Source organism: Flavobacterium hauense, from assembly GCF_054457175.1.
This window is the reverse complement of the sequence record NZ_JBTKVX010000006.1, coordinates 56,505-171,847: the sequence shown is the minus strand read 5'-3', so window position 1 is coordinate 171,847 and position 115,343 is coordinate 56,505. Positions and strand designations below refer to the sequence as shown.

Below are 115,343 nucleotides of genomic sequence, written 5' to 3'. Positions count from 1 at the left end.
TGGCTGAATCGGGTGTTAAGGAAATATACCTGAAGGTTGAACGACCAACGTTCCATCTGGTGGTAAAAATCGTCAAGATAAGGGTTATCTACTACGTCTTCATAATGAGGTTCCCATTTAAAATGTTTGGATAACAAACCTGTAAGGGTTGTTTTTCCGGCACCTATGTTTCCTGCTACGGCTATATGCATTATTTGGGTAATGTTATTTTATATGTGTTGATTTCAGAGTCTGTAAAAATAGTTAAAATTTGGGCTGCGTAATGAAAATTACGGAAGCTTTTTTCGGCTATTGCAATTGGCGTTTGGGTTTGTTTTTCAAGGTTGTAGAAATACAGGTTGCTGTCTTTTTGCAGTATAAGCTCGTTGGTTGACAGTATCTGCACTTTATCATAGTCGGGTACAGAACCAAGTGTGCCTACCTTGCCAAAGATATTTACCATAAAACACTTGTGGGCGCTATCAATCCAATAAAAATAATTGTAATCGTTCTGGTAATATTTTATGCTGCCGCTGAATGGCGGGGTGATTGTTTTAAAATTTCCCTGTGCTAAATCATACAGCCCCAGCTGCTGGGTGGTCATGTCATAGAGCCAGAGTTTGTTTTGTGAGGCCAGGCCTGCGGCTTCGGCAATGAGGGGCTGGGGCAGGTCGGAGAAGTTAATTCGCGATGTTTCGTTTAACTGGTTGTCAAGTAATATTACACTGTTAAACTTCTTGTAAAACAGTACTATCTGTAACGGATTCTGGATGTCGGCCCTGTATATTTCGCCCAGAGACACGCTTCGGTACTTAAAAGTTTTTCCTTCTTTCTGTTTTTGTAATTCATTGTCAACAATAATGTATTCCCATCCAAAGCCATCCATGCCAACAAATTGCTGTTTTACGGATTTTGCATTGGATAGAAGTCTTACAGGTATACTGCCTGTATCCTGGGCATTCATGGTTATTGCTAAAAGCAGAAAGAAGATAACAGCTATTTTTTTCATTAGTCGAAATGTACAAAAATTAGCTAAAATGGCAATTGTTTATCGCGTTAACATTCGTTAACATTAAATAAAACTCGATAACAGCTATTGCTGAATCATACTGCTACTTTAGCCCTGTTAAATAATTTAAAAAACTAAAGTATGAACAAAGTACTATTAACATCGGCACTGCTACTATGTGCAGTCGTAGGAGCCCTGGCGCAGGAATTCAGAGGCCTTGCCATTTATGAATCACAAATCACCCTTCCTAAAGGTGAAGCAGGGCTGGAGGTTGCAGATGCGGATCCCGAGATGGACAAACTTCTGCAGGAAGCATTGGCAGGAGCTCTGCATAGTAGCTATACGCTGAATTTTGATAAAACCACATCGGTATATGAACAGGAAGTGAAAATCAATCCAAAAGATCAGATCACAGCTGTAACTGTCAGCGTTGGAGAAAGCGGTGGGATTGAATACAAAAACATTAAGGAAAAGAAAACGGTAATTGAAACCATACTTTTTGATAAAGAATTCCTGATAGTTGACAATCTTGAGAATTTTGACTGGAAACTGGAAAAGGAAACAAAGAAAATAGGCAGCTATACCTGTTATAAAGCAATCGCTATAAGAAAAAATACGGCAGAACCTGAAATGAAAGATAATGACAAAACGGTTTTCCTTACAGGTTCTAAGGACGAGCAGAAGATAACCGCATGGTATGCTCCTGAAATTCCTGTTGGGAACGGGCCGGCCGGTTATTGGGGATTACCGGGGCTAATTCTGGAAGTGAACGATGGAATGACATCATTGTTGTGTTCTAAACTGGTGTTGAGCCCAAAAGAAAGGAAAGTGATAAAAGCTCCTAAGAAAGGGAAAAAGGTAACGCGTGCTGAATACATTAAAATAGAGGAAGAAAAAGCCAAAGAGCTGGAGCAGATGGGAGATGGCGGAACCATCATGATTATGGGAGGCTAATAACTTTAAAAAAATACTACAATTTGCGGTAACAAAAGGGCGTCGAAATAGTCTTACTCTTAAAGACATATCATATCATGAAAAAAATAACATTTTCCTTTTTTATAGCAGTAATCTCAACACTTACAATACAGGCCCAGAATTTTCAGGGAATGGCAGTTTATGAGTCTAAAACCAGCCTTGGTGATAAAATGCCAAAGTTAGATAGTAAAGAAATCACGCCGGAGATGCAGAAGATGATCGAAGACAGGATGAAAGCAATGTTTGAAAAGACATTTGTTCTGAATTTTGACAAAACTGCATCGATCTATGCCGAAGAAGAAAAGCTTGATGCCGGCGATGAGATGAGCAGGGGTTTTAAAATGATGGGCTCGATGATGGGCGGCGGTGGAAAACAGTACAAGAATATCAAAGATAAAACGATACTCCAGGAGAAAGATATCTTCGGAAAGGAGTTCCTCGTTACCGATACGCTTGCGCAGATAAAATGGAAAATGGAAACCGAAACAAAAAAGATTGGTAATTATACCTGTTATAAAGCGACCGCTGTAGTACCTACGGATAAATCGAACCTGATGAATTATCGTCCTAAAAAAGGTGCTGAAGAAGAGGTTAAGAAGAAAAGCGAGGAAGAAATGAAATCGACCAACTTTATGGATATGATCGAGATGCCAAAGGATAAAACCATTACCGCATGGTATACCCCTGAAGTGCCGGTTAGCCAGGGGCCTGAAAATTACTACGGACTTCCGGGACTTATCCTGGAAGTGACAGACGGTACAACTACCATACTTTGCTCTAAAGTGGTTATAAATCCTAAAGACAAAGCGGAGATAAAACCCCTAACAAAGGGTCAGAAAGTAACCCAAGCTGAATATGCCGAGATCATGATGAAAAAAATGAAGGAAATGCAGGAGATGTATGGTCCGCGTGGGGGCAAAGGTGGCGCTACAATAAGGATTGGAGGGTAATCTAACTTTTGTTGTTATTGATATTTTTCATTTTGGATGGGCGTAGCCATGTCCAAAACACTAACCAAAACACATCATTAAATGAACAAATTACTTGTTGCAATGCTACTGCTGTTTGCAGGTTCGGCATTTGCGCAGAATATTCGTATGCAGGGAACCGTAAAGGATTCTACAGGGATTGCGCTTGAAATGGCTAATGTTATGGCTGTAAACAAAGCTACCAATAGTATGGATTCTTATGGGATAACTGATGATGCGGGGAGATACCAGTTGTCGCTATCGGCGAATGCCACTTACATCATAAAAGCCAGCTATATAGGTTTTGCACCATTTGAGCTTACGGTAACGACCGGTAATGAAAACATGGTTAAAAATATCGTGCTGAAACAGGGTATAGAACTGGCTGGTGTTGAGATCGTTCACGAAATGCCTGTGACCATTAAAGGTGATACGATTGTTTACAATTCGGACTCTTTTACCAACGGCAGCGAGCGAAAACTGGGAGATGTACTCAAGAAATTGCCGGGCGTTATTGTTGATAAAGACGGTGGGGTAACTGTAGAGGGTAAAGCTGTTTCTAAACTGATGGTAGAAGGTAAGGATTTCTTTGATGGCGATACCAAACTGGGTGTGCAAAATATTCCTGCAGATGCTGTTAGTAAAGTTGAGGTTTTACGTAATTATAACGAAGTGAGCCAACTTTCGGGCGTAGAGAACAGCCAGGATAATGTGGCAATGAACATTAAGCTGAAAGAAGGCAAAAAGAATTTTTGGTTTGGTGATTTAAGTGCGGGCGCGAGCATTGGCGATGGAGATCGTTATATCGTTAACCCCAAGCTGTTTTACTACAATCCTAAGTTTAGTTTTAATTTTATAGGAAACCTGAACAATACCGGAGAACTTCCGCTGACCATGCAGGATTACTTTAAATTTAGCGGTGGATTCCGTAATATGATGAAAAAAGGCGGGACAAACTTTAATGTAGGTTCAAATGATTTAGGGATGTCTATAATGCGTAATAACAGGGCAAAAGAGATTGAAACTAAATTTGGAGCAGCCAATTTCAGTTATAATCCAACAAAAGCCTGGACGCTTAGTGGTTTTGCAATCATCAATTCCAATAAGACTGAAATGGAAACACTGACGCGTAATACTCTTCTTGATCCCATTACCGGAGAGGCGCAAACTATTCAGGAAACCTACGAAACTACGGAGCAAAAAACAGATTATGCCATGGCAAAACTGAGTTCGAGTTATAAGCCGGGTAAAAACTTCCAGTTTGATTATGATGGTTTTGCGAAAATATCAGATCAGGACGAAAATACGGGATTACTTTCTTCTGTTATGCCGGAAACAGAACAAAATCAGGCAATTTACACGGAAAAGAAGCAAAAACCATTTTCGTTCAGCCAGAATGCGAATTTTTACTATACGTTGAACGATAAGAATATTTTTGCTTTTGAGGCGCAGCATTTGTATCAGGAGGAAGATCCTCTTTACAATGTAAACCTGGGAAATAACCCGTTTCCTTCAGGCGCAGGAGGAGCATCTTCGGGACTTGTGCTTGAGCCGGCAAGTCGTTACGATCTGACTCAGAACCGTTACATAAAAACGAATAAAGCCGATGCAAAACTCGACTATTATTATACGCTTACGCCAAAAAGCAATATCAACCTTACACTGGGTAATACCTATTCTTTTCAGGGCTTTAACTCGTCACTGTTCCAACTTTTGGATGATAATACAAAAAACGATTTGGGAGCAGGCACGACAAACAATGTAAAGTATGTCTTCAACGATGCTTTCCTGGCAGTGCATTACAGATTTTTAACGGGTAAGTTTGAGTTTAATCCGGGAGTGAGTGTGCATAGCTATTCTATGTATAATGAGCAGTTAGGCTCAAGGGTTGATAATAATTTTTTCAGGGTATTACCCGATGTGTTTGCTCAGTTCCAGATTAAAAAATCAGAGAGGCTTGTTTATGAGTATACCATGACAACTGATTTTACAGATGTATCTGATTTTGCCAAAGGACTGGTGCTGAACAGCTATAAATCATTGTTTCAGGGAAACCGTGATCTGAAGAACGGACTGTATCAGAATCATAAGCTGAACTATTTTAAATACAATATGTTCAACTTTACGCAGATTTATGGTAATATATCATACACTCACAGGATGGATGCCATAAAAAGCCTTTCTGCCTTTAACGGTATAAACCAGATAAGTACTGTTGAAAACTCACATTATGCAGATGAATCATTAACAGCTTACGCCGGCTATAACAGGAGTTTTGCACGTTTCTATAAAGCAGCGTTCAATGCAAGCGTTTCATGGAATAAATTTAACAACTTCAGGTACGATCCGGCCAATGGGGGAGATGTAACAATTGCTAATTCGATAAGACAGGTAAGTGAACAGGTTTCACAAAGCTACACAACAAGCGTAGGCACAAATTATAAGGAATGGCCAAATCTGGAATTAGGATATTCATTGACCCTGAATGATTATGCCGACAATAAATTTTATAATCACAGTCCTTTTGTAAATCTTGATTATTTCTTCTGGGATGCGTTTACGGTTACTGCAAACTATGAATATACCCATTATTACAACGATACGAAAACATCTGATAATGAGTATGATTTTTTGAGTGCTGATGTAATGTACCGCCAAAAAGATAGCCATTGGGAATTTAAAGTTGGCGGTACTAACTTGTTAAATACCACTTCTTTAAATGATGATAGCTTTAGTCAGATATCTACACGAACATCCCGTTACAGAGTCCAGCCGAGGTATTTATTGCTTACTATCAAATACAATTTATAAGTATAATCTTATCAAAAAGCTGTCAGTTGACAGCTTTTTTTGTATTTGGTCTATATATCTTAATATGTAAGATAAATTCCTGGCTTAATTTTTACTTTTGGATTTGTCCGTTTTTGGATGCGCGGCTTTCAGAACACGCTTTCTGATGCCGAATGTAATAATTTAGGCAGGTTATGGATAAGTTTATTAAGAGTGTACCACTAATAATTACCATAGGCCTATTGGCTACAGTATGGAAAATAGGCGATGCAGAGTACAGCAATATAACTGCGGCTGTTTTTTGCGCTGCAGCAGTTATGATGTTTATTTCTTTAGCGTACATAATCCTGGATCATTTTAAGCAAAGGCTAATACGGCCAGGATACTACATATGCCTGATGCTTATGGCCGGACTTGTTACATTTGCCATACTTTATGCCAGCCTGGAATATTTTTATTCCTAACAGCTGTAATAAGTATATTTTATATTAAATAGGTTTATCGATAGATAAACGCTATATTTATGACTAAATATACAATCATGGTAACAGACTTACAGTCTAAGAAAGCAAGTTTTAACTCACTTGCGTTTCAAATAAGAGTTGATAATTTAGATTTTTTCAGAGGCAAAACGCTTTCAAAAGTGTTTTCAATAACAACCTCTGAAGGAAAGTCAGAACTTGTTTTCTCTAAAATCGAAATTCCGATGGAAATTAAAGGGAAACTAAGCGCGGCATTTAAAAGTGTCTTCGAATAGTTTAGGCATATAAAAAGAAAGACCCCACATTGTGGGGTCTTTTGTATTTAATAGCATAACAGATTAGATTCCGAAAGCAGCTTTTACTTTTTCTACATAGTCAAGTTTTTCCCATGTAAACAGCTCTACTGTTACTTCTTTTACATCACCGCTTGGCGACCTGAAGGTTTTGGTAACAGTTTCTGGCTTGCGGCCCATGTGTCCGTAGGCAGCAGTTTCGCTGTAAATAGGATTTCTAAGCTTCAGGCGCTGCTCAATAAAGTAAGGACGCATATCGAATAGCTCCTCTACTTTTTTAGCGATCTCGCCATCAGCAAGGTTTAGCTTAGATGTTCCGTAAGTATTGATGTAAATACCCATTGGTTTTGCAACACCGATAGCATAAGATACCTGTACAAGTATTTCATCTGCCACACCTGCAGCAACAAGGTTTTTAGCGATGTGACGTGTAGCATAGGCAGCACTGCGGTCTACTTTACTCGGGTCTTTTCCTGAGAAAGCACCACCACCGTGAGCTCCCTTACCACCGTAAGTATCTACAATGATCTTTCTTCCTGTAAGTCCGGTATCACCGTGAGGCCCACCGATAACAAATTTACCTGTAGGGTTTATGTGGTACTCGATCTTATCATTGAAAAGATGCGCATAGGCTGGGTTGTTTTTGATTACCCTTGGTATAAGTATCTCGATAATATCCTTCTTGATTTTGGCAAGCATGGCAGGCTCTTCAGCAAAGTCATCGTGCTGAGTAGAGATAACGATAGCATCAATACGCACAGGCTTATTGTTGTTGTCATACTCTAGCGTAACCTGGCTTTTAGCATCCGGGCGCAGGTAATCAATTTCTTTGTTTTCGCGACGTAGCTCAGCAAGCTCCTGAAGCAGTTTATGTGACAGGTTAAGTGCCAAAGGCATAAAGTCTTCGGTTTCGTTTGTAGCATAGCCAAACATCATACCCTGGTCGCCGGCGCCCTGCTCTTCTTTGCTGGCTCTGTCTACACCCTGGTTGATGTCCTGTGACTGCTCGTGGATAGCACTAAGCACGCCACAAGAGTTTGCTTCAAACATATATTCGCTCTTTGTATAGCCAATTTTACGGATAACATCGCGTGCTATCTGCTGTACATCAAGATATATTTTAGATTTTACTTCACCTGCAAGGATAACCTGTCCTGTAGTAACAAGAGTTTCGCAGGCAACTTTAGACTCGGGGTCGAAAGCTAAGAAGTTGTCAATTAGCGCATCTGAAATCTGGTCAGCAATTTTATCAGGATGCCCTTCGCTCACTGATTCTGACGTAAATAAATAAGCCATAGTATTCTCTATAATTTTAGTAGAGTAAAGAGATTGCGGTGGAGCTAAAAGGAGGGGATTCCTGCTTTAGCATTTTTTAATGAGGTCGCAATCAGTCAAATCTTTCCTCTCAATTTTTATGGGACAAAGGTATAAAACCTTATTGAAATAAAAAAAACAGATTCCGGATTTAATTTTTAAGGTATTATGTTGTTGGAGTAACATGAAGTGAGAAGCCCGAAACAGATGAAATGTTAAAATTTATAGCCGATCTGAAAAGTTTAAATATATAATATTTAATATACTGCCGGCGAAAACGTTATCTGTTAAATTTAAAATTTTGTTTGGTCACGTGAAAAATTGTGTCGAAGTTTGTGAAATCAAAACTGAATAAAAAATGAAATCAATTATTTGTCATACGTACTTCTGCATGTGGAATTGTTCCGCAGGGGTAGCTGTTGACTAATTTTAGATTTTAAAATTATATAACATCGAAGCCCCTGCACAACCGCAGGGGCTTTTTTATTTCAACATTTTTAAAAAATACAATGACAGCATCAAATCATATATTCAACCATTTTTACTGCACGTTTAATACATGCACATGGTGTATTATGCGACGATGTTGCCAAAAGAATATGACATAAATCTTAGTTTTCAAATTCAAGTGTCAGGTCCTTTTGGTTTTCCCAGCCAAAAGGGCCTTTTTTATTTTAATCATCTTTCAACAACCATAATTTTTTTACCCATGAATGCAAATATCATCAACGTTTTAGGTTACTCCGGTAACAACAGCCAGTTTGTCGTAAAGACATTAAACGCCAACCTTCGCATTAGCGAAAATGCTAAATATCCTGAATTAGAAGGGCCAAACCCTTACGAATATATACTCGCAGGCTTTGCAGGCTGCATCAACGCACTTGGCCAGCAGGTTGCTGCTGAACAGGGTATAACCCTGAAATCTTTACAGATCGAAATCACCGGAAACCTGAACCAGCCCAAGACTAATGGTAAAAGCAGACCGGGTTTCAATAACATTGAAATTACGCTAAAGCCTGCCGCAGCCACTACACTGGAAGCCCTGCAGGGCTGGCTGAAAGAAGTGCAGCGACGCAGCCCGGTCTATGACAACCTGGTGAACAATACCCCGGTTGATGTCACGCTGTTCAAGGAGTATTCGTATAATTAATTACAATATAATTCAGGCTAACCTGAATGTGAACCATAAGTTTTGTTATAAGTTGTTTTTTGTTTGTTTGTTAAGAACACGGCCTTTAGATGGGCTAAAGGCCGTTTCTTTTTTTAAAATTTAATCTCATGACCCAAAGAATAAACATAGTGCTTTTCGGAATCGGTAAGACCGGGAGTGCGCTCATCAATAAGGCGGTAAAAAGCCGCAAAGATTTAGTACTGGATGAACAGATAGACCTGAGGTTTCCTGTGATTACCAACTCAACAGTGGCTTTCTTTGAAAAAGAAGGTGCAAAATACTCATGGGAGGCCAATTTTATACAGTTTGGCGTGCCCTTTAAGCTGGATCACGTGGTTGATTATGTGCAGAATAATAAGCTGCATAATCTTGTAGCGGTAGATGCTACCGGCAGTGCCGAGTTTGTGAGGGAATATGCCGGATTGGTAAAAAGTGGCTTTAACGTGGTTTCTATTAATGAAGCAGTTATTGGCCTTCATCCTGATTTTGAAAAAGAGGTAACACGTACCGCTATAAACCGTGGACTCGATTATAATTTCATTGATCTGCCAAAAGGCAACGATAAGGCAGCTGCCAATGAGCTTTTTGAAGCCATACTGGCGATTGCCCAAAAAACAAAGGCTGTTGCATAAGGTAGCCTGTTAGGTTGGTTTGTTTGTTAAAAAGACAGGTTTGCAAGGCCTGTCTTTTTTATTTTGAGATGGAATAGATTACGTTATGCGGAAAACCCTCATCAACTTCGCCTTCATTCCAGATGAAGCCATTCTTTTTAAGCAGGTGTAATGAATTATTGTTTTCACGATGGGTGTAGGCTGTAATGGTTTTTAGCTTGAGTTCTGAGAAACCATATTCCATAATGCATTGCAATGCCTCACTCATATAGCCTTTGCCATGATAAGCGGGAGATAGTTCATAACCCGTTTCGGCAATTGTTCTATCTTCAGAGAAATTCCAAAGGCAGATGTGTCCGGTAAAAGCACCCGAATCTTTAAGTGTAATGGCCCAATTGATGCTCAGTCCTGTATCTACATTATTGTTTATGCGTTCGATCCATGCCTGTGCTTGGGCAATATCGGTGACTGGAGCCCTTGCAATGTATTTGTTTACAATCGGGCTGGAACGCTGCAGATATATGGCCTGATCATCATCCATTGATATTTTTCTAAGGATGAGTCTTTCGGTGGTTAGGATAGGGAAGGGATTGAAGCGAGATGCGTCCATTAGTAATAGGCAACTTAGTTCTTATTATTAACAACTTTAAAAACAAAAATCTTCGCTTTACTAGGCAAATAATCCAAAGGTGCTAAAAAAGAAGCAGCATTTTCATTGGCTACTGCTTCAAGTGTTTTATCAGCAGGCAGTTTTACAACTGCTTTAGCAATGTTTAGAGCCGTTGTCATTCCGTTAGCATTATCATTAAACGCCTGCTTGTCATGTTTCACGCCGTTTACATGCCAGGTGATACGGGCTGATTTTGTATTTACATGTTTTTGCCTGCCAATATGAAGCTGTAGTTGTCCGGCATCAGCATTTGATTTTTCAACCCTCTTCCAGTAATCCAGTATTTTACTGTCCTGCCATTTGCCTTCTTCTGTGTTTTCTATTTCGCTGTCATTTCCAATAACAATTATATGGAATTGGTTTCTGTCTTCGGCACGTGATTGATTTAAAAGGGATTTGAAATTTTTCATTGTGTAGTGTATAATTATCTGCACAGGCTGTATGCGTGCGCATTTGGTACAAGTGTACGAATTAAGTGCCACATCATCATCCTGATAAACAAAATTTGCAAACCACAAATTTATGTTGTTTCTTTGCACTGTTCTTTAACACACTGATATGTTATCACGAAAGGCAGAGGGAATAGACCCGATGAAGCCTTAGCAACCCTTTATTCTTTAAAGAAGGTGCTAAATTCTACCAAGCTACAGCGCGGATAGATAACTCAAGTAATATTGCTCCCGGCAATATTTCCACTCCCAATTTTGATGACATACTTTTTAATCGTTAGGTAATCCCTGACCAGATTTTTATTTTGTTATGTCAAAAATACAAGACGCCATAAATGAGAGGATACTCGTGCTCGACGGAGCCATGGGTACTATGTTGCAGCGCTATAATTTTTCGGAAGAAGATTTTCGTGGCGAACGTTTCGCAGCTTTTCCACACCCGCTTAAGGGTAATAATGATTTACTGTCGCTTACGCAACCTAAGGCCATTCGCGATGTGCATGCCCAATATTTTGCGGCAGGCGCCGATATCGTGGAAACCAATACTTTCTCAGGCACTACAATCGGTATGGCCGATTATCACATGGAAGATTTGGTGTATGAGCTCAATTATGAGTCGGCACGCATTGCCCGTCAGGTAGCCGATGAGTTTACCGCCAAAGAACCGAATAAGCCGCGTTTTGTGGCAGGCTCAATAGGCCCGACAAACCGTACTGCCAGTATGAGCCCCGATGTAAACGATCCGGGTTTCCGTGCCGTAACCTTTGATGATTTGCGGATTGCATATAAAGAACAGGTAAAGGCATTGATTGATGGTGGTTGCGACCTGTTATTGGTAGAAACCATTTTTGATACCCTGAATGCCAAAGCAGCTCTTTTTGCCATTGAAGAGGTGAAAGATGAGTTGGGAATTGAGATTCCTATCATGGTGAGCGGTACAATTACCGATGCTTCGGGACGTACGCTTTCGGGACAGACGGTAGAGGCTTTCCTTATATCCATATCGCATTTGCCATTGTTGAGTATTGGCTTTAACTGTGCCCTGGGTGCCGATCAGCTGAAGCCTTACCTGAAAAGGTTGGCTCATAATACATCGTTCAGCATTTCGGCGCACCCCAATGCGGGATTGCCCAATGCTTTTGGACAGTATGACCAGACGGCTGAAGAAATGCAGGTACTTATCAAGGAATATCTTGACGATAACCTTATAAATATTATTGGCGGATGCTGTGGCACCACGCCGGAACACATCAGATTGATTGCGGAAGTTTCCGCTCAGTATAAACCCCGAAAAAGTGAGATTGCTATATAAATGAAAGTGACTGAAAGATATCTTAAACTGTCGGGTTTAGAGCCACTTATTGTTACCCCCGAAAGTAATTTTGTAAATATTGGCGAACGTACGAATGTTACGGGATCGCGAAAATTCCTGCGCCTCATTAAAGAAGAAAAATATGAGGAAGCGCTCGATATTGCCCGTGCACAGGTAGAAGGCGGTGCACAGATCATCGACATTAACATGGATGAGGGGATGCTGGATGGAGTGCATGCAATGACCACTTTCCTGAATCTTATTGCTTCTGAGCCGGATATTGCCCGTGTACCTGTTATGATTGACAGCTCTAAATGGGAGATTATCGAGGCAGGGCTTAAAGTTACGCAGGGTAAAAGTATCGTAAACTCCATCAGCCTTAAAGAGGGTGAGGACTTGTTTATTGAACATGCCAGAAAGGTAAGACGTTATGGTGCTGCCGTAATTGTAATGGCTTTTGATGAGGTAGGACAGGCAGATACTTATGAAAGGCGAATCGAGATTTGTAAACGTTCGTATGATGTACTGGTCGATAAAGTAGGTTTTGCACCTGAGGATATCATTTTTGACCCGAATATATTTCCTGTGGCAACAGGTATGGAAGAGCACCGTAAAAATGCGCTCGACTTTTTCCTTGCTGCCAAATGGATTCGTGAAAACCTGCCGTATGCCCATGTGAGCGGGGGAGTGAGCAATGTGTCGTTCTCTTTTCGTGGTAATGATAAGGTAAGGGAAGCGATGCACTCGGCATTTTTGTACCACGCTATTTCGCATGGTATGGATATGGGTATTGTTAACCCTGAGATGCTCGAGATCTATGATGAGATTCCAAAAGACCTTTTGGAACATATTGAAGATGTATTGCTGGATCGTCGTGACGATGCTACCGAACGTCTTTTGGCATTTGCCGAAAATGTAACCGGCGACGTAAAGGTAAATGAGAAACAGGCTCAGGAATGGCGTTCGCTTCCAGTACAGGAAAGGCTGACTCATGCCCTTGTAAAAGGGATCGATGAGTTTATCGAAATTGACGTTGAAGAAGCCAGGCAACTGGCAGAGAAGCCTATTCAGGTTATCGAGATCAACCTGATGAATGGTATGAATGTGGTAGGTGACCTCTTTGGCAGCGGAAAGATGTTTCTGCCGCAGGTGGTGAAATCGGCACGTGTAATGAAAAAAGCGGTAGCCTATTTGCTACCTTTTATTGAAGAAGGTAAAGGTAAAGCCTCATCTGCCGGAAAAGTGCTGATGGCAACCGTGAAAGGAGACGTTCATGATATTGGTAAAAACATTGTTGCGGTGGTTTTAGGCTGTAACAATTTTGAGATAATAGATCTTGGTGTCATGGTGCCACCCGAAAGGATTATAGAGACTGCTGTTAAGGAACAGGTGGATATTATTGGCCTTAGCGGATTGATTACCCCTTCGCTTGACGAGATGGTGTACCTGGCCAAAGAAATGGATAAGCTGAATATCAGCATACCGATAATGATAGGTGGGGCAACGACTTCGCGTGCACATACTGCTGTTAAGATCGCCCCTGAATACCGCGAAACGGTAGTACATGTAAATGATGCTTCGCGTGCGGTGACAGTAGCCGGTAATTTATTGAATACGAATACTAAAAAAGAATATTCTAAATCCCTTCGAGAAGAGTATGATAAGCTTCGTGAAGGTTATCTGAACCGCTCTCGCGATAAGGATTTCCTGAGTATTGAAGATGCACGCCGCAACAAGCTGCAACTGGATTGGGATGCTTTTACTCCGGTTGCACCTAAGTTCATTGGTACAACCATAATTGAGCCACATCCGTCGGAGCTGGTAGATTTTATTGACTGGACGCCATTCTTCCAGACATGGGACCTGCACGGAAAATATCCTGCAATTCTCAACGATGAGGTTGTGGGCGAACAGGCAAAAGTATTATTTGCAGATGCGCAAAAGATGCTGAAACAAATAATTGGTGAAAACTGGTTCACAGCTAAGGGTATTTACGGGGTTTTCCCAGCACAGCAGGTAAACGATGACGATATTCAGCTGTACAATGCAGAAGGAAAACCGAATGTAAAGTTTCTTACGCTAAGGCAACAATCGCAAAAGACCAAAGGAGCACCTAATATTGCACTTTCGGATTTTATTGCACCAAAAGATACCGGAAAGACCGATTATATGGGAGCGTTTTGTGTAACTACCGGTTTTGGTGTAGATGAAAAGGCAGCGGAGTTTGAAAAGGAGCACGACGATTATAACTCGATAATGGTTAAGGCTCTTGCCGATCGTCTGGCTGAGGCATTCGCTGAATATCTGCACTTAAAGGTACGTAAGGAAACATGGGGCTATGCATCAGATGAGATATTGAGCAATGATGAACTGATAAAAGAGCAGTACGAAGGTATACGTCCGGCGCCGGGTTACCCTGCATGTCCTGACCATTTAGAAAAGAAAACCATCTGGCAATTGCTGGATGTAGATAATAAAATAGGCGTATCGCTTACCGAGAGCCTGGCCATGTGGCCTGCGTCATCGGTATCGGGATATTATTTTGCCAATCCGAAGAGTAAGTACTTTGGACTTGGGAAAATAAAAGAAGACCAGGTGATAGATTACGCCAAACGAAGAAGTATAAGTACAGAGGAAGCTACAAAATGGCTTAACCCCAATATTGCAGACTAATGAAAGTAACGGAACACGTAGAAAATGCCAATGGCAAAACACTTTTTTCTTTTGAGATACTGCCTCCGCTAAAGGGGCAGAACATACAATCCATATTTGACAGCATTGATCCGTTGATGGAGTTCAATCCCCCATTTATTGATGTGACTTACCACAGGGAAGAGTATGAATATAAAGAATTGCCAAACGGACTGCTGGAAAAAAAGGTTGTAAAGAAACGTCCGGGTACAGTAGGTATCTGTTCGGCGATACAGAATAAGTACCAGGTAGATGCTGTTCCGCATATCCTTTGCGGTGGTTTTACTAAAGAAGATACCGAGAACTTCCTTATTGATCTTGATTTTTTGGGAATCCAGAATGTGGTAGCCCTTAGAGGTGACGCGGTGAAGAGTGAGATTTATTTCAAACCTGAAAAAGAAGGTAACCAATATGCATCGGAACTGGTAACACAGATAGCTGAGCTGAATAAAGGGATTTACCTTGATGCTGATCTGCAGAATACATCGGCGACGAATTTCTGTATTGGGGTAGCGGGTTATCCTGAAAAACACATGGAAGCGCCAAGCCTTGACAGCGACATCTATTTCCTGAAACAAAAAATTAAGAATGGTGCGACGTATATCGTAACCCAGATGTTCTTTGATAACCAGAAGTTCTTTGACTTTGTGGCAAAATGCCGAAAAGAAGGAATTACTGTGCCTATTATCCCAGGATTAAAGCCAATAGCAACCAAGAAGCAACTAAACCTGATTCCGCACCGCTTTAAGGTAGATTTGCCCGATGATCTGATTATGTCAGTAGTAAAAGCAAAAGATAACGATGCTGTAAAAGAGATAGGGATTGAATGGTGCATTGAGCAAAGTAAGGAACTGGTAAAAGCCGGGATTCCTGTACTGCACTACTATTCTATGGGTAAAGCAGAAAATGTAAAAGCGATCGCCTCGGCGATATTTTAGATAATTGTTTGTTTGTTGTTTACAAAAAAGCCCGTCAGTAGCTGACGGGCTTTTTTTATTATAATTTTCTTTTACGTGGATTTTGGCGATGAGAAAATAATGAAATTATTTCTATTGAATTATTATTTACACGATAGTATAAAGTGTTGTGCTTTGCTACAATGGCGCGTTTAATGTTTTTTGTGTCAGAATTAGGAAAAATATCAGGATTTACTGATATTAATTGTAATGTGTTTTCAAGTTTAGAAGCAAAGTTCCGTAAGTCACTTTCTGTCCAATGTTCTTCAAGGTATTCTATTGTTTTTTTTAATTCTGATAAAGCATGATCTGTCCAAAAAACATTATAGCCATTTCCCATAGATGTCTTTGGCTTTTGAATGAGGTGTTAACTTGCCTGCGTTAGCATCAATAATACCTTTTTCTATTGATGATCTCTCTTCATCAGAAATTAAATTCCACCAGTCCTTGCTTTCTTTCTTTTTAAGGTCTGCTATTTTTTTTATAATAGAAATATCTTCAAGGGTGGATAACCATTGTATCAATTCTATTTTTTTATTTTGGATTTCTAATTCAGCATTCATGATTCAGCCTTTTTTCTAATCAAATTTAATTAATTCTAGTCTAAGAGCTAATTAAGGTTTGTTAAATTAATTTTTCTTCGTCATTTCCCTGAACACGGTCTCAAGGTTTTTGCTCTTAAGCGATAGCTGAAGTGTTTTCAGGTTATTGGCCTGTGCAAAATCGAATACTACAGGGCGCATGTCATTATCAGCTGTAAATGTAAGTTCCCATGTATTGCCTTTGGTGTTTTTAGCAGCAGTCAGACCGGAAAGGCTTTGAATGATAACTTCTTCTACAGGCTTGTCGAATTCTACCTCGATAACCTGAGCCTCTTTGTGGTCTTTCACAAGGTTTTTCAGGTTTTTATCGGTAACGATCTTTCCGTGGTCAATGATAATAACCCTGTCACAGATGGCTTCTACTTCCTGCATGATGTGTGTTGAAAGAAAAACTGTTTTGTCCTTGCCTATGTTTTTGATAAGGTCACGAATTTCTAATATCTGATTAGGATCAAGGCCTGTAGTAGGCTCATCAAGGATAAGTACTTCAGGATCGTGAAGCAGTGCAGTGGCAAGCCCAACACGCTGGCGGTAACCTTTAGAAAGTGCGCCTATTTTTTTATGAGCTTCCGGTGTAAGTCCCGTAAGCTGGATAACTTCTTCGATACGTGATTTATTGACTTTATAAACATCGGCATTAAAGGCAAGATATTCTCTAACATAAAGGTCAAGGTACAGCGGATTGTGCTCCGGCAGGTAGCCTACCGATTTTTGTACAGCTTTTTCTTCTGTAGCAACATTAGACCCGTTTACGAGGGCACTGCCTGTATCAGCGCTAAGGTAAGTGGTCAATATTTTCATAAGCGTCGACTTTCCCGCACCGTTTGGCCCAAGAAAACCCACGATCTCTCCTTTGTTTACAGAAAATGAAACAGCATCCAGCGCTTTTTGTTCGCCGTAGCTCTTAGAAATATCCTTTACCTCGATTGACATAGCCTTTGATTTTGAAACAAAAGTAGTAAGAAAACATTAATTTTGTAGTAGAATTCAAAAAATGGAAAACAATAAAGAGTTAAGGACATGGCTGGACGAATTCAAATCGTCTAAGCCTTTGATTATAGCAGGCCCTTGTAGTGCCGAAACCCAGGAGCAGGTAATGGATATTGCCCGCCAGCTTAAAAATTCAGATGTGAGCATTTACCGTGCAGGTATCTGGAAGCCGAGGACACGTCCGGGAGGTTTTGAAGGTGTTGGAGCCATTGGCCTGAAATGGCTGCAGGCAGCAAAAGCCGAAACAGGACTGCCAATGGCTGTTGAGGTGGCTAATGCTACGCATGTAAAGTTGGCTTTGGAACATGATATAGATGTTTTATGGATAGGCGCGCGTACTACAGTAAATCCGTTTGCTGTGCAGGAAATAGCCGACGCGCTTAAAGGTACTGATAAGATAGTGCTCATAAAAAACCCGGTGAATCCGGATCTAAGCCTTTGGCTGGGAGGCGTAGAACGCCTTTATAATGCCGGAATCAAAAAGCTTGGGGTTATACACAGAGGTTTTTCTACCTACGAAAAAACCAAATACCGTAACATACCCGAATGGCAGCTTGCCATTGAGCTTCATGAGCGTTTCCCTGATTTACCGCTTATTGGAGATCCGTCGCATATAACCGGGCGTCGCGACATGATACAGGAGGTAGCCCAACAGGCACTCAACTTGAATTATGACGGACTTATGATCGAGACCCATAACGATCCTGACAATGCCTGGAGTGATGCCGCACAGCAGGTAACCCCGGCAAGGCTTAAAGAAATACTGGATAGCCTTATTGTTCGTGAAAAGACCAATGACGACAGCGTTTTTAACGGAGAGCTTGAAAAGTTAAGATTGCGTATTGATGAATATGATTCGAAACTGATACAGGTATTAGGGCAACGTATGCGTATTGCTGATAAAATTGGAGAGCTTAAGAAAGAAAATAATGTTGCCGTACTGCAAACACAGCGCTGGAAACAGATACTGGAAAGGATGAAAATGGAAGGGCTTCCTGAAAATCTGGGTGAAGAGTTCATACTTGACCTGTTCAGGGCAATCCACCAGGAGAGTATCATGCACCAGGAAAAAATAATAACCGGAAGCAAGCCTGAAAATAAAAGCAATAATAATTAGTTATCTTTGCGGTATGACAGGAGTTGTTTATAAATCTACCGGAAGCTGGTACACTGTGAAAGCAGAAGATGGAACCTTTTACGAATGCCGTATAAAAGGAAAATTCCGAATTAAAGGCATTAAGAGCACGAATCCCGTTGCCGTAGGCGATGTGGTTGACTTTGATCTTGATGAAACATCTGATGCCACTACCGGACTTATCCATACAATACACGAGCGTAAAAATTATATTATCCGTAAATCGGTAAACTTATCGAAACAGGTGCATATCATTGCATCTAATATTGATAAGGTTTTTCTTTTGGTTACGATAAACAATCCGCCTACTACAACAAGCTTTATTGACCGTTTTCTGGTTACTGCCGAGGCTTACGGAATAGAAGCGATATTGATGTTCAATAAAATTGATACGTTTGATGATACGATGCTTGATGATCAATTGTATCTGCAATACACATACAGTAGTATTGGCTATAAATGTCTTCGGGTATCTTCAACCCTGCAAAAAGGAATAGACGAACTGAAAGCTGAAATGAAAGACAATGTTAGTATGTTCTCAGGCCATTCGGGTGTTGGGAAATCGACGCTTATCAATACGCTCCAGCCGGGTCTTAACCTTAAGACCAAAGCTATATCTGAACAGCATAGCCAGGGACAGCATACAACAACTTTTGCCGAAATGTTTGATCTTGATTTTGGAGCCAGGATCATAGATACTCCGGGTATCCGTGGATTTGGTATTGTTGATATGGAAAAAGAAGAGATTGGCGATTATTTCCCTGAGTTCTTTGCACTGAAAGACCAGTGTAAATTCAACAACTGCCTACATAAAGAAGAGCCACACTGTGCCGTAAAAGAAGCACTCGAAAAAGACGAGATTTCGTGGTCACGTTATAACAGTTACCTGAAAATGCTGGAAGGTGACGACGAACATTACCGTACCGATGTATATGGCGATGGTAAAAACAAAGATGCTGAGAATTAATGAGAGCAGTAATTCAGCGTGTCAGTGAGGCATCAGTAACGATAGAGGGAAAAAGAGTTGCCGATATAAAAGCTGGTCTGCTTGTTCTTATAGGTATAGAAGATGCCGACACACAGGAAGATATTGACTGGCTTTCTGCAAAAATCGTGAAACTCAGGATTTTTGGGGACGAAGAAGGCCTGATGAACCGTTCTGTTGAAGATGTCAAAGGAGATATTATCATAGTAAGTCAGTTTACACTGCATGCCGCAACAAAAAAAGGGAATCGTCCCTCCTACATCCGTGCTGCCAGGCCGGAAGTTGCAATCCCCCTCTATGAAACATTTGTAAAGCAAATGGAGAAAGATTTAGGTAAAAAAATACAAACCGGTGAGTTTGGTGCCGATATGAAAGTGGCTTTGATCAACGATGGGCCAGTAACCATCGTGGTTGACACAAAAAATAAAGAATAGATTTTTTCGTGTTAAAAAAATCTTATTTTTGCGCAAACCAACCCAATCATGTTTTTAAGATTTTTATTATCTCTGTTACTTCTTTTTCAATCTGTTATTTTTGCACAGGAGACTACAGATTTGGCTATTACCTCAATTCCTGAAGCGCTTAAAGAAAATGCCGATGCCGTTGTAAGGCTTGATAAAATGGATATTGAAATAACCTCGAGAAAATCGATGGTTATAAAAAAGACCAGAATTGTTACTGTATTCAATGAAAGCGGTCAAAAAGCCATTGACGCTGAAGAGTATTTTGGTAAATCTGAAAATATACGTTCTATAGAAGTTGTGGTATATGACAAGATTGGTACGCAAATCAAAAAAATAAAGCGTAAGGATTTTAAAGAAGTTTCGGTGTCACAAGGATATAGTGTGACTGATAATAAGCTGCTTTATCTGGATTACACACCGGTACAGTATCCGTTCACAATTTTATATACCAGTGAAGTTGAAACATCTAATACTGCATTCATACCTCAATGGTATTTCAAGGAAAGTGCTTATACAAGTACTCAAAAATCTGAGATATCCATAATTTCTAAACCTGAGCTGGGACTCAAGCATAAAGAATACAATTTCGAAGGGACTGCAATTGTAAAAGATATTACTGCCAGTAAAATAAGCTTCAGGGCAGAGAATATTCCTGCTTCAAAGAGGGAAGATTATTCGCCTTCATACCGTAAAACGTCACCTTATGTAGTTTTTGGACTAGATAAATTTAACCTTGAAGGTGTTGAAGGTGTAGCCGACACCTGGGAAAATTTTGGCTCATGGTACTATAACTCTTTATTGACGGGGACTGATGAGCTTTCTCCTGAAACTATAGCAAAAGTGCGTGGAATGGCCGGCAATGAAACTGACCCTTTAAAGAAAGCGAAGATACTGTATGAATATATGCAGTCTAAAACAAGATATATAAGCATCCAACTGGGAATAGGGGGCTGGAAACCAATGTTGGCAAAAGATGTTGACAGGCTTGGTTATGGCGATTGTAAGGCATTGAGCAACTATATGAGGGCATTGCTTAAAGCTGTTGATGTAGAGTCATATTGTACTATAATTTATGGTGATACCGACAACAGGGATATTAAGGGAGATTTTGTGTCTATGCAAGGTAATCACATGATACTCGCGATACCTGATAAGGATAATAAAATGGTGTGGCTTGAATGTACCAGTCAGGATTTGCCGTTTGGCTTTCAGGGCGATTTTACTGATGACAGACAGGCACTGGTCATAAAACCGGGTAAGAGTGAAATTATAAAAACCAGGGTTTATGATGCACTGGGAAATACTCAGGCTACAAAAGCAACATACACAATTTCTGAAAGCGGAAATCTTGAGGCTAATGTCGTAATCGCTTCCAGGGGAATACAATATGACAATATTTACACTCTGGAAATCAAATCCCAAGCCGAGCGTGAGAAATATTATAAATCGCACATGGCTAACCTTAATAATCTTAAGATAAAGAAAGCCAGTCTTAACAATAAGAAAGACGTACAGGAATTTATAGAAGACCTTATTATTGAATCCGAAAACTATTGCAGTAAAAGTGGTAACAGGATGATGTTTGCCATCAATGCTTTTAATGCTTATGATAATATTCCTCAAAGATACCGCAGCAGGAAAAATCCTTTTGAGATTACTACAGGGTTTTATGATACAGATGAGGTTACGATTCTTCTTCCGTCAGGATATATCTTGGAAGCCAAACCTGAAAATATTGTAATAACCAACAAGTTTGGAGAATACAAAGCGGAATATACTGTGCCTGAGCCGGGTAAAATACTTTTTAAGCGATCATTGCTTATTAAAGAAGGCAGCTATATGCCTGCTGAATATGAAAACTACCGATTATTCAGGGAAAAAATTGCAAGAAATGATAATGCAAAAGCTGTCCTGCTGAAAATATAACCAACAAAACGAACCAACCTAATCTATTACCCTTACCATGAAATTACTTCATTTTTTTGTTTTCTTCTTAATAGCTGCCCTACCTGTTTCTGCTCAACAATATGAGCTGGGCGCAGTAACAAAAGAAGAGCTTGAAGAGAAAAAACATCCTATAGACCCTTCAGCCGGAGCAGCAATTTTGTTCAGCCGTGGGAAAACTTATATGACCCTTTCAGAACATGATGGTTTTGATCTTGTGACTGAAGTAGAGATGAAAATCAAGATATACGCTAAAGAAGGCTATGAATGGGCAACCAGGATCATTCCTCTTTATATGTCTGGTAGCAGTAAAGAAACTGTTGATGTTTCTAAAGCCGTTACCTATAATATTGAAGGCGGAGTCATTAAAAAATCCAAACTAAAAAGCGAGGGCGAATTTAATGAGGTCATTAATAAATTTTGGACTTCAAAAAAAATCATGATGCCTGATGTTAAGGAAGGTAGTATAATTGAATATAAATACACGATAAAATCACCGTTTATTACTCTGTTTCCCGAATGGGAGTTTCAGGAAGAGATTCCAGTGAACTACTCTTCATATACTACTGTAATACCCGAATATTATGTATATAACCCTGTTTTTAGAGGCTATTATTCTCCTAAAATAACCAGGACTACAAGAAACACAACTTTTAATTACACATCAAAAGACAGGTCAGGGACGTATACCACCAAGACTACTTTTGAAAACAAAAAGATAGAGTATCAGGAGCATTCTACTACCTATATACTTGAAAAGATGCCTGCTATGAAGGATGAGGCCTATGTCAATAATATTGATAATTATACTGCCAGTATTGAACATGAGCTGTCTATGACAAAATATCCAAATGAGCCTGTAAAGACATTTTCTTCGACTTGGGAGGATGTAGCCAAAACAATTTATAAGTATGAGGATTTTGGCCCTGAACTGGATAAGACGGGCTATTTTGAAAATGATTTGGCAACCTTGCTTAAAGGGGTAACATCGAGGGAAGAAAAAACATCTCTGATATTTACTTATGTGAAAGACAGGATGAACTGGAATGAATATACAGGTTACTCATGCGATGGCGGGGTTAAAAAAGCGTATAAAGATAAGACGGGAAATACTGCTGAAATTAACCTGATGCTTACGGCAATGCTGCGCTATGCAGGGCTGGACGCAAATCCTGTTCTAGTGAGCACCCGCAGCCATAAAATTGCGATGTTTCCCAACAGGTCGGCATTTAATTATGTGATCTCGGCGGTAGATGTTGATGGAAAGATTACTTTAATGGATGCTACATCGAAAGCTGCGATGCCTAACATACTGCCAACACGTGCCGTAAATTGGTACGGCAGGCTGATACGTAAAGATGGTAGTTCGGCAAATATAGACCTTAGCCCTAAGACAATTTCAAAAGAAGTGATCAATATCTCGGCTAAGATCGATACCGACGGAAAAATTACGGGCAAAGCCAGGGATCAGTATGTAGATTATAATGCTTTTGTCTTTAGGGAACACTACAGTAGTATAAATAAAGAGGTTTATCTTGAAAAGTTGGAAAAAAATATGGGAGGTATCCAAATAAGTAACTACAATGTATCGGATAAAGATTTTACAAAACCGGTTGTCGAAGATTATGACTTTACCCATGATAATCTGGCAGATGTTATTGGGGGCAAAATATATATTAACCCAATGTTATTCTTTACACAAAGGGAGAACCCTTTTAAATTAGAAAAAAGGGAGTATCCGATAGATTTTGTTTTTCCGCATCAGGATAAATACATGATCAATATTACATTGCCGGAGGGCTATGTTGTAGAGTCAATGCCTAAAGGGACTACTATAGTTATGGAAGAAAATATAGGGAGTTTTAAATACAATGTAGGAAGCAGCTCCAACACCATACAGGTAGGTGTGGTGCTTGATATTAATGCGGCGACGCTGGCTCCGGATTATTATCCCACGATCAAAGATTTCTACAACAAGATGATCGAAAAACAAAGTGAGAAGATTGTACTTAAAAAAGCGTAGGTTTTGCCAGTATTTAAATATAAGTCAGTAATAGCTATAATTTGCTTATTGTCAGGTTTTAGCGTAATAGCACAGAATTATAAACCAAAAAAAATAACAAAGGAAGAACTTCTCGAAAAAGCTCATCCGCTGGATAGCAGCGCACCCGCAGCGATTATACACCGCATTGGTAAGAGTTATTTTCCTGTAGCAAGCAGCGATTGGTATTTGATAACAGAGGTGCAGACCCGTATTAAGGTATATAAAAAAGAAGGTTATAAGTATGCAACCGATCAAATTACATATTACACGGGTGGGCAAATGACTAAAGGTTATTTTTCCGACGCATATACTTACAATCTTGAAGGGGACGAAATTGTAAGAACGAAACTTAAAAGTGATGGAGAATTTACTGAAGAAGTTAGTAAGGATTATGTAAAAAAGAAAATAACAATGCCAAATGTTAAGGAAGGCAGTATAATAGAATATACATATACTGTAATGACTCCGCATTTTTGGACATTCAGGGACTGGTACTTTCAATATGATATACCTGCGAATTATGTAGAATATAAAATAACTGTACCACAATACTTTTTATACAACAGATATTTAAGCGGATATGAAAAAGTAAATAAGGAAGAAACGAGTTTCTTAGCTCCGGTAGGTGCTAACTATAATGAATTGACAGATGTTTTTTGGGCAAAGGATGTAAAAGCATTTAAGGACGAACCTTTTGTGTACAATCCTGAAAACTATATGTCGATACTAAAGTATGAACTGGCTTCTACAAACTTTCCGGGGGGGATAAAAAAATATTCAAGTGACTGGGAATCGCTGGCTAAAACTATTTACAAGCATGATGATTTTGGAAAAGAACTTAATCAGGATTCGTATTTTAAAGAAGACATGCAAAATATACTTGAAGGGACTCCTGAAAATGAGAAAATGAACAAAATATTTTCTTACGTGAAGTCAAGGATGAACTGGGATGGTGAGAATGGCTATTTATGCGAAAGAGGAGTAAAAAAGGCTTTTGAGTCAAAAACTGGAAATGTAGCAGAGATAAACCTAATGCTTACCGCTATGCTAAGAGAAGCAGGGTTTAATGCTAATCCGGTTCTTGTAAGTACCCGAAATAATGGTGTGGCGCTTTATCCAAGCCATTCTTCTTATAATTATGTTATTGCCGGAGTTGAGATCGATAAAAAGATTGTACTTCTTGATGCGACGAGCAAATTTACTCAGCCCGACATATTGCCTGAGAGGACATTAAACTGGAGGGGGCGAATGATTAGAAAAGATGGTACTACTACAGATGTAGACCTGATGCAGATGAAGAACGCTAAAGAAACAATAACTGTTGTGGCTACACTTGACAAGGAAGGTACTTTTAAAGGGAAAGTCCGTGATCAGCGTAATGATTATTATGCCTACACATTCAAGGAAAGATATGCTGGAATGAATGAAGAGAAATATCTTGAAAAGCTGGAGAATAAATATAAGGGACTTGAGATAGAGACATATAAAAGAACGCTGGATAAAGAAAATCCGGGGCCTGTTACTGAAGAGTATGATTTTACAAATAAGGGGATGGTAGAAATTATAGACAGCAGGATATATTTTAACCCGATGCTCTTCTTTGCAGATACTCAAAATCCTTTCAGGCAGGAAGAGAGAAAATTTCCGGTTGATTTTGGTTTCCCATGGCAGGATAAATATATGGTAACGATAAAATTACCAGAAGGCTATGTGGTAGAATCGCTACCAAAGCCTGCTGCGGTAACTATGGAACAAAATATCGGAAGTTTTAAATATAATGTAGTTTCGCAAAATAATACAATACAGGTACTGGTTACTTTTGACCTTAATTATCATAACGTGTCTTCAGACTATTATAGAACTTTGAAAGATTTTTACCAAATGATGGCGGATAAACAAAAGGAAAAGATTGTACTTAAAAAAGCATAATAAAAAAGCACCGTAACACAACGGTGCTTTTTTATTATGGAAAGTCTCGGCAGAAAGTTTTAATTTTACCTGCATATATAAAGAACAGTTATGGATATCAATAATGCTCAGCTGGATGTAGACAATTGGATAAAAGAGCACGGTGTGCGCTATTTTAATGAACTTACAAATATGGCTCAGCTTACCGAAGAGGTAGGGGAAGTAGCACGCATTATTGCTCGTCGCTACGGCGAACAAAGCGAAAAAGAAAGCGATAAGAACAAAGATCTGGGCGAAGAGCTTGCCGATGTTGTTTTTGTAGTGCTGTGCCTGGCGAATCAGACAGGCATAAACTTGCAGGCAGCCTTTGACAAAAAAATGGACCTGAAAAGCAAGCGCGACCACGATAGGCATCATAATAACGAGAAACTGAAATAGTTATGAGGCTAAAGATCGCACAGTTCTTTGGAGGGATTATCATATATTCATTATTTGGAATACTGATGGTATGGCTTTCGGGAGTTGGCTTTAAAGGGCAATGGACTTTTCTGAGCATCTGGATAGTAGGCATGGCATTGATACATGTACTTGTTATTGAGCCATTGCGTGTAAGAATGGCAAAGAAGAGAGCTGCCGAAGATCAAAAAAAATAACGAATGGATATTGGCCTGCATTTACACGAAAGTATTATTCCTGCATCTTTACAGATATCAGGGAGCAAGTCTGAAACCAACAGGCTTGAGTTACTTCAGGCATTATACTACGGAATTACTATAAAAAACGCTTCCGGATCTGATGATAGTGAAGCTATGCGTAAAGCATTATCATCCAAAGATGAGGTTGTAGATGTTCATCATGCAGGGACCACGATGCGTTTTCTTACTGCTTATTATGCCATTCAGCCGGAGAGGCTGGTAACACTTACGGGTTCGCAACGTATGAAGGAGCGCCCAATAGGTGTTCTTGTACAAGCCCTTAGAACTCTGGGGGCAGATATTGAATATCTTGAAAATGAAGGATATCCTCCGCTAAAAATAAAAGGAAAAAAGCTTACTGATGATGCCGTTAGTATCAAGGCAGATGTTAGCAGCCAGTACATCACAGCATTGTTGCTAATAGGTGCAAAGCTAGAAAACGGGCTTAAAATTACGCTTGAAGGAGAAGTTACATCGCGACCATATATAGAAATGACACTTTCACTGCTTAATGAAATTGGAATTGATACTGAATTCCGCAATCACATTATTACAGTAAATCCATCAACTAACAACCAACAACCTACAACCATTACGGTTGAGAGCGATTGGAGTTCGGCTTCCTATTTTTATTCTGTAATTGCCCTGTCAGAAATCGGGGCATCCATAATACTATCTTCATACAAACAAAACAGCCTTCAGGGAGATAGTGCTTTGGCTGTTATGTATGAAAAATTAGGGGTAAAGACTGAATTTGGCCGTGATAAAATTACCTTAACCAGGGTAAGCCTGGAATTGACATCGATTAACTTTCAGCTAAAAGATACTCCAGATATAGCACAAACCCTTGCTGTTAGCTGTTTTGGTTTAGGGATAAGTTGCCATCTTACGGGGTTACATACATTAAAGATTAAAGAGACCGACAGGCTTGAAGCTCTTAAAACCGAACTTGAAAAACTTGGGGCAAAGGTAGCTGTTACTAATGATAGCCTTACACTGGAGCCTTCTGATAGTATAAACCCCAATATCGCTATTGCAACCTATAACGATCATCGAATGGCTATGGCTTTTGCTCCATTGGCAATCAAAGTCCCAATTATGATTAAGGATGCAGAAGTGGTGTCAAAATCATATCCTTCTTTTTGGAATGATATGCATAAGATTGGCTTTTCAGTTACCACTTTATAAGGAGTCTGGGCTTTGTTTTACAGCAGATTTTACATTTTAAAATAAATATATCGCAAAACACTTGACAACGCCTATGTGGCGATAGTATATTTGCAGGCAATTAAAGCAGAGGGTAAATAAGCCCTAACTGCCTAAAAATAAAAGTGAACATGAAATTATCTAACTTCAATTTCAACCTGCCTAAAGAGCTTCTTGCCGAATTTCCTGCTGAAAACAGGGACGAAGCACGCCTTATGGTGATAAACAGGAAGACCGGTACTATAGAGCATAAGCTGTTTAAAGACGTACTGGATTATTTTGATGAAGGAGATGTAATGGTACTTAACAATACCAAAGTTTTTCCTGCACGTCTTTATGGCAATAAGGAAAAAACCGGAGCGAGAATTGAAGTTTTCCTTTTAAGGGAACTTAATTCTGAACAGCGCCTTTGGGATGTTTTGGTTGATCCTGCAAGAAAAATAAGGATAGGAAATAAACTATATTTTGGCGATGACGACTCTCTTGTAGCAGAAGTTATTGATAATACAACTTCTCGCGGAAGAACACTTCGCTTTCTTTATGATGGCTCGTATGAGGAGTTTCGTAATAAGCTTACTGAGCTTGGAGAGACCCCAATACCTAAATATATAAACCGTGAGGTTGTACCTGAAGATGCTGAGCGTTACCAAACGATCTATGCTAAAGAAGAAGGTGCCGTTGCTGCACCAACTGCAGGACTTCACTTCTCTAAGCATTTGCTTAAAAGACTGGAAATTAAAGGGATAGATTTTGCTGAGATAACACTTCACGTGGGTCTTGGTACTTTTAATCCGGTTGAAGTGGAAGATCTTTCTAAACACAAAATGGACTCTGAAGAGCTTATCATTACACAGGAAGCGTGTGATATTGTGAACAAAGCAAAAACGGCCAAACATAAGATTTGTGCGGTAGGAACTACCACCATGCGTGCCATGGAGAGTTCTGTGTCGTCTGCGAAAACGCTTAACCCTTACGTGGGCTGGACAAATAAATTTATCTTCCCTCCATATGATTTTAGTGTGGCTGATTGCATGATCACTAATTTCCATACGCCAAAATCTACATTGCTTATGATGATCTCAGCCTTTATGGGTCATGATCTTATGCGCAAAGCTTATGATGAGGCTGTAAAAGAAGGTTACCGTTTTTACACTTACGGAGACGCGATGCTTATCCTGTAATTTGTGTAATTCAATATAGAAGCGGCCATTGGCCGCTTTTTTTATGGTCTGTAGTCAGTTTTGATGCGGTCTTAAAAGTTGAAATTTTTAACAAAAATTTTGTAGCTTGCAGGGGTTAGTCTGAGAGCTTTGAAATTGTCCTCCTGCTAACGAAACCAAACCAAAAATGATGTTTTACCACCGCATCGTTAACCAATGGCAACTATGAAAAAAATATTCGTTATCCTGCTTTTACTATCCTTCTTTCCTTTACAGGCACAGGATGTATGGCCTGAACCTTATAAAATAAATGCAGATTCACTACTCTACACACAGGATCTCCCTCTTGAAAACTGGCAATACTTAAATACAGGTGAAAAACATCTTAGCCTAAAAGACGTTTTGAAAGCAGAAACGCTAAAAAAGTTTAGCTACTCTAAAACCGGTAATATTTCTAACAACTTTGATAAGCCACATGTCTGGACACGCTATAAGCTAAAAAACGAATCGAAGCTGCCACATACTATTACTTTTTCGGCGCAAAAGCCTATAGAAGAATTATATGTGCTTCAAAATGGTAAGTGGAAACATTACCTTGTAGGCGACATGGTTCCCTGGAGCCAGAGAAAAGGCCTGAAACAATTGTCACAAATTATTTTTACGCTAAAACAGGGTGAAGAAATAAAAGTATACAGTGATTTGGGGCAAATTACAATTATGTCGGGACTGGCTCCCGAGATTGGTGATTATCTGAAAGTAATAGACTACCATTATATCAAAAAGCATAACTTCACCACGGACGATGTTATATCGTTCGGTTTTTTTGGTTTTATAATCTTTGCGGTTATATTTAATTTTTTCTTTTATTATGTAAACAGGGAAAGGGTGTATCTGGTGTATTCCATCACACTTCTTACTGCAGCATTGTGGCTGGCGCAAAGCGTTTTCTCATCACTGATATTTGATGAATTCAGGGCAGGTTACCCCGCATTTGTTGCTTTTACAGTAACTTGCTTTATAATAATGCTTATCCAGACAACGCGTTATTTTTTCAGGGTAAGTATTCATTTTCCCGGATGGGATAAATTCCTGGTGTATTCTTCAATTACCATTGGGATTACGGGAGTGCTTATCTTTATTGCCTACCAGTTAAATCTTATAATTTTCTTATTTGTCATAATTGGTGTCATGTCATTGGTAATATTTGCTTTTTTTATAGCTGCGATCGTTATGATTATTTCGTTGTTGCGTAAAAAAGATAAAGAAGCACGCCTTTTTGTTATTGCGGCAATACCATTTATGGTTAGCCCGATATTTTCGGCCATACTCCCTTTTAACTGGGTAATCCCGCTGTTTGGTATGTATACGATACTGGTGCTTTCCTGGGGAATGTTTGCGCGTTTTAAATCACTTCAAATAGCCAATGCAAGAGCCGCACTCGAAAAAGAGGAAGAACGTAACAGACTTATAGCTGCCCAGAAAGAAGAACTGCAAAGGGAGGTAGACGAACGTACAGCGGAACTCAGAAAATCACTGGAGGATCTTAAGCAGACGCAAAATCAGCTTATACAATCAGAAAAAATGGCATCACTGGGAGAGCTTACAGCAGGTATTGCTCACGAGATTCAGAATCCGCTCAATTTTGTAAATAATTTTAGTGATGTGAGTGTCGAACTCCTGGGAGAAATGGAGGAAGAACTGCAAAAAGGAGATGTCGAAGAGGCATTGGCAATAGCCGGCGATGTAAAGCAGAATCTTGAAAAAATTGCACATCATGGCCGCAGGGCAGATGGTATCGTAAAAGGAATGCTGCAACACAGCAGGGCTTCGTCAGGACTTAAGGAACCGGCAGACATCAATATACTGGCTGATGAATACCTTCGACTGGCGTATCATGGGCTAAGGGCTAAAGACAAAAGCTTTAACGCTAAAATGATAACTCAGTTTGATGAAAGCCTGCCAAAGGTTGCCATTGTAGGACAGGATGTGGGCCGTGTTTTGCTTAATATGTTTACCAATGCGTTTTATGCCACACAGCAAAAACAAAAAACAGCAGATAAGGATTATATGCCTACGCTTAGCGTAACCACAACCCAGGATGACAGCAATATAATCATAACGATCAGAGATAATGGTACAGGGATTCCGGATGAGATAAGAGATAAGATACTGCAGCCTTTCTTTACTACAAAACCTACAGGCGAGGGTACAGGATTGGGGCTGTCGCTTAGCTATGACATCATAGTTAAGGGGCATGGTGGCAGCATCGATATTAATTCGCAGAATGGAGAATTTTCTGAGTTTATCATCAGGCTCAAAAAAGATTGATGATTCGCGAATTACTTGATAGAGATATAAATAGTACATTAGCATATTACCATTAGGGTAGAGTGCAGCAATAACTTAAATAACATGAAGATACTTGTAGTAGATGATGAGGCCGATGTGCAGTCACTTTTTTTGCAGCATTTCAGGAAAGAAATAAAAATAGGGGAAATAGATTTTGACTTTGCCCTTTCGGGCGAAGAAGCACTGGAATATCTGCATGACAAACATAACGAAGTAGTTCTCATCCTGTCTGATATTAATATGCCGGGAATGAGTGGTATACAACTATTAGGGACTATAAGAAAGAACTATCATCATCCGTCTCCCGTTGTAATGATGGTTACGGCTTATGGCGACGATGAAAATTATAATCAGGCAATGGATAACGGGGCAGACGACTTTTTGACCAAGCCACTTGATTTTACACTTTTAAAAGAAAAATTAAAAACCTTACCACACCATGACTAAGATACTCGTCGTAGACGATGAAGCGGATTTAGAGATACTGGTAAAACAAAAATTTCGAAAAAAAATACGCGAAAACATATATGAGTTTGTGTTTGCACAAAATGGCGAAGAGGCACTCGTTAAAATAGGTGAGCACCCCGACCTTACGGTAGTGTTGAGTGATATTAACATGCCGGTAATGGATGGGCTAACCCTGCTGACAAGGCTTGCTGAAGTAAATCCGGTGCTTAAAGCTGTTGTGGTTTCGGCTTATGGCGATATGCAGAATATCCGTACTGCTATGAACCGTGGCGCTTTTGATTTTGTGGTGAAACCGGTAGATTTTGAAGACCTTGAGCTTACAATAGAAAAAACAGCCGGATATGTAAGGCAGATGCAGGAAACACTGCAGGCCATCAAAGAAAACAACATCCTCAAAATGTATGTAGACGAGAATGTGCTCAATTTTATGGCGCATAAAGAGTTTGAAAACACGTTGCTTAAAAATGAAATACTAGATGCAACGGTTATATTCATAGATGTTTGCGGCTTTACATCAATAACGGAAAGAGCTCCGGCTAATGAGGTGGTAAACCTTCTGAACGGTATTTTTGACAAGATTGTAGGCGAAGTGATAGGTCAAAACGGGCATGTGGATAAATTTATGGGTGATGCTGTAATGGCAGTATTCAGGGGCGATTTTCATCTGGATCGTGCAATGGATGCAGCACTGGCAATACGTGCATATATTGAAAAGGCGGAGGCAGTTACCTTAGCAGGTATATCTTATAAACCACAAATTTCTATTGGTATTAACAGCGGCGAAATGCTGTCGGGCAATATAGGCTCGGCATCATTAAAACGACTTGATTATACGGTAATTGGCGATGTGGTAAACCTTGCACAACGACTACAGAGTGCAGCGAAGCCCGGCCAGATATTAATTACCGAAGAAGTATATAAAAAAACTAAAGAATCGTTTAGCTGTAATCCGGTAGGCGAGTTTAATTTTAAGAATAAGGCCAATCCAATCGCAACGTTTGAGGTTATTGAATAAATAAAAAACTTTATCATTTTTTAATAATTTCTTACTTTTACGCCTCAACAAACAAACGATAATGGATTTTCAAAATACACGCGAATACGCAAAGCAGCTTGATGCTAATGACAAGCTGGCAAAATACAGGGACGAGTTCCATTTTCCGCATGTAAATGGCAAGCAGGTAATATATTTTACGGGAAATTCACTTGGGCTTCAGCCTAAAAGGACGAAAGCTTACGTAGATGAGATCATGGACGATTGGGCTAAACTGGCTGTAGAAGGCCATTTCTATGCCGATAAGCCATGGTGGGATTATCACGAGCGTTTTGCTGCACCCCTTAGTAAAGTAGTTGGCGCACTACCATCGGAAGTTACGGTAATGAATACACTTACCATTAATCTTCACCTTATGATGGTAAGCTTTTACCGCCCTACAGCAAAGCGCTTCAGGATTATATGCGAGGAGAAAGCTTTTCCAAGCGATCAGTACATGATCAAAAGCCAGGTGAAATTCCATGGGCTTGAGCCTGAAGATGCTATCGTTGAGCTGAAAAGAAGGCCGGGAGAGCATAACATTCGCCTTGAAGATGTTCTTGACAAGATAAAAGAGGTAGGCGATGAGCTTGCACTTGTGCTTATAGGTGGTGTAAACTACTATACAGGACAGGTATTTGATATGAAAACCATAACCAAAGCAGGACAGGAAGCCGGAGCCTATGTGGGCTGGGATCTTGCACATGCTGCGGGTAATATAAAGCTGGAACTGCATGACTGGAATGTAGACTTCGCCGCATGGTGCAGCTACAAATACATGAACTCAGGGCCAGGTAATGCATCGGGGGCATTCGTGCACGAAATGCACCACAACGATATGGACCTTAATCGCTTCGCCGGATGGTGGGGCCATAATAAAGAGCGCCGTTTCCTTATGGAACCAAACTTTGATCCTATCCGTGGAGCAAACGGATGGCAGGTGAGTTGCCTTCCTGTAATTGCATTGGCACCATACCTGGCATCTGTAGAGATGTTTGACGAAGTAGGTATGCCGGCACTTATCCAAAAGCGTGACCTGATCACATCTTATCTTGAGTTTATCCTTGGTGAGATCGATAAAGAGGTTAACGGTAATTTTGAAGTGATCACACCATCTGACCCTGCACAAAGGGCTTCACAGATATCGGTTTTCCTTCACGGAGAAGGAAGGTCGCTGTTTGAGTACCTGATGAAAAAAGGAGTGATAACCGACTGGCGCGAGCCAAACGTTATCCGTCTTGCACCGGTACCGCTATACTGTTCTTTTGAAGATATGTATGAGTTTGGACAGGTACTAAAAGAGGGAATCTTATCGCACAAAAAATAATTTATAAAGGGAGCAACCGCTCCCTTTATTTATACGTATAATTTATTAAGTTTGTAATTGAATATTTAAATAATAGATTAACTATATGAAGGGGACTTTACTTAGAGGACTTAAATTTATATTTGTTTTGTCATTGCTGATCTTAGCATCTTGTAGCGGTGACGGCGATAATGAGGCCCAACAGCTTGCCGGAATTGTTGATATAAAATATAAAGTTGTTGTAAACAGGTCGGTTATTGCAAAGATTACTTATAAAGACCCTACAGAAGCCATGGTAGTTGCAGACGAAGAATATCAGTCGATACTTGGGTTCGAACATGCACAGACAGTTGAAATGCCATTCAAAGCGCAACTTGATGTTGATTTTACAGGTACTGCGGGCATAGATGTTAATTATGACCTGTACATTTATCTGGATGGTCAGGAAGCACGCCACCAGCAAGGTATTGTGCCACCAAACGGATCAGCATCGATAGAATATGATTTTTAATACCTGAAAATTGAAACGATACATGATAAAAGGGAGCTATAGCTCCCTTTTCCATTATCTGATAGTTTTTATAATTCCTTTTGCCTATTTTGCAGACTATAACTGCACTTATGGAGATTTTCGCTGATCTGGCCACACTTTTGTTTGTAATCTTAATCGCTCTCGCATTTGTATATTTCATATTCAGGAGGATAATCGAACCTACTTACATACTACTTTTCAATAAGCCGGTATATGTTCATTTCTATCCTTTTCCAAAAGAATTATCTTTAGGTGAAAAAGCAGTGCTTGATAAACAATTCAGTTTTTACCGCAATCTTTCAGAGCGCCGTAAAAAATATTTTCGACATCGTATCAGGATTTTTATTGATAACTATCAGTTTATAGGGAGGCATGATATTGAAGTGACAGAAGAAATGAAGGTAAAGATTGCTGCCACATCGGTTATGCTGACTTTTGGGATGAGGGACTATCTGCCGTCTCTTTTTAACGTAATTATAATTTATCCTGACGTATTCGAATCGCAAAATGGCGATTATCATAAAGGAGAATTCAATCCTGCTGCAAAAGCAATTGTTTTTTCGTGGAAAGACTTTCAGCAAGGGATAGATTTTGATACTGATAATATGAACCTTGGCCTGCATGAATTTGCACACGTACTGCATTTGTGTGCAATAACTAAAAGAAGGCCTGAGGCATCCCTCGTCATTTACAAAGATATGTTTGAAGAGATCAGGGCATTCTCTGCTAATCCTGCTAACCGGAATAAAATAATGAATTCGGGATATCTCAGGGATTATGCTTTTACCAATCAGCATGAATTCATGGCGGTGGTGTTTGAGAGCTTTTTTGAATCTCCACAGGAATTCAGGCAAAAGCTGCCTGAATTGTATAAGATGGTAAAAGTGATGATCAATTACAGGGAGGGGTAGATCAATTCTCAGTCACAGTCACAATTTTCAGATTTTGTAATGTGATATATTAAACGAAAACTGTGACTACGACTGAAAACTTATTGAAGTTTCTCACGAATATTCTTCAGCTGATGGTTATGCCTCATGGTATGATAGGTTATAAAATGCAGCATCTCTAATTTAGTATTGCCTTCAAAGGGATGCCCGTTGGGCAGGGGAGCCATTTCTGTAAGGTTCACTTTATGGGCAGCTTCTACCATTTTATCTTTGGTTGCTTTCAGCGGCCCTTCCAGGTCGGCTTTATCATAATGCTTGTCTTCAGGTAGGATAAAATCGGGTGATTTCATTTTGGTGTCAAAATTCAGGAAGATTTCCTTAAGCCATGCTGCTTTTTCCTCAGGGTTTCTATGGGCTTGTTCTGTAGGAGCATAAAGCAGCTGATCCATGCCGTCTTCTGATTTATACAGATGCTGGCATACCTGCGCGGCGGTCCAGCTTCCTTCAAAGGGAACGGTGTTCATTTCTTTCTCATTAAAAGAAGAAAGAAGCTGCAGGGTTTCACTCAGCGCAGCCTCTAACTGGTTGATAATTTCTTTTGACATAACAGTCATTTTTATCTGCCACAATTGGGGCAGGTTGATGATTGAATTTTTTGTCATTTCGACCAAAACGCAGTGGAGTGGAGACACGAGGCTTTAGCCGACTGGCGAAGCAAATCTCAATTTAGTAATTTTGACCACTGAATTTATTCTTCCAGTACCGAAAGTATATTCCCTGCCGGATCTTTAAACCAGGCGATTAGCGGTCCGCCTCCCCGAAAGATGTTGTCGGGGTCAGTTTTCATATTGTCGAACTCGTAGCTTTCAAAAACTATCCCCTTATCTTTGAGCTGCTTTACGGCTTTTTCTACATTGGGAACCGGGAAGTTAAGAACCGTAAAGGTTGCTGGTTGATGATTGGGTTTTGGATAAAGTATAATAGGGATTCCGCCATTGATGTGCAGCTCTAAAATACCCATTTCTCCATTCTTTACATCGATCCCAAGTAGTCCGCTGTAAAAAGCTTTTGCTTTGGCGGTATCGTTTACCGAATAGCCGCTGAATGCTTTAGTGTCTTTAAACATAGCTTTGAATTTTTTAGATGAATCTTCCGATTACTATTTTTGAAGATACTTCTCGTTATAGCTTATCATCCACTGTATTTCAAACTTGTCAGTTAGCATACCGTAGTAATCTCCCCAAAACATATCATTCATAGGCATGGTAGCTTTACCTCCAGCGCTTAGTCCATTATAAATACGGTCAGCTTCTTCACGGCTGTTCGCATTCATACTTATTGACATGTTAGTACCGACAGAAACCTGTTCCATTGACTTAGGTACATCAGTACCCATTATCACACTGGAGCCTATGGGTAGTGCCACATGCATAATGCCATTTTTCTCTGTCTCGGGCATGTCTTCACAGCCCGGTGTATCGCCAAAGCGCATAAGCATGGCAAATTCGCCGCCAAAAACGCTTCTGTAGAAATTGAATACTTCCTCGGTATTGCCGTTGAAGTTCAGATAAGGATTCAAAGAATTCATAATTATTTAGATTAATTGTTTGTTTGTTTGTTTGTTTGTTTGTTTGCTGTTGTTTACCTGCTCTCCAGGATTTTTTTCAGGTCATTAAGGCTGACGGACATATCATTGCGTAATGTGTTTTTCATGAGGGCAGTCATCAGGTTTACGGGGTAAGGGCTTTTTCCGGTCATGTGCCATGTCACCTTTGTGCCGTGCTCGCTATCAGCCTCTGTTGCGATATAGAAATGCGCAATACTTTTAAAAGGCCTTGTAAAATGTACTTCGGTTGAGATACGTTCGCCATCCACTATGGCAGTAATCTCTTGTTCGCCGGCACCTGCTTTGCTATTGCCGTCCCAGGCATAAATGTAGCCTACGGTACCATCAACTCCTGTCAGGGTCTTTTTGATATTAGGATCGGTCTTTACCCATTTGCTATACTCTTCTTGGTTGTTTACATATTTTATATAATCAAATACCATATGCTTTGGCCTGTTGATTATGGTAAAAGTTTCTACTGTATATTCTTTAGGAAGGAACAGGGCTATAACAGCGGGTACAGCGATAATGATCAGTATTATCCAGATTATGGTCATCATGTTATATTATTTTTCGAGATTATTTTTCATGTTGATAAGTCCTTTTTCAAATGCACCGCCCAGCTGTTTGTTCATCATCAGGTTCATGATATTCATAGGGTAGTTGCTGTAGCCTGTCATATTCCAGCTTACTTTGGTGCCTCCAAGTGTATCTTTAGTCGTCATGTAAGTATGTGCATCTCCTTCAAAAGGGCGAATGAATTGCAGATCCATATCTACGCGTTCACCTTCTTTAATGGCGGTAATTTCCTGTTTGCCTTCACCAACTTCGTCATTACCGTCCCAATGGTATATAAAACCTACTGTACCGTCAGTCCCGGTATGATTTTTTTTCATTCCCGGATCGGCCATGTTCCAAACGCTGTAATGGTCCTGGTTTTTAATGTGTTTCACATAGTCAAACACTTCAGCTTTCGGTTTATTGATAACGATGTCACGGGTTACATTATATTCTTTGCTAACGAATATGGCAATGACAAACGGAAGCGCAATAAGAACGACTATTATAATAAGGACTGTTTTTAAGATTTTCATTGTCTGGTTCTGTTTGTTTGTTTGTTTGTTTGTTTGTTTGTTGTAAAGTTTATTTTTCAGAAAGCTTTTTAATTTTATCAAGGGCCTTGTCCCACATGTCTGCCATCATATCAGAGTATTCCTCATCACAAGCCGACTCTATATCGAGTTTTGTGCCTTCTTTAGTTTCAGATAGCCAGTAGGTTTCATGGTTTCCTATTACTTTTTTAGCATCGTCGCTTTCAAAATCATCTTTGTTGTCTTTTACAAGCCCTTCGGCTTTGATTGATAGCGTCTTTTCGGGTACATTCTCAGCAATCTTACCAATCATACCGAAACCATTGTTGTCAACAACCCTGTATTTGCTTCCGGGCGACCAGTCGGTTTCTGCTTTAAGGCCTTCGCCAAATTCAGCATACCATTCTTCTACGTAAGGGCTGTTGAGAAGCACTTCCCAAACTCTCATTGGAGAGGCGTTTATTGCAATTGTTTTATTAATGATTTTAGTACTCATGGCTTTCAGTTTTTGTTTATGAATGATAATTGGCTTTTTGTTTTTGTGTAAAAAATTAACAGTTTATTTAGAAATACAACTGTTACTGAATCTCTTAAGCAAAGTTAAGCTAAACAATTTATAGTTATGGTGTTATAAAAGTCAAGATAAGGGGGTGTTTAAGACAAAAATATTATATTTGTTATTCCCCCTCTAATCATACCGCTATGCAATTAGGAATCTTACTGACCAAAGACCACCGTTTACTGAGTGTGGCCGCGATAATTGATGTACTTGAAACTGCAAACCGCTTTTACCGTAATGAGGGCGAACAGGAACCTTTTGTTATTGACCTGCTGCATATGCCTGCTCACGAAAGTATGTCGTATCCCGGCTATACCTCTAAAAACCCATCAAAAGACAATTATTATGACCTTCTCCTTGTACCATCATTTACAGGAGAGTGGCTCGCCGAATCGCTAAAAGCTAATATGGCGTGGATACCGTGGCTTCAGGATCAGTACAAGGAAGGGGCGGCTATTGCGAGTTTCTGTACAGGTGCATTTTTGCTTGGTGCGTCCGGATTGCTTGACAACAAACCGGCGACGACACATATTAATGCAGAATCGACATTCGCTAAATTATTTCCTTTAGTACAGTTACAGGCCGAAGCTGTGGTGACAGAGAAAGACAGGATTTATACCAGTGGGGGAGCTACCAATACTTTTCATTTATTGATGTTGCTGCTTGAGATATATTGCAGTAAAAAGGTAGCTGTTAAAGCTGCTAAAGTATTTTCGATTGACCTTGACCGAAACAGGCAAACCTATTTTGGGACATTCACCCCTGCCGAAGACCACGGCGACGATTTGGTAAAAAGAGCACAGGAAGAGATTCGTAAAAATTTCAGTACAGCCAACACCATAGAAGAGCTTATTATTGATGTGCCGGCCAGTCGACGCAATCTTGTGCGACGCTTTAAGCAGGTTACGGGAATTACACCAATAGAATATTTGCAAAAGACACGCATTGAAGCCGCCAAGCAAATGCTTGAGCAGTCGCGTCACAGTATACTTGAAGTAATGCTGGAGTCAGGATATAATGATCTGAAGACTTTCCGTACGCTGTTCAAAAAGAATGTGGGAATGACCCCAAAAATGTATAGGGAGAAATTTAGCGGACAATTAGTATAAGCCTAAACGCTTTTTTGACGTACTTTTTTAGTCGTTTTTTTCTTTGAGGCTTTAGTCACAGGTTTCTTTTTCTCCGGAGCAGGTTCAGTCCTGCCTTCGGTAAAGGTTACTGTTTCTACACCGGTTGGCTTACACATTTCGCTGGCATCTACAACAGCGAAAGTATTAAAAGGCAGATTTATACTTATATCTTCTGAAATTGAAGCTTCATGCTGATTTTGCACCGAAATATCCGATATGCAAAATAAGAGAAGAAATAATAAGAGTATTGATCGTGCCATTGTTTACTATTTGTTGGTTATGTAAATGTAATTAAAAAATTGATTATCAGGAATTAATTTTAAATTCAAGCCCTAATCCTCTGTAACTGTTTATGGCAATCGATGCATCTTCGCTAAAATATTTCCTCAACCTGCTTATGAAGACATCCATGCTGCGGCCTGAAAAAAAATCGTCACTGCCCCATACCTCTTTTAATATATCATCACGTTTAATCATGCGGTTCTTGTTCGTAAACAGGTAGCCAATAAGATGGGCTTCCTTTTCGGTAAGCCGATGCAGGGTCTCGTTCAATGCCAGGGTATAATTAGTCCCGTCAAACGTATAATTTCCAATTTTCATTGTATTGTTGTCTGAAGCTGTTACGGAGAAACCACGTTGGGAACGCTTCAGTATATTAGTAATGCGAAGTATCAGCTCATCAGCTTCAAATGGCTTTACAACATAATCATCGGCGCCCAGCTTCAGTCCGCGGATCTTGTCTTCTTTCATGCCTTTTGCTGTCAGGAAAACTATTGGTGTTTCAGGATTTGCTGCAATAACTTTTTCAGCCAGCGTAAAGCCATCCATTTTTGGCATCATTACATCAAATACACAGATGTCGGGATTGGCTTCGGGGAATAAAGCCAATGCTTCGGCACCGTCTTTGGCCCAGGTAACGGTGAATCCGGATATCTCAAGATACTGTCTTAAAATGCTGGCATAATCAAAATCGTCTTCGGCTAATAATATATGCTTCACGGCTGTGGGATTGAAATTATAAATTGGGCACCATTGCCTTCTTCGCTGTTTACAGTGATACTGCCATTATACGCTTTAACCAATTGATGTACATAAAACAACCCGAGGCCAAGGCCTTTAGTAGTATGTATGTTGCCTTTTTGTACACGATAGAATTTTTCGAATATTGCTTTTTGTTCTTTTCTGGCAATGCCAATACCGTTGTCTTTTATGCGTAAGGTGGCATTCGCGTCTGTTTTCTGTAGGCTTATACTAATGGTGTCTGCACCATATTTTACAGCATTATCCAGAAGATTGATGAGCAGGGTAGCAAAATGAAACCTGTCCATATACAGGACAGCACCTAATGTCTCAACGTGTGTTGTAATGCCTGGATGCGAAAGCATAAAATCGTCCAGTATTTCTTTAATGGAGGTATTGTCGATTATCTGCTCCTGAGCAGCGGTGATGTTGCCTTCGGTCAGAGAAGCTTCGGTTACCTGTCCAAACAGCTTTTGCATACGCACATTTTGTCTGTCAATAATTTCGAGCGAATGCTTAAAATGCTCTTCGGTAAGCTGGCCTTCTTTCCGGTGAAGCGTTTTTACGGCAATATCAAGCGCGGCGAGGGGTGTCTGAAATTCGTGGGTTATGTTATTGATAAAGTCGGTCTTTATCTCGGCGATTTTTTTCTGAGTAATAAGATTCTTAATGGAGAGGTAAAACAGTATTACCACAAAACTAAGCAGCATTACCGAAAAGATAAGTAGCCCCGCCATTTTTATATATACACGCCTTTCCCAGTTGGCAATGCTGTAATAACGTTGGGACACGACTTCAAAAGTATATTCGGTAGTTGTTTTATGATCGTCGCTGTATTTCCCGTCCCGCCAGGTAGATCGTGATGCCGGTGTTTCGGGTGTGCCTGCTGTATTGTTGCCATAAAGCATTAGTTTACCTTTAAACAATGTGTCAGGAATTTTACTTCCGTCTCTCAGGAGTACAATTGTTTTCAGGTAATTGATATAATTTACCTCATATTGTTCAAAGATTTGGTTCTTATTGATGTACTCATCCATAACCTCTGATAAGGAGTCGGAAACTTTTGTTATCAGTTTTTTATAATCTTCTTTTTTGGCTTTATGGTCGTAATAATTTCGTATGAATTTACTGGTTTGAAGCATCCATGCTCCGTTTATGGAATCAAGCTTTCCGGAAGTTTCCAGCTCAAGGAACTGTTGGGTAATTTCAGCATTTGCCTCTTTGGCTTTCAGCTTATAGGTGTTATATATAAAATAGCCCTGTATCACGGCAAGTGCCGTAACCGTAATTATGCATCCAACAATAAGGAAAAGTATTTTACGCTTCATGTTCAGGGTTACTATATGCAAGATACAAAACTAAGGGTTTCTGCCATCACAAACATAGCCCGGCTAGCCATTAACCTGTCATTAACCTAGCATTAACCGTGCAGACCAAAACATTTGCAGAGATTTGCAGTAATCATCAATCAATCATCATGGGTTCAATCATCATCAATAAACGTTTGTTTTCATTTTTTATCACTTTCATTTCTCTTGCCTGTGCGGCGCAGAACCCCGCCGTATCCGGCAAGGTACTTGATGCCGGTAAGCAGCCGGTGGCATTCGCCAATGTAACCCTGAAGTTAGCGCTGAAGGATAGTACCTATATGAGAACATCTTTTACAGGAGAAGATGGCCGTTTTGAAATTGCAGCCAGTACAATGCATGGTAATTATACACTGACAATAAGTACTGTTGGTTTTGAAAGTTACACTACAGTACTTGAGGTTAAGGGTAATGTTACGGTACCTGATATTGTCCTGAAAACATCAGCGAAAGAATTGGAAGGGGTTGTTATAGACCAAAAAAGACCAGTAGTGCGTCGCAAGATAGACCGCCTTGAATTTGACGTTGAGAACTCGATACTATCTTCAGACAATGCCTGGGAGATCGTAAAGAAAACTCCGGGTGTCACTGCCTCGGGCGACGGGCTTTCCATCCGCGGAAGTAGCGGTATACTGGTAACCATTAACGATAAGAAGGTATACCTGAGCGGTACTGAACTTAAAAACCTTTTAGAAAATACTGACGGGAGTAATATAAAATCCATAGAAGTCATCACTACGCCTCCGGCAAAATATGAAGCCCAGGGAAGTGCAGTGCTTAATATCAAAATGAAAAAGAATATTGGAGGCGGCTATAAAGGCATGGTGACAGGTGCTTATGTACAGTCGATGTATCCTAAAGGAGTCGTGGCTACCAATCAATATTACAAGAATAAGAAGCTGACGCTCTTTGGCGGATATATGTTTGGTTCAGGACACTATTATACTGAAAACAAAGGTGAGGTAAAATATTTTGATCCCAATGGCGATGTAGCTTCAACCTGGAAAAGCGTAGAGAAGACAAATTACAGGGCATTGCAACAAAACAGTTATAACATCACGGCAGAATATGCCATAGATTCACTCAATACATTTACGGCTGGTTTCAACGGATTTCAAAGTCTTAAGAGTACGGCATTGGTGGATACGCCAACTTATATTTATGGACCTACAGGTCAGCTGGATTCGCTGTTTACCAGCCATACCCACAGGGACTATCCCGATAAGAACAGTACGCTTACGGCATCTTTTGAGCATAAGTTCAATGCAAAGCATAAGTTTGTACTCTCGTCAGATTATACCAAATATTATACGAATCAGGATCAGGGAATCAATACGGCTTTTTCACTGCCGGAGGCACCGCCTCACAGTCAGCAGGATATTCAGAGTAACGATACCCGCCGCATCAACCTGCTATCATTGCAGGCTGATTATAACGGCGAAATTGGGCAAACTAAAATTGAAGGAGGAGTGCGCTATGGTAATGTAGATGCCGAAAACAATTTTGACTATTACAGCGAAATTGATGGAGTTCCTATAACTGGCGATCTGTCTAATCGTTTCTTATATGATGAAACAATAATGGCAGGGTATATAGGTGCCGACCGCGAGTTCGGGAAATGGGGTTTTAAAGCAGGGCTTCGTGGTGAACACACTAAGCTTGAAGGTGACCTTGAAACAACCGGAGAGGTAAACGCACAAAACTACTTTAAGCTTTTCCCTTCGGCTTATGCTTTGTACAAGGCATCGGACAATCACCAGATAGGATTCTCGTATGGTAAGCGCATCATCAGGCCGCAGTATGGCATGCTTAATCCGTTCAGGTCATATAGTACGCCTTTTTCATATACTACAGGAAACCCGCAACTAAATCCGGCTTTAGCCCATAATCTGGGATTGCAGTATACACTCAAGAGTAAATATATGTTCGGCCTTTTTTACCGTTATGAAAAAGACCCGTTTAATATGATTACCTATCAGGATTATGCCACCAATACTATTATAACAGAATATACCAATATAAGCAGCAATACATCAGCCGGAGCTGAGTTCAATACCAATTTAGAATTATTCCCGTGGTGGGAAGCCGGAACTTTTATGACAGCTGGCTATCAGCAAAACAGTTTTCAGGGGGCAGACGGCCATATTCAGGAAATAGACCGCTGGACATTTTATGGCAATACCAATAACCGATTTACACTGAATAAAAAGAAGGACTTTTTTAGCGAAGTAAGTTTCTTTTATTCATCGCCGACGGTGCAGGGCGCTTATAAACTGGGAGACATTTCAAGTCTTTCGGTAAGTTTCAGGAAACGCTTTTGGGAAGGAAACGGAGAACTGTCGCTTATATTCTCTGATATTTATAAAGGGGAGAGGCAAACCACGACTACCAGTTATGCCAACCAATACAGTCGTTACAGTATGTATGGCGATTCGCAAAGCTTCAGGATACAGTTCAGGTACCGTTTTGGTAACCAGAAACTGGAAGACGGAAGGACCCGTCAGACCACCGAAGAACAGAACCGTTTATAAACAATAACGTTTGAGTTAGTTGCCCTGTCCCGCCAATACTGGCGGGACAGGGCTTTTTTTAGAAATATAGTTGGTATATTTGCCACCATAAGTTCTTTACTTAATTTCTTTCAAACGGAAATGGTTTTCGGCGAAAGCCGGGATTAAAAGGGAATCGTGTGTAAATCACGAACTGTCGCGCAACTGTAAGTGCCATACCAAGGTTTTTATCAATAATGTTCACTGTTTGCTCCGGCGAATGGGAAGGACGATAAAAACGGCACAAGTCAGGAGACCTGCCATTACTTACTTGACAATGCTTTCGCGGTTTGAAGCAATTGGTTTCGGTTTTTCGCATGGGATTCCCGTGTCCGTACCCTATTACTTCTTAAGGCATTGTGAAATAGAGCAAAAGGGCTTTTAACGAATTTATTAATTTATTAAAAGCAAAAAAATGTTCACAAACAATCTTGGCTACCCACGCATCGGTAGCGGCAGGGAATTAAAAAAAGCCTGCGAAAATTATTGGTCCGGCAAAATTTCCGGTCAGGAACTGGCAGCAATCGCTAAAGAGTTGAGGCTACAAAACTGGCAGCTTCAAAAACAAGCAGGGATAGACCTTATCCCTTCCAACGATTTTTCATTTTACGATCAGGTACTCGATCTTTCGTTTGCACTGGGAGCGATTCCTCCCCGTTATGAAAGCCTTAAAGGACAAAACGATACCGATCTATACTTTGCCATGGCTCGCGGTTACCAGAAAGATGGCCACGATATCACCGCTATGGAAATGACAAAATGGTTCGATACCAATTACCATTATATAGTCCCCGAATTTTATAAAGATCAGCAATTCTCGTTTTCCTCAAAAAAAGTTATCGAAGAGTTTATAGAGGCCAAAGAAGCGGGAATACTTACCAAGCCCGTACTGATAGGTCCTGTTTCTTACCTGCTTTTGGGTAAAGAAAAAGAAGAAGGCTTCGAAAAAATAAGCCTGATAAAAAACCTGTTGCCTGTTTATCTTGAGATTATTAATGAGCTTACGGAAAATGGCGCCGAATGGATACAGTTTGATGAGCCATTCCTGTCGCTCGACCTTTCCAAACAGGAAAAAGATGCTTTCGCTTATGTATACAAAGAAATTAAAAATACATTTCCTAAGCTAAAGGTACTGCTTACCACATATTTTGAAGGACTTGACGATAACGCCTGGCTTGCAGCATCGTTACCGGTATGCGCATTGCATATCGACCTTGTTCGTGCACCTGAACAGCTTGATATATTGCTAAATCTGATTCCTTCAGAAATGAGCCTCTCATTGGGAATTGTAGATGGGCGAAACATCTGGAAGAACGATTTTCAGTCATCACTTAAGATAATAGACAAAGCATCTAAAAAGATAAGCAGAGATCGCATCCTTATTGCGGCCTCATGTTCATTGCTGCATTCGCCTTATGATCTCGATAATGAGAGCAATGAAGTGGCATTATCTGCTGAAGTAAAACAATGGATGGCATTTGCCAAACAAAAGATACAGGAGGTTGTTGTACTGAAGCAATTGGCAAATAGTGAAAACATCACCTTTGCGGCAAATGCATTAAAAGAAAATATTGATGCTATAACTACAAGAAAGACATCGCCACTAATACATAATGGCTTAGTACAACAGCGTGTGGCCGGAATTACTGATGAACAGGCACAGCGTAATAACCCGTTCAGCATAAGAGAGCAGTTACAGGCAGCATCATTAAATCTGCCATTATTCCCTACCACAACAATAGGGTCGTTTCCGCAGACTGCCGAAGTACGCAGTTGGAGAAACAGCCTGAAAAAAGGTGATATTACGGAGAAACGCTATGAAGAGCTTGTGAAAAAAGAGACCGAAGAAACCATACGTTTTCAGGAAGAGACCGGAATTGATGTACTGGTTCATGGCGAATTTGAGCGCAATGACATGGTGGAATATTTTGGCGAACAGCTGGCCGGTTTTGCTTTTACCCAAAATGGCTGGGTGCAAAGCTATGGCAGCCGTTGCGTAAAACCACCTGTAATTTATGGGGATGTTTCCAGGCCGGAGCCAATGACGGTAAAATGGTCGGCGTATGCACAATCACTTACCGATAAACTGGTGAAAGGAATGCTTACCGGACCTGTTACAATACTGCAATGGTCTTTTGTGCGTGACGATCAGCCGCGCCGCGATACCTGTATGCAGATTGCCCTTGCCATCAGGGATGAGGTAAACGACCTTGAACGTTCAGGGATTAAAGTGATACAGATCGATGAGCCTGCTATCAGGGAAGGCCTTCCGTTGCGAAAAAGCGAATGGCAGGAGTACCTTGAATGGGCTGTTAAGGCTTTCAGAGTATCTGCATCGGGGGTTGAAGACACAACCCAGATACATACCCACATGTGCTATTCTGAATTTAACGATATCATTAAGAACATTGCCGACATGGATGCCGATGTGATTACCATAGAATGCTCACGTTCGCAAATGGAATTGCTTGATGCCTTTGCCGATTTTAAATACCCGAACCAGATTGGGCCGGGAGTATATGATATACATTCTCCGCGTGTACCATCAAAAGATGAGATGGTTGCCCTTATGGATAAAGCACAAAGGGTTATCCCTGCAAAACAATTATGGATTAATCCTGATTGTGGGCTTAAGACCCGCCATTGGGAGGAAACCCGAAAAGCGCTGGCAGAGATGGTAAATGCTGCACACGAATTGCGTGTAGCACATACTGTCAGCTTATAGACTGACCCTTATCCCTGTCATTTTTGATGGCAGGGATAATTTTGAATAAAATACCATTATATGAATACCAAAATAAACGCAGCAATTACTGCTGTGGGTGGTTATGTGCCCCAAAGAATACTTGATAATGCCACCCTTGAAAAAATGGTGGATACATCTGACGAATGGATCGTTACCCGTACAGGGATAAAAGAACGCAGAATACTTGAAGAAGGAAAAGCCACATCAGATATGGCTGCCCTTGCGATTAAGGACTTGCTTGAAAATTCAGGTGTAAAGCCTGAAGAGATAGAAGTTTTGATACTCGCTACCTCTACACCCGATAATGTGCTATCGCCTGCAGCACCACTAGTCTGCCACAAAGCAGGGCTTGTAAATGCATGGGGTTTTGACCTTAATGCGGCCTGTAGCGGCTTTTTATATGCGCTTTCGGTCGCGGCATCGCTGATAGAAAGCGGCAGGCATAAAAAAGTACTTTTAGTAGGTGCTGATAAGATGAGCACAATTGTAAACTATGAAGACCGCAATACCTGTGTGCTTTTTGGAGATGGAGCCGGAGTCGTACTGCTCGAACCATCTGATGATGATTCAGGGATTTTGGATAACATCTATCATTCTGATGGAGGCGGGGTACAATTTCTTTCGGTTCCGGCAGGAGGGTCGGCTGAAGGGACATCTCAGCAAACACTGGATGATAAAAGGCATTATGTACAGCAGGATGGGCGTACCGTTTTTAAGAATGCCATAAACGGAATGACTTCAGCAAGTAAAGAGCTGCTTCAAAAACTGAATCTGACGACAGATGATATCAACTGGGTTGTGCCACATCAGGCCAACCTGCGCATTATAGATTCGGTAGGGCATAACCTTGGTATTCCTAAAGAAAAGATCAAAGTAAATATTGAGCGTTACGGTAACACCACGGCAGCAACCTTACCGCTTTGCCTTTGGGATTTTCATAACGATTTTAAACCCGGCGATAAGATATTGCTAACCGCGTTTGGTGCCGGATTCACGTGGGGAAGTACCTGCATCGTGTGGGGAAAACTTAAAAATAAATAAAACAAGAAATGACATTACAAGAAAAAATAGACGCAGCACAAACACATATATTTAAAGCAATATTTCCTAATACAACCAATCATTACGATACCCTTTTTGGAGGTATGGCCATGCATCTTATGGATGAGGTGGCCTTTATTACTGCTACTCGTTTCAGTAGACAGAGGGTAGTAACCGTGAGCAGTGACCGTATTGACTTTAAGAAGCCCATTCCTGCGGGTACTTTTGCCGAACTTATAGGCAAGGTAACCCATATTGGTAATACCAGCCTTCAGGTGCATGTAGAGATATTTGTCGAAGACATGTACTCAACTACAAGAGAGAAAGCGATAACGGGTAACTTTACTTTTGTAGCCATTAATGAGAACAAGGAGCCGGTGCCTATTAATAAGTAGTATTTTATAATTTCCTGCAAGGTCTTCAAGAGCTTGTAAGTATTTGGTTTGCGATAAAAAACCTGCAAGGTTTCCAAAACCGTGCAGGTTAGTACTCAAATTCTAAAACAAATTATATCTCATACCAATATATACTCTTCTTCCCTGCATTGAACCATAATTATAGGTTGTGTCGAAGGTATAACCGTTAGGATTTGTTACCGGATCATCTGCTGTTTTGTTGAATGGGTCGAACGGACGCATTAACGGGTCTTTTGGTACAAAATCGATGATGTTTTTCATTCCTGTATACAGCTCCAGGCCATAACTGAATTTTTTAGTGAACTGGATATTTGCGATGCAAAACCACGGCGAATATTCAGGCCTGTAATCGTTAGGCAGTATTGGGAGGCGCATTGGTCCGTACCAGTTGCCGGTAAGATCGATGCTGTAGTTGTTGCGGAAGCTATAAGTAGCAATAAAATTCCCTGTCCATTTTGGTGCATGCAGCTGCTGTGACCTCATTTCGCCTGATCCATTATTCTCGATCTGGAAAACATCCATATATGATACTCCCAACATCATCTTTAGCGGGAAGTTGAAAGTTACATCAGTATTCAGTGAAACACCTTGCGATATGGCATGACCGTTGAGGTTGTCATAGATAATCTTGGTAGGGTCGGTGTCAAAATCACCTACTATCTTATTGGTAAAATAAGAATAGAAGCCGGTAATATCAAAATTAATGAAAGCAAAACTTGCGGGTACCTTAAGGATATAATTCAGGTTACCGTTGTAAGAACGTTCCGGTTTAAGTTCTTCTGCAATTATTACATCTCGTGCCCCCGTAAGTGCGGCATGGTCTTCTGTAAAAAGATTAACCACCCTGAAGCCCGTTCCAAAACTTGCCCTGATGATGTTATTATGGTTTGGTGCAAATTTATAGGCTACCCTTGGCGAATGCACTCCACCGTGGTTCTTATCATAATCGAAACGATAACCGCCCAATAGCTTATGTCTTTCATTCAGCGTCCATTCATCCTGTACAAATAAGCCGGGGAGCGGTGTTTCCTGCGGCCTGTTAGTAGTTCCGTCAAGGCTTGCTGTCGCAGGAGTGTTGTCGTCATAGTAAGTGTAACGCATTGCTCCGCCTAACAGAAAAGTATGATTTGCGCCAAACTGCTTGTCCCAGTAGGTTTGTATAAAAGCAACCTGTTGGTTTGCCATGTAGGGTGTAAATCCATAATAAGAATTCTGGTCGTGCCAGTTGTAGGAGAATTGCGTAAATATCCTCTCGCTTACCGGCAGCTGGTATAATCCGATAAGTTCGGCACGCTTGGTATAAATGCTTTCGCCATAAATACTGTCACTACCACGCCATTGTTTGGTCCAGTTCATTTCTCCGCCCCAACGGTCTTCATACACATAACGTCCCGCCAGGCTGAAAGTGCGGTTTTCTTTACGCTCAAAATTCCATTTATTAAATACCGATATACGGTTCTGCTGGGTAACATCGGTAAAGTTGTCGCCATTCTTATCGGCAAGTACGCTATAATTAAAATAGTTTACACCAAGCAGCGAAGTGGCTGTTCCGGCTTTAAGCTTCACAGCTGCATCAAAGCTCTGCTCGCCCCAACTTGTAACAAAATAGTCGGCGCTCACTACCGGGGCTTTTACAGGGCTTTTGGTAATTACATTAATGATACCGCCCATAGCTTCAGATCCGTATAGCGACGACGCAGGGCCTTTTACAACTTCGATGCGCTCTACAATGCTGTTAGGGATTCCGCTAAGTCCGTATACAGTAGAAAGGGCACTTACAATCGGCATTCCGTCGATCAGTATCATGGTATAGGGCCCTTCCATCCCGTTAATATGAATATCGCCAGTGTTGCATACATTACAGTTTAGCTGAGGTTGTACGCCATTTATCATTCCGACGGCTTCAAACAGGCTGGCAGTTGGGTTCTTCTTAAAAAGTTTCGGAGTAATTATCTCTACGGGGATAGGGCTGTCGCTCCTGCTTACTTCTTTCATGGTGCCGGTGATAACGACCTCTTCCAGTGATTTGTTTTCATCCTGCATTGCGATATTCAGAAGTATGGGATCAGTACTGTTGATGTTAACTTTTTTTCGTTCGTTAAGTAACCCTACTGAACTGAATATAATTTCGTATGTACCGAACGGTATATTTTTTATTTCATAATTACCGTCATTATCTGAAGCAGTCGAAATACCGGATGGAACCACAATAATGCTGACGGCAGGCACAGGTTCGTTATTTTGGGTAATCTTTCCTTTTATGCTGCCGTTTTGGGCAAACAGGGGTAACGTGGCGAATATCAGTAAGAACTGAAAGTAAATTTTCATCATCTAAATTTATAATTAGCTCTACAAAAGTATAAATTTAGTCTAATCTAAAAATTATTTTTTATTTTATTTTAAAATATTATTCGAAACATCTAATTAAACCACTTGGTTTTTATCTGTAAGGGAGATAATATCTTGTGTTGTTTTTCTGTTATGGTTTCTGGGAATTCCTTATTTTTACAAGAGAGAAAAGAAATTTAGATTTGGATTCAAAAGGTAATTTCATAACGATAAAACCAAAAAATGAATTGGTAGCCAAATATGTTGACTACTACTATTTTCATGTGTCTGATGATGCTGATTTTAGCAAAAAGTTCTTTTTTTATCCAAATTACAAACACGCAGTTACAATTTACAAAGGGTCTGATGTAAGTCTTACTGATGAAGGTTCGCTTGTAGTGCCTTCAACTGACCATAAGATTCTTTCATTTTACTCGATCAATACTGATGCGAATTTTAAAGTAGAGCTTCATGGTATTTTTGATAAGATTGGCATCGTGTTCAATCCGTTGGGTCTGAACCATTTTATAAAAGAGCCTCTCGGTACTTTTTTTGACAGATCGATAAACAAGCTCGATTGTTTTGGGGCATCTTTCACGAATGCTTTAGAGGAGATTTATTCTGAAAGTACTATCGAAACCAAAGCTGCTTTACTTGACACTTTTTTTTCGGCAAATTTCATAGGTTTTGATGAGCCGATAGTGAAAAAAGCGATTCTGGAAATACTCAATTCTAACGGATCGGTAAAAGTTGAAGAGCTTTCAGAGGCTTTGGGAGTCAATCGTAAAACATTGCTGCGCCTGTTTAAAAAACACCTTTGCTGTAGTGTTGAGGAGTATAAAAAAATGGTGATGTTTCGCAACGCGCTCAATTATTCGCAGCAGCTTGGAGATGATGCCACCCTTACTGATGTTGCTCTTTATAGCCTTTATTACGACCAGGCGCATTATATAAAACATTTTAAGTCAGTTACTCATCAATCACCCAAGACACTTCTTTCTAAACTTACCAAATTAGGCAGCCAGGAAACCTATTGGCATTTTGAGGATTAATAGAGAATGTCCCAATTTTACAATTTTTAGTTTTGAATGATAATTATCTTTGAATATATAATAACCAATAAACATTCATTATCATGAAAATCAAGACAGCCAAACAACTACTTATTACGCTTATATTGATAAATGTGCTTGTTTTTTCTCTTATCGGGGCAGTGCTTTGGTATTATGACGGACCTCAAATTTTAGGCCCTTTGGCAGGTGCGGCAGCAGCGAGTACAGCAGTACAGTATATTTTAAGAAAAAAACAACTTCCGCAAGCATAAAAAATTAGAAGCAGGATATTATTGTCCCAATTTTACAATTCTATTCTGAAAGCTTTTCTCAAATTTGTACTAATAAATTAATAGTAAAATGGCGTTTCGTTCTCTTCTAATGCTTCTGTGTGCTTTATTTTTCACAATTGTTATGGGCTATCTTATAGATGATCTATTCAATAAGCAGTGGTACGGTTATATCTTTTTGGGTATGACATTAAGCTTTGTGATATATACTTTTCGGGTTCAGAAAAAGCTTGAAGTTTTTCCTGAGATGCCTCTTTATTTTAAATTTGCTTTAGTATTTCTTTTCACTTTACTGACATGCCTTTCTATGGGATTCATTGCCGATCGGTTTTTAGATATGAATTTGTATAAGGAATGCTTAATGGCGGCTGTGTTTTCAACCCTAATGGGATATAATGCTTACCGTGCAAAAATAAAAAAACAATAAATTATGATACAGTTGATAATCATGATCATTGAATTTTTACAGTTGCTGATTATCAGCTTGCTGTATTAATGAAAAAAGCTTCCTGCTTTAAAACAGGAAGCCATTAACGAAATAAGCACACACATTATCTTTAAGTAATTGTTTGGGACAACAAGTACTGTTTGTGTAGCATTAACTAACTAACAATGAGCGAATCTAGGTAAAAATTATATCCGCTTGTAAAACGACTTTAATTTTTACCTTTTATCCTTTGAAACTGTCCTGTTGTCGTTTTTTTTGTTAGCATTTTTTTTAATGCCTGTAAATATCATTCTTAACTTAAATTCAGAAAGTTTTGATACTCATTATTTTGTGTAAGAAAACTGTATTGATATTTATGTTAAAGTATTTATCCGTTTTTTTCATCTCACGATATATTCCCTTAGCTTTGTGTTGCATATCCGGAATACTGCCTATGACGAATTGAATTGGTCATTTATTACGATTTCGTAAAGACATTGGCATGCTATTCGTGTAGATTTGCGATTGCTATACTATATCATATTATGAAGATTAAATACATTGTATACTCACTATTGATTGTGGGCGTAGGCGCCTTAGTGTTCTACAGGATTTCTGAAAACAAAAAGCAAAAGATGGAGGCCTCCGGTGGAGGCGGAGGCAAAGACGGAAAAAAACCGCCAATGGCTGTAAATGGAGTAGTTGTTGCTCCTCAGGATTTTGCTAATACACTTTCACTTTCAGGATCTATCGAAGCCAATGAGCAGATTGAGGTTCGTTCGGAAGTTTCGGGTATAGCAGAAAAGATATTCTTTGCCGAAGGTGCTAAAGTGAGTAAAGGGCAGGTATTGGTAAAGATAAATGATATAGAGCTTCGTGCACAGGCCAGGCAGGCAAAAACAAGGCAGACACTTGCAGCCGAGAATGAAAGACGTGCAAGGTTGTTGCTTCAAAAAGAAGCAATCAGTCAGGAGGAATATGATATAGCAAGCGCTGATTATAAAACTGCCCAGGCGCAAACTCAACTTATAAATGCCCAAATAGGCAAAACATCTATCAGAGCGCCATTTTCGGGAACAATAGGGTTGCGAAATATATCGCCGGGTACTTATGTTACACCTACAACATTAATCACCAGCCTGGTGAACAGCAGCCAGATCAAGATAACATTTTCGATACCTGAAAAATATGCTTCGCAGATGAAGGTCAATACTCCTGTTACCTTTACCGTGGCGGGAAGCACTGATAAATTTCAGGCGATGGTATATGCGTTAGAACCTTCGGTTGAGGTTACTACACGTACTTTAAAAGTAAGGGCTATCGCTGAAAATGCACAAGGGAAATTGTTGCCGGGAACGTTTGCCAATGTAACCCTGCCGCTTGATGAGGTTCAGGGAGCTTTTGTAATTCCTACTGAAGCTATCGTTCCGGTGCAGGGCGGTAAAAAAGTATTTGTTGTAAAAAATGGTCAGGCACAGGAAGCCATGGTTGAGACCGGTACCCGTACAGATAAAGATATTGTAGTATTGTCAGGCCTGAAAGCCGGAGATACTGTATTGACCACAGGCGTACTGTCTCTTAAAAAAGAAACCCCGGTAAAAGTATCGCTAACCAAAAAAGCTAATTAGCGATGAGTTTATCAACCATAAGCATAAAACGTCCCGTACTTACCATAGTGATGAATGTTGCAATTATCCTTTTCGGGATCATTGGCTATACATTTCTTGGAGTCAGGGAATTCCCTTCGATAGACCCGGCACAAATATCGGTGCGCACCAGTTATGCCGGAGCAAATGCCGACATCATCGAGTCCCAGATAACCGAACCGCTTGAAAAAGCCATCAACTCTATTGATGGTATCCGTAATATAACGTCTTCAAGTAACCAGGGGTCAAGTAACATTACCATAGAATTTGAACTTGAAAAAAACCTTGAGGAAGCTGCTAACGACGTTCGTGATAAAGTATCGCAGGCGGTACGTAGCCTCCCGCAGGATATAGATGCCCCTCCGGTTGTGTCTAAAGCCGATGCCGACTCCGAGCCTATTATAACCATGACGGTTCAGAGTGCTACACGTGATCCTCTTGAACTGAGCGATTATGCAGAGAATGTTATCGCCGAAAGATTACAGACAATTCCCGGAGTAAGTAGTGTGCAAATTTGGGGGCAGAAACGTTATGCCATGAGAATGTGGCTTGACCCTGTAAAACTTAACGCTTATGGCGTTACAGTAGGCGATGTGCGTACTGCACTTAACAGCCAGAACGTGGAACTGCCAACAGGTAAACTTACAGGAGCCAATACAGAACTGACCATAAAAACACTGGGTAACCTTGCGACTCCAGAGCAGTTCAATAACATCATCATTAAGTCTGAAGGCGAGAAAATAGTGCGTTTCAGTGATGTGGGCAGGGCAGAACTTGGCCCTGAGAATATGGAAACCAAAATGACGAATGATGGGCAGCAGCTTGTTGGCCTTGCAATCATTCCGCAGCCGGGAACCAACTATGTTGAGATTGCCGATGCTTTCTACGCTCAGTATGACCAGATGAAAAAGGAACTTCCGGGCGATCTGGTCACCAATATAGTTATCGATAATACGGTATTCATTAAAAAATCGGTATTGGAAGTGGCTGAGACATTAGCCATTTCGATAATACTGGTTACATTAATTATTTATCTTTTCTTCAGGGACTGGGCTATTGCGTTAAGGCCATTACTGGATATTCCGGTATCGCTTATCGCAACCTTTTTTATCATGTATATTTTCGGCTTTTCGATAAATGTATTAACGTTGCTTGCTATTGTACTTGCAACCGGCCTTGTGGTAGATGATGGTATTGTTGTTACCGAAAATATCTTCAAGAAGGTAGAAGAAGGCATGACACCAATTGAAGCAGCTATGAAGGGAGCTAACGAGATTTTCTTTGCCGTTATTTCCATTTCAATAACGCTGGCAGCTGTATTTCTTCCGGTAATTTTTCTTGAAGGTTTTGTGGGCCGACTCTTCCGGGAGTTTGGAGTCGTCATCGCGGCGGCGGTACTGGTATCGGCTTTTGTATCGCTTACGCTTACGCCAATGCTAAATGCCTATCTGATAAAAGGCGTACACAAAAAATCAAGGTTCTATGAATTTACCGAACCCTATTTTGAAAAGCTGAATAAAGGCTATGCCGGAATGCTTGCCAATTTCATGAAGAGAAAGTGGGTTAGCTTCCCTATACTTGTTGTATGTATCGGGCTAATAGCATTGTTTTATAGTACTATCCAAAAGGAAACCGCACCTTATGACGACAGGAGCTTTATCGGGATGAATATTACGGCTCCGGAAGGTGCTTCGTATGAATATATGGATCGTTTCATGCGTGAAATGGAACAGCTGATCAACGATTCCATTCCTGAGAAAAAGGCCAGTTTGGTAATAACCTCACCCGGATTTGGTTCGGCATCAGTAAATAGTGGGCGTGTTAGGATTGCACTTAAAGAACCGGATGAAAGAAAACGTTCACAGAAAGAAATTGCTGCCGACCTGACTAAATGGACTAAGCGTTACAGCGAAGCGAAAACATCAGTTTCAGAACAGCCTACCATTGCAGTAAACCGCAGGGGAGGGCCACCTATCCAGTATATCATACAGGCACAAAACTTTGAAAAACTACAGGAAAAGATCCCGGAATTTATGGATGAAGTGGGTAAGGATCCAACCTTCTCTATGACCGATGTAAACCTGAAATTCAACAAGCCGGAAATTAATGTTACCATAGACCGTGAAAAGGCCGAAAGCCTTGGAGTGTCATTGCTTGATGTAGCACAGACACTGCAACTTTCATTAAGTGGACAGCGTTTTGGTTACTTTATGATGAATGGCAAGCAATACCAGGTAATGGGGCAGTTTGAACTGAAAGACCGTGCTGCGCCTATCGACCTTACATCTACATTTGTGAAAAGCAATACAGGCCAGTTGATACAGCTGGACAACCTGGTTTCAGTTGACGAGCAAAGCAGCCCGCCGCAATTATACCATAATAACAGATATATGTCGGCTACCGTGTCTGCAGGTCTTGCACCGGGAATGAGTATCAGCGATGGTATCGATGCCATGGAAAGAGCCAAAGAAAAAGTACTTGACGACACCTTTACAACCGATCTTGGGGGTGAGTCACGTGATTTTGTGGAGAGTAGCTCTAATACATTATTCGCTTTTGGATTGGCACTATTGCTTATCTACCTGATCCTTGCTGGACAGTTTGAAAGTTTCATAGATCCGTTCATCATTATTCTTACGGTTCCAATGGCCGTTGCGGGAGCGTTGTTGTCACTATGGCTATTCGGGCAGACGTGGAATATATTCAGCCAGATAGGTACGATTATGCTTATCGGACTTGTGACGAAGAATGGTATCCTGATAGTCGAATTTGCCAACCAACTGCGTGAGGAAGGCAAAGAAAAATATGAAGCCATCATGGAAGCTGCCGAGTCGCGCCTTCGCCCGATATTAATGACCAGTTTGGCTATTGCATTAGGTGCATTGCCTATTGCCATGTCATTAGGCGCTGCTTCTACAAGCCGTATCGGTATGGGTGTTGTGATCGTCGGCGGTACAGTATTCTCGTTGGTATTGACGCTTTTTATTATCCCGGCTATTTACTTTATGTGGTCACGCCCTAAAAAGCACCGTCCTGAATTTGATAATCTTGAAGACTAAAGCATTGTACCTATGAGGTTTTGTTTATATATAGCATTTATACTTATCTCTGTTTCTGCCAATGCGCAGGAGCTGCTTACGCCCCAGCAAGCCATAGCTATTGCGCTTGAGAATAATTATGACATCAAACTTTCTAAAAATGACCTGAAAATAGATGAACAGAATGTAAGTCTGGGCAATGCAGGTTTGCTGCCTAATGTATCTGGGACATTTGCCCAGAATAACAACATACAGCATTTGAAGCAAACACGTAGCGATGGTACTGTGCAGGAGCAGGACAATGCTCATAATAACAGTATGAACTATGGCGTGAACCTTGGCTGGACCATCTTTGACGGTTTCAGGATGTTTGCCCGTTATGATCAGTTGCAGGAATTGCAAAAACAAGGGGAGACCGAGCTGAAACTTATGATCCTTACCCGTGTAGGCGATGTAATGACTACTTATTTTGACCTTGTACAGCAACAGGAAAACCTTACCGTATTAGATACTGCCATCGTTATTTCAAAACAGAGGGTAACAACGGCTGATAATCGTTTCAAAATAGGAAAGGCAGCTAAACTGGAGGTGTTGAATGCGCAGGTTGACCTGAATACAGACCAAACGAATCTGTTACGTCAGAAAGAATTATATGAGAATACCAAAACGTTCCTGAATGAGCTTTTGGCGCGTGATCTTACCACTTCGTTTAAAGTGATCGATTCGGTTAATATAGATGACAAACTTAAGCTTGCCGATCTGATGAATATCGCAACCCAGCAAAACCCTCAGATACAATTGGCGCTCATCAATAAACGGGTGGCAGAGCTCAACCTCAAGCAGGTAAAAGGAGCACGATATCCGCAGGTAGCCATTAATACGGGATATGTATTTAATAACAGCGAATCAAGTCTTGGATTTACGCAGGAAAGCAACAGCCGCGGACTTAATTACGGTATATCGGCATCGATAAATGTTTTTAATGGCTTTGTGCAGAACCGTAATGAGAAGATTGCCAAAATACAGATTGATAACAGCAAGATATTTGTTGACCAGCAAACGCAAACTATCAACTCACAATTGATATCGGCTTTCCAGACGTACCTTACGAACATAGAACTTGTAAAACTGGAAGGGACTAATGAAGACATCGCAAGGCAAAACCTTGATATTACCCTTGAAAAATACCGCATTGGGACTATTACCCAGCTTGAAGTGCGTGCAGCACAGCTAAACTACGTCAATGCCCGTGTAAGGAGCAGTACAGCACAGTTCCAAGCAAAAAATTCTGAGATCACATTGAAGCAGTTGGCAGGGAATGTTACTTTTTAATCGTAAACTCATGAGGAATTCCGTCCTGATTGTATTGCTTATTTTTTGTCACATATCATCTGCACAGAAAAAATCAAGAGAAAAAAACACCATTCCCTTTGAGCTGACAGAATACAATAATATCTCTGTTAAGGCTGTACTGAATGAAAAAGATACGGTAAGGCTGATGTTTCATACAGCTGCCAGTGCTGTTGCATTAACCGGAGATGCCGTAAAAAGACTTGCAACCATAAATTTTGAAGGCAGTCATAGCGTTAAAAGCTGGGGAGGCGAAAATGAATCGAGGTTCAGTGAGAGCAATTCGATACAGATAGGTGAACTGAAATGGGATAAGATCTCCATTTGGGAAGATGAAAATTCAGGGCAACAGACCGATGGTAAGTTTGGGATAGACTTCTTTGAGAATAAGATTATTGAAATTGATTTTGAGAAGAAAGTGATAGTTCTTTATTCAGAACTTCCTAAAAAAGCTAAAAACTATCAAAAGCTTAAACTCACTTCCGGCAATGATATGCTGTTTTTAGAAGCATTAGTATTTGTCGATGGTGTGGTTCATAAGAATCAGTTCCTGATTCATTCCGGATATTATGGTTCGGTCTTATTTGATGATGCCTTTTCGATTAAAAACGACCTTGATAAAAAACTTGAAGTTATCGCCGAAAAGGAGCTAAAAGATTCTTTTGGTAACGTTTTAAAAACTAAAAAAGCAATACTGCCTTTACTTAGTATAGGTAACCAGAAATTAGCTAATGTCCCTGTCGGGTTTTTTACAGGAGCAATTGGAAATCAAAAAACGAGTATTTTGGGAGGAGACATACTCAAACGTTTCAATATGATTATGGATATCAAAGGAGGGTTCATTTACTTAAGAGCAAATAGTTTGAAGGATGTACCTTATTCTCAGAAATAGCTAATTGTTTATAAAAATAAAACCTCCAAAGGCAGCTTTGGAGGTTTTATTTTTATAAAAGAATTGGTTTAGAAAACCAGTGTCTGTATAGAGTGTGGTTCACTGTCAACTGCTACGGCTTTGCCTTCTATCCAAAGGTTGTAGTTTACTTTCCGGTCACCTTTATTCATTACAATAACAGCAACTTTACCATCTGTATTGATGAACCCTGTTGCACTGATTGCACTGCGGCTTGGAGAGCAGGCAATACGCTTGGCTCCCGGGCGTACGAATTTAGAGAAGTGGCCTATGTAGTAGTACTCATTAGTGTACATTATTTCGCCTGTCTCAGTATTAGCGTGTATTGGTGCGAAGCAAAGATTCATAACGTGGTTAGGTCCGCCTGTCTGGTCAAGGAGTATGTTCCAGTCCGTCCAGGCAACGATGCCGCTGTTGAAATCGTTAATCATGTTCGTACCATAAAGTTCACCCAGTTTCCAGTCGTATACCTTATTGATGTCAAACTTCTCTTTGCAGCCTTCGGTAAAAATCAGGTTGGTTTCAGGATAAGCCTCGTGAACGAGTTTCAGGTTGTTGAACATCTGTTCGCCACCGCTCCAGTTCTCATACCAGTGGTACCCGATACCCCAAACGTATTTCGCCGCCTCAGGGTCGTTAAGCATAGTGCTTGCCCTTTGGTACAGCATGTCACGGTTGTGATCCCATGCAATGATCTTTTTGCTGCCAAGGCCTTCTTTTTTCATTGTTGGCCCTAAGAAATTCTTAAGGAAATCACGCTCTTCCTCACCTGTAAAAATACAAGATTCCCAGGTTTGGGTTGCCATAGGTTCATTCTGGATTGAGATACCCCATATTGGAATACCTTCTTTCTCATAGGCCTTAACGAACTTAGTGTAATAGTTTGCCCACGGCTGGAAGAATTCCGGCAGCAGCTTACCACCTTTCAGCATGCTTTTATTGTCTTTCATGAAAGCAGGTGGACTCCATGGAGAAGCATACAGCGTAAGCTTACCTCCCGCAGTAGCGATAGCCTGCTTGATCATCGGGATGCGGTACTTCTTGTCGTGGTCTACACTAAAGGTTTTCAGTTCTTTGTCGCCTTCTTTGATGTAGGTGTAGCTTCCGCTTGCAAAGTCACTGCTGTGGATGGTAGTCCTTGCCAGCGTGTAGCCTATGCCTTTGTTTGCATCATAATACGCCTCGATGATTTCCTTCTGCTTGTCTTTTGGAATTTTAGCAAAAGTTTCTGCCGAAGCATCAGTAATCGCCCCGCCTATACCCATAACCGTCTGGAAAGTCTTGTTTGGGTCAACAAAAACCGAGATTTGCGTTTCCAAAGGCTGCTTAAGTTCGGTGAACGTAAGCGTACCTTTTTCAGGGCTTAATCGCTGGCCTGTTTTTTCGGCAGTGGTGTACACTGTTACCTGTTTGCTATCCGTAGCAAAAGGCTTTTTGTTCTGGCCCCAAAGCATACCGCCAGAAGCCAAAAGGATTAATAATGGTAATTTTTTCATAGAACGTTAGAATAGATGTTTGGCCTTGCAGCCGGTTTGGATGGTTGTTTGGGTTTTTGGAAAATTAAAAAGTAGTCAACTTCTTAAGTCCGGCAATGGTTGCAACCGGGTCTTCGGCCCTGAACACATAGTTTCCGGCAACAAGCACATCGGCACCTGCCTGAACTAATTGTACTGCATTTTTGTCGCTCACACCACCGTCAATTTCGATAAGGGTAGAGGCGCCGTTACGGGTGATAATTTCTTTTAGTTGTTTTATTTTGTCGTATGTCCTTTCAATGAATGACTGTCCGCCAAAGCCCGGGTTAACGCTCATTAGGCAAACTACATCAACGTCTTTGATAACGTCTTCAAGAAGCGATACGTTAGTGTGTGGGTTAACAGCGATACCGGCTTTCATGCCTTCAGCTTTGATAGCCTGAAGTGTACGGTGAAGGTGTGTACAAGCCTCAATGTGTACTGTAAGGTTTGTTGCGCCAAGCTGTGCAAATGTTTTAATATACTGGTCAGGGTTAACGATCATAAGGTGAACATCGATCGTTTTTTTAGCATGGCGTGTGATAGCTTCAAGCACCGGCATTCCGAAAGAGATGTTCGGTACAAAAACGCCGTCCATAATGTCAATGTGAAACCAGTCAGCCTCACTGTTGTTTATCATTTCGATATCGCGTTGCAGGTTGGCAAAATCTGCCGAAAGCACTGAAGGTGCAATTAAAGTATTTTTCATTGTGAATTTGTATGTTTAGGCAAAGATAAACTTTAACTCATAAAGTAGCCAAACCGCAATGTCATAAAGTTTTAGGTAGGGAAAAGAAAGGGATAACTGTTTTGAAAGAAAAAATATTTTTGATTGAACACAATTCCGGCTGATACTTTTGCGTTTTCAATGTAAGATTTTCCGTATTTAATTAATTTGAGTCGTTACTAAATCGGAAGGTTTGTATAAAAAAAAACTCCGGTAATCAGCCGGAGTTCAATCATCAATCAAAAAACGAACAGTTATTGAACTGTTTGTAATCTTAAATATTTTCAGGTGTTACATACAAAATCAGACTGCCAAAATACAAATTTTATTTAAAATATGAAATTCGGGCAGTCTTTTTTGTAGTAATATATCTTAACCTAAATAGGTTTTAAGGATTTTGCTTCGTGAAGTATGTTTTAACCTTCTGATAGCCTTCTCTTTAATCTGGCGTACACGCTCACGTGTTAAATCAAAAGTTTCTCCAATTTCTTCAAGTGTCATAGGGTGTTGGTCACCTAAACCGAAGTATAATCTAACAACATCGGCCTCACGAGGCGTCAATGTTTCAAGAGCACGCTCAATTTCTGTGCGAAGTGACTCATGGATAAGCTCACGATCCGGGTTTGGAGACTCACCTGAACGAAGTACATCATATAGGTTAGAATCTTCACCTTCTACAAGAGGAGCATCCATTGATAGGTGACGTCCTGAGTTTTTCATACTCTCCTTAACGTCATTTACTGTCATGTCAAGCTCTTTAGCGATCTCTTCAGCTGATGGAGCACGCTCGTTGCTCTGCTCAAGCAGGGCATACATTTTATTGATCTTGTTTATTGATCCAATTTTATTTAGTGGCAAACGTACTATACGTGATTGCTCTGCAAGAGCCTGAAGTATAGACTGGCGAATCCACCATACTGCATAGGAAATAAATTTAAAACCACGTGTTTCGTCAAAACGCTGCGCAGCTTTTATAAGTCCTAAATTTCCTTCGTTAATAAGATCGGGAAGTGTTAATCCCTGATTTTGATATTGTTTAGCTACCGATACAACAAAACGTAAGTTAGCTTTTGTCAGTTTCTCAAGTGCTCTCTGGTCTCCGGCTTTTATACGTTGTGCTAACTCTACCTCCTCATCTGCAGTGATCAAATCTACTTTTCCAATTTCCTGAAGGTACTTGTCTAATGAAGCAGTTTCCCTGTTGGTTACCTGCTTGGTAATTTTTAATTGTCTCATGTAACGTTTCCTGAGTTTTATGTATGTAGTAGTTATACGTACCGAACAGGAAAAAAGTTACACTATAGTGTAATTATTTTTTATTTTAACTTTTCTTAATGACATTTAGGGTTGATTGTGAAGTAGGTGTATTGCTAATTCTTTAAAAATCAAAATTATACTGTAGTCCCAGTCTTAAAGTAAACGAGTATGGCTTACTGTCTTTATACGTGTCGAAATAGTAATTGAACACAGGCTCAGCATTAAGTTGCAGGGATGGAGTGAACTTGTAATAGAGTCCAAGACCGAGAGTTCCTGTAAAACTTGTCTTTGCGGCCGCATTCCATTCGCCTAAATGCATTTTTCCTTTTTCGTTATAGGCAGTGACTTCGTTTTTATTCAGTAATAACATGCTCCCTCCACCAAATATATTGAATCCGAAACGGCGGTCAAAGAGATTGTAGTTTACTTCAAGCGGAATTTCAACGTAGCTAAGTTCCCGGTCAATATTGATGACGGCCTGATGATTATCACCAAGTTGGCCCATTATTACACCGTTATTCGTTCCAAATAGCTGCTTATAATCAATCCAGGTAAAATCGGGAGTCGGAACAAGTCCAATTTCTGTACCTGTCGATTCCATAGTGTAATTTAGTTTAATACCATTAGCCGATTGCTTTAATTTGTATATCGAAAGACCAGCGCGGATACTCAATTTATGATTTAGGCTATAGCCAAAAAGCACTCCAAAACGGATTGTCGATTTGGTTTTTATGTCAGATGTTGTAGAATCAGTCACTATTTTCCTGCCAGGAAAGCTAAAATAAGATGGGCCTCCATAGGCATATACGGATAATTTTTTATAGGGTACAGGTGGAATGCTGTCTTTTTTGTCGTCCTTTTTTTCTTCTTCCTTAGTCTCGGCAATGACAGTTTTAAGGCTGTCAACAACATTTTTAGTGGAGTCGTTAATTGGTGAAGTATTTACTGCCCCGATGTTTTTAGTATCAATTGAAGAAGATGTGTTGTCTTTGCCTGAAGATGAATCATTGTTTTCGCCTGCTTTAGCTATAACCTTGGTGTTTGAAGTTAGGTTATTAGCAGAAGTTGTTCTGTCAGCAGTTTGTGATTTGGTATTTTTACTGTTGTCTGTAGTGCTGCCGGAATCATTATGCTGGCGACTGTTTCCGGACTGTGAAGCCGATTTAATATCAGTCTGGGCATACGATTGGGGCACTTTATTTTTTGAGGTCTTTTTTGTCTTCGTTATGTTAGCGGTTGTAGCTGTATTGTGTTTAGCAGATTTTTTGCCGCTGTTGTTGCTTGTTGTATTGTTGGTAGTAAAACCTTCTTTTTCAATAAGGTGATTGTTTGGAAGTTTCCTGTTTTGTGATGCTTTATTTTTTTGAGTTACAGGCACAACAGAAACCCCGCTGCTATTTTTATTATCGGTGTTTTTTAATGCAGAAGCAGATGTATTAGCAACGTTTTTACTTTCAGTCGGTTTATTACTTACGGAAGTGTCTGTCTGATCGTTTTTTTCCGGCGCAGGGATTCCTTCTGTTACAGCAGATTGCGGAGCAGAGTTAATGGCAGGTGCATCAGGTCTTACAGCTGAATCGGTATCTATCCTTGTTAAATTAGAGAATACAAATGCTGTTACTACTATACCTATTAAGGTACAGCTTACAACATAAAACCAGAAGAAAGGGAATTTACTTTTCTTCTTATCTTCATTGTCCAAATCCTTGCTTATAGCATTCCATAGCGCATCGCCGGGCTGCCTCTCAAGGCTGTCCAGTTTTTCTCGAATTGCTTTTCCTATGTCTTTTTTAGCTTCCATGGCTTTGGGTATGCTCAGCGTTTCTTAGTGCTGTTATTTTTTCTTTTAATATGGCTTTCGCCCTGTGCAGGTTTGATTTCGAGGTGCTTTCAGATATCGAAAGCATTGCTGCAATTTCTTTATGCGGGTAATCGTCCAGTTCATAAAGGCAGAATATAAGCCGGTACTGGTCGGGCAGCTGCTGTATTAATTCCAGTATACTATCTGCCGGGACACTCATCTCTTCTTCACCTACATCGGTATCGCCTGTAAAGTTATCCTTTAAAGGAGTTAGTTGTTTTGTTTGTTTAAAGCTATTTATGGCTTTGTTTATGGTTATCCTTTTTATCCAGCCTTCAAACGAACCTGTTCCCTTAAACTTATCAATAGTGGTAAAAATCTCAATAAAGGCATTGTGCAGATTGTCTTCAGCTTCGGCTTCGTTAGGGCAATACTTAAGGCACAGAGAGAAAAGTACCCCCTTATAAAGGTGGTACAATTCTTCCTGCGAACCGCGGTTGTTGCTGCGGCAGCCTTTTATGATTTGCTCAAGATTCAAGTCTGTTGATTAAGGAGTTAAAGCTAATTATAATTGATCTAATTCTGGAAAAAATAATCGATATAGCAAAATGGCTGTCCGGCAATCGAGATAGTCTGGTGCTGAGGGTAGCCTTCAAGCCCTGATACCGGATTGAATACGGTTTCTGAATGGTACTGAGTGTTATTAGCTAATGTGAAATCCTGCAAATGATAATTGCTAAACAATGCAGCGGCTTCCAGTTTTAGGGCTTTAAGCACTTCGTTATTTATCTTGACTGTCGATCTTTGAAGGTTTTCCGGCATGCTGTTAGTATAATAGGAAAAGGTACCCAGTTGTTCCATTGCCCCGGTAACTCCCTGTGCCATTAATGCAGCAGGCTTAGTGTTGCCGCTAAATTGAAGTGAAGTAGCCTCTGTGATAATGTCAGCCGAAAGTTTGGTATGCGATACAATATAGTTGTCACCATTATAGGTAAATAGCCCAATTGTTATGAATGCCCCAGCCGGGTCAAGATAATCTACCGAAACGGTATTGCCTGAATAAGTGTACTCATAATGTCCTTCAGGACCAAAGAAAGCGATAAGCCTGCCCTGAGTGTCATATTCTTCGGCTATAGAGGATATTGTAACATCTGCAGCATTTTTTACGTCAATGGTATAGTTACTGGTATTGTAGGTGTGAATGCTACGCGAAATAAAATTACCGGTGGCACCATACGTACTGTCGGCAACAATATGCATGTCGTTGTCAAAATATTTAACGTTACGTGTCTGGAAATTTTCTACTGTTGGAAAATAAGTAATGGTCTTGTTAAGTGCCATTGAGGTTTCGTTCGGATTAGTGTTCTCGGTATCATTATCAGAACACGATGCTAAAACTGATATGGCAGCGAATGCCAAAAGGAAATGTTTTTTCATAATAATTACTTTTTTGATTTACTCTTTAGTAATTGAAAATGAAAAAGGTTGCGTAGAAGATGAAAAATATTTAAAAAAAAGAAAAGCCCCTGAATAAGGAGCTTCGTTTTTTTTTTACTTCCCAAACATCTTATTCAATACCCCAAATACACCTCTAATAAAAGTCGCACTAGTCACTGTTTTAATAATCTGTTTTTCGATAGTACCTCCTATAGTTGATGTCGATTGTTTAGGAGCAGATTTGGCTGCTTTCTCCTCAACTTGTTGCTGTTGCGTCTGAGCCTGTTGTTGTGAAGCAGCTTCCATTTTTCGGGTCAATATTTCACAGGCACTGTCGCGATCCAGTACTTCGCTGTATTTTTTTACTAGTTTTGAATTAGCATTTACCGAAGAAATTTCGTCCGCAGCCAAAATATCCATACGGCTCATAGGTGCACGCAGCATGGTAGCAGCGAGTGGGGTAGGGTTACCCTTTTCGCTCAATGCGGTTACAAGTGCTTCCCCTGTTCCTAATTGCGTAATTATTTCATCGGTATTGTAAAAATCAGATAGTGGGTAGTTTTCGGCAGTAAGCTTAATGGCTTTTCGGTCGGTTGCTGTAAAAGCACGCAACGCATGCTGAACTTTTAAGCCTAACTGACTCAGTACTCCGTTCGGAACATCGGTTGGGTTTTGGGTTACAAAGAAAATACCAACTCCCTTAGAGCGTATCAGCTTTACTATGGTCTCAATCTGGTCCAAGAGCGTTTTTGTAGCCTCATCAAATATAAGATGGGCTTCATCAATAAATATTACCAGTTCCGGCTGGTCTGCATCGCCTTTTTCGGGCATGGTATTGTAAATCTCAGCCAATAGCGAAAGCATAAATGTAGAGAACAGTTTTGGCTTGTCCTGAATATCAGTAAGGCGGATGATGTTCACATATCCGCGCCCTTGATCGTCAATTCGCATGAGGTCTTGTATATCGAATGACAGTTCGCCAAAAAACAGGTCGGCATCCTGCTGTTCCAATTCTATTATTTTGCGAAGTATAGCTCCAGATGTGGAAGTAGAGATCATGCCATATTCTTTCTCAATTTCGGCTTTGCCTTCATCGGTAATGTATTGCAGTACCTTTTTAATGTCTTTTAGGTCAAGCAATGGCATGTTGTTATCATCGCAATATTTAAAGATGACATTCACCACACCCGTCTGTGTGTCGTTTAATCCCAATACACGCGAGAATAGTACTGGGCCAAATTCTGAAACCGTAGAGCGCAGCCTTACACCATCCTGATGGGATAATGACATCAGCTCAACCGGAAAAGCCTTAGCTTCATAAGGTAAACCAATTTTTGCATGCCTCTCGGTAATGAAAGGCTGTACTTCGGCAGCTTTGGCAATACCGCTCAAATCGCCTTTAATGTCCATCATCAAAACGGGTACTCCATTTTCAGAAAGCTGCTCCGCCAGTACCTGAAGGGTTTTGGTCTTTCCGGTACCTGTTGCCCCGGCGATAAGTCCGTGGCGGTTCATGGTCTTCAGTGGGATTTTTACGAATGCGCCTTCAACGGGCTGTCCGTCGAGCATTGCGGTGCCCAGCGTGATCGAAGAGCCTTTAGGCTGGTAACCGTTAGTGATGGTTTCTAAAAAGCGTGATGTATCTGCCATTATATGGTTTGTTTGATGACCCTAATTTCGGGATAAATTTTTTATGCTGCTTTATTTTGGTGTAAAATTTAAAAGCTTATCTCTACTTCATTCTGCATTTTTTGTAGATAGAAATCGATTTTTTGGTGTGCCCTGTTAAAGAATAGTTTACGATCGCGCGTACCTGACTGGTTCAGCGATTTAGAACTCTTTACCTGTCGTTTAAAAAAGGCTAGTGCATTATTGCAGGTATCAGCGTCGCTTGTTATAAAATAGCCCAGCATGGTATAAGGTACAAACAGCGATTGCTTTTCGGGAGCCGAGAGCAATACATTATTATTAAGTATCAGCAGTTCGTTGTAATAGAGGTTAAAGTTTGAATGCTCATTAGAACAGCGATTTTCGGCCGATCGTAATATTGTTGTAAGGTCGGCACATAACAATTGGGCGTTGGCTAACGAAACTAATCCAGACTGAAAAAAGTAATATATCTGTTGCAGGTTACTATTTATAGTGGTGTCATTCCATATTTCGTTTACTTCGACATTCTCATAAACCTCCTTAAGCTTTTGGCTATGTTCCAACAATGACTGATCGACTGTGAAATTTTCAAAAGGATCCTGATTCTGTGTGCCCGAAAGCAGGTTGAGCCATACATATAGCTTGAATTTTGATAGCAGTGTACCACCAATGGTGTAGAAAAGCGGAATGTCTTTGGCTGAATAATACATCTTAGCACCCGGATAATTAAGGAAACTGCTTATGTTTTCTGCAGAATGGCGAAAATAGGCTCCCATGTCGGCCATAGTATTAATTTCTGCTGTTTTTTCTACAATTACTTTATGGTTGTCAGTAAAAAGCATATCCATTGACAATGAATAATGCCTGCAAAGTAATATGGTTTCCTCAATGGAAAATTTGCTTTTTTGCGAGACCCTTCGGTGTGCGGCGTCATAGCTTATGTTCAGCACAGTAGCAATCTCTTCTATCAATGAAGCCGACTTTTCCAACTTCTGCCGTAAGGCTTTCAGCAATATATTCTGATTATTCATATTTGCGATTTTCACAAATGTAAGATTTTTATTAATTCATAAACACAAATTGAATTGTTGTATTCGCAATAGATTTGGTTTAAATATTAATCAATCACTTTTATTATGAGGACACTAATTTCAATTTTGATGCTGCTTATGGCTACAGCTTGCCTCTCGCAGCAAAATGCAGATAGCCTGCATTCGCAAATATTCAGCTTTACGCCGCTGCCTAAAAAAGTAAATAAAGTAAACGGACTGGCTCTAGGAATCGGGCAGATGTTTGATGAGGATAAATCAGCTACAATCAACGGACTTAATATCGAAGTAAATCCATTAATCATCCTGGCGATAGGTTTCTTAGATCCGGATAAAGTGCCTAATAACAGCATTAACCAGCGTTACAATGGATTGCATCTTTCTACCATGGGTTTTATGGGTGGAGTTGCGCACAACGGAGTTGGAATTTCTGTTCTAAGTCATACCTATTCTTCAAACGGGTTAAGTATAACAGGTTTTTATAATATATCTAAAAACCTAAACGGGTTGTATATAGCCGGGATTACGAATTCTACAGATAAAGCAGCCGGCTTATTGATAGCACCGGTTAATAGTGCAGATGTATTCAGGGGGTTTCAATTAGGGATTTATAATAAATCCAATGATATGGCGGGTTTGCAAATTGGGCTGTACAACAGGACAAAGAATGCTAAAGGGTTACAAATAGGACTTTGGAATACAAACAATAAGCGTTCACTGCCTTTTATTAACTGGAATTTTAAAAACTAAACCATGAAAAATCTACCACTTTTATTGATAGGCTTCCGCTTTTTGCTGGCACCTGTAATGATACTGCTTACTTATTTTTTTGGTGCAGAAGTGCGTTTACTGCTTGTAATCCTGTTGCTACTGGGAATACTGTCAGATATCTTTGACGGTATCATTGCACGTCACACTGGTGTTTCTTCCGAAAAATTACGGAGGATGGACAGCCAGACCGATCTTGTTTTTTGGGTTAGCGCAGGCTGGTGTGCCTGGCTGCTGAATCCTGAGATTGTTATCCATAATAAATATGCTATCATCTTGATCTTTGTTATGGAAGGCCTTACGTATGTGTTCAGTATACTCAAGTTCGGGAAAGAAACCTGTACACATGCCTTTCTATCAAAGCTATGGGGCATAACCTTATTTATGGCATTTGTTTCTATCATAGGCTTTGGTCAGGCGGGTTGGGCTTTTACGCTGGTGATTGTATTTGCCCTGATTTCACATATAGATGTCTATCTTATTATTCTTTTCCTGCCTAAATGGACACACGATGTTCCCAGCTGCTATCATGCCTGGCTTATCAGGAAAGGGAAAAGCTTTAAAAAGAATAAACTGTTTAACGACTAACAGTATGCTATCAATGGTAAGCTGGTTCTGGCAAAATTCAGTCTTTTATTTTGATGCCTGTTATTTTGCCGCAAGGGTCTTTTATTGGGTTAGCCATAAGGCATAAAGTAAAAACCCTGTCACTTTGCAGTAACAGGGTTTTTTGTAATTAACCTTATAAGAGTGATTAAGACTCCTGAGGAGCTTCACCATTATTTTCATTTTTAGGAGCATCATCATTCCTACGCTCTTCCCTAGGGGCACGATCGCGTGAATTTCTGTCGTCTCTTGAGTTTCCACGGTTGTTGTCTCTTCCGCCACCTCTGTTAAAATCACGTGGCCCACGGTCTTCCCTTGGTCCTCTATCTTCGCGCTGAGGAGCGTTCTCATCCCTTGGAGGGCGAGGTAAAAGTGCTTTCCTTGAAACTTTTTCTTTTCTTGTTTTAGGATCGATACCAATGTATTTTACATCAAATACGTCACCCATGTTTACTACGTCAGTAACGTTTTCAGTACGTTCCCATGCAAGCTCAGATACGTGAAGAAGAACTTCATTACCCGGAGCGTCAAGATATTCTACCACTGCACCAAAGTCAAGCATTTTTATAACTTTTACGCTATATGTTTCGCCAACTTGTGGTTTGAATATGATAGAATCAATTTTACGTAGTACCATATCGATACCTTCTGGGCTTGTACCAAGGATCTCAACTTCTCCCTGCTCGTCAACCTCATTGATAACGATAGTTGTACCAGAAAGTTTCTGAAGTTCCTGGATAACTTTTCCACCAGGGCCAATAAGGGCTCCGATGAATGCACCCGGAATAGTAACTTTAATGATCTTAGGAGCGTGACGTTTAACGTCAGCTCTTGGAGTATCAATAACTTCTACTAGTTTTCCAAGGATGTGAAGACGTCCTGCACGAGCCTGCTCAAGAGCTTTCTCCATGATTTCGTATTTCAGTCCATCGATTTTGATGTCCATCTGGCAAGCAGTGATACCATCAGCAGTACCTGTAACTTTAAAGTCCATATCTCCTAAGTGATCTTCATCACCAAGGATATCCGAAAGTACAGCCCAACGACCTGTAGCATCGTCAGAGATAAGACCCATTGCGATTCCGGATACCGGTTTGATCATCTGGATACCAGCATCCATAAGTGCAAGAGTACCTGCACATACAGTAGCCATTGAAGATGAACCATTAGATTCCAATACTTCAGAAACTACACGTACTGTGTAAGGAACATCAGCAGGGATCATGTTTTTAAGTGCACGCTGTGCTAGGTTACCGTGACCAACTTCCCTACGTGAAGTACCTCTTAGTGGCTTAGCCTCACCTGTAGAGAATGGAGGGAAATTGTAGTGAAGGTAAAAACGCTCTTCACCCTGATCCGTTGGGATGTCGATGATGTTAGCCTCACGTGATGTACCAAGCGTTACTGTAGCAAGCGCCTGAGTTTCACCCCTTGTAAATAATGAAGATCCGTGCGTTGAAGGAAGGTAGTCAACCTCACACCATATAGGGCGGATCTCGTCAGTTTTCCTTCCGTCAAGACGTGTCCCATTTTCAAGGATTACGTTTCTTACGGCTTCTTTGTTTGTTTTATAAAGGTATTTGCTAATCAGGTCACCGTTTTCTAGCAGCTCCTCGTCAGTAAATAACGCTTTTACTTCTTCTTTTACTGCTGCAAATTTCTCAGAACGCTCATGTTTAGCTGAACCTTCGTTCGCAATAGCAAAATATTTGTCGTAAGAAAGCTCTTTAACTTTAGCATATACTGCATCGTCATTGCGCTCTTGTTCATACGTTCTCATGGTTTTGCCTACAGCAGCTCTAAGTTTTTCCTGAGCAGCAATCTGGATTTTGATGGCTTCGTGTGCAAATTTAATTGCTTCAACCATTTCTTTCTCAGATATCTCTTTCATCTCACCTTCAACCATTGAGATAGAGTCCGCAGAAGCTCCGATCATCATGTCGATGTCAGATTCTGCAAGCTGTACTCTGCTTGGGTTGATTACAAACTCTCCGTTGATACGTGCAACACGTACTTCAGAAATAAGTGTAGGGAATGGAGCATCAGACACTGCAAGTGCAGCAGATGCTGCAAGACCTGCAAGAGAGTCCGGCATTACATTCTCGTCGTGAGACATAAGCTGGATCATTACCTGCGTTTCAGCATGAAAATCATCCGGGAATAGCGGACGTAATACACGGTCTACTAGACGCATTGTAAGTACTTCGCTGTCGCTTGGCCTGGCCTCGCGTTTGAAGAAACCTCCAGGGAAACGCCCTGCAGCCGCAAATTTCTCACGGTAGTCTACGGTTAGTGGTAAAAAGTCAATACCCGGGTTAGCCGTTCTTGCGCACACTACTGTAGCAAGAAGCATGGTGTCTCCCATTCTTACTACTACAGAACCGTCGGCCTGTTTCGCAAGTTTTCCTGTTTCGATCGAGATGCTTCGTCCATCTCCCAGATCGATAATTTCTTTAATTACGTTAGGAATCATAAATTAATTCTTTTGATTAAACAATGGGTTGTTTAGTGTGTTGTTGTCGTGTAGTTATTTAGCACCCAATGAAAAACCAAAACTTTTTCTGCATTATATAAAATAAAAAGAGGCGCGCGGGCACCTCTTCTCATCTCGATTATTTTCTGATGTTTAATTCTTTGATAATCTCACGGTATCTGTTGATCTCTTTTTTCTTCAGGTAATCAAGAAGACTTCTTCTTTTACCTACCAACATTACTAGTGAACGCTCAGTGTTAAAATCATGACGATTTTTCTTAAGGTGCTCAGTAAGGTGGTTAATCCTGAATGTGAAAAGAGCAATCTGACCTTCAGCTGAACCAGTGTTCGTAGCTGATTTTCCGTGTTTTGCGAAGATTTCCGCTTTAACTTCTTTAGTTAAGTACATGCTAATATTATTTAAATGATTATTATGTATGTTAGGTTTATCCTAACGGGTGCAAAGGTAAACAATATTTTTTTATGCGCAAGGCTTTTATTAGTTCCAAAGTTTCAAAGTAGCTGAGTAGCAAAGTTTCAGCTAAAAAACTTTGTGACTGTGCAAGTTAGTTACTTAGCAACTTTTTAAAAAAGTTTCGCTACCTCTTCATTCACGAACTCTAGGAAACGCTCATCTCTTTCGGTAAACGGATCAAGCACATGTGAGTCGATATCAATCTGACCAATGTTTTTTCCGTTTACAAACAATGGTATTACAATTTCTGATTTTACTGTAAAGCTGCAGGCGATATAATTATCCTGTGCTTTTACATCGGGCACAACAAAGTTTTGGTTCGATACTGCCACCTGTCCACAAATACCTTTACCAAATGGGATAACAGTGTGGTCAGTAGCTTCGCCGGCATAAGGGCCAAGCAATAGTTCAGGTTTGTCTCCATTAGCAAAGTAGAAGCCTACCCAGTCATAATAGTCAATATTGTCACGCAACAAGTGGCAAAGCTGTAACAGCTTTTCTTCTCTTAAAGCATTGTCATGGTGAAGTATATCGGTAACTTTTGGTTTTAATTCTTCAAATGTCATTGTAAATAAATTTTATACAAATTTACTACAAACGTTGTTCCACTTATGTTTTTACCGGCAAAAAACTATGAAATTCCCACATTTTGCATTTTAACAGGTTTCAGGTTATTTGCATTTAGAAGAAAATATATACATTTGTCACGATATGAAGTTCAATAAGCACATAAGCATCCTTTTAACTCTCCTGATATTGGCATCCAATATGGGGTTTGCTGTCAATGTGCATTATTGCCATAACGAAGTATCATCAGTTACTCTGGCTTATAAGATAGATGAGCCTTGCAACGATACTCATAAGCCTGAGGCTAAGGGGTGTTGTGCAAAGGCTTCTGAAAGCCACAAGAAATGCTGCAAGAATGACCTCGTAAAGCTACAGGACGACAGTCAGGATAATATCATTGTAAAATCGCTACAGCTTGACCTTAGCGCATTTTATGCAGTAGAGGAGTGGAAACCTGTACAATTTGCGACTTACACGCAGGCTATTGCTAAAGAAACACCTTCGTTTTATTGCGAGGCCCATGCGCCACCGCTCTTTAAACTATATTGCCAATACATTTTCTACGCCTGAGTTATACATTATAATTGATTCCCGAAATCCGGGAATAGACTAATTATTAATGATATAACTTTTTTTATGCGCAAAATATTTATATTGCTGTTGCTATGTGTTACTTATGCACAGGCACAGGAAAATGTAAGCGGTAAGGTTCTCGACGAGCAAAATAATCCGCTTCCGGGTGCCGGTATCAACTGGCTTAATACTACAATAGCGGCTTCGACCGCAGAAGACGGTACTTTTTCAATACCATATTCATCCGAAAACAAAAAACTCCTTATCAGCTATCTGGGGTATCCCACTGATACGATTGAGGTAGATTCTCCAAAATATATCGAACATAAGATGAAACCTGCCAAAGGCAAAGATCTTAATGAGGTTGTGGTAGATAAAACCCGAAAAAGCCTTGAACGCAGCCAGGTTAAAGCGGCTAACGTAACTACCATGGGAAGTAAAGAGCTGCTAAAAGCTGCTTGTTGTAATATCGCTGAAGCCTTCGAAACAAATCCATCTATTGATGTTAGCTTCTCAGATGCCCTTACTGGTACACGCCAAATTAAAATGCTTGGTCTTACAAGCCCGTATCTGCTTATCGCCGAAGAGAATATTCCGGCTGTGAGAGGAGCGTCTCAAGCTTATGGCCTATCATTTGTCCCGGGCACCTGGGTAGAGAGTATCCAGATCACTAAAGGAGCAGGGCCGGTAATTAATGGCTACGAAAGTATTTCCGGACAAATCAACTACGAGCTATTAAAGCCTGTAAACGATATTCCGTTCTTTTTAAATGCTTATGGGTCTACCGACAGTCGTTTCGAACTGAATACCCATTTCAACAAGAAATTCTCAGAGAAATGGAGCAGCAGCCTTTTCGTTCACGGTAATGCAAGGGTGAGTAAAAATGACATGAATGATGATGGTTTTCTGGATAATCCTTTAGGGAAGCAGATTAACGTAATGAATCGCTGGCAGTATACCGATACTGAGAAAGGCTGGGTAGGTTTTATCAATGCACGTTATATGCGTGATGAAAAACAAACCGGTCAGGTCGATTTTGATCCGGATACCGATAAGTTTACTACTAATCACTGGGGCTCTGAAATAAATACAGATAAGGCTGACATCTCAGGAAAACTTGGTTATGTATTCCCTGATATGCCCTATCAGAGTATAGGATTGCAGTCGGCATTTAACTGGCACAGGCAGGAGTCTTACTTTGGGTTCAGAACCTATGATATAGACCAGAAGAGCTTTTACTCTAACCTTATTTTCAATTCTATTATAACCAATACACTGAACAAGTTTGCTACAGGTTTAAACTTTACCTATGATAAATATGGTGAATTTGTAAACACTACTGATTACAGCAGGATAGATAATTCAGTAGGTGCATTTTTTGAATATACCTATGATAATGCTAACGATTTCACCATTGCGCTGGGCGGCCGTTTTGATGTACACAACCGACTTGGAGCTTTTGCAACGCCTAGGATGCACCTTCGATACAATCCATGGGAAAAAGGTACATTAAGGGCTTCCGCCGGAAGAGGGAAGAGGGCAGCGAATATTTTTGCAGAAAATCAATCATTGTTCGGTAGTTCACGTTCGTTAGATGTTATCAATGGTGGAGGGAAAGTATACGGGCTTGACCCTGAAATTGCGTGGAACTATGGTGTGAGCTTTGTGCAGGGCTTTACTTTGTTTGGCAAAAACACAGAATTTGTGGTAGATTTCTACAGGACCGATTTCCAAAATCAGGCGGTTGTAGACCTTTATGCATCGCCGCAACAGGCATTATTCTATAACTTAGATGGCAAATCGTATGCTAACAGCCTACAGTTGGAGTTAAATTATGAGATAACACACCATTTCAATGTACGTACAGCCTACAAGTATTACGATATACAAACGCAATATACTACCGGTATGCAGGATAGGGCACTTCAGGCAAAACACCGTTTCTTTACTAATCTGGCCTATGAAACGCATATTGTTGATGGAGGAAGACAATGGAAGTTTGACTTTACCTATAACTGGATGGGCAAGCAACGCCTTCCTTATACCGGGACTAACAGCCCGGAGAATCAAATGGGCAATTATTCGCCATCTTTCTCGTTAATGAATGCACAGGTAACGCGTACGTTCTCAGGTGTTTTTGAAGCTTATGTGGGTGCCGAGAATTTAGGTAACTATCAGCAAAAGAAAGCTGTTCTGGGTGCTAACGACCCTTTTGGCAACGAATTTGATACTTCAATAGTATATGCTCCAATTTTTGGGCAGATGTATTATGCAGGTATACGTTTTAAAATAAAATAAAATGCTCAATCCCTTCTCCTTTGGGAGAGGAGGGGTGGGTTCAGGAGTTAATATAAACTAATCGAAAATAATGAAAAAACTAATTATGATCATGCTTGTAACCCTGGTAGGTCTATCAGTACAGGCACAGGACAAAAAACAGGAAAAGAAAAAGAATGCAACCTATGAGATTGCTGTTAATGGTAATTGTGGTATCTGTAAGAAAAGAATCGAAGCTGCTGCCTACAGCGTTAAAGGTGTTAAGTCGGCACAATGGCATCAGGACCATCATGATATGCATCTTATTATTGATGAGAATAAATGCAGTATCGATGATGTACATGCTGCGGTTGCTAAAGCCGGACATGACACCGATAAAGTAAAAGCCAAAGATGAAGTGTATGATAAGCTTCACGGATGCTGCCAGTATGAAAGGCTGTAATTTTTAAAAGAAAAAACCCAACTTATGTTGGGTTTTCTTTTTATTAGCTTTTAGGGTCAATAGTTTTTATTTCTGAGATCAGTTTGCCGTCTGCACTAAAGCCTTCTATTAATACTTTTAAAGGTTTTGATGACATTTTAGGGATTGAAATGTTGAACTCACCATTCTCATTGGTCATTATAGTTGGCTGCCAGTCTATAATGCCGAAGTTTTCAAAGCCTTTATCATCAACACTGTTATACGTAACATTTTCAAATCTAATAGGTTTTTCAAAACTGTTTTTAACAATTATTGTAGGTGTCAGTCCCTTTTTACTAGGGCCTGCCCCTTTTTTCAGATATATTTTTATCATACCAGCATAATTGCGCATCGAAGGTACTATCATGGTCGAGCTCATGTATATTTCATCCACATCGTCCAGATAAATTTGTGAAAGCAATGAAATATCTAATAGCTGTGCGTTATCTATATAAATAATAGGAACGGACTGTGAAGCATTTATAGTATTCACTGTACGGCTATAGATCATTAGTTGCCCTGTCTGGTAATTATTTTCGACCCTAAAACCTCCGTATGTTTTTATGAACTGAACAACGTTTTGATACTTCGATGCTTTATCTTCAGTGATTTTATAGCCATGTAAGTTTCCGTTACCAAAGCTATTGGCAAATTTTAAAGCGTTGCCTTCTATTTGTACTTCATCGAGTTCGGTAGAAGATGCATCACTAAGAATATTCGGGCTTTTAAATCCATCAGAATTAGTTAATGTGGTGTAAAATTGAGGTTCAGGCTTGTACGATTTATTAAACTTAGCATTTCCGTTAAGTACCTGTGGTGCTAGGGTTAATTCTTTCGGCTCGTTTCCCTTTTTGATTAGTGTGAAATTTACGTAAGATGAGTCGGTTATGATAAGATGGTCGAAAGTAAACTCTTTATTTTCATTTACAGTGGTGATTTCATCAATTCCCGATGTGACCGAATACAATCTCAACTTTGCAAAACGAGTGTCGATGGTGCCGGGAATCGTGCCTTTAAGAGTAACTCCCATGTCAAAAAGGTAGTTGCTTTTGGGTGGATTTTGTCTGATGTTGATCCAGTTGTATTTGCTTTTCTGGCTGATCAAAAACATATCCAGCTCATATAATTTGTTTTTAGAAAGTGTTGTGAAATAATGCCTGCCAGATACTTTATGTTGGTTTTCTATGTAAGGTAATAAAAGGAATGAACCATATATATCGTTTGTGTCGTCAAAGCTTATGGTTGTTTCCGGTAGTACGGTTAAGCTTAGGTTCATGTTGGGGTAATTTACTTTACCTGAGTATTTTAATTTTTCATTAGCTTGTCCGGCTTTTGCAATATTTATACTAAGCCCGCTCTTTGGATAATTAAAGAACATCCTTTCCGATAATTGGATCAGATTGCTGTCGATTATTCTTATAGTGTTTAGCCCTTCGGCCAGATCAGCATTTGGAATTACAATAGATTGCTCAAAACTAGAAGTACCCGGATTCAGTTTTAGTTCATATACAAGTACTTTATCATCCTGGTGGATGAGCATATATAATGCTTGACCATTAAAAGAATCACATGTTATTTTGTTCGTGCGAACTTTTATTATTGTTTTATCGGCAATGGTAAAATTGTTTACTTCCAGCGAAATGCCTTTCAGTTCAGCTACAGGCAGAGGTTTTTCGTGTTTTGTGTCTTCAAGCGTTACTATGGCTTTATACCCGTCAGGAGTTTTGGCAGGTAGTTCAAACTTCCCAAAACCAAGCCTGTTTAACTGTACTTTTCTGAAGAGTTTTCCGGAAGCGTCAACAATATCGACTGTAGTAACCGGTAAAGGATTATTGTTGCAGTCGGCCACGTGTACACCGATAGTGTTTGCGGAAGTGCTTAGCAGTGTGCCTCCTTCAGGCCTCAAATCAATTATGATTTTAGAAGGATCTGCTTTAGCTATTGCGTTGCCTACGCCTGTTTCGGGATTCACTACCGAAATTTCGTAAACGGCGGATTCATCTTCTATGAAATTATTCATCCAGTTGGTATAAAACTGAAGGTAATATTTTCCGGATTTAAATTTATTTCCAAGCTTAAAAGATCCTGTGAAGCTTCCAATATTACCGTAAATAAGCTTGGTTTCAATAATTTTTCCTTCAGAATCTATAAGAGAACCATATATGTTTACCGTGTTGAAAAAAGGAATATTTTTCTTGCGATGAAATACATAGCCCTTAAACCAAACGCTTTCATTAGTCATAAAAACTTTTTTGTCTAGTTGTACGTGAATGTTTTCACGTTCCATAGCGAAATAGTCGACTACAGACTTCATGATCTCTTCACTCTTTGCTTGTTGGGAATACGTTTTTTGTGTAGTAGTAAATAGCAACACGCCTATTGCTAAAAAGGCATAAATTAAATTTTTCATTGGTTGGCTGAATGGATAGTTGGATACTGCAAAAATATATTTTTTGGTGTTATAATTTAACAAAATAGATGTTTTCGTGTTAAAATAAACAAAAAAGGAGCGTTCGAAAAACGCTCCTTTGTATAAGTTGTTGAAATATTGTTTATTACATCATTCCAGGCATTCCGCCGCCCATTGGCATTCCGCCTCCGGCACCTTCTTCTTTAATATCAATAAGGGCACACTCAGTTGTAAGTATCATACCGGCTACTGATGCTGCGTTTTCAAGAGCAACACGTGTAACTTTTTTAGGGTCAATGATACCTGCAGCAAGCATGTCTACATACTCATCAGTTTTTGCATTGTAACCAAAATCCCCTGAGCCTTCAGCAACTTTTGCAACAACTACAGATCCTTCAAGGCCTGCATTCTCAACAATAGTCCTTAGTGGAGCCTCAACAGCACGCGATACGATTTGGATACCTGTAGCTTCATCAGCGTTCTCAGCATTAATCGATGATAGAACAGTCTTAGCTCTTAACAAGGCAACACCACCACCGGCAACAATACCTTCTTCAACAGCTGCTCTTGTAGCGTGAAGCGCATCATCTACGCGGTCTTTTTTCTCTTTCATTTCTACTTCAGATGCAGCACCTACATATAGTACAGCTACACCACCTGCAAGTTTGGCAAGCCTTTCCTGAAGTTTTTCCCTGTCATAATCAGATGTTGTAGTTTCCATCTGTGCTTTGATCTGGTTAACACGTCCTTTAATGTCATCCTGGTTACCTGCACCATTTACAATAGTAGTGTTGTCTTTATCGATAGTCACTTTTTCACAAGTACCCAGCATTTCAAGCGTAGCATTTTCAAGAGTATAACCTCTTTCTTCAGCGATTACTGTACCACCTGTAAGGATTGCGATATCCTCAAGAAGAGCTTTTCTTCTGTCGCCAAAGCCCGGAGCCTTTACAGCAGCGATTTTAAGTGCACCCCTTAGTTTGTTTACTACCAGTGTAGCAAGAGCTTCTCCGTCTACATCTTCAGCGATAATTAATAATGGTCTTCCTGATTGTGCAACCGGTTCAAGTACCGGAAGCAGGTCTTTCATTGAAGATACTTTTTTGTCATATAGTAAAATGTATGGCCTGTCAAGTTCGGCCTCCATTTTTTCTGAGTTGGTAACGAAGTAAGCAGAAAGGTAACCTCTGTCAAACTGCATGCCTTCTACAACATCCACATAAGTATCAGTTCCTTTAGCTTCTTCAACAGTGATAACACCTTCTTTACCTACTTTACCAAAAGCAGTAGCGATAAGTTCGCCTATAGTTTCATCGTTGTTAGCAGAAATAGAAGCGATCTGTTTGATTTTTTCGCTGTCAGAACCTACAACTTTCGCTTGTTTAGAAAGATCAGCTACAATAGCCTCAACCGCTTTGTCAATACCGCGTTTAAGATCCATTGGGTTGGCACCTGCAGCTACGTTCTTAAGGCCTTCTTTAACGATAGCCTGAGCCAGAACTGTTGCAGTAGTTGTACCGTCACCGGCAAGGTCATTGGTTTTAGAAGCTACTTCTTTAACCATTTGTGCACCCATGTTTTCAAGGGTGTCAGCAAGTTCAATTTCTTTGGCTACAGATACACCATCTTTAGTTACTGTAGGTCCGCCAAATGATTTGCTGATGATAACGTTACGGCCTTTAGGGCCTAGAGTTACTTTTACTGCATTTGCCAATGCATCCACACCTCGCTTTAAGCCATCGCGTGCTTCTATGTCAAATTTTATTTCTTTAGCCATTGTGTTTTCTGTATATGTTTTTTAAAATAATTAACCTCAATTAGATTACAGCAAAAATTTCTTCTTCTTTCATGATAAGGTAATCCTTGCCATCAAATTTCAATTCAGTTCCGGCATATTTTCCGTATAGAACAGTGTCACCAACTTTTACAGTCATGTCATGGTCTTTAGTGCCATTACCAACGGCTACTACTATACCTTTTTGTGGTTTTTCTTTAGCGGTGTCAGGAATGAATATCCCTGATGCAGTCTGTGTTTCTGCAGCTACCGGCTCAATAAGTACGCGGTCTGAAAGGGGTTTAATGTTTAAAGCCATATTTATATTAATTTAATTTTGATTGTTATTAATTGATATTTCTTTTTTTTCAGAAATTATGCCAGTTGGTTGAAGTATGACATATTTTCAGAAAAAATGCCAGCTTAATAAGGCTGGCATTTTTATATCGTTTATTTACGAAGAAATTACTGTTGTGGTTGTGCCGCAGGAGCCGGTGTTGTTGCAGGCTGTGCAGCTGGGGTTGCAGGTTTAGCTTCTCCATTAGCAGGAACCGCCGGAGTTTGTGCTGCCGGTACTGCAGATTCATCGATGAATGAATCATTATCACCCATTGAAGAAAAGCTTAAGCTTGAGAAAAGGATAAGAGCAACTAATATAGCGGCAAGTGTCCATGTACTCTTGTCAAGGAAGTCAGTTGTTTTTTGAACGCCACCCATCATCTGAGAACCTCCAATAGAAGAAGACAGGCCTCCGCCTTTAGGGTTTTGCACCATGATTACCACTACAAGCAAAAAGCTTACTATTGTTATTAGTACCAGAAAAATTGAAAAGTTAAGCATCGTTCTTTAAGTTGTTATTTTGTTGAATTATCTTTATATCTAAAATACGGTCTGCAAAGAAAACACTTTTTTCCGGATATTTCAAAATTAAAATTTCATATGCCTGAATTGCTTTGCTGTATTTTTTTTGCTCGAGGTAAACCCTTGCCAGAGTTTCAGTCATCAGCATAGAGCTGTCTTGTGTACTTCGCTCAACGTTTACTACGGGTGACGTACTGTTTTTGGCAGGTGCGATCTTAGGATTCGTTTCTATGAATTTGTCTATCAGCTCCATTTTTTTAGCGATAGGGTCGTCATTTTCATTGTCTGAAATTATTTCTGTTGCTTCCTCATCTCTTATTATAGGTGCCAGTCTTGATAATTGAAGCCATTCAGCAAAGGAGTGAGTTTCGTTGCTGTTAAAATCTAATGGTTTACCGATGCTGAGTTTCTCTTCGGTTGCCTCAACATTAGTTTCTGTTTTTTGAGGAGTCTCTGTTTCAGGTTTTACAGTTGCCTGTTCTTCTGCAGACTGTATAGAATCCCTGACCGAATTTGTAAGTTTATCTGAAACTTCAGGTTGTTTTATAGTTGGTGAATACGAAGTCTGTGTTTCTTCGATGGACTGAATAGAACGTTTAATAGATTCTTCTATCTTATCGACTGGTGTTTCAGACTTGGTGAATTCGACGGGTTGAGTGATTTCAGTGATACTTACTGTTTCCAGTGTTTCACTATCGTTAACATCGATGGCTTGTACAGCTATTTCCTGTTGCACAAAAACCTCTTTTTCGATGGTTTGGAACTGTTCCGACGTAATGAAGTCAAATAAAACAGAACGGTCTGTTGTGTAAGCTGCTGTTTTTTTTAGTTCAGTATTATACCTGAAACTATCCTGATTATAAAGTCCTTTTAAGTAAATAGCGCGCGCGCTTTGCAGGAACGGGAATTCCGAAAGGAGGGTTTCCAGTTCGGCCGTCTGCCTTTCATTTAATGAGTAAGGCTTATTGAGCAGGGATGTATAGTCTTTTGTGTTCAGTTTGTTCAGTTTGTTCAGTTTGTTCAGTGTTCAGTGTACGGAAAGACTGCCAACTGCGACAGTATACTGAATACTTGGTTTACCATTTAGCCAGTGACTCGTTAAAAATATCCTGTGTAATCCTTTCAAAAATTGCATCAAGCGCGGTATTTAGTACTGAGCCCGTTGGTAAAGCATCTCCTGAGAAATCATAGTAAAAGCTGAAAGGCTTTTCAAAATCATCTTTTTCATTCTTTTTATTAGTAAACCTTACGTTTACGGTAATGCTTAGCCTGTTTTGTGATGCCCTTTGGTCTGCTGTGGCAGTCATAGGAGAGATACGATATTGTGTTATTTCTCCCTCATATACTAAATCTCCTCCTGAATTGGTAATACTCAGATTAGTCTGGTTTTGTATTAGATCCTGCAGTCTTTGTGTAAAGGTACGTTCAATACCGGGCTCAATGATGTCGGCATTGTTCTGGAAATAATTTACCTGAAAGGTTTTGGCGTCAATTTTACCCGAACCCGAAAAGTTATAGCTAACGTTACAGGCACTTAAGGTTAAAAGTAAGGCAAAAGCCATTATAAATTTAAAATATCTCATAATATGTGCCATAAGGCTATAAGTCGTATTGTTTAATTTTTCGGTACAAAGTCCTTTCAGAAATCCCAAGCTCATCAGCTGCTGCTTTTCGTTTTCCTTTATTACGCTCAAGCGCTTTTTTTATCAGCTCTATCTCTTTTTCATCTAAACGAAGTGTTTCCTCTTCTTCAACAGTTTCTGCAAAAAGGTAGTTGTCATCGTCGTCGTCGTCTTCCTGGTCAATAACAGGTGGCTCGGGGCGTGTTGCTTTTTGAGCTGGAAAAACCTCCGTGCGTGGCAGGTCTTCAAAATCTTCAAGGGTGTCACCGTTTTGCGTGCCGTATATTTTCTGGATCAGACCTTTATTGGATTCCTGAACCTTAGAAGTATTACCATTTTGCATTAGGTCCATGGTAAGTTTTTTCAGGTCGTTAAGGTCGCTTTTCATGTCAAACAACACTTTATATAATATTTCCCTTTCTGTGCTGAAATCACTTTCCGGTTTTTTGTCCCTTACTATGGCAGGCAGATTGTTTCCTTCTTCTGGCAGGTATGAGCGCAGTGTGTTGCCGGTAATGTTTCTGTTGGCTTCCAGAACACTGATCTGTTCGGCTACATTTCGTAACTGACGTATATTTCCTCCCCAACGGAATTTTTGCAGTAATTGTACTGCATCATCTTCCAGCTTAATAGGGGGCATTTTATATTTATGGGCAAAGTCAGAAGAAAATTTTCTGAACAGCAGATGAATATCATCTTTCCTGTCACGTAGCGGCGGAAGTGAAATGTCAACCGTGCTTAAACGATAGTAGAGGTCTTCCCTGAATCTTCCTTTTTCAATAGCGTCGAACATATTCACGTTTGTAGCTGCTACAATGCGCACATTGGTTTTTTGTACCTGCGACGAACCTACTTTTATGAATTCACCATTTTCAAGTACACGAAGCAGTCTTACCTGTGTGGTAAGTGGCAGTTCGCCCACTTCGTCCAGGAATATTGTACCGCCATCGGCAACCTCAAAATAGCCTTCGCGGGTTCCAGTGGCACCGGTAAAAGCACCTTTTTCGTGTCCAAATAGTTCGCTGTCAATAGTTCCTTCGGGTATAGCACCACAGTTTACTGCAATATATTTACCATGCTTTCTGTGTGATAAGGCATGTATAATCCTAGGAATATTTTCTTTACCTACACCGCTTTCTCCCGTTACCAGTACCGAAATGTCGGTTGGAGCAACCTGGATCGCTTTTTCTATGGCACGATTAAGCTTAGGGTCGTTCCCTATAATCTCGAATCGCTGCTTTATGGCTTGTACACTTTCCATATGTTTTCTTTGGCTTAACCCTGCATTTTTTCACTATATCCAACCGCTTCACCAATAAGTGTTGCAGAAGTACATTCGCTTATAAGAACATTTACAAAATCGCCCGGTTTGTAGTCGCCTTTAGGGAATACAACAACCGTATTTTGAGAGTTTCTTCCGCTCCAGTGGGCGTCAGAACGTTTTGATTCTTTTTCTACCAGTACTTCCACTACCTGGCCAATGAAACGCTGTGTGCGCTCTAAAGCCATTTTTTGCTGAAGATTGATAATTTCTGTAAGCCTGCGGTTTTTTACATCGGCAGGAATATCGTCTTCCATTTTTCTTGCAGCCAGTGTTCCGGGACGCTCTGAATAGGCAAACATGAATCCGAAGTCATATTGGCAATGCTCCATAAGTGACAGCGTATCCTGATGATCTTCTTCTGTTTCTGTAGGGAAACCTGCAATCATATCCTGAGAAAGTGACATTTCAGGGATGATTCGGTAAATATTGTCAACAAGCGCCATATATTCCTCACGGGTATGCTGACGGTTCATTTCTTTAAGTATGCGCGTGCTTCCTGATTGTACAGGAAGGTGAATGTATTTGCATATATTATGGTGTTTCGCCATTATCTCGATTACCTCCATGTGCATATCCTGCGGATTTGAAGTAGAGAAACGGAAACGCATTTTTGGGTAAGCTTTCGCAGCCATGTCCAGCAATTGTGCAAAGTCAACGGCAGTAGCTTTTTGCATTTCAGAAGCCTTTACAAAATCTTTTTTAAGTCCACCTCCGTACCAAAGGTAGCTATCAACATTTTGACCTAAAAGCGTAATTTCTTTAAATCCACGACTGTGAAGATCGGCGATTTCTTCCATAATACTTTGCGGTTCACGGCTACGCTCACGGCCACGGGTAAATGGTACTACGCAGAAGGTACACATATTGTCGCATCCACGCGTTATCGATACAAATGCGGTAACTCCATTGCTGTTAAGGCGTACCGGAGAAATGTCGCCATAGGTTTCATCTTTTGAAAGGATAACATTAATAGCATCGCGGCCTTCGTCAACTTCTTTTAGAAGATTAGGAAGGTCTTTATAGGCATCCGGGCCTATAACCATGTCTACTATCTTTTCTTCTTCCAGGAACTGGCTTTTAAGACGTTCGGCCATACAGCCTAAAACGCCTACCTTCATTCCGGGATTTATCTTTTTAACGGCATTATATGTTTCAAGTCTTTTACGCACCGTTTGTTCCGCTTTATCACGGATAGAACAAGTGTTTACCAATACAAGATCAGCCTCCTCAATGTTCTGGGTGGTATTAAATCCTTCGTTGGCAAGTATCGATGCTACGATCTCGCTGTCCGAAAAATTCATCTGGCAGCCATAGCTCTCTATAAAAAGCTTTTTTGTATTTCCTTCTTTCTGCTCTAAAACAAGGCTTTGTCCCTGTTTGTTTTCTTCAATAATCTTTTCCATAATTCACTTCTGTAGTGCTTAATCAGGTCGCAAAGATAGCATTAATTTCAATATTATGACAAGTTGACAGCCTGAGATATCCAGATTTAGTAATAGCTGATTTTTTTGGTTTTATACCTTAATATATATGTTGATTTCATAAAAATGATTTTAAAAAAATCTACAAAAAACTAATATTTAAAAAAATCATATACTTTTGCGACACAAAGAAAAGCAATATGGCAAAGAATTTAGTGATCGTTGAGTCGCCTGCGAAGGCAAAAACCATTGAGAAATTTTTGGGGGCAGGGTATCAGGTAGAGTCCAGTTATGGGCACATTGCCGACCTTCCTTCAAAAGAAATCGGTGTAGATGTAGAAAATGGCTTCAAGCCAAAATATGAAGTGTCTCCTGATAAAAAAGCACTGGTAAAAAAACTTAAGGATCTTTCTAAATCAGCCGATATGGTTTGGCTGGCTTCCGATGAGGACCGCGAGGGTGAGGCCATTGCATGGCATCTGGCGGAAGAACTGAAACTGGATAAAGCAAAGACCAAAAGGATTGTTTTTCATGAGATCACAAAAACCGCTATCCTAAAAGCAATTGAGAATCCAAGGGATATCAATTACAATCTGGTAAATGCACAACAGGCACGACGTGTGCTTGACAGGCTGGTGGGGTATGAGTTGTCTCCCGTACTTTGGAAAAAAGTAAAGAGCGGGCTTTCGGCAGGTAGGGTACAGTCAGTTTCTGTACGTCTTATTGTTGAGCGCGAACGTGAAATCCAGAATTTTAAAGCTGAAGGGTCTTACAGTGTAACTGCAGAATTTGTAAACGAGGCAGGGAAAAATTTTAAAGCAAAGCTTCCTAAAAACTTCGCAACAAAACAGGAAGCACAGGATTTCCTGAATAAAAATATTGGTTCTATATATAAGGTGTCAGATCTTGAGACCAAGCCGGCAAAAAAATCACCTGCAGCACCATTTACTACTTCTACATTACAGCAGGAAGCGGCAAGGAAATTATATTTTCCGGTAGGTGTTACAATGATGCTGGCACAGCGATTATATGAAGCCGGGCTTATCACATATATGAGAACGGATAGTGTTAACCTTTCGCAGGAAGCCATGGGTGCTGCCGAAGCTGAGATCATCAGGTCGTATGGTAAGGAATTCAGCAGGCCAAGAAACTATTCAACAAAGAGTAAAGGAGCACAGGAAGCTCACGAAGCTATCCGTCCTACGGATATGTCACGCCACGGTGTTAATATAGACCGTGACCAGGCAAGGCTTTATGATCTTATCTGGAAAAGAACTGTGGCTTCACAGATGAGTGATGCAGAACTGGAGCGTACAAATGTTAAGATAGAAACGAACAATCATAAAGAATTATTCACGGCATCGGGAGAAGTGCTTATGTTTGAAGGATTTCTTAAAGTATATCTTGAGGGTAATGATGATGAGGATATCGAACAGGAAGGTATGCTGCCTGCATTAAGAGTGAATGAAAAATTACTGAACAATTATATTACGGCTACCGAACGCTTTTCAAGACCGCCGGCCCGTTACACTGAGGCTGCGCTGGTTAAGAAGCTTGAAGAGCTTGGAATCGGGCGTCCGTCTACTTATGCACCAACAATTTCTACCATCATCAGCAGGAATTATGTTGAAAAAGGAAGTTTTGAAGGGCAGGAGAGAAGGTATAGCCAGATTATGTTAAAAGGTGGAGCAGTATCTGAGCAGGAACTTCATGAAAATGTTGGTTCTGATAAAGGAAAACTGGTACCTACAGATATTGGTATCATTGTGAATGACTTCCTTGTGAATCATTTTGAGACCATCCTTGATTATAACTTTACTGCAAAAGTAGAGCAGGATTTTGATGAGATCGCTTCCGGTAACGAAGACTGGAGAAAAATGATGGACGATTTCTATAAGCATTTCCATCCTACAGTAAAAAATGTTGAGAAGAATGCTGAAAGGGAATCAGGAGAACGTATTCTGGGAACTGATCCGAAAACAGGCAAGCCGGTAAGTGTACGTTTGGGTAAATTTGGCCCTATGGCACAGATTGGCGATGCCGAAGATGAAAATAAACAGTTTGCAAGCCTTCTTCCGGAACAAAATATAGGTACTATTACCCTTGATGAAGTTTTGGGTTTATTCATGCTTCCTAAAAATCTTGGGACACATGATGGTGAAGAGGTAGAAGTGAATAATGGGCGTTTTGGGCCTTATGTACGTTTTGGTAAAGTATTTATTTCGCTTCCAAAAGGGGAGGACCCGCTTGATGTTACTCTTGAAAGGGCAAAAGAGCTCATTCTTGAGAAACAACAGGCTGATGCGCCAATTGGTACATATAAAAACGAACCGGTACAAAAAGGTGTAGGGCGTTTTGGGCCGTTCATTAAATGGAATGGTACATTTATCAATGTAAACAAGAAATATAATTTTGACAAACTTACACAGTCAGATATTACAGAACTGATTGAAGACAAACTGAAAAAAGATATTGATAAAGTGGTTCATAACTGGGAAGAAGAAGGTATCCGCGTAGAAAAAGCGCGTTGGGGGCGTTCTGTTATCCTTAAAGGAAAAACCAAGATAGAGCTGAATAAAGATATTGATGCTGCTAAGCTTACACTCGATCAGGTTAAGGCCATGATAGAGGAAAAGGCTCCAGCTAAAAAGACTGCGGCGAAAAAGGCACCTGCAAAAAAACCTGCGGCTAAAAAGAAATAATAAATGGTATTCGATTTTTTACAACCCTTAGATGCTACACTTTTAGAATTCATTTCTGAAGGTTCGGCTCAGGCATTAGGTCATAAAACCGATTTTCATGCCGATGGACGATTTCCCAATCTTGAAACCGCAAAAATTGCTATCATTGGCGTGCTGGATGACAGGGGGGGCGATAATAAGCGGGAGCATCACATTCATCTTAATTATATAAGGAAAGAGCTTTATAGTCTTTTTCCGGGTAACTGGGATAAACCAGTTGTAGATTTGGGTAATATACCTGCGGGAGATTCGCAGCAGGATACTTACTTTGCGCTCAGAAGTATTGTAGAAGAGCTTATAAAAAGTGGTATATTGCCTGTGGTAATAGGAGGTTCACAGGATTTGTCTTATGCGCTTTATCGTGCGTATGATAAACTGGAACAAATGGTGAACTTTGTATCTATTGACAGTAAATTTGATTTTGGTAAGCAGGATGGAGAGCTTTCAGCGGCGTCTTATCTTACAAGGATGATAGTCGATGAGCCTAATAATCTTTTCAATTATTCAAACCTGGGCTACCAGACTTATTATAACTCGCAGGAAGAGATTGATCTTATTGAAAAGTTATATTTTGACGCTTATCGCCTGGGTGAAGTAAGTGGAAACCCCACGATTGCCGAGCCTGTATTTAGGGATGCGGACATTGTAAGTGTTGATATGACGGCAGTTAAGTCGAGTGATTCAGGAAATATTGTTAAATTTATACCAAATGGTTTTGATGGCAAAGAAATTTGTACATTAGCACGCTATGCGGGGATAAGCGATAAGGTATCGGTCTTTGGGATTTTTAATCATGAAGACAGCCGTCAGGAAGCCGCACTTGCTGCGCAGGTAATATGGTATTTTATCGAAGGCGTGCACTATCGCTCAAATGAGTATCCGTTTGGAAGTAAAGAGCATTATATTAAATATATTGTGCCAACAGAAGATGAGGAGCTTGTTTTTTACAAAAGCGATAAGACGGAAAGATGGTGGATTGAGGTTCCGTTTGTCTCAAATCTCAGCAATAAATTAAAAAGGAATACGTTATTACCATGTAATCATCAGGATTATATTAGTGCTTGTAATAATGAGTATCCTGAAAGATTATGGAAAGCGCAAAGAAAAAACATAATTTAACAGTATTGTTATAAAAACGGCACGTTTTGGCAGAAGTGTTGAATAGTTTGCTTTTTGTTTAGGTTTTTTTAATAAAAAAATTGTTTTTTTAAAAATAAATAAATAGGTTTACGCCCTTAAAAATAGAATTACATTAATAACCCAATTTTATGAAGAAGTTCATTGCATTAACAGCAACTTTATCATTTTTAATCAGCTGTGGTTCCAGTGACCGAGGGGAACTGGTAGGAGTTAAAGGCAGAAAGTGGAGGCCTGAAAAGCCTTATGGTATGGCCTTAATTCCGGGTGGTGCTTACATTATGGGTAAGTCGGATGACGACTTAGCGAATGTACAGGATGCTCCTACAAAAACGGTAACTGTTCGTTCGTTTTACATGGACGAGACGGAAATTACCAATAGCGAGTACCGTCAGTTTGTTCAGTGGGTTAAAGATTCTACAGTCAGGACCAGATTGGCTATTCTTGCGGATGAGCAAGGACAGAAGCCGGGTGCTGGTGGTATCGGAGAATTTGCATTCAAAGACCAGGAAGCTACCGAAGATCAGTCTGCTTATGATAAATACATGTATGAAAATTATTACAGTATAGGTACTGATGATGATATTTATGCAGGTAGAAAGCTTAATCATAAGGCTAAGCTTATTACGGATCCGCAAAAGTATCCTGATGAGTACTATGTAGAGGTTATGGATTCTATGTATCTGCCGGAATCTGAATCATACAATGGTTTAAGGACTGTTGATGTTTCTAAGCTTGTATTCCGTTACTCTTGGATGGATATCCAAGCAGCTGCAAAAGACAAGTCTACTAAAAACACAAGGGCTAAGAGAAGTAAGTACATGATACATGAGCAGGTTCAGGTATATCCTGATACGACTGTGTGGATCAAAGACTTTGCTTACTCATATAATGAGCCAATGCATAATGACTATTTTTGGCACGAAGCTTATGGTGAGTATCCTGTAGTGGGTGTTACCTGGCAGAAGGCTAAAGCGTTCTGTGCATGGAGAACTCTTTATAAAAATGCTTTCCAAAAAGATAAAAAGAGACAGTTTGTAAACTCATTCCGTTTACCAACTGAGGCAGAGTGGGAATTTGCTGCAAGAGGTGGTCTTCAATCGGCTACTTTCCCTTGGGGTGGTCCTTATGCTAAAAATGACAGAGGTTGTTTCCTTGCTAACTTTAAGCCTAACAGAGGTGATTATGCTGCTGATGGTGCTCTTTATACTGTAGAGGCAAGATCTTTCGATCCGAATGATCATAACCTATACAATATGGCAGGTAACGTTTCTGAGTGGACGGATTCTTCTTACGATGCGTCTTCTTACGAGTATGTTTCTACTATGAACCCTAACGTTCCGGATCTTGCTAACAAACGTAAAGTTGTTCGTGGTGGTTCTTGGAAAGATGTGGCTTACTTCCTTCAGGTGAGCAGCAGGGATTGGGAATATGCTGACTCTGCAAGAAGCTATATAGGTTTCAGGACTGTGCAGGATTACATGGGTACACAAAATACCTCAAACGAATAAGATTTTTAACCAACTCGAATTTTTTGAATATTTAAATTAATTAACTTAACTAAAAACTAAAAATTATTTTATTATGGCACTACCTAAAAAAGTTATGAATTTCGCCTATGGTATGGGTGCGGCAGTTGTAATCATCGGAGCTCTTTTCAAATTGATGCACTGGCCAGGAGCAAGCGCGATGCTTATTATTGGTCTTGGTGTTGAAGCTTTGATCTTTGGTCTTTCTGCATTTGATCCTGTTGAAAAAGAACTTGACTGGTCTTTAGTTTACCCTGAGCTTGCTGGTGGTGATGCTAAGAAAAAAGAAGCTAAGAAAGAAAACCCGGCTGAGGCACAAGGTCTGCTTTCTCAAAAACTTGACAACCTATTAAAAGAAGCTAAAATTGATGGTGCTCTTATGGAAAGCCTTGGAAACAGCATCAAAAACTTTGAATCTGCTGCTAAAGGAATTTCTCCAACAGTTGATTCAATCGCTTCACAGAAAAAATACAGCGAAGAAATGTCTATGGCTGCAGCTCAGATGGAGTCTCTAAACAGCCTTTACAAAGTTCAGTTAGAGAGTGCTTCTCGTAACGCTGAAGCTAATAAAGAAATCGCTGACAATGCTTCTAAGCTTAAACAAGAGATGGCTAATATGACTCAGAACATTGCTTCTCTAAACAATGTTTACGGTGGTATGCTTTCTGCTATGGGTAACAGAGCTTAATAATTAGTTACTATACATTTTAACACAAAAAAACAAAGACAACTAATTAGAAATGGCAGGAGGAAAATTAACCCCTAGACAAAAGATGATTAACCTGATGTATCTGGTTTTCATCGCGATGTTGGCACTGAACATGTCAAAAGAAGTATTATCTGCTTTTGGCTTGATGAACGAACAATTTGAGTCTTCTAACGTAGAAGCTACTAAAAGTAATGAATCATTGTATGGTGCTCTAGCTGCTAAAGCTGCAGAGAACCCTACATTTAACGCTGCTAAAGCGCTTTCTGAAAAAATTAAAGGTATATCTGCTGAATTCAGTGATTATCTGGAAAGCCTTAAAGGTGACATTACTAAAGATATCCATAAAGATGAGGCTACAGGAAAACTTCCTTATGAAGCTATGGATAAAGGTGATAAAATCGATGAGCAGTGGTTTGAAGGCGATGGTTATTCTCCAAAAGGAAAAGAAATCGTTGCTAGAATCGAGAAGTACAAGTCTGATATGAAAGCGGCTATAGGTAATGATGTTAAATATTCACCTATCGCAAAAGAGCTTGAAAGCAAATTCAGTACTGCTGACATCAAAGATGGTGAAGGTGTAACTAAAAAATACCTTGATTATCATTATAAAGGTTTCCCTTCAATCGCTTCTCTAACAAAACTTTCTGCTCTACAGAATAATGTTAAGACTATTGAGGCTAACGTTTACAATATCGCTCTTGGAAAAGCGGCTATCGAATCAATTTCGATGAAGAACTATACTGCTTTAGTAGTTCTTGATAAAAATGCTTACTTCCAGGGTGAAAAAGTTACAGGTAAAGTTGTATTGGGTAGGTATGATGAAAATACTAAACCTATTTCATTCAACGGTCCTGGTAAAATCGAAAATGGTCAGGCTGTTATTAACATGACTGCTGGTAGCGTTGGAGAGCAAAAAATTGGTGGTGAATTCGTATTCCTTGAGGATGGCAAAAAAGTGCCATTGAAATTCGAAGGTAAATATGTAGTTGTACCTCGTCCTAACTCTGCTACTATCTCTGCGGATAAGATGAACACGGTTTACCGTGGAGTTGAAAATCCAATGACAGTTTCATTTGCAGGTGTTCCTGATACAGACGTTAAGGCTTCTGCTCCTGGAGCATGGAGATCTGGAGGTTCTAAAGGTAAATACAACTGGAATGTTACTGGTGTTTCTGGTAATACTGCTAAAATTCAGGTTACTGCTAAATTATCAGATGGTAAAACAGTTACAGATATGAAAGAATTCATTGTGCGTCCTATTCCTGCTCCGGTACCGGAATTAAGAGGTAAACAAGGTTCTTCTAAAGGTAACAAAAATGACCTTGCGTCTTCAACTGTTAATGTTGCGTTCCCTGATTTCGTATTTGATGTTAAAACAACTGTACTTTCTTTTGAACTTTACGTTCCGGGTAATGCAGGTATGATTATCCAGGGTAACAGATTTGATGCAAAAGCTCAGGCTGCTATCGCTAAATGTAAGCGTGGTGATGTTGTTACAATTATGAACATCAAGACAAAAATTGTTGGAGCTGACGGATACACTCCTAGAGGATCTTCAACTTTCGCTTGGGAAATACAATAATTTGATTTAAAAGAACGTTTTTCTTTTACAGTATAAAATTAAAATAATGAATAGTAAAAATTTTTTATTAGCGGCTTTATTTTTTGCAGGTATGGCAACGTCTTTTGGACAGTCTAACTTGCTGAACGCAAAAACGCCGGATGAAATAGGTAAAAAAACCGCAGAGCAGGACTCATTAGATAATGATAAGCCCCTACCTTACGGTTATGTGGGAGACAGGGATGTTTTGCTTGCCAGAAAAGTTTGGGAAGTGATAGATCTTGATCAAAGAATCAATTTCCCTATGTATTTTCCTATTGATGATAATATAGGTGATGATAGAAGGTCGCTATTCAGTGTTTTAATTACTGCTATCAAAGATGGCCAATTGACTGAAGTATATGATGACTCTTACTTTTCACTGAAAAAGACAGGGGAAGATATTCAGTCGGTTTTCTACTTCAAAGAGCTTAATGACTACGGTACTGATGTATTGAATCAAAATCCGGGTAAAACTGAAGCAGATTTGAAAGCTAAAGGTTTGTTGACGGATGAGCATTATACTACATCTGAACTTACCGCTGCCGATGTTTCCAAATATAAAATTGTTGGGACATGGTACTTTGATAAGAGACAAGGTGAAATGAAATACAGAATTCTTGGAATTTGCCCTATGGCAGTTGATGCCATGAGTAAATTAAGACAAGGAGAAGCTGCTGAGCCAATCGAGCTTTTTTGGGTATTCTATCCTGGAGCAAGAGATATTTTACATAAAGCGAAAGCATTCAATGAGAAAAACTCTGCAATGCCTATCACTTTTGACCACTTGCTTAACTCAAGACGTTTCACTGCTGTAATTGTTAAAGAAGAGAACGTTTATGGAGACAGACTTATCGAAGACTACATGAAAGATAACTCTCAGATGCAGCTTCTTGAAGCTGAACGTATCAAAGATAAGATACGTAACTTTGAGCAGGACATGTGGAACTACTAAGAAGTATATTCTTCAAAATATTAGAAACTCTTACCCTTGTGGTAAGAGTTTTTTTATTTTTACACTATGAAAGATTTTATCATTGTTGGTGCGGGTTTGGCGGGTATAAGTTTTGCTGAAACGGCTTTACAGAACAATAAGACATTTACGGTTATCAGTGACCGTTCCCAAAATTCGTCCTATGTTGCGGCCGGATTATACAATCCGGTTATACTTAAAAGGTTTAGTCTTCCTCAGGACGCTGCAATACATCGCGAATATATGGAGCCCTTCTATGAGATGATAGAACAAAGATTAGGGGTAAAGGTTGATATTAATTTACCTGTGTTGAGGAAGTTTGCCTCAATAGAGGAACAAAATAATTGGTTTGAGGCTGCTGACAAGCCTGCTTTAGAACCATTCCTTTCACCTGAAATTTTGCATACCGATTATGCCGGTTTGCCGGCTCCGTTTGGCTTTGGTAAAGTAATGCATACTGGCTATGTAGATACAACAGTACTGCTTGAAGCATACCATAATTATCTCAATAATAATGGATGGCTAGTTGAGGAAACGTTTGATTATTCACAATTAATGATCAATGATGAATTTGTGTCTTATCATGGCAGCGAGGCACGTAATATCATATTTGCTGAAGGCTTTGGTATTCATGCAAATCCATATTTTAAACATTTACCGCTAGATGGGACTAAGGGCGAGCTGTTGCTTATTAAAGCACCCGGCTTGCATCTCGATGTGGCTGTAAATGCGAGTATCTTTATATTACCAATGGGTAATGACCTTTTTAAAGTGGGAGCCACATACGAATGGTATGATAAAACAGCAGAGCCTACCGAAGCAGGCAGGAATGAGCTTGTTGAAAAACTAAATGAGCTGATAACCTGTGACTATGAGATTATAGGGCATTTGGCAGGCATTCGCCCGACTGTAAAGGATAGAAAGCCTTTGATAGGCACACATCCCCAATTTAAAAGAGTACATTTGCTGAATGGTTTGGGGACACGTGGCGTTATGCTTGGACCACCTATGGCCAAAGAATTATATGAATCGATCATGTCAGGAAACCCGGTAAGGAAGGAAGTTGGTTTACAGCGATTTAAGGCTTTTTAAGTTCTCTCCAGTTTTCGTCATAACTAACAAAAAAGTTTATCCAGATGTTTCTGGAAATGCGCATAATATACGGCATTAGAATAATCAGCGCTGCTACGATAGAAATAAAAGCTGTTTTGAGGCTTGTTTTAAATATTGAAAACGTTATTACAAAAGCTGCTACACTAATGGCTACGCCCAGGCCATAACTAACATACATAGCACCGAAGTAAAATGAAGGTTCAATTTTATAAGGCTGTCCGCAGTGGCTGCATCTTTGGTGCATTTTGTATATTTTACCCAAATTGAACGGGTTTTTATCTAAATACATGCTTTCCTCGTGGCATCGGGGACAGGTTCCTGTTAAAATGCTATATAGTTTGGATCCTTTTTTTAACATTTGCAAAAAATTTGTTGTTACACAAATTTACGATTAAATAAGACATAAGAATAATGCTTAATATACATAATTTATCGGTTTCTTTCGGAGGAACATATTTGTTTGAGGAAGTTACATTCAGACTTGGTGCCGGTGACAGGGTTGGCCTTGTGGGCAAAAATGGAGCGGGAAAGTCGACCATGCTTAAAATACTCTCAGGAGAACAGCAATATGATTCGGGTGTTATTGCCACTGAAAAAGAAATCAGGTTAGGTTTTCTTAAGCAGGACATTGATTTCATAAAAGGGAGAACAGTGCTTGAAGAGGCTTATCAGGCTTTTGAAGAGATTAAGAAAGCTGAAGCAAAAATTGATAAGATCAATCATCAGTTGGTTACACGTACGGATTATGAAAGTGAATCCTATTCGCAACTTATCGAGGACCTTAGTGATGTTACACATCATTATGAAATTCTTGGAGGATATAATTATGTAGGTGATACAGAAAAAATATTACTTGGACTTGGTTTTAAACGTGAAGACTTTGATAAGGCTACTGATACTTTTTCGGGTGGATGGCGTATGCGTATTGAACTGGCAAAACTGCTGCTTCAATACAATGACGTATTACTTCTCGATGAGCCGACCAATCATCTTGATATCGAGAGTATCATCTGGCTGGAGCAATTCTTAAGAAATTATCCCGGGGTTGTGGTTATTGTATCACACGATAAGATGTTCCTTGATAATGTTACTAACAGAACCATAGAAATATCTTTAGGCAAGGCTTACGATTTCAACAAACCGTACTCACAATATCTGGAACTAAGGCAAGAGCTGAGGGAAAAGCAATTGGCTACTCAAAAGAATCAGGAAAAGAAGATCGAGCAGACAGAAAAACTTATCGAAAAGTTCAGGGCTAAGGCTTCTAAAGCATCGATGGCACAGTCGCTTATCAAAAAGCTTGACAAAGTTGAACGTATTGAAGTGGACGAAGATGATAATTCTGTTATGAATATCTCGTTCCCCGTTTCAATTACTCCCGGCCGTGTAGTGGTCGAGGCGGAACATGTAACCAAAAAGTATGGTGAGAAAACTATACTTAAGGATATTGACCTGCTTGTGGAGCGCGGGAGCAAAATTGCTTTCGTAGGTCAAAATGGGCAGGGAAAATCGACGCTTATAAAAGCAATTACCAAAGACATCGACTATCAGGGAGAAATTAAACTGGGACATAATGTGCAGTTAGGTTATTTTGCACAGAATCAGGCAGAATATCTTGATGGTGAGATCACACTTCTTCAAACAATGGAAGATGCGGCGACAGATACGAATCGGTCTAAAGTGCGTGATATGCTTGGTTCATTCCTTTTCAGAGGGGATGATGTAGAGAAGAAAGTAAAAGTGCTTTCTGGAGGTGAAAGAAACCGTCTGGCACTTTGTAAGCTGTTATTACAGCCAATCAATGTACTTGTGATGGATGAGCCTACCAACCACCTTGATATTAAGTCTAAGAATGTTCTAAAGGCGGCGCTACAAAAGTTTGAGGGTACATTACTGCTTGTATCTCACGACAGGGATTTTCTTCAGGGAATGAGTAATATTGTTTACGAATTCAAGGATCAAAAGATAAGGGAATATTTAGGAGACATCAATTTCTATCTTGAACAGCGCAATATGCAGAATATGCGTGAGGTAGAGAAAAGAGATGTGATTGCAAAAGAAACTCCTAAAGAGAACAAACAGGTATCATATCAGGACCAGAAAAAAAATAAGACACTACAAAACAAGCTAAGTAAAGTTGAAAGCCAGATTAAAGAGGTTGAAAAACAAATTCAACATGATGATAAGCTTTTAGCAGGTAACTATGATAAGCTGATGGCAGATGCCGCTTTCTTTACGGCTTACGAGAACAAGAAAAAAGAACTTGATAAGTTGATGCAAGAATGGGAAACTGTTCAGGAAGAAATAGAGAATGCATAAAAAAAGCTCCCCGATATTCGGGGAGCTTTTTTTATTGAGTTTTGAATTCTACTTCGGTTTTTTTCTTTGAAATGGTGACATTGTTTTTAGATTCACCTTTTTTGTTCTTTACACTCACTCCGTCACTACTTACGCTTACTGATGTTCCATCAGGATCTTCTTCAGGTTTTTCAACAGTTACATTAGTAGTGGTTGTTGTAGTTTTTGTCTGCGGTTGCGGTGCAGGCGGTGGTGCCGGGTCTTCAACCGGAGGTGGCGTAGGTTGCGGAACCGGATCTTCTTTCTTTTTGCAGGAAGCCATAAGCAATACAGCTAAGCCTGACATTACAATTAGTTTTTTCATAGGGTATATGTTATCTTGTTTATATGTTAAAATTACAGCTTTTAAAATGTTCAGGTTTATAAATAACTTAATTTTAAGATATTAATCCAATATGCTTTGAGTGTGCAATTGCTTCGCTACTGTCTTTAAAATAGCAGGTCGCTACCCCCATTGCCTTCATGTTTTCGATAGCTGTGAGTGCTTTTTCTTTTTTATGGCTGCCTGTCTGGCGAATGTAAACGGCCTTAACGGTGACAGGGAATATCTTGCATACGTCTTCATATAAAAAGGGATCATGCTGTGAATCGTCGCCTAATAGTGTATACTGTAGGTGAGGATAAAACTCCAGTATGTGTTTAATCTTGTCAAATTTATGCCCGTGATTGCCCCTCCCTGTCACAAAAAAATCCATAAGGCTGGTCTTGATATCTTTGAGTAGTAATACAGCACGTGGGAGTTCATGCTTTTCAGTAAACTTTACAATGAATTTATAAAGGTTCCATTCGCTGCTTGAAACGTAAAAGAACGCATTCATCTCATCTTTTTTATTTCTGCCCGCGGTACTGAGTGCCTGGTAATGAGGTACGACATCCTGAAATATTTTCCGGTCGTTGATATTCCTGAAAAGGAGTATGTATAGTTTTTTGAATGCATTTCGTGTATGCGAAACCAGAAAAGTATCATCAATATCTGATATGAAACCCAAAGTCCCTTCATACGGACGTATAAAGGTTCCTTTTTCCTGAATTTCCTCCCCCTCATGAAAAGTGCTTACATAATAGTCCATCCATCCATGTCCGGCTCTTTCTTTTTCTTTTAAAGGTATGCAGAATTTGAAATAACCGTCATTTAGTGTTTTAGTGTGTATTTTGATACCATCGTGCTCAAGATAAACGTCGGCATTTGGAATGGTCTTGATGCGGAACATTTTTATGATTGACTTCGCATTTTTGAAACGTCTTTTTTCAAATTCATAACTGCCTGCAGTATTTGGCTTAAAGACATGGCCAAAAACAATAAGTTCTTCTTCATTGGCATATCCGCGGTATAGTTTTAAGATGGGCTTCATGAAATTTTATAAATTTGATAAGAGTTTCGTATTTCAATTTATCTAAATTTAGTAAAAAAAGTAAGATGGATTCCTTAAAGAAATGTTTATTGGTTGTTAATCCTATCGCCGGAGGAAATGATAAGACCGAACTGGTTGATATTTCCACACAGTATGCGCAGGGAAAAGGTGTTGAGCTTATAGTGTTTGAGACCACCGGAGAGGATGACGAAACAGCAATTCACAAATTATATGAAGAACATAAGCCGGAACGCATACTTGTAGCCGGAGGCGATGGTACTATAAAAATGGTAGCAGAAGCCGTAGAACAGAATGATGTTATTATTGGCGTTCTTCCTGCCGGATCGGCAAATGGTCTTTCGGTAGACCTAAAACTATCTGTCGACCTTAAGGAGAATCTTGATATTGCCTTTGGCGATTCTGTCATGGAAATGGATATGGTGTCAATAAATGGAAACAAAAGCCTGCATTTAAGTGATATAGGTGTCAATGCAGAACTTATCCGTAATTATGAAGGCAGTACAATTAGAGGGAAATTAGGGTACGGGCTACAGGCAATTAATACACTTACCGACCTCGACGATCCTTTTGAAGTAACTATCAGGGCAAATGGCATTACTCTTACTACTGAAGCGAGAATGGTAGTGATAGCCAATACCCAAAAATACGGCACCGGAGTTACTATAAATCCTGTAGGTGTAATGGATGATGGCAAATTTGAGATCGTAATATTAAAAAGTCTTAATATTTTTCTTATCGGAAAAATACTTGCGGGTAACATGCCTGTAGACAGTGTAGAAGATGTCGAAATCATCTCAGCTGAAGAAGCCCTGATAACTACCAATAAACCTGTCAGTTTCCAGATAGATGGTGAATATTGCGGAGAGGAAGAACGTCTTGAAATCAAGATACTGCACCGCCAGATGCGTGTAGCAGTTCCGTAATTATTTAAACGGATTTCGCTCTTTCCATTCAATTTTTGGATCGAAATATGGGAATAGCTTTGCCATGAATAGGTTTATCAGAGGATTTGTGTGCTTAATAATCCCATAAACCTTTTCGGCTTTGGCGCCTACTGAGCTTTTTATTTCCATTGCTGATCGCGCGAAAATTACATGCTTAAACTGTTTTTTGATTGCGTATCCTATCATATCATAGAGCATGTTAAGGTATAGCATTTTCTCCTTTTGGATAGTGTCATCATAACCCAAAAAATAAGTGTCCATATCACTGCCATTACGGATAAGAGTATTAAAACCAACAAGTTCATCATTCAGGAAATAACCGTAAAAGAAAAAGTTGTCTTGTAATTGCTGCTTGAAAACCTCAAAATGATCTTCGGGTAAATGAAAGGTATTAAAAGACGCATTTTTGGCAACCGTCATATACAGTTCGTGTATCCTTTTTTGATGAAGGTTTATTTCTTTAAGCGTAAGCTTTCTTTTCGCAACTCCTTCCGCTTTTTTACGTGCACGATTATATTGAGTGCGGTATTTGGTAGTAAGGTCGACCAGATAATCATCAATCGATAGCCATTCTTTCTTAATATCAAAAATCATGTTGGGCTGGGTACAGAACTCATAATATCCTTTATAACCTGAAGCTTTAAAGTCAGGAAGCTCACTGCTGTTAAAGTCTTTCATAGCCAGCAGATTAATATATATGCACTTTTTCCTGTATTCGCGCTTTAACTGTTGCAATGCTTCTTGCAGCAGTTGCAGCGCTTCAGCTTCACGAATAGTTTCGTCTAAAATATACGCGTTTTGACCCGTAAGCGTATTATTGCCAATTACCAATATATGCGATGAGAATTTCCTGAAAACGTAATCCTTCAGGCAAAAGTTTTTCTTTTCTTCTGCAAACGTATTTATGTCCCAAAGGTTAATATACTGTGCCAATGCGATACCGCAAAGTTTCTCAGCTTTAAACAGGCCAACAAAATGACATTCCATATTCTCGGGAGCGGCTTTTTCAAGAATGGCAAGGTAATCAGCTGAAAGGAAAATATTCTTTTGGGCAATAGTATTCCAGCCTTCAGGCAATGATGCCGAAGAGGTATAGATACGAAATGATAAATCAGGTTTCAATGAGATAGTATTGGCTGCAATAGTGAGCGATGCTGCAAATTTATGAAGGACGAGCGTTATGCAGTTTTGTTACGAAGTCCAGATTATTTTGTTGTAACGTCCGGTTAAATAGTATTATAAAACAATAAATCTCCCGAAGGAGATTTATCATGATAGTATTTAGTTTTCCCAGGCGCAAATAATACCACCCATAATAGTAAAGCAAACAATGAAGTAGCCACCATTGATCAGGATGTATTTCCAGCTTTTTCTTTCGAAAAGTGAATTGATACCAACTAGAGGTAATGCCAGAAACAGTCCGGTCATAAATCCGTGAAGCGCACCATGCTTAAATGTTCTGTAAGCGGTTCCGTAATCGGCCATGAATGCAGCATAAGATGGCTTGATATTAGCAGCTCCCGGCCCGCCAACCATTCCTGATGCACCAAACTGGTGAATAACCAGAAATTCAAGTATAAAAGCAATCATGAAAGAGAAAAGGATAGTAAGTCCAAATACTTTGAACATATTAGCACCTTTAGCCTTCTCTTCGGTCATTCCGGTTTCGTTCATCCAGATAGTTCCGAATACCTTGGGGTTATACCAGATGAACCCGACAGGCAATGTCGATAATGCGGCTACAAGTATAGCCAGGAAGTTGATTTGCATAATTGTTTTGTTATAGTGTTTGGTGTAACAAATGTATATTTTTTTGTGAAATGATATCTTAGAATTGAATAATTACTTTTTTTGATGCAGGTATTTTATGAAATTCCAAAAACCTCTGTCATTTAGGTAATTAAGGTTTCGGTCATTGCTATACGCCTCACGTTCGAAGCTTATATTGTAATAGGCCTCTTTTTTGTTGCGATACATAATCAGAAGGATAAAATATTCGGTTATATACCACAAATAGAAGGGCAGAATGAGCATTTCCGCCTGTTGGCGAAGGTGAATGCGTTCGTGATTGATGAGCGTATGGTTATCTTTCATTCTTTTATCACGTAGCAGGATAAAAGGTAAAAGCGCCATGGCGGTATACCCTTTAGGGATTAAATATTTAGATGCAATTAGTATCATTAAATGTAAAGTTCATAAATTTGCGCGTATGACGGGGCAAAATTCTGAAAATAAATTAATCGAAGGCGAAGATTATTATCTTTCGCCGGAAGGTTACAAGGTCTTTACCGAAAAATTTCATTTAAAACGCGGACACTGCTGTAAAAGCGGATGCCGTCATTGCCCGTACGGATACGACAAGAAAACAGGAACATTTAAAAAATAGTTTACAGTCTCAGTTTACAGTCTCAGCAATAAGTGCTGTATAAAACTGAAAACTGCGACTGCGACTGAAAACTAAATATATGACATTTCAGGAACAGATTCAGGAAGGGATTCCTTCGGTTTTACCAGCGGTTAAGCCGTATGAAACGGATATAAACCATGCTCCAAAACGTAAAGAAATTTTAACTGCCGATGAGAAAAAGTTGGCGTTGCGCAATGCGCTTCGCTATTTTGAAGCTAAGGATCATGCTGAGCTGGTTAAAGAATTTACCAAGGAACTTGAAAAATACGGGCGTATTTATATGTACCGCCTTCGTCCTGATTATAAAATGTATGCAAGGCCTATTGATGAGTACCCGGGTAAATCGACCCAGGCTAAAGCCATCATGCTGATGATCCAGAATAACCTGGATTATGCGGTTGCGCAACATCCACACGAACTGATTACTTATGGAGGTAACGGTGCCGTGTTCTCTAACTGGGCTCAGTACAGGCTTACCATGAAATACCTGAGCGAAATGACCGATGAGCAAACATTGGTTATGTATTCAGGCCACCCTATGGGATTATTCCCTTCACATCAAGAAGCACCAAGGGTTGTAGTTACCAATGGTATGATGATTCCTAATTATTCTAAACCGGACGATTGGGAGAAATTCAATGCGCTTGGTGTATCGCAATACGGGCAAATGACTGCTGGTAGTTATATGTATATAGGTCCGCAGGGAATTGTACATGGTACCACGATAACTGTACTGAACGGTGGAAGAAAAATAGCTAAGAATGGAGAAGGCCTTGAAGGTAAGGTGTTTATTACTTCAGGTCTTGGTGGTATGAGTGGTGCTCAGCCAAAAGCAGGAAATATCGCAGGCTGTATCACGGTATGTGCCGAGGTTAATCCTAAAGCGGTACATACACGCCATTCTCAGGGATGGGTTGATGAAGTGATCACAGATATTGATGCGCTTGTTAAAAGAGTTGAATTGGCAAAAGCCAATAAAGAAGTGGTTTCTATAGCTTACCAGGGTAACGTGGTAGAGGTATGGGAAGCATTCGATAAGCAAAATATATATGTAGACCTGGGCAGTGACCAGACATCGCTTCACAATCCGTGGGCAGGAGGTTACTATCCGGTAGGGCTGTCATTAGAAGAATCTAATACAATGATGGCTGAAAATCCTGAGCTTTTCAAAGAAAAAGTACAGGAATCATTACGCAGACAGGCTGCGGCTATCAATAAACACACTGCTAAAGGAACTTATTTCTTTGATTACGGCAATGCATTCCTTTTAGAAGCATCACGTGCAGGAGCGGATATTATGGCGGCGAACGGTATTGATTTTAAATATCCTAGTTATGTACAGGATATCATGGGGCCAATGTGTTTTGATTATGGATTTGGGCCGTTCCGTTGGGTATGTGCTTCAGGCAAGCCGGAAGATTTGGCCAAGACCGACGCAATTGCTGCGTCAATATTGGAAGAAATGGCAAAAACAGCACCTGCTGAAATAAAACAGCAGATGCAGGATAATATTAAATGGATACAGGGTGCACAGGAGAATAAACTTGTTGTGGGTTCTCAGGCACGTATATTATATGCCGATGCTCAGGGAAGGATAAACATTGCTGAAGCATTCAATAAGGCAATCGCTAAAGGCGAGATAGGTACAGTGGTGCTTGGACGTGACCATCACGATGTGTCGGGTACTGATTCTCCGTACCGTGAAACATCAAATATTTATGATGGCTCACGCTTTACAGCTGATATGGCCATTCATAACGTTATTGGAGACAGCTTCCGTGGGGCAACCTGGGTAAGCATTCATAACGGTGGAGGTGTAGGCTGGGGTGAAGTTATTAACGGCGGATTTGGTATGGTTCTTGATGGTTCTCAGGAGGCGTCAAGACGTTTAGAATCAATGCTTTTCTGGGATGTTAATAACGGAATCGCAAGACGTAGCTGGGCAAGGAATGAAGAGGCTGTTTTTGCAATAAAAAGAGCCATGGAAGTTCAGCCTTTATTAAAAGTTACGCTGCCTAATATCGTTGACGACGCGTTGCTGGGTTAGATAATTGCGAAAGTTAATTATCAGCGCAGTTCACATTGCTATGAACCCTTAACTTTTAAAATTATGAAGACCGTAAAATTGCTATCGTTATTGTTTGTCACGGCTATTTTGGCTGTTTCCTGTGATGCTATACAGGTGAACTCGGATTATGATGACTCAACCGATTTCAACAAGTATACTACCTATGGTTTTTTTGGACAGGGAATTGAAAAAGCAGAGATATCAGACCTTGATAAAAAAAGGATACTGAATGCTATAGAAGCAGAAATGCAGAATAAAGGGTTTACAAAAAGTGATAATCCCGCTTTCCTTATAAACTTTTTTACCCGTGCAAGTAAAGAAGTCGACGTAAACCAATGGGGATACGGAGGCTATTGGGGCTACGGGTATGGATATGGCTGGGGACCTTACTGGGGCGGAGGTTATACTACGGTAAGTACCTCTACAGAAGGGACACTTTTTATTGATGTTATAGATGCCACTAAAAAAGAGCTTGTATGGCAGGGTGTTGGTACTGGAGTGCTTACACTTGATCGAAATGAGAAACAGGCACGTATCAAGGAATTTGTTTCAGAAATACTGAAGCAGTTCCCTCCGCAGCAACAAAAGGAAAAGAAAGAGAAGAAGAAAAAATAAATTTTTAATGCTTAATGAAGCCTGTTAGTAGTAACAGGCTTTTTTATTTTTTTAAGAAAATATATAATAAAAGAATGTTAAGCTGCGTTGTATAAATACTGTTTTAATCAATTGTTATTTCAATTATTACTTTGTTTCTGTTAGCCACGGCCAAAAGCCGTGGCTTTGCTTTTTATAAGGGATGACTTATTTTTAACATGCGGCTAAAAACAGGAGTGATAAAAATATATATTTTACGTTTTAATAATATTATATGAGAAATTCGTAATTTTACCTTGTAAATATTGTTCTCTACACTATGAATACACCTATTGAAACAAACCCGCTGATAGACAGATTGCCAAAGCACTTAAAGCAATTTATCAAGCCACAGGATTATAACGATTATACGCCTATAAATCAGGCAGTATGGCGCTATGTTATGCGCAAAAATGTTGATTACCTGAGCAGGGTAGCACATAGCTCATATCTTGACGGGCTTAAAAAAACGGGTATTGAGGTAGATAATATCCCAAGCATGTATGGCATGAACAGGATATTGCAGGAAATAGGCTGGGCTGCCGTAGCGGTAGATGGTTTTATTCCGCCAAATGCATTCATGGAATTCCAGGCGTATAACGTACTGGTTATAGCTTCAGATATACGCCAGTTAGAGCATATTGAATATACTCCCGCTCCGGATATCATTCACGAAGGAGCAGGGCATGCACCAATTATTGCTAACCCGGAGTATGCCGAATACTTAAGGCGTTTCGGGGAGATAGGTTGTAAAGCGATTTCTTCAGCAAGAGATTACGAAATATATGAAGCTATCAGGCTTCTGTCTATATTAAAAGAAGCAGAAGGTACACCTCAAAGCGAAATCGATGCGATTGAAAAACGTGTTGACGAACTTCAGAATGAGGTTGTAGAGCCATCTGAAATGGCACTTATCCGTAACCTGCACTGGTGGACGGTTGAGTATGGCCTTATAGGAACAGTAGAAGATCCTAAAATATATGGCGCTGGGTTGCTTTCATCTATTGGAGAAAGTGCATGGTGCATGACCGATAACGTTAAGAAAGTACCTTATACTATTGATGCTGCTTGTCAGGGATTTGATATCACCAAGCCCCAACCGCAGCTTTTTGTAACGCCAGATTTCGCATACCTAAGCCTTGTGCTTGAAGAATTTGCCAATAAAATGGCCCTTCGTACAGGTGGCCTTAGCGGTGTGCTGAAACTGATAAAATCTAAAGCGCTGGGTACTATTGAACTTAGTACAGGTGTACAGGTTTCGGGTGTATTTACTAATGTGATTGAAAACGGAGGAAAGCCGATCTATATCCAGACTACCGGTAAGACTGCATTGTCATATAGGGAAAAAGAGCTTGTAGGCCATGGTACATCATACCATGCTGAAGGTTTCGGAAGCCCGGTTGGAAAACTGAAAGGCATTAACCTTTCGGTGGAAGATATGAGTCCACGTGACCTGATGGCTTATGATATTTATGAAGGTAAACGTGTTACGCTTGAATTTGAAGGTAATATTACCGTAAGTGGTGAAATCATCACAGGGACAAGAAATATACAGGGTAAGATTATTATCATCAGTTTTAAAGACTGTACAGTTACCCATGGAGATACTGTATTGTTCCAGCCGGAATGGGGGATCTATGACATGGCTGTAGGTAAAAAAGTGGTTTCGGCGTTCTCGGGCCCGGCAGATGTAAATAGCTTTGACCTTGTTACGCATGTGCCATCGAGTAAAACCATTAAGGCAGTAAAATCTGTCGAGAGGGAAGAGCTGGAAGGCTTATACCTGAACGTTAGAAATATCCGCGAAGGTAAACCGGCAACAATCAGTCTGGCAGATGCGTTTGCTTCTGTAAAAGAAAAACATGGAAATGACTGGCTGCTTTCGGTAGAAATTGCTGAGCAGGCACATAAAAATAATAATCAGGAGCTGTTGCAACAAGTTATGCCGCACCTGGATGCCGTTAAGACAAAACGCCCTGAAGTGGCGCATCTTATTGATGGCGGATTAGAGCTTATCTTTGAAAAAGAGAAAGTTTCTTAATTAGTAAAGAGCGCGTGAGCGCTCTTTTTTTGTTTTAAAGCAATACGTCGATAGTCTGGTTGTTTACCGTTTCACCATTGTATTGCAATTTCCATCCCATAGTGTTGGTTAGTATCAGTATTTTAGAAAGCTCACTTATGAGCCTGTTCTGCGCATTAGACTTAAGTGTCGACTTTTCTATTTTATTGCGCAGGCTTTCTTTTACCTGTTTGTTGATTTTATTGTAATCTTCATGGGAGAACTCATTAAAGGTGCTTTGCTGAACATCATAGAATTTTAGGTCAGGACTGATCTTTATCTCTTCTTTCGGAATGTTTTTTATGGTAATGGTTTTATTCGGCTCGTCAATATCATACTCTACTTTGCTCAAATCGTAGCTAACCGTAACATCGGCATTGACAATAACTAAGGCCTTCTTTTCAAAAGGAATCAGGAAATATTTCTGCTGGTCTTTAAAGGTCAGCACTTCCGAGTAATGCCCTTCGGTGACTACCAGCTTTCTTACATTGCGCAACTGCTCCTGTATTAAGGCTGTTTCTTCTATGGTTGAAGTATCTTTCTTTTTAAATTCGCAGTAATGGAAAGCCAGCATTGTCAGTGCTATCGCAATTATGCCAAGTAGTATTTTGCGTACCATTTTTTATTTTAAATATAAGGAGAATTTGTAAAGCACTCTGTTATTGTTGACTTAAAATGTAATATGCGAATGTTGCTTTTGAAGCAGCAAGATCTTATCGCTCAGTTTTGATAAAAACTGTTTGTGCTGATCAGTATCGGCATTGAAAGGGCGGTGTGACAAGCTTTTTTGTATACTATCTGTCAACTTCATTGTTTCCTGAGCATCCGGGGTGATATAAGCCGCTGTAAAGCGTTCCCATATATAATCTACAGCAATGGGCGACGGATGTATCATGTCTTCGGTATAAAAGCGGTAATCGCGAAGTTCGTCCATCATTATTTCGTAGGAGGGAAAGTAGTTTATCGTTTGTTGTTTGTTGTTTATGGTTTGGTGTAGTGCCGAAATAAGATTGGCTTTGCTCCATTGGTTTTCGGTAAAGCCGTCTTTTATATGGCGTACCGGCGAAACAGTAAATATCAAATTGAGTTTAGGATTTGCTTCTGTTACCATCGCAATGATACTATCAAGGCTTTGTTTGATGGCTTCGGGCGAAAGCAATTCTTTAGTGAATTCTTTTTGCGGAACCTTATGGCAATTGGCAACAAGATTTCCTGATGCTGTATTCCTGTAAACCCAGGCTGTGCCTAATGTTATGATAAGATGTGTAGCTTCTTTTAATTTGGCATTCGCCAATGAACAAGCTTCATTAAGATTTTTAAGCAATACATTTTTATCCGGATGGCTCAGGTCGGAGTGTGCATCGAAACAATGCCACAGGTCATTTTGCTGAAAGATATCAGAAGCTGTAAATTTCTTGTTTTGTAATGCGAACTCAATGAGCTTTTCCAATGCCAAAGGATGGAACAATATCCCAAGCGGATTGGTCGTATTCCTTAATTTAAAGTAGTCCAGCTTTTGCCCGATATTAACTGCAAAACATGAGCCTAACGACACAATTTTAGAATTATAATCGATAGGGGTGTTGCTCTTAGCGATGGGTATAGGAGTACTGAACTGCATTACTGAAAAATTAGAATGTAAACTTAAAAAAGAAAACCCAAACACTAAATGTTTGGGTTTTCTTTTTTAAGTAATCTGAATACTATTATTCGTAGAAGTATTGTGTTTCATACTCTAAAATGCCATCCCAAAAACTAGTTTCTTTTGTTGGGTATCCTGCATCATTATAGATATATTCGTATCTAAAAGACTGACCATCTCCTCTATTATTTGTAAGGATATTATTATTTCCTCCCTCAAGCACCGCTAAAGTCATAACATCTTCTGCAAATACATTTTTGAAAGGTGAATTTTTAGTATCAAAAGTTGATGTTGTTATTTCTGCTGATGATTCGGTAGGTGTAAAGATATATTTGGTAATATTTCCATTTATTAATGTAACAATACCTGTTCCGTCTAAATCGGTTTGAGCATTTTCATCACCAGTATATACTGTAACTGTAATAGTGCCATTGCTGTTATATGTATAAACATTCTTTGTTGCGTAGATAGTATCCATATATAATGAAAATTCTATGCTGGAAGTAAGTTTTTTGTTTGAATCATATTGATAAAGTAACTTGTAATAAGTTTCAGTACCATTAAAAGATTCTTCTTTTACAAGAAGGTCGTTAGCATAAGTAAAATCTGTATGTGTATCATTATCAGATACAAGACTTAAAAGTTTATTTCCGTCATAAGTTAGGGTGTAAGTAGTTGATTCCCCGCTTATAGTTTCAATCATTTTTTTTACTAAAACAGTATCGTTACCGTTGTTAGTAGCATCTGAAGAATCATCAGAACACGAAGTCATCATAAATAAGGCTATAGCAGCCATTGCAAGAACTTTTTTCATTTGTAATAATTGGTTTAAATTGGCGGCAAATGTAGTAAAAGTTCGACGGCTTCAAAGAAAATAATAAGGGTTGCAATGCTTTTTTTTACAAAGCGTTGCAACCCTTTTACTTATGGTCGAAAATTTATTTTATAAAACTTTCAGCAGCATTTAATGCCTCATTTATTCCTGCAGCGTTCTTACCACCTGCGGTAGCAAAGAATGGCTGTCCGCCGCCGCCGCCCTGGATGAATTTACCCAGATCACGCACTACCTGACCGGCATTTAGGCCTTTTTCAGCAACAAGCTCTTTAGATATGTAACAGGTAAGCATCGGTTTGCCTTCTTCGGCAGTTGCCAATACAAGGAAAAGATTAGTTCCAAGCGTTCCAAGCTCATAAGCAAGGTCTTTAGCGCCATTAGCGTCAAGGTCAACTTGTTTGGCAAGGAACTGAACGCCATTTATTTCTTTAAGCTCAGTAGCAAGTTCCCCTTTAAGGTTTTTAGCCTTATCGCGAAGCAATGCCTCAAGCTGTTTTTTAAGTTTTGCATTCTCATCCTGAAGTGATGCTACTGCCTTAAGGGTGTCCTGTGGATTCTTAAGGGCTGCATTGATTTCTTCAAGTTCTTTCTCCTGCGTTGCAAAGTAGGCTTTTACAGCTTCGTTAGTAATGGCTTCAATCCTGCGGATACCCGCTGCAACTGCGCCTTCGCTGGTAATTTTAAAGTACCATATATCGGCAGTATTGCTAACGTGGATACCACCGCAAAGCTCCATGCTTTCGCCAAATTTGATTGCACGTACATTATCGCCATATTTCTCGCCAAACAATGCCATAGCACCTTCTTCAACGGCCTGTTTGAAAGGTATGCTTCTGCGTTCAATAAGCGGAAGGTGTTCCTGGATTCTTGCGTTTACAAAATCTTCCACCTGCTTAAGTTCCTCATCGGTAACTTTAGAGAAGTGAGAGAAGTCAAAACGAAGATAATTAGGGCTTACCAACGATCCTTTTTGCTCCACGTGAGTGCCAAGAACGGCTCTCAATGCCTGATGCAATAAGTGTGTTGCCGAGTGATTGCTTGCAGAATCACTTCTTAGTTTCTCGTTCACTTTGGCGGTAAATGTACCGTTTACGTTTTCAGGAAGCTTTTTAGCGATATGTAGTATAAGGTTATTCTCTTTTTTAGTGTCAAGGATCTCGATAGTTTCATTAGCCGAAACTAACGCACCTTTGTCACCTACCTGACCACCACCTTCAGGGTAGAAAGGTGTGTTGTCAAGTACTATCTGGTAAAGTATACCATCTTTTTTAGAGTCCACTTTACGGTAACGGGTAATTTTTACTTCGTTTGCCGTTTGGTCGTAACCAACAAAAGTTTCGATGTTTCCTTCAGCTAATAAAACCCAGTCATCGGTAGCTACTTCAGAAGCTGCACGTGAGCGTGTTTTCTGGATTAAAAGCTCAGCATCAAAACCGGCTTTGTCATACGACAGTCCTTTTTCTTTAAGGATAAGTGCTGTTAAGTCTTCAGGGAATCCAAAGGTGTCATAAAGCTCAAATGCTTTTGCTCCGGATACTTCTTTACCTTCAGTTTGTGAAACTACATTTTCAAGTAGTTGTAATCCCTGATCCAATGTTCTAAGGAACGATGCTTCCTCTTCACGGATAACATTAGTCACTAGCGACTGCTGTGATTTGATCTCAGGGAAGAATTCACCCATCTGTGCAGCCAGTACAGCTACAAGCTCATTGATGAACGGCTCTTTTTTGTTCAGGAAGGTAAATCCGTAACGGATAGCTCTCCTTAATATCCTGCGGATTACATATCCGGCACCACCGTTTGATGGCAGCTGTCCGTCGGCAATAGCAAAAGCTACAGCACGCACGTGGTCAGCAATTACACGGATAGCGATATTGGTTTTCTCTTCGGCATCATTAGCTGCCTTGATAGTATATTTAGCTCCTGTAAGGGCTTCGATCTTTTCGATTAGCGGAGTGAAAACATCCGTATCATAGTTAGAAGTCACATTCTGAAGTACCATGCAAAGACGCTCAAAGCCCATTCCGGTATCTACATGCTGTGCAGGAAGTTTTTCCAGTGAGCCATCAGCCTTACGGTTAAACTCCATGAATACGTTGTTCCATATCTCTACAACCTGTGGGTGGTCATTGTTTACCAATGATTTTCCGGATACCAGCGCTTTCTCTTCAGCAGAACGGATGTCTACGTGAATTTCTGAACATGGCCCACATGGTCCCTGGTCGCCCATCTCCCAAAAGTTGTCTTTCTTGTTACCAAGAATGATGCGGTCTTCGTCGATAAGTTCTTTCCATATGTCGAAAGCCTCCTGGTCAAACGGAACGTTTTCTTCAGGGCTTCCTTCAAAAACACTCACATAAAGAATGTCTTTTGGTATTTTATAAACTTCAGTCAGTAATTCCCATGCCCAGTTAATGGCTTCCCTCTTAAAATAATCGCCAAAGCTCCAGTTGCCAAGCATCTCGAACATGGTGTGGTGGTACGTGTCAAAACCTACATCTTCCAGGTCGTTGTGCTTACCCGAAACACGAAGGCATTTCTGGGTGTCGGCAATACGCTTGCTCTTAGGTGTGCCGTTGCCAAGGAAATATTCCTTGAACTGCGCCATACCCGAGTTGTTGAACATAAGCGTTGGGTCGTCTTTAGTAACAATAGGAGCAGAAGGCACGATAAGATGGCCTTTCTCTTTGAAGAATTCTAAGAATTGTTTTCTTACATCCTGGGATTTCATATGCGGGCAGAAATTTTATTTAGTGTTTATTCGCAGGCGTTGCCTTAAAAGTGGTGCTAAAACCGTAACATTTACTACATTTGTTCGTTTATGTACTATAGCTCCTCCGGCATTTTACCTAAGGTGCAAAAATAGAATAATTTAAGACATGGCGAAGGTAAAATATTATTACGACGCAGAAAACTTAGCATACAGAATCATTAAACCCATGAGGGGTAAAAAAATAGGGGTACTCCTGTTGTTTTTATTCTCATCGGCGCTTTTTGGGTTCCTTTGTTTTGTGGCACTTCTTAACACACCTTTTTTTGAAACGCCAAAGGACAAATTACAGGCACGTGAAATTGAGAATATGAAGATTCGTTATGAGATACTAAACCACAAGATGGATCTTATCGATGAGGCGCTGGAAGATGTCGAAGACCGTGATAATGACCTTTACCGCGCTTATTTCAATGCTTCGCCCATATCCGACGAGCAGCGCAAAGCGGGCTTTGGCGGGGTTAACCGCTATAAGGATCTTGAAGGATTTGACAATTCAGAACTCGTGATAGGGACTACAAAGCGTCTTGATGTTATATCCAAAGAACTGGTAATACAGTCAAAATCACTTGATGAGATAGCCAAGCTGGCAAAAGATAAAGAGAAACTACTGGCATCTATCCCTGCTATACAGCCGGTAAAGAACGAAGACCTTCGCCAGATGGCGTCGGGTTTCGGATACAGGAGTGACCCTTTTACCAAGATTCGTAAATTCCATGCAGGAATGGATTTTTCTGCCCGTACAGGCACACCAATATTTGCCACAGGCGATGGTGTTGTGACTGCTGCAGATAACAGGCTTTCCGGTTATGGGAACCGCGTTGTGATACGTCATGGTTTTGGTTACGAAACCCTGTACGGACACATGAGCCGATTTAAGGCTAAGGCGGGCCAAAAAGTAAAAAGGGGAGATATTATAGGTTATGTAGGAAGTACAGGCCGAAGCGAAGCGCCCCACCTTCATTATGAAGTGCATAAGAACGGAGAGGTGGTTAACCCTCTGAATTTCTATTATGGAAATATTTCTGCAAAAGAATACATTTTAATTTCTAAATTAGCTAACCAGGAAAACCAATCGCTTGACTAATGCATTTAGAACTGCCTGAAAAAAGATACTACAGTATAGGAGAACTCGCAAAAGCATTTAATGTAAATGCCTCGCTTATCCGTTTTTGGGATAAGGAATTTGACGTGCTTAAGCCAAAGAAAAACGCCAAGGGCAACCGTATGTTCACACCTGAGGATGTAAAGAACCTGCAGCTTATTTACCACTTGGTAAAAGAGCGCGGCTTTACGCTTGAAGGTGCTAAAGTACACCTGAAGGAAGGACAGAAAAAAACACTCGATAAATTCGAAATTATCAGTAAATTAGAAGCTATTAAAACCAATTTGATAAATCTTAAAAACGAACTTTAAAACAAACGAACATGAAAAAATGGATTATCCCCGTAATTATTAT

106 protein-coding genes and 2 riboswitches (2 of these 108 cut by a window edge) are annotated in these 115,343 nt (G+C 40.0%); of the genes, 59 read left to right on the top strand and 47 right to left on the bottom strand.

The annotated features are described in order from the left end of the window. Window positions 1-191, bottom strand: the 5' end (the start) of a protein-coding gene (locus ACX0HA_RS06040) for a deoxynucleoside kinase (protein WP_458844373.1). The gene continues 427 nt to the left of window position 1, outside the view; only the first 191 of its 618 coding nucleotides appear in the window; its start codon is at window positions 189-191; the stop codon falls past the left edge of the window. Continuing rightward, window positions 191-988 carry a hypothetical protein gene (locus tag ACX0HA_RS06035; protein WP_458844372.1) on the bottom strand — a complete coding sequence of 266 codons (798 nt, stop codon included), beginning with the start codon at window positions 986-988 and terminating at the stop codon, window positions 191-193. The genes ACX0HA_RS06040 and ACX0HA_RS06035 overlap by 1 nt, the downstream gene beginning before the upstream one ends. Before the next feature lie 141 nt (window positions 989-1,129). On the opposite strand from ACX0HA_RS06035, the gene ACX0HA_RS06030 reads away from it, so the two are divergent. From ACX0HA_RS06030 to ACX0HA_RS06010, 5 genes are all read left to right on the top strand, one after another. Next, window positions 1,130-1,942 (top strand): GLPGLI family protein, encoded by an 813-nt coding sequence (locus tag ACX0HA_RS06030; RefSeq protein ID WP_458844371.1) that lies wholly within the window; start codon window positions 1,130-1,132, stop codon window positions 1,940-1,942. A 77-nt stretch (window positions 1,943-2,019) separates the two neighbouring features. Next, complete coding sequence (locus ACX0HA_RS06025) at window positions 2,020-2,913, top strand: GLPGLI family protein (protein WP_458844370.1); 894 nt, start codon at window positions 2,020-2,022, stop codon at window positions 2,911-2,913. An 81-nt stretch (window positions 2,914-2,994) separates the two neighbouring features. Beyond that, on the top strand, window positions 2,995-5,742 hold the full coding sequence (locus ACX0HA_RS06020) for a carboxypeptidase regulatory-like domain-containing protein (RefSeq protein ID WP_458844369.1): 2,748 nt from the start codon (window positions 2,995-2,997) through the stop codon (window positions 5,740-5,742). A 173-nt stretch (window positions 5,743-5,915) separates the two neighbouring features. Further along, on the top strand, window positions 5,916-6,185 hold the full coding sequence (locus tag ACX0HA_RS06015) for a hypothetical protein (RefSeq protein WP_458844368.1): 270 nt from the start codon (window positions 5,916-5,918) through the stop codon (window positions 6,183-6,185). A 77-nt stretch (window positions 6,186-6,262) separates the two neighbouring features. Further along, window positions 6,263-6,478 (top strand): hypothetical protein, encoded by a 216-nt coding sequence (locus tag ACX0HA_RS06010; RefSeq protein ID WP_458844367.1) that lies wholly within the window; start codon window positions 6,263-6,265, stop codon window positions 6,476-6,478. Window positions 6,479-6,541: 63 nt separating this feature from the next. Here ACX0HA_RS06010 and metK read toward each other — a convergent pair whose 3' ends face one another. Then, window positions 6,542-7,792 (bottom strand): methionine adenosyltransferase, encoded by a 1,251-nt coding sequence (metK, locus tag ACX0HA_RS06005; RefSeq protein WP_458844366.1) that lies wholly within the window; start codon window positions 7,790-7,792, stop codon window positions 6,542-6,544. A 727-nt stretch (window positions 7,793-8,519) separates the two neighbouring features. Here metK and ACX0HA_RS06000 point away from each other — a divergent pair. Beyond that, window positions 8,520-8,960 carry an OsmC family protein gene (locus tag ACX0HA_RS06000; RefSeq protein WP_458844365.1) on the top strand — a complete coding sequence of 147 codons (441 nt, stop codon included), beginning with the start codon at window positions 8,520-8,522 and terminating at the stop codon, window positions 8,958-8,960. Window positions 8,961-9,088: 128 nt separating this feature from the next. Then, the gene (locus ACX0HA_RS05995; protein WP_458844364.1) at window positions 9,089-9,613 is read left to right on the top strand and encodes a hypothetical protein; all 525 of its coding nucleotides are present in this window, start codon (window positions 9,089-9,091) and stop codon (window positions 9,611-9,613) included. A 58-nt stretch (window positions 9,614-9,671) separates the two neighbouring features. On the opposite strand, the gene ACX0HA_RS05990 is transcribed toward ACX0HA_RS05995, so the two are convergent. Together ACX0HA_RS05990 and ACX0HA_RS05985 are read right to left on the bottom strand one after the other, a co-directional pair. Further along, window positions 9,672-10,202: a GNAT family N-acetyltransferase gene (locus tag ACX0HA_RS05990; RefSeq protein WP_458844363.1), complete on the bottom strand. Its 531-nt coding sequence runs from the start codon at window positions 10,200-10,202 to the stop codon at window positions 9,672-9,674. A 14-nt stretch (window positions 10,203-10,216) separates the two neighbouring features. Further along, a complete protein-coding gene (locus tag ACX0HA_RS05985) occupies window positions 10,217-10,672 on the bottom strand; it encodes a DUF6367 family protein (protein WP_458844362.1) in 456 nt (151 codons plus the stop codon). A 148-nt stretch (window positions 10,673-10,820) separates the two neighbouring features. Further along, window positions 10,821-10,928: riboswitch (SAM riboswitch) on the top strand. Between the two features lie 93 nt (window positions 10,929-11,021). Here ACX0HA_RS05985 and ACX0HA_RS05980 point away from each other — a divergent pair. The 3 genes from ACX0HA_RS05980 to metF are packed head-to-tail and all read left to right on the top strand — an operon-like array spanning window position 11,022 to window position 15,652. Next, window positions 11,022-12,023: a homocysteine S-methyltransferase family protein gene (locus ACX0HA_RS05980; protein ID WP_458844361.1), complete on the top strand. Its 1,002-nt coding sequence runs from the start codon at window positions 11,022-11,024 to the stop codon at window positions 12,021-12,023. Beyond that, on the top strand, window positions 12,024-14,696 hold the full coding sequence (gene metH / locus ACX0HA_RS05975) for a methionine synthase (protein WP_458844360.1): 2,673 nt from the start codon (window positions 12,024-12,026) through the stop codon (window positions 14,694-14,696). Beyond that, window positions 14,696-15,652 (top strand): methylenetetrahydrofolate reductase [NAD(P)H], encoded by a 957-nt coding sequence (gene metF, locus ACX0HA_RS05970; RefSeq protein ID WP_458844359.1) that lies wholly within the window; start codon window positions 14,696-14,698, stop codon window positions 15,650-15,652. The genes metH and metF overlap by 1 nt, the downstream gene beginning before the upstream one ends. A 58-nt stretch (window positions 15,653-15,710) precedes the next feature. Here the strand turns inward: metF and ACX0HA_RS05965 are convergent, their stop codons facing one another. The 3 genes from ACX0HA_RS05965 to gldA all read right to left on the bottom strand — a co-directional run bounded on the left by ACX0HA_RS05965 (window position 15,711) and on the right by gldA (window position 17,205). Next, a complete protein-coding gene (locus tag ACX0HA_RS05965; protein ID WP_458844358.1) occupies window positions 15,711-16,010 on the bottom strand; it encodes a type II toxin-antitoxin system RelE/ParE family toxin in 300 nt (99 codons plus the stop codon). Continuing rightward, window positions 15,994-16,233 carry a hypothetical protein gene (locus tag ACX0HA_RS05960; RefSeq protein WP_458844357.1) on the bottom strand — a complete coding sequence of 80 codons (240 nt, stop codon included), beginning with the start codon at window positions 16,231-16,233 and terminating at the stop codon, window positions 15,994-15,996. The genes ACX0HA_RS05965 and ACX0HA_RS05960 overlap by 17 nt, the downstream gene beginning before the upstream one ends. Window positions 16,234-16,299: 66 nt before the next feature. Beyond that, window positions 16,300-17,205, bottom strand: a complete 906-nt coding sequence (gldA, locus tag ACX0HA_RS05955; protein WP_458844356.1) for a gliding motility-associated ABC transporter ATP-binding subunit GldA — start codon at window positions 17,203-17,205, stop codon at window positions 16,300-16,302. A 61-nt stretch (window positions 17,206-17,266) separates the two neighbouring features. Here gldA and ACX0HA_RS05950 point away from each other — a divergent pair, with 61 nt between their 5' ends. The 16 genes from ACX0HA_RS05950 (at window position 17,267) to ACX0HA_RS05875 (ending at window position 35,402) form a co-directional block, all read left to right on the top strand. Continuing rightward, complete coding sequence (locus ACX0HA_RS05950) at window positions 17,267-18,379, top strand: chorismate mutase (protein ID WP_458844355.1); 1,113 nt, start codon at window positions 17,267-17,269, stop codon at window positions 18,377-18,379. A gap of 13 nt (window positions 18,380-18,392) precedes the next feature. Further along, on the top strand, window positions 18,393-19,364 hold the full coding sequence (rsgA, locus tag ACX0HA_RS05945; RefSeq protein ID WP_458844354.1) for a ribosome small subunit-dependent GTPase A: 972 nt from the start codon (window positions 18,393-18,395) through the stop codon (window positions 19,362-19,364). After that, a complete protein-coding gene (dtd, locus tag ACX0HA_RS05940) occupies window positions 19,364-19,816 on the top strand; it encodes a D-aminoacyl-tRNA deacylase (RefSeq protein ID WP_458844353.1) in 453 nt (150 codons plus the stop codon). The genes rsgA and dtd overlap by 1 nt, the downstream gene beginning before the upstream one ends. Window positions 19,817-19,864: 48 nt before the next feature. Continuing rightward, entirely contained in the window at window positions 19,865-21,772 is a 1,908-nt protein-coding gene (locus tag ACX0HA_RS05935; protein ID WP_458844352.1) for a DUF3857 domain-containing protein, read from the top strand. 37 nt (window positions 21,773-21,809) lie between these two features. Next, window positions 21,810-23,813 carry a transglutaminase domain-containing protein gene (locus ACX0HA_RS05930; protein WP_458844351.1) on the top strand — a complete coding sequence of 668 codons (2,004 nt, stop codon included), beginning with the start codon at window positions 21,810-21,812 and terminating at the stop codon, window positions 23,811-23,813. Between the two features lie 3 nt (window positions 23,814-23,816). Further along, the gene (locus ACX0HA_RS05925) at window positions 23,817-25,763 is read left to right on the top strand and encodes a DUF3857 domain-containing protein (RefSeq protein WP_458844350.1); all 1,947 of its coding nucleotides are present in this window, start codon (window positions 23,817-23,819) and stop codon (window positions 25,761-25,763) included. A 90-nt stretch (window positions 25,764-25,853) separates the two neighbouring features. Continuing rightward, window positions 25,854-26,180 carry a nucleotide pyrophosphohydrolase gene (locus ACX0HA_RS05920; protein ID WP_458844349.1) on the top strand — a complete coding sequence of 109 codons (327 nt, stop codon included), beginning with the start codon at window positions 25,854-25,856 and terminating at the stop codon, window positions 26,178-26,180. 2 nt (window positions 26,181-26,182) lie between these two features. Next, the gene (locus ACX0HA_RS05915; protein WP_458844348.1) at window positions 26,183-26,395 is read left to right on the top strand and encodes a hypothetical protein; all 213 of its coding nucleotides are present in this window, start codon (window positions 26,183-26,185) and stop codon (window positions 26,393-26,395) included. A gap of 3 nt (window positions 26,396-26,398) precedes the next feature. Continuing rightward, window positions 26,399-27,625: a 3-phosphoshikimate 1-carboxyvinyltransferase gene (aroA, locus tag ACX0HA_RS05910; RefSeq protein WP_458844347.1), complete on the top strand. Its 1,227-nt coding sequence runs from the start codon at window positions 26,399-26,401 to the stop codon at window positions 27,623-27,625. A gap of 149 nt (window positions 27,626-27,774) precedes the next feature. Then, on the top strand, window positions 27,775-28,824 hold the full coding sequence (gene queA / locus ACX0HA_RS05905; RefSeq protein ID WP_458844346.1) for a tRNA preQ1(34) S-adenosylmethionine ribosyltransferase-isomerase QueA: 1,050 nt from the start codon (window positions 27,775-27,777) through the stop codon (window positions 28,822-28,824). A 204-nt stretch (window positions 28,825-29,028) separates the two neighbouring features. Continuing rightward, on the top strand, window positions 29,029-31,131 hold the full coding sequence (locus tag ACX0HA_RS05900) for a sensor histidine kinase (RefSeq protein ID WP_458844345.1): 2,103 nt from the start codon (window positions 29,029-29,031) through the stop codon (window positions 31,129-31,131). An 84-nt stretch (window positions 31,132-31,215) separates the two neighbouring features. Continuing rightward, window positions 31,216-31,599, top strand: coding sequence for a response regulator (locus ACX0HA_RS05895; RefSeq protein WP_458844344.1), 384 nt, complete (start codon window positions 31,216-31,218; stop codon window positions 31,597-31,599). Beyond that, window positions 31,592-32,635 (top strand): adenylate/guanylate cyclase domain-containing protein, encoded by a 1,044-nt coding sequence (locus tag ACX0HA_RS05890; RefSeq protein WP_458844343.1) that lies wholly within the window; start codon window positions 31,592-31,594, stop codon window positions 32,633-32,635. The genes ACX0HA_RS05895 and ACX0HA_RS05890 overlap by 8 nt, the downstream gene beginning before the upstream one ends. A 61-nt stretch (window positions 32,636-32,696) precedes the next feature. Beyond that, a complete protein-coding gene (kynU, locus tag ACX0HA_RS05885) occupies window positions 32,697-33,980 on the top strand; it encodes a kynureninase (RefSeq protein WP_458844342.1) in 1,284 nt (427 codons plus the stop codon). 85 nt (window positions 33,981-34,065) lie between these two features. After that, window positions 34,066-34,470 carry a hypothetical protein gene (locus ACX0HA_RS05880; protein WP_458844341.1) on the top strand — a complete coding sequence of 135 codons (405 nt, stop codon included), beginning with the start codon at window positions 34,066-34,068 and terminating at the stop codon, window positions 34,468-34,470. Window positions 34,471-34,580: 110 nt separating this feature from the next. Continuing rightward, window positions 34,581-35,402, top strand: coding sequence for a zinc-dependent peptidase (locus tag ACX0HA_RS05875; RefSeq protein ID WP_458844340.1), 822 nt, complete (start codon window positions 34,581-34,583; stop codon window positions 35,400-35,402). A gap of 80 nt (window positions 35,403-35,482) precedes the next feature. Here ACX0HA_RS05875 and ACX0HA_RS05870 read toward each other — a convergent pair whose 3' ends face one another. The 6 genes from ACX0HA_RS05870 to ACX0HA_RS05845 form a co-directional block, all read right to left on the bottom strand. Continuing rightward, on the bottom strand, window positions 35,483-35,986 hold the full coding sequence (locus tag ACX0HA_RS05870; RefSeq protein WP_458844339.1) for a DinB family protein: 504 nt from the start codon (window positions 35,984-35,986) through the stop codon (window positions 35,483-35,485). Between the two features lie 143 nt (window positions 35,987-36,129). Continuing rightward, a complete protein-coding gene (locus ACX0HA_RS05865) occupies window positions 36,130-36,507 on the bottom strand; it encodes a VOC family protein (protein WP_458844338.1) in 378 nt (125 codons plus the stop codon). A gap of 33 nt (window positions 36,508-36,540) precedes the next feature. Further along, window positions 36,541-36,969: a VOC family protein gene (locus ACX0HA_RS05860; RefSeq protein WP_458844337.1), complete on the bottom strand. Its 429-nt coding sequence runs from the start codon at window positions 36,967-36,969 to the stop codon at window positions 36,541-36,543. A 53-nt stretch (window positions 36,970-37,022) separates the two neighbouring features. Beyond that, window positions 37,023-37,547 carry an SRPBCC family protein gene (locus ACX0HA_RS05855; protein ID WP_458844336.1) on the bottom strand — a complete coding sequence of 175 codons (525 nt, stop codon included), beginning with the start codon at window positions 37,545-37,547 and terminating at the stop codon, window positions 37,023-37,025. A gap of 6 nt (window positions 37,548-37,553) precedes the next feature. After that, a complete protein-coding gene (locus ACX0HA_RS05850) occupies window positions 37,554-38,081 on the bottom strand; it encodes an SRPBCC family protein (RefSeq protein WP_458844335.1) in 528 nt (175 codons plus the stop codon). A gap of 49 nt (window positions 38,082-38,130) precedes the next feature. Further along, entirely contained in the window at window positions 38,131-38,574 is a 444-nt protein-coding gene (locus tag ACX0HA_RS05845) for an SRPBCC family protein (RefSeq protein WP_458844334.1), read from the bottom strand. 206 nt (window positions 38,575-38,780) lie between these two features. Between ACX0HA_RS05845 and ACX0HA_RS05840 the strand changes: the two genes are divergently transcribed. Next, entirely contained in the window at window positions 38,781-39,746 is a 966-nt protein-coding gene (locus tag ACX0HA_RS05840; RefSeq protein WP_458844333.1) for a GlxA family transcriptional regulator, read from the top strand. A 2-nt stretch (window positions 39,747-39,748) separates the two neighbouring features. Here ACX0HA_RS05840 and ACX0HA_RS05835 read toward each other — a convergent pair whose 3' ends face one another. The 3 genes from ACX0HA_RS05835 to ACX0HA_RS05825 are packed head-to-tail and all read right to left on the bottom strand — an operon-like array spanning window position 39,749 to window position 42,115. Beyond that, window positions 39,749-40,027, bottom strand: a complete 279-nt coding sequence (locus ACX0HA_RS05835) for a hypothetical protein (protein ID WP_458844332.1) — start codon at window positions 40,025-40,027, stop codon at window positions 39,749-39,751. A 46-nt stretch (window positions 40,028-40,073) separates the two neighbouring features. Beyond that, complete coding sequence (locus tag ACX0HA_RS05830; protein WP_458844331.1) at window positions 40,074-40,766, bottom strand: response regulator transcription factor; 693 nt, start codon at window positions 40,764-40,766, stop codon at window positions 40,074-40,076. Next, entirely contained in the window at window positions 40,763-42,115 is a 1,353-nt protein-coding gene (locus ACX0HA_RS05825) for a sensor histidine kinase (protein WP_458844330.1), read from the bottom strand. The genes ACX0HA_RS05830 and ACX0HA_RS05825 overlap by 4 nt, the downstream gene beginning before the upstream one ends. 149 nt (window positions 42,116-42,264) lie before the next feature. Between ACX0HA_RS05825 and ACX0HA_RS05820 the strand changes: the two genes are divergently transcribed. The 4 genes from ACX0HA_RS05820 to ACX0HA_RS05805 all read left to right on the top strand — a co-directional run bounded on the left by ACX0HA_RS05820 (window position 42,265) and on the right by ACX0HA_RS05805 (window position 48,885). Beyond that, on the top strand, window positions 42,265-44,685 hold the full coding sequence (locus tag ACX0HA_RS05820; protein ID WP_458844329.1) for an outer membrane beta-barrel family protein: 2,421 nt from the start codon (window positions 42,265-42,267) through the stop codon (window positions 44,683-44,685). A 104-nt stretch (window positions 44,686-44,789) separates the two neighbouring features. Continuing rightward, a riboswitch (cobalamin riboswitch) is annotated at window positions 44,790-44,982 on the top strand. A 136-nt stretch (window positions 44,983-45,118) separates the two neighbouring features. Continuing rightward, on the top strand, window positions 45,119-47,428 hold the full coding sequence (metE, locus tag ACX0HA_RS05815; protein WP_458844328.1) for a 5-methyltetrahydropteroyltriglutamate--homocysteine S-methyltransferase: 2,310 nt from the start codon (window positions 45,119-45,121) through the stop codon (window positions 47,426-47,428). 60 nt (window positions 47,429-47,488) lie between these two features. Next, window positions 47,489-48,490: a beta-ketoacyl-ACP synthase III gene (locus ACX0HA_RS05810; protein ID WP_458844327.1), complete on the top strand. Its 1,002-nt coding sequence runs from the start codon at window positions 47,489-47,491 to the stop codon at window positions 48,488-48,490. A gap of 8 nt (window positions 48,491-48,498) precedes the next feature. Continuing rightward, on the top strand, window positions 48,499-48,885 hold the full coding sequence (locus ACX0HA_RS05805) for an acyl-CoA thioesterase (RefSeq protein ID WP_458844326.1): 387 nt from the start codon (window positions 48,499-48,501) through the stop codon (window positions 48,883-48,885). Between the two features lie 102 nt (window positions 48,886-48,987). Here ACX0HA_RS05805 and ACX0HA_RS05800 read toward each other — a convergent pair whose 3' ends face one another. Further along, entirely contained in the window at window positions 48,988-51,237 is a 2,250-nt protein-coding gene (locus ACX0HA_RS05800) for a TonB-dependent receptor (RefSeq protein WP_458844325.1), read from the bottom strand. A gap of 200 nt (window positions 51,238-51,437) precedes the next feature. Between ACX0HA_RS05800 and ACX0HA_RS05795 the strand changes: the two genes are divergently transcribed. From ACX0HA_RS05795 to ACX0HA_RS05765, 7 genes are all read left to right on the top strand, one after another. Then, the gene (locus ACX0HA_RS05795) at window positions 51,438-52,286 is read left to right on the top strand and encodes a helix-turn-helix domain-containing protein (protein WP_458844324.1); all 849 of its coding nucleotides are present in this window, start codon (window positions 51,438-51,440) and stop codon (window positions 52,284-52,286) included. An 83-nt stretch (window positions 52,287-52,369) separates the two neighbouring features. Further along, entirely contained in the window at window positions 52,370-52,558 is a 189-nt protein-coding gene (locus ACX0HA_RS05790; RefSeq protein WP_458844323.1) for a hypothetical protein, read from the top strand. Window positions 52,559-52,646: 88 nt separating this feature from the next. After that, window positions 52,647-53,003: a hypothetical protein gene (locus tag ACX0HA_RS05785; RefSeq protein WP_458844322.1), complete on the top strand. Its 357-nt coding sequence runs from the start codon at window positions 52,647-52,649 to the stop codon at window positions 53,001-53,003. A 545-nt stretch (window positions 53,004-53,548) separates the two neighbouring features. Beyond that, entirely contained in the window at window positions 53,549-54,631 is a 1,083-nt protein-coding gene (locus ACX0HA_RS05780) for an efflux RND transporter periplasmic adaptor subunit (RefSeq protein WP_458844321.1), read from the top strand. A gap of 2 nt (window positions 54,632-54,633) precedes the next feature. Further along, window positions 54,634-57,708 carry an efflux RND transporter permease subunit gene (locus ACX0HA_RS05775; RefSeq protein ID WP_458844320.1) on the top strand — a complete coding sequence of 1,025 codons (3,075 nt, stop codon included), beginning with the start codon at window positions 54,634-54,636 and terminating at the stop codon, window positions 57,706-57,708. A 12-nt stretch (window positions 57,709-57,720) separates the two neighbouring features. Continuing rightward, entirely contained in the window at window positions 57,721-59,019 is a 1,299-nt protein-coding gene (locus tag ACX0HA_RS05770) for a TolC family protein (protein WP_458844319.1), read from the top strand. Window positions 59,020-59,029: 10 nt separating this feature from the next. Then, window positions 59,030-59,929 (top strand): aspartyl protease family protein, encoded by a 900-nt coding sequence (locus tag ACX0HA_RS05765; protein ID WP_458844318.1) that lies wholly within the window; start codon window positions 59,030-59,032, stop codon window positions 59,927-59,929. A gap of 68 nt (window positions 59,930-59,997) precedes the next feature. Here ACX0HA_RS05765 and ACX0HA_RS05760 read toward each other — a convergent pair whose 3' ends face one another. The 8 genes from ACX0HA_RS05760 to ACX0HA_RS05725 form a co-directional block, all read right to left on the bottom strand. After that, entirely contained in the window at window positions 59,998-61,443 is a 1,446-nt protein-coding gene (locus ACX0HA_RS05760; RefSeq protein WP_458844317.1) for a glycoside hydrolase family 30 protein, read from the bottom strand. A gap of 64 nt (window positions 61,444-61,507) precedes the next feature. Then, window positions 61,508-62,170 (bottom strand): ribulose-phosphate 3-epimerase, encoded by a 663-nt coding sequence (gene rpe, locus ACX0HA_RS05755; protein WP_458844316.1) that lies wholly within the window; start codon window positions 62,168-62,170, stop codon window positions 61,508-61,510. A 390-nt stretch (window positions 62,171-62,560) separates the two neighbouring features. Next, window positions 62,561-63,424, bottom strand: a complete 864-nt coding sequence (locus ACX0HA_RS05750; protein ID WP_020212501.1) for a sigma-70 family RNA polymerase sigma factor — start codon at window positions 63,422-63,424, stop codon at window positions 62,561-62,563. Between the two features lie 142 nt (window positions 63,425-63,566). Then, on the bottom strand, window positions 63,567-65,246 hold the full coding sequence (locus ACX0HA_RS05745; protein ID WP_458844315.1) for a hypothetical protein: 1,680 nt from the start codon (window positions 65,244-65,246) through the stop codon (window positions 63,567-63,569). After that, on the bottom strand, window positions 65,236-65,784 hold the full coding sequence (locus tag ACX0HA_RS05740) for an RNA polymerase sigma factor (RefSeq protein ID WP_458844314.1): 549 nt from the start codon (window positions 65,782-65,784) through the stop codon (window positions 65,236-65,238). The genes ACX0HA_RS05745 and ACX0HA_RS05740 overlap by 11 nt, the downstream gene beginning before the upstream one ends. Window positions 65,785-65,822: 38 nt before the next feature. Further along, a complete protein-coding gene (locus ACX0HA_RS05735) occupies window positions 65,823-66,683 on the bottom strand; it encodes a hypothetical protein (protein WP_458844313.1) in 861 nt (286 codons plus the stop codon). 114 nt (window positions 66,684-66,797) lie between these two features. Next, entirely contained in the window at window positions 66,798-68,333 is a 1,536-nt protein-coding gene (locus ACX0HA_RS05730) for a helicase HerA-like domain-containing protein (RefSeq protein WP_458844312.1), read from the bottom strand. A 68-nt stretch (window positions 68,334-68,401) separates the two neighbouring features. Then, the gene (locus ACX0HA_RS05725; RefSeq protein WP_458844311.1) at window positions 68,402-69,364 is read right to left on the bottom strand and encodes a hypothetical protein; all 963 of its coding nucleotides are present in this window, start codon (window positions 69,362-69,364) and stop codon (window positions 68,402-68,404) included. 105 nt (window positions 69,365-69,469) lie between these two features. Between ACX0HA_RS05725 and ACX0HA_RS05720 the strand changes: the two genes are divergently transcribed. Both ACX0HA_RS05720 and ACX0HA_RS05715 read left to right on the top strand, forming a co-directional pair. Further along, window positions 69,470-70,132: an LA_2272 family surface repeat-containing protein gene (locus ACX0HA_RS05720; protein WP_458844310.1), complete on the top strand. Its 663-nt coding sequence runs from the start codon at window positions 69,470-69,472 to the stop codon at window positions 70,130-70,132. A 3-nt stretch (window positions 70,133-70,135) separates the two neighbouring features. After that, the gene (locus tag ACX0HA_RS05715) at window positions 70,136-70,738 is read left to right on the top strand and encodes a CDP-alcohol phosphatidyltransferase family protein (protein ID WP_458844309.1); all 603 of its coding nucleotides are present in this window, start codon (window positions 70,136-70,138) and stop codon (window positions 70,736-70,738) included. 166 nt (window positions 70,739-70,904) lie between these two features. Here the strand turns inward: ACX0HA_RS05715 and ACX0HA_RS05710 are convergent, their stop codons facing one another. The 3 genes from ACX0HA_RS05710 to ACX0HA_RS05700 all read right to left on the bottom strand — a co-directional run bounded on the left by ACX0HA_RS05710 (window position 70,905) and on the right by ACX0HA_RS05700 (window position 74,270). After that, entirely contained in the window at window positions 70,905-73,229 is a 2,325-nt protein-coding gene (locus tag ACX0HA_RS05710) for a polyribonucleotide nucleotidyltransferase (RefSeq protein WP_458844308.1), read from the bottom strand. 139 nt (window positions 73,230-73,368) lie between these two features. Further along, complete coding sequence (rpsO, locus tag ACX0HA_RS05705) at window positions 73,369-73,638, bottom strand: 30S ribosomal protein S15 (protein ID WP_317501045.1); 270 nt, start codon at window positions 73,636-73,638, stop codon at window positions 73,369-73,371. Window positions 73,639-73,814: 176 nt separating this feature from the next. Further along, on the bottom strand, window positions 73,815-74,270 hold the full coding sequence (locus ACX0HA_RS05700) for a GAF domain-containing protein (RefSeq protein ID WP_458844307.1): 456 nt from the start codon (window positions 74,268-74,270) through the stop codon (window positions 73,815-73,817). Between the two features lie 145 nt (window positions 74,271-74,415). On the opposite strand from ACX0HA_RS05700, the gene ACX0HA_RS05695 reads away from it, so the two are divergent. The 3 genes from ACX0HA_RS05695 (at window position 74,416) to ACX0HA_RS05685 (ending at window position 77,563) form a co-directional block, all read left to right on the top strand. Continuing rightward, window positions 74,416-74,841 carry an HYC_CC_PP family protein gene (locus ACX0HA_RS05695; protein ID WP_458844306.1) on the top strand — a complete coding sequence of 142 codons (426 nt, stop codon included), beginning with the start codon at window positions 74,416-74,418 and terminating at the stop codon, window positions 74,839-74,841. A gap of 66 nt (window positions 74,842-74,907) precedes the next feature. Then, the gene (locus ACX0HA_RS05690) at window positions 74,908-77,142 is read left to right on the top strand and encodes a TonB-dependent receptor (RefSeq protein WP_458844305.1); all 2,235 of its coding nucleotides are present in this window, start codon (window positions 74,908-74,910) and stop codon (window positions 77,140-77,142) included. A 70-nt stretch (window positions 77,143-77,212) separates the two neighbouring features. Then, window positions 77,213-77,563: a heavy-metal-associated domain-containing protein gene (locus ACX0HA_RS05685; RefSeq protein WP_458844304.1), complete on the top strand. Its 351-nt coding sequence runs from the start codon at window positions 77,213-77,215 to the stop codon at window positions 77,561-77,563. Between the two features lie 43 nt (window positions 77,564-77,606). Here ACX0HA_RS05685 and ACX0HA_RS05680 read toward each other — a convergent pair whose 3' ends face one another. From ACX0HA_RS05680 to miaB, 8 genes are all read right to left on the bottom strand, one after another. Further along, complete coding sequence (locus ACX0HA_RS05680; protein WP_458844303.1) at window positions 77,607-79,991, bottom strand: hypothetical protein; 2,385 nt, start codon at window positions 79,989-79,991, stop codon at window positions 77,607-77,609. A gap of 145 nt (window positions 79,992-80,136) precedes the next feature. Further along, entirely contained in the window at window positions 80,137-81,768 is a 1,632-nt protein-coding gene (groL, locus tag ACX0HA_RS05675) for a chaperonin GroEL (protein WP_458844302.1), read from the bottom strand. A 40-nt stretch (window positions 81,769-81,808) separates the two neighbouring features. Continuing rightward, a complete protein-coding gene (locus tag ACX0HA_RS05670; RefSeq protein WP_458844301.1) occupies window positions 81,809-82,084 on the bottom strand; it encodes a co-chaperone GroES in 276 nt (91 codons plus the stop codon). A 146-nt stretch (window positions 82,085-82,230) separates the two neighbouring features. Continuing rightward, the gene (secG, locus tag ACX0HA_RS05665) at window positions 82,231-82,605 is read right to left on the bottom strand and encodes a preprotein translocase subunit SecG (protein ID WP_458844300.1); all 375 of its coding nucleotides are present in this window, start codon (window positions 82,603-82,605) and stop codon (window positions 82,231-82,233) included. Then, window positions 82,598-83,362, bottom strand: a complete 765-nt coding sequence (locus tag ACX0HA_RS05660; RefSeq protein WP_458844299.1) for a tetratricopeptide repeat protein — start codon at window positions 83,360-83,362, stop codon at window positions 82,598-82,600. The genes secG and ACX0HA_RS05660 overlap by 8 nt, the downstream gene beginning before the upstream one ends. Window positions 83,363-83,702: 340 nt before the next feature. Continuing rightward, complete coding sequence (locus ACX0HA_RS05655; RefSeq protein ID WP_458844298.1) at window positions 83,703-84,188, bottom strand: LptE family protein; 486 nt, start codon at window positions 84,186-84,188, stop codon at window positions 83,703-83,705. Between the two features lie 37 nt (window positions 84,189-84,225). Next, a complete protein-coding gene (locus ACX0HA_RS05650; protein ID WP_458844297.1) occupies window positions 84,226-85,509 on the bottom strand; it encodes a sigma-54 interaction domain-containing protein in 1,284 nt (427 codons plus the stop codon). Window positions 85,510-85,523: 14 nt separating this feature from the next. Beyond that, the gene (miaB, locus tag ACX0HA_RS05645) at window positions 85,524-86,975 is read right to left on the bottom strand and encodes a tRNA (N6-isopentenyl adenosine(37)-C2)-methylthiotransferase MiaB (protein WP_458844296.1); all 1,452 of its coding nucleotides are present in this window, start codon (window positions 86,973-86,975) and stop codon (window positions 85,524-85,526) included. A gap of 218 nt (window positions 86,976-87,193) precedes the next feature. Between miaB and topA the strand changes: the two genes are divergently transcribed. The 7 genes from topA to ACX0HA_RS05610 all read left to right on the top strand — a co-directional run bounded on the left by topA (window position 87,194) and on the right by ACX0HA_RS05610 (window position 96,774). Continuing rightward, window positions 87,194-89,695, top strand: a complete 2,502-nt coding sequence (topA, locus tag ACX0HA_RS05640) for a type I DNA topoisomerase (RefSeq protein WP_458844295.1) — start codon at window positions 87,194-87,196, stop codon at window positions 89,693-89,695. A 3-nt stretch (window positions 89,696-89,698) separates the two neighbouring features. After that, window positions 89,699-90,853, top strand: coding sequence for a formimidoylglutamase (locus ACX0HA_RS05635; protein ID WP_458844294.1), 1,155 nt, complete (start codon window positions 89,699-89,701; stop codon window positions 90,851-90,853). 149 nt (window positions 90,854-91,002) lie between these two features. Further along, window positions 91,003-92,382 (top strand): T9SS ring complex lipoprotein PorK/GldK, encoded by a 1,380-nt coding sequence (porK, locus tag ACX0HA_RS05630; RefSeq protein WP_458844293.1) that lies wholly within the window; start codon window positions 91,003-91,005, stop codon window positions 92,380-92,382. Between the two features lie 70 nt (window positions 92,383-92,452). Next, on the top strand, window positions 92,453-93,088 hold the full coding sequence (gene porL / locus ACX0HA_RS05625; protein ID WP_458844396.1) for a type IX secretion system motor protein PorL/GldL: 636 nt from the start codon (window positions 92,453-92,455) through the stop codon (window positions 93,086-93,088). Window positions 93,089-93,140: 52 nt separating this feature from the next. Further along, entirely contained in the window at window positions 93,141-94,691 is a 1,551-nt protein-coding gene (porM, locus tag ACX0HA_RS05620; RefSeq protein WP_458844292.1) for a type IX secretion system motor protein PorM/GldM, read from the top strand. 46 nt (window positions 94,692-94,737) lie between these two features. Beyond that, a complete protein-coding gene (porN, locus tag ACX0HA_RS05615; protein ID WP_458844291.1) occupies window positions 94,738-95,664 on the top strand; it encodes a type IX secretion system ring subunit PorN/GldN in 927 nt (308 codons plus the stop codon). A 66-nt stretch (window positions 95,665-95,730) separates the two neighbouring features. Further along, window positions 95,731-96,774, top strand: a complete 1,044-nt coding sequence (locus ACX0HA_RS05610; RefSeq protein ID WP_458844290.1) for an NAD(P)/FAD-dependent oxidoreductase — start codon at window positions 95,731-95,733, stop codon at window positions 96,772-96,774. Here the strand turns inward: ACX0HA_RS05610 and ACX0HA_RS05605 are convergent. After that, on the bottom strand, window positions 96,761-97,153 hold the full coding sequence (locus ACX0HA_RS05605) for a DUF983 domain-containing protein (protein ID WP_458844289.1): 393 nt from the start codon (window positions 97,151-97,153) through the stop codon (window positions 96,761-96,763). The two genes, ACX0HA_RS05610 and ACX0HA_RS05605, sit on opposite strands and share 14 nt — an antisense overlap. Before the next feature lie 53 nt (window positions 97,154-97,206). Between ACX0HA_RS05605 and ACX0HA_RS05600 the strand changes: the two genes are divergently transcribed. Next, window positions 97,207-99,114: an ABC-F family ATP-binding cassette domain-containing protein gene (locus ACX0HA_RS05600; protein ID WP_458844288.1), complete on the top strand. Its 1,908-nt coding sequence runs from the start codon at window positions 97,207-97,209 to the stop codon at window positions 99,112-99,114. A gap of 31 nt (window positions 99,115-99,145) precedes the next feature. Here ACX0HA_RS05600 and ACX0HA_RS05595 read toward each other — a convergent pair whose 3' ends face one another. After that, entirely contained in the window at window positions 99,146-99,457 is a 312-nt protein-coding gene (locus tag ACX0HA_RS05595) for a hypothetical protein (protein WP_458844287.1), read from the bottom strand. A gap of 73 nt (window positions 99,458-99,530) precedes the next feature. After that, the gene (locus ACX0HA_RS05590; protein WP_458844286.1) at window positions 99,531-100,505 is read right to left on the bottom strand and encodes an App1 family protein; all 975 of its coding nucleotides are present in this window, start codon (window positions 100,503-100,505) and stop codon (window positions 99,531-99,533) included. A 65-nt stretch (window positions 100,506-100,570) separates the two neighbouring features. On the opposite strand from ACX0HA_RS05590, the gene ACX0HA_RS05585 reads away from it, so the two are divergent. Beyond that, window positions 100,571-101,449 (top strand): diacylglycerol/lipid kinase family protein, encoded by an 879-nt coding sequence (locus tag ACX0HA_RS05585; protein ID WP_458844285.1) that lies wholly within the window; start codon window positions 100,571-100,573, stop codon window positions 101,447-101,449. Here ACX0HA_RS05585 and ACX0HA_RS05580 read toward each other — a convergent pair whose 3' ends face one another. The 3 genes from ACX0HA_RS05580 to ACX0HA_RS05570 all read right to left on the bottom strand — a co-directional run bounded on the left by ACX0HA_RS05580 (window position 101,450) and on the right by ACX0HA_RS05570 (window position 103,651). After that, window positions 101,450-102,592 (bottom strand): 8-amino-7-oxononanoate synthase, encoded by a 1,143-nt coding sequence (locus ACX0HA_RS05580; RefSeq protein ID WP_458844284.1) that lies wholly within the window; start codon window positions 102,590-102,592, stop codon window positions 101,450-101,452. Between the two features lie 159 nt (window positions 102,593-102,751). Beyond that, window positions 102,752-103,240, bottom strand: coding sequence for a DUF1761 domain-containing protein (locus ACX0HA_RS05575; protein ID WP_458844283.1), 489 nt, complete (start codon window positions 103,238-103,240; stop codon window positions 102,752-102,754). Window positions 103,241-103,312: 72 nt separating this feature from the next. Next, a complete protein-coding gene (locus ACX0HA_RS05570) occupies window positions 103,313-103,651 on the bottom strand; it encodes a hypothetical protein (protein WP_458844282.1) in 339 nt (112 codons plus the stop codon). A 28-nt stretch (window positions 103,652-103,679) separates the two neighbouring features. Here ACX0HA_RS05570 and ACX0HA_RS05565 point away from each other — a divergent pair, with 28 nt between their 5' ends. From ACX0HA_RS05565 to ACX0HA_RS05550, 4 genes are all read left to right on the top strand, one after another. Beyond that, window positions 103,680-103,856, top strand: a complete 177-nt coding sequence (locus ACX0HA_RS05565) for a DUF5522 domain-containing protein (protein WP_458844281.1) — start codon at window positions 103,680-103,682, stop codon at window positions 103,854-103,856. A 79-nt stretch (window positions 103,857-103,935) separates the two neighbouring features. Then, the gene (locus tag ACX0HA_RS05560; RefSeq protein ID WP_458844280.1) at window positions 103,936-105,924 is read left to right on the top strand and encodes a urocanate hydratase; all 1,989 of its coding nucleotides are present in this window, start codon (window positions 103,936-103,938) and stop codon (window positions 105,922-105,924) included. Between the two features lie 63 nt (window positions 105,925-105,987). After that, window positions 105,988-106,560, top strand: coding sequence for a DUF4136 domain-containing protein (locus tag ACX0HA_RS05555; protein WP_458844279.1), 573 nt, complete (start codon window positions 105,988-105,990; stop codon window positions 106,558-106,560). A 298-nt stretch (window positions 106,561-106,858) separates the two neighbouring features. Beyond that, the gene (locus tag ACX0HA_RS05550; RefSeq protein WP_458844278.1) at window positions 106,859-108,619 is read left to right on the top strand and encodes an aromatic amino acid hydroxylase; all 1,761 of its coding nucleotides are present in this window, start codon (window positions 106,859-106,861) and stop codon (window positions 108,617-108,619) included. Between the two features lie 34 nt (window positions 108,620-108,653). On the opposite strand, the gene ACX0HA_RS05545 is transcribed toward ACX0HA_RS05550, so the two are convergent. From ACX0HA_RS05545 to alaS, 4 genes are all read right to left on the bottom strand, one after another. Further along, the gene (locus ACX0HA_RS05545; RefSeq protein ID WP_458844277.1) at window positions 108,654-109,256 is read right to left on the bottom strand and encodes a DUF4230 domain-containing protein; all 603 of its coding nucleotides are present in this window, start codon (window positions 109,254-109,256) and stop codon (window positions 108,654-108,656) included. A 51-nt stretch (window positions 109,257-109,307) separates the two neighbouring features. Continuing rightward, a complete protein-coding gene (locus tag ACX0HA_RS05540; protein WP_458844276.1) occupies window positions 109,308-110,258 on the bottom strand; it encodes a GSCFA domain-containing protein in 951 nt (316 codons plus the stop codon). An 85-nt stretch (window positions 110,259-110,343) separates the two neighbouring features. Continuing rightward, window positions 110,344-111,093, bottom strand: coding sequence for a hypothetical protein (locus ACX0HA_RS05535; protein ID WP_458844275.1), 750 nt, complete (start codon window positions 111,091-111,093; stop codon window positions 110,344-110,346). A gap of 124 nt (window positions 111,094-111,217) precedes the next feature. Further along, entirely contained in the window at window positions 111,218-113,845 is a 2,628-nt protein-coding gene (gene alaS, locus ACX0HA_RS05530; protein WP_458844274.1) for an alanine--tRNA ligase, read from the bottom strand. Between the two features lie 148 nt (window positions 113,846-113,993). Here alaS and ACX0HA_RS05525 point away from each other — a divergent pair, with 148 nt between their 5' ends. The 3 genes in view from ACX0HA_RS05525 to ACX0HA_RS05515 are tightly spaced (at most 11 nt apart) and all read left to right on the top strand, a layout consistent with a single transcriptional unit that may run on beyond the window. Continuing rightward, on the top strand, window positions 113,994-114,971 hold the full coding sequence (locus ACX0HA_RS05525) for a M23 family metallopeptidase (RefSeq protein WP_458844273.1): 978 nt from the start codon (window positions 113,994-113,996) through the stop codon (window positions 114,969-114,971). Continuing rightward, on the top strand, window positions 114,971-115,300 hold the full coding sequence (locus tag ACX0HA_RS05520) for a MerR family transcriptional regulator (RefSeq protein ID WP_458844272.1): 330 nt from the start codon (window positions 114,971-114,973) through the stop codon (window positions 115,298-115,300). The genes ACX0HA_RS05525 and ACX0HA_RS05520 overlap by 1 nt, the downstream gene beginning before the upstream one ends. Window positions 115,301-115,311: 11 nt before the next feature. Further along, a protein-coding gene (locus ACX0HA_RS05515; RefSeq protein WP_458844271.1) for a LemA family protein crosses the window boundary here: on the top strand, window positions 115,312-115,343 show its 5' portion. It continues 559 nt past the right edge of the window; only the first 32 of its 591 coding nucleotides appear in the window; it begins with the start codon at window positions 115,312-115,314; its stop codon lies beyond the right edge, outside the window.

Coding starts and splice junctions, on each gene's coding strand:
- ACX0HA_RS06035 (WP_458844372.1), bottom strand. CDS start 988: ATGAAAAAAATAGCTGTTATCTTCTTTCTGCTTTTAGCAATAACCATG.
- ACX0HA_RS06030 (WP_458844371.1), top strand. CDS start 1,130: ATGAACAAAGTACTATTAACATCGGCACTGCTACTATGTGCAGTCGTA.
- ACX0HA_RS06025 (WP_458844370.1), top strand. CDS start 2,020: ATGAAAAAAATAACATTTTCCTTTTTTATAGCAGTAATCTCAACACTT.
- ACX0HA_RS06020 (WP_458844369.1), top strand. CDS start 2,995: ATGAACAAATTACTTGTTGCAATGCTACTGCTGTTTGCAGGTTCGGCA.
- ACX0HA_RS06015 (WP_458844368.1), top strand. CDS start 5,916: ATGGATAAGTTTATTAAGAGTGTACCACTAATAATTACCATAGGCCTA.
- ACX0HA_RS06010 (WP_458844367.1), top strand. CDS start 6,263: ATGGTAACAGACTTACAGTCTAAGAAAGCAAGTTTTAACTCACTTGCG.
- metK (WP_458844366.1), bottom strand. CDS start 7,792: ATGGCTTATTTATTTACGTCAGAATCAGTGAGCGAAGGGCATCCTGAT.
- ACX0HA_RS06000 (WP_458844365.1), top strand. CDS start 8,520: ATGAATGCAAATATCATCAACGTTTTAGGTTACTCCGGTAACAACAGC.
- ACX0HA_RS05995 (WP_458844364.1), top strand. CDS start 9,089: ATGACCCAAAGAATAAACATAGTGCTTTTCGGAATCGGTAAGACCGGG.
- ACX0HA_RS05990 (WP_458844363.1), bottom strand. CDS start 10,202: ATGGACGCATCTCGCTTCAATCCCTTCCCTATCCTAACCACCGAAAGA.
- ACX0HA_RS05985 (WP_458844362.1), bottom strand. CDS start 10,672: ATGAAAAATTTCAAATCCCTTTTAAATCAATCACGTGCCGAAGACAGA.
- ACX0HA_RS05980 (WP_458844361.1), top strand. CDS start 11,022: ATGTCAAAAATACAAGACGCCATAAATGAGAGGATACTCGTGCTCGAC.
- metH (WP_458844360.1), top strand. CDS start 12,024: ATGAAAGTGACTGAAAGATATCTTAAACTGTCGGGTTTAGAGCCACTT.
- metF (WP_458844359.1), top strand. CDS start 14,696: ATGAAAGTAACGGAACACGTAGAAAATGCCAATGGCAAAACACTTTTT.
- ACX0HA_RS05965 (WP_458844358.1), bottom strand. CDS start 16,010: ATGGGAAATGGCTATAATGTTTTTTGGACAGATCATGCTTTATCAGAA.
- ACX0HA_RS05960 (WP_458844357.1), bottom strand. CDS start 16,233: ATGAATGCTGAATTAGAAATCCAAAATAAAAAAATAGAATTGATACAA.
- gldA (WP_458844356.1), bottom strand. CDS start 17,205: ATGTCAATCGAGGTAAAGGATATTTCTAAGAGCTACGGCGAACAAAAA.
- ACX0HA_RS05950 (WP_458844355.1), top strand. CDS start 17,267: ATGGAAAACAATAAAGAGTTAAGGACATGGCTGGACGAATTCAAATCG.
- rsgA (WP_458844354.1), top strand. CDS start 18,393: ATGACAGGAGTTGTTTATAAATCTACCGGAAGCTGGTACACTGTGAAA.
- dtd (WP_458844353.1), top strand. CDS start 19,364: ATGAGAGCAGTAATTCAGCGTGTCAGTGAGGCATCAGTAACGATAGAG.
- ACX0HA_RS05935 (WP_458844352.1), top strand. CDS start 19,865: ATGTTTTTAAGATTTTTATTATCTCTGTTACTTCTTTTTCAATCTGTT.
- ACX0HA_RS05930 (WP_458844351.1), top strand. CDS start 21,810: ATGAAATTACTTCATTTTTTTGTTTTCTTCTTAATAGCTGCCCTACCT.
- ACX0HA_RS05920 (WP_458844349.1), top strand. CDS start 25,854: ATGGATATCAATAATGCTCAGCTGGATGTAGACAATTGGATAAAAGAG.
- ACX0HA_RS05915 (WP_458844348.1), top strand. CDS start 26,183: ATGAGGCTAAAGATCGCACAGTTCTTTGGAGGGATTATCATATATTCA.
- aroA (WP_458844347.1), top strand. CDS start 26,399: ATGGATATTGGCCTGCATTTACACGAAAGTATTATTCCTGCATCTTTA.
- queA (WP_458844346.1), top strand. CDS start 27,775: ATGAAATTATCTAACTTCAATTTCAACCTGCCTAAAGAGCTTCTTGCC.
- ACX0HA_RS05900 (WP_458844345.1), top strand. CDS start 29,029: ATGAAAAAAATATTCGTTATCCTGCTTTTACTATCCTTCTTTCCTTTA.
- ACX0HA_RS05895 (WP_458844344.1), top strand. CDS start 31,216: ATGAAGATACTTGTAGTAGATGATGAGGCCGATGTGCAGTCACTTTTT.
- ACX0HA_RS05890 (WP_458844343.1), top strand. CDS start 31,592: ATGACTAAGATACTCGTCGTAGACGATGAAGCGGATTTAGAGATACTG.
- kynU (WP_458844342.1), top strand. CDS start 32,697: ATGGATTTTCAAAATACACGCGAATACGCAAAGCAGCTTGATGCTAAT.
- ACX0HA_RS05880 (WP_458844341.1), top strand. CDS start 34,066: ATGAAGGGGACTTTACTTAGAGGACTTAAATTTATATTTGTTTTGTCA.
- ACX0HA_RS05875 (WP_458844340.1), top strand. CDS start 34,581: ATGGAGATTTTCGCTGATCTGGCCACACTTTTGTTTGTAATCTTAATC.
- ACX0HA_RS05870 (WP_458844339.1), bottom strand. CDS start 35,986: ATGTCAAAAGAAATTATCAACCAGTTAGAGGCTGCGCTGAGTGAAACC.
- ACX0HA_RS05865 (WP_458844338.1), bottom strand. CDS start 36,507: ATGTTTAAAGACACTAAAGCATTCAGCGGCTATTCGGTAAACGATACC.
- ACX0HA_RS05860 (WP_458844337.1), bottom strand. CDS start 36,969: ATGAATTCTTTGAATCCTTATCTGAACTTCAACGGCAATACCGAGGAA.
- ACX0HA_RS05855 (WP_458844336.1), bottom strand. CDS start 37,547: ATGATGACCATAATCTGGATAATACTGATCATTATCGCTGTACCCGCT.
- ACX0HA_RS05850 (WP_458844335.1), bottom strand. CDS start 38,081: ATGAAAATCTTAAAAACAGTCCTTATTATAATAGTCGTTCTTATTGCG.
- ACX0HA_RS05845 (WP_458844334.1), bottom strand. CDS start 38,574: ATGAGTACTAAAATCATTAATAAAACAATTGCAATAAACGCCTCTCCA.
- ACX0HA_RS05840 (WP_458844333.1), top strand. CDS start 38,781: ATGCAATTAGGAATCTTACTGACCAAAGACCACCGTTTACTGAGTGTG.
- ACX0HA_RS05835 (WP_458844332.1), bottom strand. CDS start 40,027: ATGGCACGATCAATACTCTTATTATTTCTTCTCTTATTTTGCATATCG.
- ACX0HA_RS05825 (WP_458844330.1), bottom strand. CDS start 42,115: ATGAAGCGTAAAATACTTTTCCTTATTGTTGGATGCATAATTACGGTT.
- ACX0HA_RS05820 (WP_458844329.1), top strand. CDS start 42,265: ATGGGTTCAATCATCATCAATAAACGTTTGTTTTCATTTTTTATCACT.
- metE (WP_458844328.1), top strand. CDS start 45,119: ATGTTCACAAACAATCTTGGCTACCCACGCATCGGTAGCGGCAGGGAA.
- ACX0HA_RS05810 (WP_458844327.1), top strand. CDS start 47,489: ATGAATACCAAAATAAACGCAGCAATTACTGCTGTGGGTGGTTATGTG.
- ACX0HA_RS05805 (WP_458844326.1), top strand. CDS start 48,499: ATGACATTACAAGAAAAAATAGACGCAGCACAAACACATATATTTAAA.
- ACX0HA_RS05800 (WP_458844325.1), bottom strand. CDS start 51,237: ATGATGAAAATTTACTTTCAGTTCTTACTGATATTCGCCACGTTACCC.
- ACX0HA_RS05790 (WP_458844323.1), top strand. CDS start 52,370: ATGAAAATCAAGACAGCCAAACAACTACTTATTACGCTTATATTGATA.
- ACX0HA_RS05785 (WP_458844322.1), top strand. CDS start 52,647: ATGGCGTTTCGTTCTCTTCTAATGCTTCTGTGTGCTTTATTTTTCACA.
- ACX0HA_RS05780 (WP_458844321.1), top strand. CDS start 53,549: ATGAAGATTAAATACATTGTATACTCACTATTGATTGTGGGCGTAGGC.
- ACX0HA_RS05775 (WP_458844320.1), top strand. CDS start 54,634: ATGAGTTTATCAACCATAAGCATAAAACGTCCCGTACTTACCATAGTG.
- ACX0HA_RS05770 (WP_458844319.1), top strand. CDS start 57,721: ATGAGGTTTTGTTTATATATAGCATTTATACTTATCTCTGTTTCTGCC.
- ACX0HA_RS05765 (WP_458844318.1), top strand. CDS start 59,030: ATGAGGAATTCCGTCCTGATTGTATTGCTTATTTTTTGTCACATATCA.
- ACX0HA_RS05760 (WP_458844317.1), bottom strand. CDS start 61,443: ATGAAAAAATTACCATTATTAATCCTTTTGGCTTCTGGCGGTATGCTT.
- rpe (WP_458844316.1), bottom strand. CDS start 62,170: ATGAAAAATACTTTAATTGCACCTTCAGTGCTTTCGGCAGATTTTGCC.
- ACX0HA_RS05750 (WP_020212501.1), bottom strand. CDS start 63,424: ATGAGACAATTAAAAATTACCAAGCAGGTAACCAACAGGGAAACTGCT.
- ACX0HA_RS05745 (WP_458844315.1), bottom strand. CDS start 65,246: ATGGAAGCTAAAAAAGACATAGGAAAAGCAATTCGAGAAAAACTGGAC.
- ACX0HA_RS05735 (WP_458844313.1), bottom strand. CDS start 66,683: ATGAAAAAACATTTCCTTTTGGCATTCGCTGCCATATCAGTTTTAGCA.
- ACX0HA_RS05730 (WP_458844312.1), bottom strand. CDS start 68,333: ATGGCAGATACATCACGCTTTTTAGAAACCATCACTAACGGTTACCAG.
- ACX0HA_RS05725 (WP_458844311.1), bottom strand. CDS start 69,364: ATGAATAATCAGAATATATTGCTGAAAGCCTTACGGCAGAAGTTGGAA.
- ACX0HA_RS05720 (WP_458844310.1), top strand. CDS start 69,470: ATGAGGACACTAATTTCAATTTTGATGCTGCTTATGGCTACAGCTTGC.
- ACX0HA_RS05715 (WP_458844309.1), top strand. CDS start 70,136: ATGAAAAATCTACCACTTTTATTGATAGGCTTCCGCTTTTTGCTGGCA.
- ACX0HA_RS05710 (WP_458844308.1), bottom strand. CDS start 73,229: ATGATTCCTAACGTAATTAAAGAAATTATCGATCTGGGAGATGGACGA.
- rpsO (WP_317501045.1), bottom strand. CDS start 73,638: ATGTACTTAACTAAAGAAGTTAAAGCGGAAATCTTCGCAAAACACGGA.
- ACX0HA_RS05700 (WP_458844307.1), bottom strand. CDS start 74,270: ATGACATTTGAAGAATTAAAACCAAAAGTTACCGATATACTTCACCAT.
- ACX0HA_RS05695 (WP_458844306.1), top strand. CDS start 74,416: ATGAAGTTCAATAAGCACATAAGCATCCTTTTAACTCTCCTGATATTG.
- ACX0HA_RS05690 (WP_458844305.1), top strand. CDS start 74,908: ATGCGCAAAATATTTATATTGCTGTTGCTATGTGTTACTTATGCACAG.
- ACX0HA_RS05685 (WP_458844304.1), top strand. CDS start 77,213: ATGAAAAAACTAATTATGATCATGCTTGTAACCCTGGTAGGTCTATCA.
- ACX0HA_RS05680 (WP_458844303.1), bottom strand. CDS start 79,991: ATGAAAAATTTAATTTATGCCTTTTTAGCAATAGGCGTGTTGCTATTT.
- groL (WP_458844302.1), bottom strand. CDS start 81,768: ATGGCTAAAGAAATAAAATTTGACATAGAAGCACGCGATGGCTTAAAG.
- ACX0HA_RS05670 (WP_458844301.1), bottom strand. CDS start 82,084: ATGGCTTTAAACATTAAACCCCTTTCAGACCGCGTACTTATTGAGCCG.
- secG (WP_458844300.1), bottom strand. CDS start 82,605: ATGCTTAACTTTTCAATTTTTCTGGTACTAATAACAATAGTAAGCTTT.
- ACX0HA_RS05655 (WP_458844298.1), bottom strand. CDS start 84,188: ATGGCTTTTGCCTTACTTTTAACCTTAAGTGCCTGTAACGTTAGCTAT.
- ACX0HA_RS05650 (WP_458844297.1), bottom strand. CDS start 85,509: ATGGAAAGTGTACAAGCCATAAAGCAGCGATTCGAGATTATAGGGAAC.
- miaB (WP_458844296.1), bottom strand. CDS start 86,975: ATGGAAAAGATTATTGAAGAAAACAAACAGGGACAAAGCCTTGTTTTA.
- topA (WP_458844295.1), top strand. CDS start 87,194: ATGGCAAAGAATTTAGTGATCGTTGAGTCGCCTGCGAAGGCAAAAACC.
- ACX0HA_RS05635 (WP_458844294.1), top strand. CDS start 89,699: ATGGTATTCGATTTTTTACAACCCTTAGATGCTACACTTTTAGAATTC.
- porK (WP_458844293.1), top strand. CDS start 91,003: ATGAAGAAGTTCATTGCATTAACAGCAACTTTATCATTTTTAATCAGC.
- porM (WP_458844292.1), top strand. CDS start 93,141: ATGGCAGGAGGAAAATTAACCCCTAGACAAAAGATGATTAACCTGATG.
- porN (WP_458844291.1), top strand. CDS start 94,738: ATGAATAGTAAAAATTTTTTATTAGCGGCTTTATTTTTTGCAGGTATG.
- ACX0HA_RS05610 (WP_458844290.1), top strand. CDS start 95,731: ATGAAAGATTTTATCATTGTTGGTGCGGGTTTGGCGGGTATAAGTTTT.
- ACX0HA_RS05605 (WP_458844289.1), bottom strand. CDS start 97,153: ATGTTAAAAAAAGGATCCAAACTATATAGCATTTTAACAGGAACCTGT.
- ACX0HA_RS05600 (WP_458844288.1), top strand. CDS start 97,207: ATGCTTAATATACATAATTTATCGGTTTCTTTCGGAGGAACATATTTG.
- ACX0HA_RS05595 (WP_458844287.1), bottom strand. CDS start 99,457: ATGAAAAAACTAATTGTAATGTCAGGCTTAGCTGTATTGCTTATGGCT.
- ACX0HA_RS05590 (WP_458844286.1), bottom strand. CDS start 100,505: ATGAAGCCCATCTTAAAACTATACCGCGGATATGCCAATGAAGAAGAA.
- ACX0HA_RS05585 (WP_458844285.1), top strand. CDS start 100,571: ATGGATTCCTTAAAGAAATGTTTATTGGTTGTTAATCCTATCGCCGGA.
- ACX0HA_RS05575 (WP_458844283.1), bottom strand. CDS start 103,240: ATGCAAATCAACTTCCTGGCTATACTTGTAGCCGCATTATCGACATTG.
- ACX0HA_RS05570 (WP_458844282.1), bottom strand. CDS start 103,651: ATGATACTAATTGCATCTAAATATTTAATCCCTAAAGGGTATACCGCC.
- ACX0HA_RS05565 (WP_458844281.1), top strand. CDS start 103,680: ATGACGGGGCAAAATTCTGAAAATAAATTAATCGAAGGCGAAGATTAT.
- ACX0HA_RS05560 (WP_458844280.1), top strand. CDS start 103,936: ATGACATTTCAGGAACAGATTCAGGAAGGGATTCCTTCGGTTTTACCA.
- ACX0HA_RS05555 (WP_458844279.1), top strand. CDS start 105,988: ATGAAGACCGTAAAATTGCTATCGTTATTGTTTGTCACGGCTATTTTG.
- ACX0HA_RS05550 (WP_458844278.1), top strand. CDS start 106,859: ATGAATACACCTATTGAAACAAACCCGCTGATAGACAGATTGCCAAAG.
- ACX0HA_RS05545 (WP_458844277.1), bottom strand. CDS start 109,256: ATGGTACGCAAAATACTACTTGGCATAATTGCGATAGCACTGACAATG.
- ACX0HA_RS05540 (WP_458844276.1), bottom strand. CDS start 110,258: ATGCAGTTCAGTACTCCTATACCCATCGCTAAGAGCAACACCCCTATC.
- ACX0HA_RS05535 (WP_458844275.1), bottom strand. CDS start 111,093: ATGAAAAAAGTTCTTGCAATGGCTGCTATAGCCTTATTTATGATGACT.
- alaS (WP_458844274.1), bottom strand. CDS start 113,845: ATGAAATCCCAGGATGTAAGAAAACAATTCTTAGAATTCTTCAAAGAG.
- ACX0HA_RS05525 (WP_458844273.1), top strand. CDS start 113,994: ATGGCGAAGGTAAAATATTATTACGACGCAGAAAACTTAGCATACAGA.
- ACX0HA_RS05520 (WP_458844272.1), top strand. CDS start 114,971: ATGCATTTAGAACTGCCTGAAAAAAGATACTACAGTATAGGAGAACTC.